Genomic DNA, 111,403 nt, shown 5'->3' with positions numbered 1-111,403 from the left:
TCCTCGACCACGAGTGGAAGGCGCACGGACGCGACGCAGGTGGACTGGGGTGACGGGTGAGCGTCGCCTTTATACCCCCTAGGGGTAAGGTGGAAGGTGAGTGGTCCGGCCCGGACCACGGGTACCCGCCGGTACCCGCCCACGCGCACCCCGACGAGGAGTAAACGACATGACCGCCCAGACCGACACCACCCAGGACTCCGTCACCACCGTCTACAAGGTGAGCGGAATGAGCTGCGGACACTGCGAGGGCGCCGTCTCCGGCGAGATCTCCGAGATCGCGGGCGTCGCCTCCGTGCAGGCCGTCGCCTCCACCGGCGAGGTCACCGTCGTCTCCGGGGCGCCCCTGGACGACGCGGCCGTGCGCGCCGCCGTGGACGAGGCGGGCTTCGAGCTCGTCGGCCGGGTCTGAGCCCGGCTCCCCCACCCCGTTCTGGAGTCCGGACCATGACCAGCACCACCGCGGACAGCCGCACTTCCACGACGGCCACCGGGCCCGGTCCCGGCTCCGATTCCGGCCTCGCCGAGGTCGAGCTGCTCATCGGCGGGATGACCTGCGCCTCCTGCGCGGCCCGCGTCGAGAAGAAGCTCAACCGCATGGACGGTGTCACCGCCACGGTGAACTACGCGACGGAGAAGGCCCGGGTCAGCTACCCGGCGACCACCGGGGTCGCCGACCTGATCGCCACCGTCGTGAAGACCGGGTACACCGCCGAGGAGCCCGCGCCACCGCCGGAGCCCTCGGACGAGGTCGGCACCGAGGAGCGCGGCACCGGGGACGGCGACGACGACCCGGAGTTGTCGGCCCTGCGCGGGCGCCTGGTCGTCTCGGTGCTCCTCGCCGCCCCCGTGGTCCTGCTCGCGATGGTCCCGGCGCTCCAGTTCGACAACTGGCAGTGGCTCTCGCTCACCCTCGCCGCGCCCGTCGTGGTCTGGGGCGGGCTGCCCTTCCACCGCGCCGCCTGGACGGGCGTGCGGCACGGCGCGGCCACCATGGACACGCTGGTCTCGCTCGGCACGCTGGCGGCGTTCGGCTGGTCCCTGTGGGCGCTGTTCTTCGGCGACGCGGGCATGCCGGGGATGCGGCACGGCTTCGACCTCACCGTCTCCCGCACCGACGGCGCCTCCGCCATCTACCTGGAGGCGGCCGCCGGGGTCACCGCCTTCCTGCTGCTGGGCCGCTGGCTGGAGGCCCGCTCCAAGCGCCGCGCCGGTGCCGCGCTGCGGGCGCTGCTGGAGCTGGGCGCGAAGGACGTGGCCGTACTGCGGGACGGGCATGAGGTGCGGATACCGGTGGCCCGCCTGGCGGTGGGCGACCGGTTCGTCGTACGCCCCGGCGAGAAGATCGCCACCGACGGCACGGTGACCGAGGGCGCCTCGGCCGTGGACGCCTCGCTGCTGACCGGCGAGTCCGTGCCGGTGGACGTCACCGTCGGCGACGCCGTCACCGGCGCCACGGTGAACGCCGGGGGGCGGCTGGTGGTCGAGGCGACCCGGGTGGGCGCGGACACGCAGCTGGCGCGGATGGCCAAGCTGGTGGAGGACGCGCAGAGCGGCAAGGCCGAGGTGCAGCGGCTCGCCGACCGGATCTCGGGGATCTTCGTCCCCGTCGTGCTGCTGATCGCGTTCGCCACCTTCGGCGGCTGGCTGGGTGCCACCGGTGACACGGTCGCCGCGTTCACCGCGGCCGTCGCCGTCCTGATCATCGCCTGCCCGTGCGCGCTGGGCCTCGCCACCCCGACGGCGCTGCTGGTCGGCACCGGTCGCGGCGCCCAGCTGGGCATCCTCATCAAGGGCCCGGAGGTGCTGGAGTCCACGCGGCGCGTCGACACGGTCGTCCTGGACAAGACCGGCACCGTCACCACCGGCCGCATGACCCTGCACGAGGTGTACGCCGCCGAGGGCACCGACGAGGAGGAGCTGCTGCGGCTCGCGGGGGCCGTGGAGCACGCCTCCGAGCATCCGGTGGCCCGTGCGGTCGCCGTCGGCGCCGAGGAACGGCTCGGCACGCTGCCGGGCGTGGAGGACTTCGAGAACGTCCCCGGACGCGGCGCACGCGCGCGTGTGGAGGGCCGTCAGGTCGCCGTGGGGCGCCTCTACGACGCTCTGCCGCCCGAGGTGTCCCGTGCCAGGGACGAGGCCGAGCAGCGGGGCCGTACGGCCGTCGTCGTCGGCTGGGACGGCGCGGCGCGCGGGGTCCTCGCCGTGGCGGACGCGGTGAAGGAGACCAGCGCCGAGGCGGTGGCCGGACTGCGCCGGCTGGGCCTGACCCCGGTCCTGCTGACCGGTGACAACCGCCGGGTGGCCGAGTCGGTCGCGCAGGCCGTCGGCATCGACGAGGTGATCGCCGAGGTGCTGCCCGAGGACAAGGTCGCGGTGGTGGAGCGGCTGCGGGCCGAGGGCCGTACGGTCGCCATGGTCGGCGACGGCGTCAACGACGCGGCCGCACTCGCCACCGCCGATCTGGGCCTGGCGATGGGCACGGGGACCGACGCGGCGATCGAGGCTGGCGACCTGACGCTGGTGCGCGGGGACCTCAGGGTGGCGGCGGACGCGATCCGGCTCTCCCGGCGCACCCTGGCCACGATCAAGGGCAATCTCGTGTGGGCCTTCGGCTACAACGTGGCCGCGCTGCCGCTGGCCGCCGCCGGGCTGCTGAACCCGATGATCGCGGGGGCGGCGATGGCCTTCTCCTCGGTCTTCGTGGTCACCAACAGCCTCCGGCTGCGCGCCTTCCGATAGCCGCGCACCGGTCCACGCACCGGTCCGAGCACCGGTCCACGCACCGGCCGCCGACCGGGCCGCCGCACCTCTGTTCACGTGCTGCTCGCGCCGGTCGTGAAGGGCCGCTCGTGACCGACGCTGAACGCGTACGCCGGCGACGTGCCGGAGGTGGACGCTGCCGCCCGGTCGGTGCGGAACCGGTCCGCGCCGTACAGGACCAGGGCCCAGGCCAGGCAGCCGAAGGCCGCCGTGTGCAGCAGCGCGCGCACGATGTTCCAGGTGACCCAGGCCGCCTCGAACCGTTCGCGGGCGGCGGCCAGGTCGCCGATGGAGTCCGGCGCGCCGGCCCGCTCCAACTGGTCGTTGAGCGGGACGTTGGCCACGACGGTCACCGCGAACGCGACCAGGTACAGCACGAGCGCGGCGACGAGCCAGGGCAGCGCCGGTCGCCCGTGGCCGCGCGTGGCGAGGAACACCGCCAGCGCGATCAGCGGGATCGTCCCCACGAACGGAAGCATGAACACGGGGTTGAGGATCGCCTTGTTGATGCCCTGCATCGTCTCCACGAACGTGTGGTCGGACGTACCGCGCAGCCCCGGCATCACGGCATAGGCGAAGGCTGCGAAGAGCCCCGCCATCAGGCCGGAGGCGAGGACGCAGGCGAGCAGGGTACCGGTCTGCGTGGTCTTCACGAGGCGGCCTCGGGGGTCCAGACCCCGGCGGCCGCGGCCTCGGCGACGTGGTCGGTGAAGTCGCGGGCCGGCCGGCCGAGGACCTGCCGGACGCCGTCTCCGAGATGGGCGTTACGGCCGTCGAGGACGCTGGTGAACAGATGGGTCAGCAGGTCGGTGACGGCGGCCGGGACGCCGTGCGCGGCGAGTTCGGCCGCGTAGGCCTCCGCGGGGACGGTGACGTAGCCGATCTCGCGGCCGGTCGCCGCTCCGATCGCGGCCGTGGCCTGCGCGAAGGTGAGCAGCCGGGGCCCGGTCAGGTCGTAGGTGCGGCCGGTGTGCCCGCCTTCGGCCAGGACGGTGGCAGCGACCTCGGCGATGTCGTCGGCATCGACGAACGGCTCCTCGACGTCCGCGACCGGCAGCGCGAGTTCCCCGTCGAGGACCGGACCGAGGAAGTCGCCCTCGCTGAAGTTCTGGGCGAAGAACGAGGCACGCAGGACCGTCCACTCCGCGCCCGAGGCCGCCAGCGCCTTCTCGCAGGCCTCGGCCTCCGGCTCGCCGCGCCCGGAGAGCAGCACCAGACGGCGCGCTCCGGTCCGTACCGCGAGTTCGGCGAAGGCGCCGATCGCCTCGGGGGCGCCGGGCACGGCGAGGTCCGGCTGGTAGGAGACGTAGACGGCGTCCACGCCGGTCAGGGCGGGCTGCCAGGTCGTGGAGTCGTTCCAGTCGAAGGGGATTCCGCCGGACCGCGAGCCGATCCGGACCATGTGGCCGCGATCGGTCAGCCGGCGCACGACACGGCGTCCGGTCTTTCCGGTTCCGCCCAGGACCAGGGTGAGCGCGGGGGACGTCGTGGACGTCATGGTGATCGCCTCGGCTTTCGTGGAAGGGGCTTCGTGACCGCGTTCCTGCGGTGTGCTCACAGCCTCGGCCACCCGGGGATCGCCATCAATTGGCAATCGTGCAAGGATCGTTGACCTGTGGGTTGACGGTAGGGGGCGTGGTGGAGCGACGTGAGATCGAGATCTTTCTGACGGTCGGCGAGGAACTCCACTTCGGGCGCAGTGCCGAGCGGCTGCACGTCTCGGTGGCCATGGTCAGCAAGACGGTCCGGAAGCTGGAACGGTCGGTCGGCGCGGCCCTCTTCGAGCGGACCAGCCGACGGGTGGCCTTCACCGCGATCGGGCGGCGCCTCTTCGAGGATCTGAAGCCCGCGCACCAGGCGGTCCTGGAGGCCTTCGCGCGCGCGGTGGCCTCGGGTCGGGGCGTGGACGGCGTGTTGCGGGTCGGGTTCCTGGGGACGGCCACCGCCGAGTTCGTGGTGCGCGCGGCGGAGCTGCTGCGGCACCGGCATCCGGGATGCGAGGTACGGCTGCACGAGAGCCGTTTCACGGACGGGACGGCACCACTGCGCGACGATGTGATCGACGTCCTGCTCATCGACAACTTCGCGGCTCCGGTGTCGACGCTCGCACCCGAGCACAGCGCGGGTCCGGTGCTGTTCCGGGAGGCGCCGATGCTCGCCGTATCGGCACGGCATCCGCTGGCGCGGCGGGAGGCGGTGGACGTGGCGGAGCTCGCGCGGCACGAAGTACTGCGGCCGCGGGCATCGTGGGGCGCTCCCGAGGGCGCGGAGCGGTTGTTCGGCGCGGGGCGGGCGGATTCGCCGTCGTCCGCCCTCGGCGGAGCGCCACAGGGGCGGGCCGCCGGGAGGAGCACGGAATTCGGCAGTGTCCAGGAGATGTGGGCGCTGGTCGGTGCGGGCCACGGGGTCTTCCCCGTCCCGTCCCACGCGAGTGTGTACGACGCCCGCCCCGACGTGGCGTTCGTCCCGGTCGAGGGCGCCCCGTCATACGAGTGGCGCCTGATCTGGCGTTCCGCGGCGGACAACAACCGCATCCGCGCCTTCTCCGAAGCGGCCTGCGACTACGCGGCGGCGCACCCGGATCCACTGACCGCGCCGGCGTAGCCGCCGCGGGTCGTCCCAGCATAATGATCAGCGCTGATACTGCCGCACAAAGCGGTGCTGCAACGGGGAGTTGACATGCAGAACACCGACAGCGGGCCTGCCCTCATGGCCGTGGCGGTCGTGGGCCTGGTGGTGCGGCAGCAGCTGCGTACCCGCCCTGTGCGGCGTACCGGCTCACTGATCGCCCCCGTGGTCCTCGGTGTCCTCGGGGCGGCCGGGCTCGCCTTGGGTATCGCCTCGGTCGACGAGCACCATCCCCTGACCGCGCTGTCCGTCGTCCTCCTGGTGGCGAGCCTGGCCGTCGCGGCGTCGTTCGGCGCGGCCAGGGCCCGGACCGTACGGATCTGGCGCGGGCCCCGGAGCGAGGTGCTGCGCAAGGGGACGGCGGCGACGACCGGACTGTGGTTCGCCTCGGTCGCCCTGCACATCCTGCTGGCGCTGTGGATGGACCACACGGCCGGAGCCGGACTGCTGGGGGCCGCGTCGTTGTACGCGTACCTGGCGATCGGTCTGGGGACGCAGAACCTCCTGGTGCGCAGGCGGGCCGCCGCGCTGTGACAAATGGGCGGAGGAGCCGCGACGACTGGTCCGCATTTCATGCAGGTCGAGGGGCTGCGCCTCTGGAGTCCGGCACCCACCTCACATAAGCTCTTCACAAGGCTCGCGCATCTTCCTTACGCTTGAGACCCGTGCGACGTACGGGGCTCTTGCGCACCTAACGGACATATGCAAGAGACGCAGATCACAGTGATGCGAACGTAACCATCGAAGGGGTTCGAAGGTCTAAGTTGGCGATGTCAGGCAGCGTCTTGGGGGGCGCCACCTGGCATCTGGGGATGTCTTGGGGGACTTTCCCAGAGCTGCGTTGCCGGGACACGTACACCGGGAAGCTTTGAGCGGCCCTCCCGGGCGTGCGCTGTCCCGGCAGACCGCGCGGCAAGCACCACCAGCACGACGAGCTCCACCAGCACCACCAGCACGACACAGCGAATTCAGGCGCTGTCCTCACAGACGCCCGGCCGGATCCCGTGGGGGGAATCCGCACCGGGACATGGGAAGGCGCCCTGGATCGTCGGCCCGTGGGGGGACCGGCGCCAGGGCGCCTTCTGCTGTCCGTCCGCCTTCTCCCGGGACCTCACGGGACCTCCAGGACCGCCCGGGGCACGGAAAAGTCCCGTACCACTCGGGGCGGTACGGGACTCACCGGATGCGCGGCGACCAGGTGCGCTGCGGGGGTGCCTTACGGCTCAGCGCGCCTCGACGGGAACGAAGTCGCGCTCGACGACGCCCGTGTAGATCTGGCGCGGGCGGCCGATGCGGGAACCCGGCTCCTTGATCATCTCGTGCCACTGGGCGATCCATCCCGGCAGCCGGCCGAGGGCGAACAGGACCGTGAACATCTCGGTCGGGAAGCCCATGGCCCGGTAGATCAGACCGGTGTAGAAGTCGACGTTCGGGTAGAGGCTGCGCGAGACGAAGTAGTCGTCGGAGAGCGCGTGCTCCTCCAGCTTCAGGGCGATGTCCAGCAGCTCGTCGGACTTGCCGAGCGCGGAGAGCACGTCGTGCGCGGCGGCCTTGATGATCTTGGCGCGCGGGTCGAAGTTCTTGTAGACCCGGTGGCCGAAGCCCATCAGGCGGACGCCGTCCTCCTTGTTCTTCACCTTGCGGATGAAGGAGTCGACGTCGCCGCCCGCGTCGCGGATGCCCTCGAGCATCTCCAGCACCGACTGGTTGGCGCCGCCGTGCAGCGGGCCCCACAGGGCGTTGATGCCGGCGGAGATCGAGGCGAACATGTTCGCCTGCGAGGAGCCGACCAGACGGACCGTGGAGGTCGAGCAGTTCTGCTCGTGGTCCGCGTGCAGGATCAGCAGCTTGTCGAGCGCCGCGACGACCGTCGGGTCCAGCTCGTACTCCTGCGCCGGGACCGAGAAGGTCATGCGCAGGAAGTTCTCGACGTAGCCGAGGTTGTTGGCCGGGTAGACGAACGGGTGGCCGATCGACTTCTTGTACGCGTACGCCGCGATCGTCGGAAGCTTCGCGAGCAGCCGGATCGTGGAGAGGTTGCGCTGACGCTCGTCGAACGGGTTGTGGCTGTCCTGGTAGAAGGTGGACAGCGCCGAGACCACCGACGACAGCATCGCCATCGGGTGGGCGTCGCGCGGGAAGCCCTTGTAGAAGTTCTTGACGTCCTCGTGCAGCAGGGTGTGCTGCGTGATCTCGCCCTTGAACGCGGACAGCTCGTCGACCGTCGGCAGCTCGCCGTTGATCAGCAGGTAGGCCACCTCCACGAAGGAGGAGCGCTCGGCCAGCTGCTCGATCGGGTAGCCGCGGTACCGGAGGATGCCCGCCTCGCCGTCCAGATACGTAATGGCGGATTTGTAGGCGGCGGTGTTGCCGTAACCGCTGTCCAGCGTCACCAGACCGGTCTGGGCGCGGAGCTTCCCGATGTCGAAGCCCTTGTCACCGACGGTGCTGTCGATCACCGGGTAGGTGTACTCGCCGTCGCCGTACCGCAGTACTACAGAGTTGTCGCTCACGTCTTTCCCTCACCGACGTAGTGCCTCATCTTCGAGGTGCCCTGACTGTCTCTACCATCCCCCACTTGGCTCAGGAGAGTGCACTCGGGGTCGACCATCGGGCCTATTGGCGGCACTCAGTGCCGCCAACTTGCTCATCCTGCCCCCTCCGGGGCCCATCCGGAAGCCTGTGTGACCTTTCCGACTCGTTTGATCGATCATTTTTTTCACACGGTCCGGGAGGTTTACCGGAAGGTTTCAGGTCCGGGGCCCCGCCAACCGGAAGTCGAGCGCCGTGCACCGCCTCCCGGCCGACACCGTCCGCACCGCCTGCCCGATCGCCTTGCGCGAGCCGACGAGGACGACCAGGCGTTTCGCCCGGGTGACCGCCGTGTAGAGCAGGTTCCGCTGGAGCATCATCCAGGCCCCTGTCGTCACGGGGATCACGACGGCCGGATACTCGCTTCCCTGGGACCGGTGAATGGTGACCGCGTACGCGTGGGCCAGCTCGTCCAGTTCGTCGAAGTCGTACGGCACCTCCTCGTCCTCGTCCGTCAGCACGGTGAGGCGCTGGTCGACCGGGTCGAGCGAGGTGACGACGCCCACGGTGCCGTTGAAGACGCCGTTCTCGCCCTTCTCGTAATTGTTGCGGATCTGGGTGACCTTGTCGCCGACCCGGAAGACGCGTCCGCCGAACCGCTTCTCGGGCACGTCCGGGCGCCCCGGGGTGACGGCCTGCTGGAGCAGCCCGTTCAGCGTCCCGGCTCCGGCGGGTCCGCGGTGCATGGGCGCCAGCACCTGCACGTCCCGGCGCGGATCGAGCCCGAACTTCGCGGGGATGCGCCGCGCGGCGACATCCACCGTGAGCCGCCCGGCCTCCTCCGTGTCGTCCTCGACGAAGAGGAAGAAGTCCTTCATCCCGTCGGTGAGCGGATGCTGCCCGGCGTTGATCCGGTGCGCGTTGGTGACGACGCCGGACTGCTGGGCCTGCCGGAAGACCCGGGTGAGCCGCACGGCGGGCACGGGACTGCCGGGCGCCAGCAGGTCCCTCAGCACCTCCCCCGCCCCCACGCTGGGCAACTGGTCGACATCGCCGACGAGCAGCAGGTGGGCGCCGGGCGGGACGGCCTTCGCGAGCTTGTTGGCGAGGAGCAGATCGAGCATCGACGCCTCGTCCACCACCACCAGGTCGGCGTCGAGCGGCCGCTCCCGGTCGTAGGCCGCGTCGCCGCCGGGCTTCAGCTCCAGCAGCCGGTGCACGGTGGACGCCTCGGCGCCGGTCAGCTCGGCGAGCCGCTTGGCGGCCCGCCCGGTGGGCGCGGCGAGCACGACCTTCGCCTTCCTGGCCCGCGCCAGCTCCACGATGGACCGCACGGTGAAGGACTTGCCGCAGCCGGGACCGCCGGTGAGGACTGCGACCTTCTCGCTCAGCGCGAGCTTGACGGCCTCCTCCTGCTCGGGCGCGAGGTCGACGCCGGTGCGCTGCTTCAGCCATGCGAGCGCCTTGTCCCAGGCCACGTCCTGGAAGCCGGGCATCCGGTCGTCGTCGGTGTGCAGCAGACGCCGCAACTGCCCCGCCAGGGCCAGCTCGGCGCGGTGGAAGGGCACGAGGTAGACGGCGGTGACGGGCTCGCCGCCCTCGGGGTGGGGCACCTTCTCCCTCACGACACCGGGATCGCCGTCCGGATCCTCGGGCTCGGCGGCCAGCTCGCCCAGGCACTCGATGACGAGCCCGGTGTCCACCTGGAGCAGCTTCACCGCGTCGGCGATGAGCTTCTCCTCCGGGAGGTAGCAGTGCCCCTGGTCGGTGGCCTGCGACAGCGCGTACTGCATCCCCGCCTTGACCCGCTCGGGGCTGTCGTGCGGGATCCCGACGGACTGGGCGATCTTGTCGGCGGTGAGGAAACCGATGCCCCAGACGTCGGCGGCGAGGCGGTAGGGCTGGTTCTTCACGACGGAGATGGAGGCGTCCCCGTACTTCTTGTAGATGCGGACGGCGATGGACGTGGACACCTCGACCGTCTGGAGGAAGAGCATGACCTCCTTGATCGCCTTCTGCTCCTCCCAGGCATCGGCGATCTTCCTGGTCCGCTTGGGCCCGAGGCCGGGCACCTCGATGAGCCGCTTGGGCTCCTCCTCGATGATGGTGAGCGTGTCCAGCCCGAAGTGCTGCGTGATCCGGTCGGCGAAGACCGGCCCGATTCCCTTGACCAGCCCGGACCCCAGATAACGCCGGATGCCCTGCACGGTGGCGGGCAGCAGCGTCGTGTAGTTCTCCACGTGGAACTGCTTGCCGTACTGGGGATGCGATCCCCAGCGTCCCTCCATCCGCAGCGACTCCCCCACCTGTGCACCGAGCAGCGCGCCGACGACGGTCAGCAGATCGCCGGCGCCTCTGCCGGTGTCGACGCGGGCGACCGTGTAGCCGTTCTCCTCGTTGGCGTAGGTGACGCGCTCCAGAACGCCTTCAAGGGTGGCGAGCCGCCTTTCGCCAGGGGCCGCGGGGGGCTGGTTGGGCATGATCCGACGGTACCGGTGGGGTGTGACAGCGTGCGCGGTCCGGCAGGATCACGCGTGCGGTGCGATACGTCCGACGCTTACGGAGGGGACACATGGGGCTGACCTACGGCTACGACGTCTATCTGCGCCCGCGGAACGTCGCCGGGGCGCTGGCCGCCGTGGCCGGGCTGGCACCCCCGTCCCGGGACGTGCCCCCGCTCGACATCACGCTGCCCGGCGGCGAGCGGGTCACCCTCCCCTTCACGTCCGGCTTCGGCAGCGAGCCGGTCGACTGCGCCGGCAGCGAGACGCTCGACCTGGACACGTCCCTCATGTTCCCGGTCGACGACGCGGTGCGGGCGTATGGGAAGGCGTACCCGCTGCCGCCGGAGGAGGACGGACGGGTCCGGATCGGGTACGTCTACCTGACCGTCCGGTTCCAGTCGTTCCTGGACCCCGGGTACGCGGCCCTGGAGTTCTGGGCGCCGACCTCCGGCATCAGCCGCCTGTTCGAGCGGTCGGCGAGCATCAGGAAGACGTTCACCGACCTCGCCGCCGCCGTCGGTGGCGTGTGCTGCCAGTTCGACCGGGGCGACGGCGGCCCCGGGGAGGTGTGCTGGGTCAGCGGGGAGGCGGGGTTCCCTCCGGCTCCGTCGTCACCGTGAGGAAACGGGTGAAGGCAGCGCGGGGCCCGGCTGGTGATGCCATTCGCCCTTTACCGGCCGGACTGAGGCTTCCGGTGCCTGCCCGTCCCGGGCCCGAGCTTCGGCACCGGTCCCGGAGCCGGTTCCGGGATCGAGACGGCGCCGCTGTCGGGGTGAAGGATGCGCCGCGCCTCCGCGAGGTTCGCGGCGAAGCCGTGGGGCTCCCACGCGTACCCGTTCCACCGCTGGATCACGCGAGGTGCGTCGGGGGCGAGGTGCGTTCCCCGGGGTCCGTCCCCCGCGACGAGCGGCACGGCACGCAGTCGTCCGATCTTCCGATCCCGGCGCCCGGCCCATGCCGACAGGGATTCGTCGTCGTCCATCGTGCTTCCTATGGGCTGTGGGGCGCGGTGCTTTCCGGGAGCTTAGGGGGCTTCAGACGAGTCGGTGTTCCCAACGCAGCGAGGGGCTGCCATCGATCCAGTAGATGTGCGATCTGTCGGTGACGCGGAGCCGCACCTCCTCGATCCCCGGGCTGCCCTCGTCCTGCCAGGCGACCAGTGCGCGCTCGACGTCGTCCCAGAGAGCCGCGGGACCGCCCTGTCGGACGGTCCAACCGTCGCCGTCGGCACAGAACTCGGCGAACGACTCCCGCGCCGGGTCGAAGAGATACCGCAGCGGCGCGCCGTCGCTCCGGGTGGCCCGTACGAACTGGGCTCCCGGTGCGGCGAGCTGGGCGAGGAAGGCTGGCATCCACTCCTCCAGAGCGAAGGGGGACACGAGCGCGGGCCGTTCCCCGTCCGCGTACGCGGCGCGTGCGGACAGGTCACCGCCCAAGGGGGTCAGCGCCTGAGCACGCGCCTGCATGAAAGAGGAGGGCCCGACGATCACGCCGTCGGCGGTCTCGTCGTCGCTGACGGTGACCTTCGCCAGTCCGGTTCCCCAGGGCCAGGAGCCGACAGTGCTGAGGATGATCCCACCGGGCTTCGTCTGCCGGACCCACGTGTGCGGGATACGGCGGACCGCACAGGTGGCGATCACCCTGTCGTAGGGTGCCCGGGGCGGATGTCCGAGGAGCCCGTCGCCCGTCACCGTCCACGTCGAGCAACCGACGGACTCCAGGGCGGCATCGGCGCGCGCCGCCACCTGAGGGTCGACCTCGACCGTCGTGACGTTGTCCTCGCCGACCCGCTGACACGTCAGGGCGGTGGAGTAGCCGGTGCCCGTGCCGATCTCCAGGACGCGGTGTTCCGCCGTGAGGTCCAAGAGCTCGATCATGCCGACGACGGTGGTGGGGTCGGTCGAGGACGAGGTGGGCACACCCTCGACGGGTCCGGCTGCCTGGTCGGCGCTGAGGTGGCCGTCGAGCTGGGTGGTGAGCGTGCGGACGCTGTAGGCCAGCTCCAGCCACTCGTGCGGGATGGTGTCGAGTGCCGTGACGGGCCGCCAGGTCCGCCCCTCGTCAAGGAAGACTCCGTGTTGGAGGAACAGCTCGCGCGGCACGGTCTCGACGGCTTCACGCAGCCAGGCGGACGTGAGGACCCCCATGGTGGTGAGCAGCGCACTCATGCGGCGCCGCTCCTGTGCCGAGTCGGTCATGGGCCGTCTCCCCGAATGAGCAGGTCGGCGAAGGCCGTGGACATGGGCAGGCCCGTCTCCTTCTCCAGCCACCCCCACTGCCCGTTGGGGTTCAGCTCCAGCCACCAGTAGTCCCCCGCCCGGTCCACCGCGAGGTCGAAGCTCCCTGACACCAGCTTCAGACGGTCGAGGTAGGCATGGAGGGCTTCGCCCACCCGGCTGGGAAGACGCACGACGCTGTAGGCCAAGGCACTGTAGTCCTTGCGCCAGTCGAGCAGTCCGGAATCGATGCGTACGGCGAACGTGCGCCGGCCCACGATCAGGACGCGGAGGTCGGTCACCTTGTCCACGCGTGCTTGGAACAGGTGGGGGACCACACGCACGCTGTCGTCGATCTCCTCGGCGGTGACCTGATCGGTCCATCCGGTCATCGGTACACCGTTACGCGTGTAGGAGGTCCAGCGCAGCGTCTTGGAGATCGTGTTCCCCTGACTGCGCACGAACTCGCGTGCCTCGACGGGATCATTGGTGACGAGGGTAGAGGGAACCTTGAAGCCGAGCTGCTGGGCGTGGACCAGCTGGGCGGGTTTGTAGTCGGCTGCAGCGACGCGTAACGGGTGGTTGACCCAGAGCGGGCTGTCCAAGGCGTACAGGATCCCTCCGAGGCCGTAACGGACCTGTGCTGCTGCGAAGCGGGCATCGTCCAAGGAAAGGCGGGGGAAGGAGGGCCACTCGGGTCGACGCCAGTACACCGCTCGGACGGTCGACAGGTCGGCCGTTCTCGTCGGGGTGCGCAGCTTTCCGGCCACCGGCATCGGGCAGGCGCCGAACCGGGCCGAGACGGTGAGGCTCTCGCCCATGTCGGCGGGATTGAACCGGACCACGGGCACGTCACGCCGGTTGAGCTCAGTGATCACCATGTCGGCGGTGACGTCATCCGCTTCGGTGGCCACGACGACCGGCCCCTTGTCGGTAGTGGTCATCAGTCCTGGTTGCTGTCCTGGTCGTGTCCCTGGTCGTTCTGGGAATCCGAGTTCGTCGTCGTGGCGGTCTCGGTACCGGAACTGGTGCCGTGCTTGCCCATCTCGATCACCCGGCCCGCACGGTCGCGGTACACGCCGAGTTGCGTCGTGGGATCGATGGTGACCGTGAGGTGAGACCTGTGGACGACGGTCGGGTAGGGAGCGAGTCGACCCGCGGCCCATGGCCGCGTGGAGGCGGGAGGGATGTGCGTACGACTGTCGGCGGCACCCTCTTTGCGAGCCGGTTCGGAGATCGACATGAGGTGATTCCTTTCGGACAGTGCGGCAGTCACAACCGAACCCAGGACCACCACTTCGAGAGCTACCGGAGGTCTGCAACTCCGGTGGGCGTGTGACCAGTGAACGACAATCCGTTACCGTCTCCCAGAGCGGATCCCTCGCACTGCCCGGGCGTTTTCCGCGCATTCGGGCCGCGCCCGAGGGAAGGTGCGCCCTTCTGAGGGGAGACCGATGACGTCGAGGCGTAAGCGCTTTGCCGAGCGGCGGACGGCGCAGGGCTACTCCCAGGAAGACTTCGCCGAAGCACTCATGGTGGCCGTGTCCACCGTGATCCGCTGGGAGAGCGGTCGTGCCACTCCGCGACCACACCAACGTCCCAAGATCGCAAGCCTGTTGGAGATCACTCTTCTCGAGCTGGAAGGACTTCTCGTCAATGAGCCGCCTGCCGATTTCGCCGCGCCTTCCGACATTCCCGCCCTCAGTCCCTGCGATGACGACGACATGAAACGCCGTGAAGTCCTGGGTCTGCTCGCCGTCACGGGCGCTCTGGTCGCCCTGCCCGGTTCGGACGACTCTCCCCGAGAACGAACGGACGCAGGATTACTGGAGAATGGAGAAGGCGTACACCGCGGCCTGTGGCAGGTATTCACCCTCTCCGACTCGAAACAGGCCGTCTTCCCAGCGGTCCGCAGGCAGCTCCACGCCCTGACGACATGTCTGGCCGGAGCACGCACCGACGCGGACCGGGCTCGGCTGTGCACCATGACGGCCGACCTCTACCAGCTCGCCGGTGAACTGTTTTTCGACGCCAACCGGTACACCGACGCGGCGCAGTGCTACACCCTGGCCGCCCACGCCGCCCAGGCCGGCGGTGAGCACGATCTCTGGGCCTGCGCCATGACCCGTCACGCCTACGTCGAGCTGTACGCCCCTCGCGCGTCCGCTGCCCAACCCCTGCTGGCGGCAGCCCGCAGTATCGCCCGAAAGGGTGACACCGCATTGTCTACCCGTCACTGGGTCGCCGCCGTCCAGGCCGAGGCCTACGCGGCCATGGGCGACATCGACGCCTGCACCCGCGCCCTCGACGAAGCCGAAAAGGTCCATGCTCTGGACGGCCGTTCCCGCAACGGGGGCTGGCTCCGCTTCGACGGTTCCCGCCTCTTCGAGGAACGCGGCGCCTGCTATCTCCGGCTCGGCCGTCCCGACCTTGCGGAGGACGCCCTCGCCTCGGCCCTCGCTCAACCGCTGTCGCTGCGCCGCCGCGCCGCCGTACTGACCGACCTGGCCGTGGTCGGGCTCCATCGGCGCGATGTCGACCAGGTCATGCACTACGCGGAGACGGCGATCGGCCTGGCCGACCAGTCGAACTCGGGCTTCATCGGCAAGAAGCTGGACGGGCTTCGGGAGCGTCTTGCCCCACACATGTCCGATGACCGAATCTCGAGTCTGGATCACCGAATCGCGGCGCTTTCCCGCACCGCATGACAAGAGGGACATGGGCATGAGTGACGGTCGGATCTTCCGCGAGGCTTGGATCGCAGGTGTGACCAAGCACTACCCCGGCGAGCCGAAGCCCGGCTATATAACGCCGTGGGACGAGACGCCCCAGTGGGAGCGGGAAGCCGCCGCCGCCGTGTGCGGGCAGGTGCGCGCCTTCATCGAGGTCAGTGAGGGCCACGCCTCGCGACTCAGCCGCGAACAGAAGGGCCGTTTCGTCGCGCTGTGCTGGACGGCCCAGATGTTCAGGCACTTCGAGGACCCGAAGCCGGGATACGTCGCCGACTGGGCCGACCTGCCGACCTGGCAGCGGGAAACGGACTCGGACATCTTCGAGCGCATTGAGCAAACCGGCTGAACCGACACGTCAGGGCTTGGCCAAGGGGCCCTTCAGGGCGTCGAGGAAGGAGGCGAAGGACTCCGCCGGGAAGGTGAGGGTGGCCCGGACAGGAGCCTTGCTGTCGCGGACGGCAACGTGGGTGGTCGAGGTAGACACCTCCACGCACTCGTTGCCGTCACCCGGGCCCGAGTGGGGCGACTTCCGCCAGCTGTCCACGCGTCTCACCGCTCTCGCTCCGCCCTCTTGATCGCCCGGATGAAGGCCCTGAAGGCCTCGGTCGGGAGAGAGAACGTTCCGTACGCGGGGGCCTTGGTGTCGCGGACGGCTACGTGGGTGGCCGAGGTGGCTATCTCCACGCAGTTGTTGCCGTCGCCACCTCCGGAGTAGGACGACTTGCGCCAGGTGTCAGGGGTGGACACGGAGCCTCACAGTTCCTTGGCCAGTCTGTAAATGAGGTCACGCGACCGGCTTGGGTCGAGCGACGCATCCTTCACTCTACGGAAAACTGTTCGGAAGACCCCGAGTTGAGCCTCGGAATCGATGAAGCCGGTGCCGTGCGGTGCGTCACGAACGGCCGTGTCCAGCCGGGGCACGCTCCCGCCGGCCAACATCATGGGGCTCCAGGCGCCGCCAAAGCCGTCCAGGTCGAAGGGGATCACGCGCACGCTGATGTGATCGGCTTCGGAGAGTTCCAGGACTCGGGCGAGCTGGGCTCGCGCGGTGACCCGATCGCCGACCCTGATACGCAGTGCCGCCTCATGAATGAGGGACTCGTACGGCACCCGGGCTTCGAGAACCACCTTGCGCTGCATCCGATGGCGAACTCGCAGATCCAGCTCCGCGTGCGGAAGTTCGGGCACGCGGGACGAGAAGGCGGCTCGCGCGTAGTCCTCCGTCTGAAGCAGGCCCGGAACGAACAAGAACTCCACGTCCTGACGGAAGGTGGAGTGGTGCTCCAACTCGGCGATGTCCAGAAAGGGTGTCGGCAGAAGACCTCGGTACTCCTCCCACCAGCCGCGAGTCCGATCCGTAGCCATGACGACAAGGGCGTCGACGAACGCCTCGTCCGTGCAGGAATAGTGCGCCGCGAGACGACGCAGGCGCTCCTCACTCACTCCCGCGAGGCCCGACTCGATGTGACTGATCTGCACGCGGTTCACTCCGAGCAGCGCCGCCGCCTCGATGGCGGAGAGCCCTGCTGCGTCTCGTAGCCTCCGCAGCTCGGCCGCGAGACGCAACTGACGTGCGGTGCATTCCCGCCGCAGGACCATGCAAGGCTCCCAAGGTTCAACGAGCCTGCCTGTGCGACCCGTTCGGGGCCAGATTAGTCGATCGGCTTGCTCCGTATGACATGTTAGCCCTACGGTCAGTAATGCGACGCACACCGTGCGAAACCGGAAGTGCACCGTTCCGTCCTGCCACGACGGCTCCGGCAATGACACCGGCCCGCTCTCACCTCCCCCACACGAACAAGGAAATTCCTCATGCCCGAAGGCGAAGCCTGGGAGTACTCCCTCTACATCCCCAACGACCTGCGCGCCGTCACCATCAGCCGCCGCACCCTCCGTCTGGTCCTCACCATGCACGGCCTGATCCGCCTCGTCGACGTCGCCGAACTGCTCGCCACGGAGCTGGTCTCCAACGCCGTACGGCACACCAAGGGCCCCGCCGCCCTCCGCATCCGCTGGTCGCCGCCGGGCACCCTGCGGATCGGGGCGTGGGACGCGGACCCCGAACCGCCCGAGCCGCCCGCACGGTTCGAGACGGTGACGGAGCTGGAGGAGGGCCGGGGGCTGGCGCTGGTACGGGCCTGCGCGGACGTGTGGGGGTGGCACCCGCTGGCCAGACACGGCAACCGGGGCAAGTACGTGTGGTGCGAGCTGGCTGCGGCCTGAAAGGGTCGGCCCCGTTATTCACTTGCCCTGACCAGGGATCTTCCGGACGCTCGGCGCATGACGGGAAGTGAACTCGATCGCCGGCTGGTCTCGGCGGTCCTGTCGGGTGACGCCGACGCGGTGCGGGACCTGCTGTACGAGGGGGCGGACCCGAACGCGCCGGACCCCGAAGGGGGACTGCCGGTGCTGTGCGCGGCCGTGGCGGCCTACGACGACCCGGTCACCGAAGCGCTGATGGACGGCGGGGCCGATCCGGACCGGGAGCTTCCGGACGGGAGTACGCCCTTGTGGCGAGCGCTGGACGGCGGATCCCCGGCCGTCTTCGAGTCGGTGCTCGGCAAGGACCCCCGGCTGCGGCTGCCGGAGCAGGAGCGTGAACGGCTGCTCGCCCGCGCCCGGAGCCGGTACGAGACGGGCCCGGTCGAAGGGCTGCGGCGCAGGACGGGGGCGCGAGGTCCCGCGGTGTCGGTGCGGGTCACGGACGGCGACTACGACTGGGTCGACCAGTACACGCTCGGCGGCCTCGCCGTGCGGGCCGGGCACGGTGCCATCCTGACCGTGCTGGAGTGGTCGTTCCGCATCCCGACTCCGGTCGACGAACTGATCGACCGCGCCGTCCGCATACCCGACGAGGAGCATGTGGACTGGTCGGCGGTGTGGCTCACGCTCGTGCGGCGCCACTGCGAGGAAGTCCTGTCGGCCACGCTCGCACAGCGCGACCACCCCGATCCGGCGCACCGCCGCTTCGTCGCGGACTACCTGCGGGCGCGCGGGGTCATCGCCTGCGACTCCCCCTCCGCGGAGCGGGAGAGCGGGATCCTGGCCGCATGGGCGACGCGGGAGACGGACGGGGCAGTGCTCGCGAAGGTGCTGGAGGCCTTCGCGGAGTACGAGCATCCCGGCATGGAGGCGACCGGGCTGCGCCACGCCGCGCATCCGGACCCCCGCGTGCGGCTCCGCGCGACCACCGTCCTCGACGCGTCGGAGGAGGCCCGCTCACCCGAGGCCGACGCGGCCCTGCGCACCCTCCTCGGCGACCCGGACGCCCGCGTACGACTGGAGGCGTGCCGGGCGGGCCTGCGGGACGACGCCCTCCTCGCCCCCGCCGCCGAGGAGCTGGTCCGCCTGGCCGAGGGGCCGTACGAGGAGCTGCGAGGCGGGGTGGCAGAGGCGCTGGCCTCCTCCCGGGGCCGTACGCCCGCCGTCGCCGACGCCCTGGCCGCTCTGCTGGCCGACGGCAACCAGCTCGTACGCCTGGAAGCCGCCTACGGCCTCGCCCTGCGCGACGATCCGCGCACCGGCGAGGCGATCGAGCGGGTCGGACCGCTCAGCGCCGGATTCGAGCACGACCACCGGGTCAACGCACTGTGGGACTGGGCGCGTGGGGGCGACCGGCCGTGGCGGCTCTCGACGGGTGCGGGGAACGCGTAGGCGGTGGACTTTGACATGCAGCCCATCGGCTGCATAACGTGGAAGGCAGCCAATAGGCTGCATGTCAGAGGGGCGGAGATGGACGAGGTCTTCAAGGCGCTGGCGGACGGCAGCCGTCGACGGCTGCTGGACAGTCTGAACGCGCGCAACGGGCAGAGCCTGCGTGAGCTGTGCGCCGAGCTGGACATGGCCCGGCAGTCGGTCAGCAAGCATCTGGCGGTACTGGAGGGGGCCCACCTGGTCACCACCGTGCGGCGGGGCCGGGAGAAGCTGCACTACCTCAACGCCGAGCCGATCAACGCCATCGCCGAACGCTGGATCAGCCGCTACGACCGGGAGCGGGTGCACGCACTCGCCGACCTCAAGCACGCGCTGGAGGACACCGCCATGGACAGCACCGCGTTCGTCTACACGACCTACATCAGGACCACGCCCGAGAAGCTGTGGCAGGGCCTGACCGACCCGGCGTTCACCCGCCGCTACTGGGGGCTGGAGTTCGGTACCGACTGGGCGGTGGGGTCGCCGGTGGTCTGGAAGGAGCGGGGGGCGGAGACCGCCGGCCCGGAGCAGGTCGTGCTCGAGTCCGACCCCTTCCGGCGGCTGTCGTACACCTGGCACACCTTCACGCCCGCGTGGGCGGAGGCCAACGGGATCGACGACGCGACCCTCGCCCGGCTCTCCGCCGAGCCGCGCTCGAAAGTCGCCTTCGACATCGAGGACCTCGGCGGCGGGTCCGTGAAACTGACCGTCGTCCACGACGGGTTCGCACCCGGCAGCACCGCCCGCGAGATGATCCAGCACGGCTGGCCGGCCCTGGTCTCCAGCCTCAAGACGCTGCTGGAGACCGGCGAGACGCTCCCGGAACCCGCCCGGGACGCCGAACTGCCCGGGGGCTGAGGAAGGTTCCGGTCAGCCGCGCACATGCAGCCCGAAACCGGTGCGGCCCGCAGGTTCCAGCCCTTGCTTCAGCTGTAGCGACGGGATCTCGTAGTCGCCGAAGTTCTGCGGGCGGAACGCGATCGGCTCCGTCGACTCCAGGGTGAGCAGTCGCTGCTCCCAGGCCTTGGCGGCGTCCGCGTACTCCTCGTCGGTCATCCGGTCGACGCCGTGCAGCACGAACGGCGGCAGTGGCTCGATGCCCGGGTAGTAGAGGATGCCGTGGTGGATCGGGAACAGCAGGTCGTCGATGGGTCCGTTGATCCCGCGTGCGGCGTAGTGCGACTCCGGGCCGCCGACGGTCACCGACAGCAGGGCCTTCCTGCCCGCCAGCGTGCCTTCCCCGAAGCGCTCCCCGTACTTGGTGTCGCTGTGCTCGCCGACACCGTAGGCGAAGCGGTAGGTGAAGACCCGGTCCACCCAGCCCTTGAGGATCGCGGGCATCGAGTACCACCACAGCGGGAACTGGAGAATGACCGTGTCCGCCCACAGGAGCTTCTCCTGTTCGGCACGGACGTCCTGAGTGAGCGTCCCCGCCTCGAAGGCCCGGCCCGAGTCCCGGGCGACCAGGAGCCGGCCCGAGACCTCGGGGCCGTAGTCCGCGGCGTCCACCACCGCCTTCCAGTTCATCGCGTACAGGTCGCTCACCCGCACCTCGTGACCGGCGCCCTCCAGAGTGGACACGGCGAGGTCCTTCAGCGAGCCGTTGAGCGACTCCGGCTCGGGGTGGGCATGGACGATCAGCGTCTTCATGGGAACTCCTCCGGATCGGACGCCCGCGGATCGGGACCCTTCGGATTCTGGGCGCCGCGGCGGCCGACTTTCAGGGGCGCCGCCACCGTCGGACGGGACTTCCTGGTACCGGCAGGACCACCGTCCCGGGCACGGTCCGCGCCCATACTGGGGCCATGGACGATCTCGCGGGCTTTCTGCGGACCCGGCGTTCCCGGGTGGACCCGGCGGCCGTGGGCGTTGCCACCGACAGCCGCCGCCGGGTCGACGGGCTGCGCCGCGAAGAGGTCGCGCACCTGTCCGGTGTCAGCGTCGACTACTACGTGCGCCTGGAGCAGGGGCGCGCGACCCAGCCCTCCGAGCAGGTCCTCGACGCGCTCGCCCGCGTCCTCGGCCTCGACGAGACCGAACGCGAGCACCTCGGCCGGCTCGCCCGCCGGCGCCGGCGCCGGGCGAAGGCACCGAGCGGGCGGGTGCGGCCGGAAGTGCTGCGCGTCCTCGATCTGGTCGTCGACGCCCCCGCGCTGATCATGGGCCACCGCCTGGACGTGCTCGCCGGCAACCGCCTCGCCGGGCTCCTCTTCGGACGGCCGTTGGGTGGTCTGAACACAGCGCGGCACATCTTTCTGGAGGAGGCGGAACGCGGCCTCTACGCGGACTGGGAGAAGTGCACCCTCGACGTGGTCGGCCACCTGCGCCTGGCCGTCGGCCAGTACCCCGAGGATCGCCGGCTGGCCTCGCTCATCGGCGAGCTGGCGATGGGCAGCGAGCGCTTCCGCCGCCTCTGGGCCCGCGCGGACGTGCGCGCCCGCACCCATGGGCGCAAGGCGTACCGGCACCCGCTGGTAGGACTGCTGGAGCTGCACCAGGAGAACTTCGCCCTGCCCGACGCTTCGGGCATGGAGCTGCTGGTGCTGTCGGCCGCTCCCGGCAGTCCCACCGAGGACGCGCTGCGCCTGCTCGCGGGTCTGGGCACGGACAGCGCCGCAGCGCATCCCGCGGCGAACGTCCGGGTTCGCGACTGATTCAGCGGCGCAGCGTGGTCTCGCCGCGCATGCGTGACAGCTTCTCCGGGTTGCGGACCGCGTAGAGCCCGGTGATGCGGCCTTCGTCGAAGCGGACCGCCACCACCGTGTCGAGTTCGCCGTCGAGCCGGATGACCAGGGCCGGGTGTCCGTTGACCTGGGCCGGGTCCATCGTCATCACGACGGGCAGCTTGCGCAGGCCGCCGAGCATGAGGCGGGCCACCTTGTCGGCGCCGATGACGGGCCGCAGGACCGCCTGCTTGATGCCGCCGCCGTCGCCGAGCAGGACGACGTCCGGGGAGAGGACGTCGAGCAGGCCCTGGAGGTCGCCCGTCTCGACGGCCCGCCGGAAGGCGGCGAGCGCTTCCTGGGACTCGGTCGCCGACACCGCCCCGCGCGGGCGGCGGGCCGCGACGTGTGCCCGGGCGCGGTGCGCGATCTGCCGGACGGCCGCCGGGCTCTTCTCGACGGCCTCGGCGATCTCGTCGTAGCCGAGGTCGAACACCTCGCGGAGCACGAACACCGCCCGCTCGGTCGGCGCGAGGGTCTCCATGACCAGCATCATCGCCATCGAGACGCTGTCGGCCAGCTCGACGTCCTCGGCCACGTCGGGGGTGGTGAGCAGCGGCTCGGGCAGCCAGGAGCCCACGTAGGACTCCTTGCGGCGGCCGAGCGTACGCAGCCGGTTCAGGGCCTGACGGGTGGTGATGCGGACCAGGTACGCGCGCCGGTCGCGCACCGTGTCGAGGTCGACTCCCGCCCACTTCAGCCAGGTCTCCTGGAGGACGTCCTCCGCGTCGGCGGCCGAGCCGAGCATCTCGTAGGCGACGGTGAAGAGCAGGTTGCGGTGGGCGACGAAGGCCTCCGTGGCGCCGTCCTGATCGCGGCCGCTGTTCTCGCTGGTCACCAGCTTCTCCCGTTCGTTCGGTTCCGGCGGTGTCTCGTGCACGGGACACCGGTCGCCGGGGTTCTGTGACACCCGTCGGTGGTGGCCCGGGTCACGTCGACGTCCTGTCACAGGGTGCGGGGCGGCGGCGTCTTGTGTTCGTCACCGAGGCACCGACAGCGAGGACGAGATCATGGACACCCGATTCAATCTGTTCGAGAACGAGTTCGCCGGTCGGTTCGCGAAGCGGTTCGCCGGCATGGGCATGCTGATGCACGAGTCGCCGCTGCCGAAGCCCACGCAGGAACTGGTGTCCCTGCGGGCCAGCCAGATCAACGGCTGCGGCCACTGCATCGACATGCACGTCAAGGAGGCCGCGGCCGCCGGGGAGAGCGCGGTCCGGCTGCACCTGGTCGCCGCCTGGCGCGAATCCACCGTGTTCACCGAGGCCGAGCAGGCGGCGCTGGCCCTCGCCGAGGAGGGCACCCGGCTCGCCGACGCGCACGAGGGCGTGTCCGACGAGACGTGGGCGCTGGTGCGCAAGCACTACGACGACGACCAGGTCGCCGCCCTGATCTGCCTGGTCGCCATGATCAACGCGGCCAACCGGCTCGCCGTGATCACGCACCAGAAGGGCGGCTCCTACGAGGCGGGGATGTTCGCGGCGGCGGCGGGCTGACTGCCGCAAGCGGCCGGGGCGGCACCCGGGGCGACATCGCCCCGGGTGCCGCCCCTTTCTCCGGTCACGATTCCGTCTCGGCCCCGGCAGACCCCTTGATTCCCCTCGTGTAATCGTTTCCAATCCTCTCGTGTAATCGATTCCACGAGGAGGTGGAACGACGATGGCGAGCATCAAGGACGTCGCCGCCGAGGCGGGCGTGTCCGTCGCGACGGTCTCGCGGGCGCTCAACGGCCACCCGTCGGTCAGCGCCGCCGCACGCGCCCGTGTGCTGGCCGCCGTCGAGACGCTGGGCTACCGCCCGAACGCCCTCGCCAGGTCGCTGCGCACCGACCAGACCCGCACCCTCGGCCTGGTCATCAGCGACGTCATGAACCCGTACTTCACCGAGCTGGCCCGTTCCGTCGAGGAGGAGGCCCGCGCGCTCGGCTACAGCGTCATCATCGGCAACGCCGACGAGCGGCCCGACCTCCAGGACCACCACGTCACCACGCTGCTGGACCGGCGGATCGACGGGCTCCTCGTCTCCCCCACCGACGGCGGCTCCCCGCGCATGCTGGACGCCGCGCGGGCCGGGACGCCGATGGTCTTCGTCGACCGGTGGATCCCCGGCGTGGACGTGCCCGTCGTCAGGTCGGACGGGCGGGCGGCCGTACGGGATCTCGTCGCGCATCTGCACGGGCTCGGGCACCGGCGGCTCGCGATCATCGCCGGGCCCGCCGCCACGACCACCGGACGCGAGCGCGTCGACGCCTTCCGCGAGGCGCTCGGCGCGTACGGGCTCCCCCTGCCCGAGGCCTACATCGGCCAGGGCGACTTCCAGGCCGGCAGCGGGCGCCGGGTCACCGAGGGCTTCCTCGACCTGCCCGAGCCGCCCGAGGTCGTCTTCGCCGCCGACAACCTGATGGCGCTCGGCGCGCTGGACGCCGTACGCGCGCGCGGGCTGCGGGTTCCCGAGGACATCGGGCTCGCCGCCTTCGACGACATCCCCTGGTTCGTGCACACCGATCCGCCGGTCACCGCGATCGCCCAGCCCACCCGGGAGCTCGGAAGGGCCGCCGTACGCGCCCTCGTCGAGCGGATCGCGGGGCGGGCCGGTGAGTCCGTCACCCTTCCGGCCCGGCTCGTCGTACGCCGCTCGTGCGGTGAGCCGCCCCCCGTCGACTCCGAACAACCCAGTGAACATCCCCCGTCCCCCTCCCCCGTACGAAGGAGTACGCCGTGAGCAGCCGCAGTCCGGACGAGTTGCTGCGCATCGAGGGCATCCGCAAGACCTTCCCCGGCGTGGTCGCGCTCGACAGCGTCGACTTCGACCTGCGCCGGGGCGAGGTGCACGTGCTCCTCGGTGAGAACGGCGCGGGCAAGAGCACGCTCATCAAGATGCTCTCCGGCGCCTACACGCCCGACGCCGGGCGGATCCTGGCCGGTGGTGAGGAGGTGCGCATCCACGGTGCGCAGGACTCCGAGCGCCTCGGGATCGCCACCATCTACCAGGAGTTCAACCTCGTCCCCGACCTGACGGTGGCCGAGAACATCTTCCTGGGGCGCCAGCCCCGCCGGCTCGGCATGATCGACCGGAAGCGGATGGACGCCGACGCCGAGGTGCTGCTGAAGCGGGTGGGGGTCAACGTGTCTCCCCGTACGCGGGTGCGTGAACTCGGCATCGCCCGGCTCCAGATGGTCGAGATCGCCAAGGCGCTCAGCCTGGACGCGCGGGTGCTCATCATGGACGAGCCGACCGCCGTGCTCACCTCCGACGAGGTCGAGAAGCTGTTCGCCATCGTGCGGCGGCTGCGCGAGGACGGTGTCGGCATCGTCTTCATCACCCACCACCTGGAGGAGATCGCCGCCCTCGGGGACCGGGTCACCGTCATCCGGGACGGCAGGAGCGTCGGGCAGGTGCCCGCCTCCACCCCGGAGGACGAGCTGGTCCGGCTCATGGTGGGGCGGTCGATCGAGCAGCAGTACCCGCGCGAGCGCACCGACGCCGGTGAGGCGCTGCTCAAGGTGGAGGGACTGACGAGGGACGGTGTCTTCCACGACGTCGGCTTCGAGGTGCGGGCCGGTGAGGTCGTCGGCATCGCGGGGCTGGTCGGGGCCGGGCGTACGGAGGTGGTGCGGGCGGTGTTCGGCGCCGATCCGTACGACGCCGGGGCCGTGCACGTCGGGGGTGCGCCGCTGCGGCGGCACGACGTGAACGCCGCCATGGCCGCCGGGATCGGGCTCGTGCCCGAGGACCGCAAGGGGCAGGGACTGGTGCTCGACGCCTCCGTCGAGGAGAACCTCGGGCTCGTCACGCTCCGGTCCACCGCCCGCGCCGGGCTCGTCGACCTCAAGGGGCAGCACGCGGCGGCCGAGCGGATCGCCGGACAGCTCGGCGTGCGGATGGCCGGGCTCGGTCAGCACGTGCGCACGCTGTCCGGCGGCAACCAGCAGAAGGTCGTCATCGGCAAGTGGCTGCTGGCCAACACCAAGGTGCTGATCCTCGACGAGCCGACGCGCGGCATCGACGTCGGCGCCAAGGTCGAGATCTACCAGCTCATCAACGAACTGACGGCCGCCGGTGCCGCCGTGCTCATGATCTCCAGCGATCTGCCGGAGGTGCTCGGCATGAGCGACCGCGTGGTCGTCATGGCGCAGGGGCGCGTCGCGGGTGAACTCACCGCCGAACAGGCCACCCAGGACGCCGTGATGGCACTCGCCGTCAGTACGCACACCAGCAACTCCCCCCACACCGACGGAACGGACGGAACGGAGGCCTCCCGTGGCCACTGACACGCTCAAGAGCAAGCCGGGCGCGCAGGGCGCCACGAGCGGGCTGCGCCGCCTGCTGCTCGAGAACGGCGCGCTGACCGCGCTGATCGTCCTCGTCATCGTCATGTCGGCACTGTCCGGGGACTTCCTGACCGCCGACAACCTCCTCAACGTCGGCGTCCAGGCCGCCGTCACCGCGATCCTCGCCTTCGGCGTCACCTTCGTCATCGTCTCGGCCGGCATCGACCTGTCGGTCGGTTCGGTCGCCGCGCTGTCGGCCACCGTGCTGGCCTGGAGCGCCACCGAGGCCGGGATTCCGGTCGCGCTCGCGGTGCTGCTGTCCGTCCTGACGGGCATCGCCTGCGGCCTGGTGAACGGTTTCCTCATCTCGTACGGGAAGCTGCCGCCGTTCATCGCGACGCTGGCCATGCTGTCGGTGGGGCGCGGTCTGTCGCTGGTCATCTCGCAGGGTTCGCCGATCGCCTTCCCGGACTCGGTCTCGCACCTCGGTGACACGCTCGGCGGGTGGCTGCCGGTGCCGGTGCTCGTGATGATCGTGATGGGGCTGATCACCGCCTTCGTGCTCGGCCGGACCTACATCGGCCGGTCCATGTACGCCATCGGCGGCAACGAGGAGGCCGCGCGGCTGTCCGGCCTGCGGGTGAAGCGGCAGAAGCTCGCCATCTACGCCTTCTCCGGCCTGTTCGCCGCCGCCGCGGGCATCGTGCTCGCCTCCCGGCTCTCCTCCGCGCAGCCGCAGGCCGCGCAGGGCTACGAGCTGGACGCCATCGCCGCCGTCGTCATCGGCGGTGCCTCGCTGGCGGGCGGCACCGGCAAGGCCTCGGGCACGCTGATCGGCGCGCTGATCCTCGCGGTGCTGCGCAACGGCCTCAACCTGCTGTCCGTCTCCGCGTTCTGGCAGCAGGTCGTCATCGGTGTCGTCATCGCGCTCGCGGTGCTCTTCGACACGCTGCGGCGCAAGGCGGGCGCGGTCACCCCGGCGGCCGGGGCGTCGGGCGGCGGCAACCGGGGCAAGCAGGCCCTGACCTACGTGATCGCGGCGGTCGTGGCCGTCGCCGTCGTCGGGGCGACCTCGCTGCTGCACAACGGCTCCTCCGGCGGCAAGGACCAGAAGATAGGGCTGTCGCTGTCCACGCTGAACAACCCGTTCTTCGTGCAGATCAGGAACGGCGCGGAGGAGGAGGCGAAGAAGCTGGGCGTGGACCTGACGGTCACGGACGCCCAGAACGACGCCTCGCAGCAGGCCAACCAGCTGCAGAACTTCGTCAGCGGCAGCCTGTCCGCGGTCATCGTCAACCCGGTGGACTCCGACGCGGCCGGTCCCTCGGTGCGCTCGGCGAACAAGGACGACATCCCGGTCATCGCCGTGGACCGCGGCGTCAACAAGGCGGACACGTCCGCGCTGGTCGCCTCCGACAACGTCGAGGGCGGTGAGCTGGGCGCCAAGGCGCTCGCCGAGAAGCTCGGCGGCAAGGGCACCATCGTCATCCTCCAGGGCCAGGCCGGCACCTCCGCCAGCCGGGAGCGCGGGGCGGGCTTCGCGGCCGGACTCAAGGCGTACCCGGGCATCAAGGTCGTCGCCAAACAGCCCGCGGACTTCGACCGCACCAAGGGCCTGGACGTGATGACGAACCTGCTCCAGGCGCACCCGGACGTCGACGGCGTCTTCGCGGAGAACGACGAGATGGCGCTGGGCGCGATCAAGGCGCTGGGTTCCAAGGCCGGCAAGTCGGTCCAGGTCGTCGGCTTCGACGGCACCCCGGACGGGCTGAAGGCGGTCCAGGACGGCACGTTGTACGCGTCGGTGGCGCAGCAGCCGAAGGAACTGGGCAGGATCGCCGTACAGAACGCGCTGCGGGCGGCCGAGGACAAGAAGGTGGAGCAGACGGTGAAGGTGCCCGTGAAGGTCGTCACCAAGGACAACGTGGCGGGCTTCGAGGGCTGAGGCCGGGTCGCGGAAACCGGCAGGACCAGCGGGAATCACTCGAATCGGAGAACGACTGATGTACGACTACGACCTGCTGGTCGTCGGGTCGGCCAACGCCGACCTGGTGATCGGTGTCGAGCGGCGGCCGGCGGCGGGCGAGACGGTGCTCGGCTCCGACCTGGCCGTCCACCCGGGCGGCAAGGGCGGCAACCAGGCCGTCGCCGCCGCCCGGCTCGGTGCCCGTACGGCCCTGCTGGCCCGGGTGGGCGACGACGACTACGGGCGGCTGCTGCTGGACTCGCAGCGGGCGGCCGGTGTCGACACGGTGGGCGTGCTGGTGGGCGGCGCCCCGACCGGCGTCGCGCTGATCACCGTCGACCCGTCCGGGGACAACAGCATCGTGGTCTCGCCGGGCGCCAACGGCCGGCTGGCGCCGGGTGACGTCCGGGCCGCGGCCAGCCTCTTCCATGCCTCCCGGGTGGTCTCCACGCAGTTGGAGATCCCGCTGGAGACGGTCGTGGAGGTGGTGCGCTCGCTCGCGCCGGACAGCCGTTTCGTGCTGAACCCGTCGCCGCCGCGGCCGCTTCCGCAGGAGGTGCTGGCCGCCTGCGACCCGCTGATCGTCAACGAGCACGAGGCGAAGGTGATCCTCGGCGACTCCCTGGTCGGCGAGCGCCCCGAGGACTGGGCCCGCGTCCTGCTGGCCAAGGGTCCGCGCTCGGTGGTCGTGACGCTGGGCGCCGAGGGCGCGCTGGTCGCGTCGGCGGCCCACGGCGTGGTCCGGGTGCCGTCCGTGAAGGTGGACGCCGTGGACACGACGGGCGCGGGCGACGCGTTCACCGCGGCGCTGGCCTGGCGGCTCGGCACCGGCGAGTCGCTCGCGGCGGCGGCGGCCTACGCGGCCCGGGTGGGCGCGGCGGCGGTCACGAAGGCGGGGGCGCAGGAGTCGTACCCGACGGCGGCGGAGGCCGAGGCACTGGGGGCCGGGGAGCTGTGAAGAAGGCAGGCATACTCAACCGTCACCTCGCGGGTGCCCTCGCCGAGCTGGGCCACGGGGACGGCGTCCTGGTGTGCGACGCGGGGATGCCCGTTCCGGACGGGCCGCGCGTCGTCGACCTGGCCTTCCGGGCCGGGGTGCCGTCCTTCGCGGAGGTGGTGGACGGCCTGCTCGCCGAGCTGGTCGTCGAGGGCGCGACGGCGGCGACGGAGGTCCGGGAGGCGAACGCCGAGTGCGCCGCACTGCTCGACGGGCTCTTCCCTGCGCTCGACCTCGTCCCGCACGAGCGGCTCAAGGAGTTGTCGGCGGGCGCGCGGCTGATCGTGCGCACCGGGGAGGCGCGGCCGTACGCCAATGTGCTGCTGCGGTGCGGCGTCTTCTTCTGAGAGAAGTTTGAGAGGGCCCGGTCGACGACCGGGCCCTCTCGGGTCCCCACCCCTTCAGAACTCCGTGGATTTCCCCCCCGGGTACCCCCACGGGTGTTCCGATGCCAAGTACGACCCGCCACAGGGCGGAAGGGTTGCACGGGTCGCCGGAATTATTTTCCGGGCGGCGGGTCCGCGGCGTCTCCCGCGTGGGCAGCGAACCGGGCCGCCGTCTCGGCGAGCACCTCCCGTCCGTCCCGCGCCCACAGCCCCTCGTTGAACAGCTCGACCTCGATGGCGCCGGTGTATCCGGCCGCCTCGACGTACCCCTTCCACTCCCGCATGTCGATCGCGCCGTCCCCGATCTGGCCGCGGCCGTTGAGGACGCCCTCGGGCAGCGGGGTCGTCCAGTCGGCGAGCTGGAAGGTGTGGATGCGGCCGCCCGCGCCGGCCCGGGCGATCTGCTCGGGCGCCCGGTCGTCCCACCAGATGTGGTACGTGTCGACGGTGACGCCGACCTGCCGGGCCGGGAAGCGTTCGGCGAGGTCCAGGGCCTGGGTGAGGGTGGAGACCACGCAGCGGTCGGCGGCGTACATGGGGTGCAGCGGTTCGATGGCGAGGCGCACCCCGTGCCGTTCGGCGTACGGGCCCAGCTCCGCCAGCGCGTCCGCGATGCGCTCGCGGGCGGCCCGCAGGTCCTTGTCGCCGGCCGGGAGACCGCCGGAGACCAGGACGAGGGTGTCGGTGCCGAGGGCGGCGGCCTCGTCGACGGCACGGCGGTTGTCGGCCAGGGCCCTGGCGCGTTCGCCGGGGTCGACGGCCGTGAGGAAGCCGCCGCGGCACAGGGTGGTGACGGTCAGACCCGCGTCGCGGACCAGCTTGGCGGCGGCCTCGACGCCGTAGGCCTGCACGGGTTCGCGCCACAGGCCGACGTTGCCGATGCCCAGTTCGCGGCAGGCGGCGGTCAGTTCGGGCAGGGAGAGCTGCTTCACCGTCATCTGGTTGATGCTGAAGCGCGTCAGGCCGGTGTCGCTCATGCGTTCACTCCGTACAGGGCGAGCAGGTTCCGCATGCGCTCCTCGGCCAGCTTCGGGTCGGGGAACAGGCCGAGTCCGTCGGCGAGTTCGTAGGCGCGGGCGAAGTGCGGCAGCGAGCGGGCCGACTGGAGGCCGCCGACCATCGTGAAGTGGCTCTGGTGGCCGGACAGCCAGGCCAGGAGGACCACGCCCGTCTTGTAGTAGCGGGTGGGCGCCTGGAAGAGGTGGCGGGAGAGTTCGACGGTGGGGTCGAGCAGGGCGCGGAAGCCGTCCGTGTCCCCGGTGTCGAGCACCCGGACCGCCTCGGCGGCCAGCGGGCCCAGCGGGTCGAAGATGCCGAGCAGGGCGTGGCTGAAGCCCTGCTCGTCGCCCGCGATCAGCTCCGGGTAGTTGAAGTCGTCGCCGGTGTAGCAGCGCACGCCCCGCGGCAGGCGGCGGCGCAGGTCGATCTCGCGCTGCGCGTCCAGGAGGGAGACCTTGATGCCGTCGACCTTGTCGGGGTGGGCGGCGATGACCTCCAGGAAGGTGTCGGTCGCCGTGTCCAGGTCGGACGAGCCCCAGTAGCCCTCCAGGGCCGGGTCGAACATCGGGCCCAGCCAGTGCAGGATCACGGGTTCGGCGGCCTGGCGCAGGAGGTGGCCGTAGAGCTCCAGGTAGTCGTCCGGGCCCTTCGCGGTCGCGGCGAGGGCGCGGGAGGCCATCAGGATGGCCTGGGCGCCCGACTCCTCGACGACGGCGAGCTGTTCCTCGTAGGCCGACCGTACGGCCGCGAGGGTCGCCGTGGTCGCGGCGGTGGCGGTCAGCTGGTCCGTGCCTACGCCGCAGGCGATGCGGCCGCCGGTCGCCTTCGCCTCGGCGGCGGAGCGGCGGATCAGCTCCGCCGCCGTGGGCCAGTCCAGGCCCATGCCCCGCTGGGCGGTGTCCATCGCCTCGGCGACGCCGAGTCCGTGGGACCACAGGTGGCGGCGGAAGGCGAGGGTGGCGTCCCAGTCGACGGCGGCGGGCCCGTCGGGGGTGGTGTCCGCGTACGGGTCGGCGACGACGTGCGCGGCCGAGAAGACCGTACGCGAGGTGAAAGCGCTTCCCGTGCTCGTCCGGGTGCGGTGCGACGGCTCCGGGCGGGGCTCGTAGGCGCGCAGGGTGCCGTCGGCGCTCGGCAGGTGGAGGGTCACAGAGCGATCTCCGGTACGTCGAGGCGGCGGCCCTCCGCGGAGGACCTCAGGCCCAGCTCGGCGAGCTGCACGCCGCGGGCGCCGGCCAGCAGGTCCCACTGGTAGGGGGCGTCGGCGTAGACGTGCTTGAGGAACAGCTCCCACTGGGCCTTGAAGCCGTTGTCGAACTCGCCGTTGCCGGGGACCTCCTGCCACTGGTCGCGGAAGACCTCGGTGGCGGGGATGTCCGGGTTCCACACCGGCTTGGGGGTGGCCGAGCGGTGCTGGACGCGGCAGCCCCGCAGTCCCGCGACGGCCGAGCCCTCGGTGCCGTCGACCTGGAACTCGACCAGTTCGTCGCGGTTGACGCGGACCGCCCAGGAGGAGTTGATCTGCGCGATCGCGCCGCCGTCCAGCTCGAAGACGCCGTAGGCGGCGTCGTCGGCGGTGGCGTCGTAGGGCTTGCCCTTCTCGTCCCAGCGCTCGGGGATGTGGGTGGCGGTGAGGGCCTGGACGGACTTCACCCGGCCGAACAGCTCGTGCAGGACGTACTCCCAGTGCGGGAACATGTCGACGACGATGCCGCCGCCGTCCTCGCTGCGGTAGTTCCAGGACGGGCGCTGCGCCTCCTGCCAGTCGCCCTCGAAGACCCAGTAGCCGAACTCGCCGCGCACCGACAGGATCCGCCCGAAGAAGCCGCCGTCGATGAGGCGCTTGAGCTTGAGCAGGCCGGGGAGGAAGAGCTTGTCCTGGACGACGCCGTGCTTGATGCCCTTGGCCTGGGCGAGGCGGGCCAGTTCCAGGGCGCCGTCCAGGCCGGTGGCGGTGGGCTTCTCGGTGTAGATGTGCTTGCCCGCGGCGATCGCCTTCCTGATCGCCTCCTCGCGGGCCGAGGTCACCTGGGCGTCGAAGTAGATGTCGATGCCGTCGTCGGCCAGGACCGCGTCGAGGTCCGTGGAGACGTGGTCGAGCCCGTGGCGTTCGGCCAGCGCCCGCAGCGCGTGCTCGCGGCGGCCGACCAGGACCGGCTCCGGCCACAGCACGGTGCCGTCGCCGAGGTCGAGGCCGCCCTGTTCGCGCAGGGCCAGGATGGAGCGGACGAGGTGCTGGCGGTAGCCCATGCGCCCGGTCACACCGTTCATGGCGATACGCACCGTCTTGCGTGTCACGTCATTCCCTTCGTACGAGCCATGCCGCAAGCCGCGGATCGAGCTCGAACCGTGCAGCAAGCGCTTTCTATGTAGAACGAAGCTAGCCTGTGAACGGTGGTCTGGACAAGACCGTGGTTCGGGTGAGTTGTTCGAGGGGGCGAACGACGGCGGGCGGTGGCCGTAAGGTCAGCCGGTACGGCGTTCGGCTCACACGCGCGATGCGGAGGACGAGGACATGACGGTGACACTGGCGGACGTGGCGGCCCGCGCCCAGGTCTCCCCCGCGACGGTGTCGCGCGTGCTGAACGGCAACTATCCGGTGGCCGCCTCCACCCGGGAGCGGGTACTCAAGGCCGTCGACGAGCTGGACTACGTGCTCAACGGCCCCGCGAGCGCGCTGGCGGCGGCCACGTCCGACCTGGTGGGCATCCTCGTCAACGACATCGCCGACCCGTTCTTCGGCATCATGGCCGGCGCCGTCCAGTCCGAGATCGGCGGGCCCGGCGGCAGAGCGGGCGGCGAGAGACTCGCCGTGGTCTGCAACACCGGCGGCACCCCGGAGCGCGAGCTGACCTACCTCACGCTGCTGCAACGCCAGCGCGCGGCGGCGGTGGTGCTGACCGGCGGCGCGATGGAGGACGAGACCCATCAGGCGGCCGTGGCGGCGAAGCTGCGCAGGCTCGTCGAGGCCGGGACGCGGGTGGTGCTGTGCGGACGGCCGCCGGCGCCGGACACCGGGGCGATCGCGCTCACCTTCGACAACCGCGGGGGCGGCCGGGAGCTGACCGAGCACCTGATCGGGCTCGGGCACCGTCGGCTCGGCTACATCGCCGGTCCGGAGGAACGGACCACGACGCGGCACCGGCTGGAGGGCCACCGCGCGGCGCTCGCCGCGCACGGCATCGAGGAGGACCCGCGCTGGACCGTCCACGGCCGCTACGACCGGCAGGCCGGTTACGAGGCGACGCTGGAACTGCTGCGCAGGGACCCGACGCTGACCGCGGTCGTCGCCGCGAACGACACGGTCGCGCTGGGCGCGTGCGCGGCGCTGCGCGACTCGGGGCTGCGGATCCCGGACGACGTGTCCGTGGCCGGTTTCGACGACCTGCCGTTCAGCATCGACGCGGTGCCCGCGCTGACGACGGTCCGGCTGCCGCTGGCGGAGGCGGGGGCCCGGGCGGGACGGGTCGCGATGGGGCGGGAGGAAGCGCCGGTGGGCGGGATCGCGACGGTGCGGGGGGAGTTGATGGTACGGGGGTCCTCCGGAGGGCCGCGGTCTTGAACGGACCGTTGGTGTCGCGGCGGCCCGCGTCGGTGTGGGCGTTGCTGGGGGCTGCCGCCCCCAGACCCCCGCTTCGGCCTGGACGGCCTCGTCCTCAAGCGCCGGACGGGCTGAGATGTCCGGCCCGCGTCCATAGGTGACCGGACGGGTTGGATTTACCGGCTCGCGTCGACAGGTGAAGCCGGTGATCGCGGGTACGCTCCGTGGGCATGAAGCTGGCGTTCTCCACTCTCGGTGTTCCCGGACTGCCCCTGACCGACGTGCTGGGGCTCGCGACCGCGCACGGCTACCACGGTGTCGAGTTGCGCGCCCACCCGGAGGAACCGGTCCATCCGGGCCTGGGTCCGGACGAACGGGCCGCGGTGGCGGCGGAGTTCAAGGCGGCCGGTGTCGAGCCGCTGGGGCTCGCGGGGTACGCGCGGGTCGCCGCGCCCGGCGACGACGAACCGGTCCTCGCCGAGATCCGCGGCCTGCTCGACCTCGCCCGCGACCTGGGCGCCCCGTACGTCCGGGTCTTCCCCGGCGGCGGCACCGAGCAGAGTGCCGAGGAGGCCGACGCGACGGCCGCCCGGCGGCTGGGCACCGCCGCCGAGTACGCCGCCGAGCGCGGCGTGAGCATCCTGCTGGAGACCCACGACTCGCACCGCACCGGCGCCGACGCGATGCGCGTCCTCGGCCCGGTCGGGCATCTGCGGGCCGGTGCCCTGTGGGACGTGATGCACACCTGGCTGGGCGGCGAGCAGCCCTTTGACACCTACGCGGCGCTCTCCCCGCACCTCGGCTACGTCCAGGTCAAGGACATCGCCTCCGCCGAGGACACCACGCCGCTGGCGCTGGGCGCCGGGGTGCTGCCGCTCACCGAGGTGGTGGACGTGCTGTCCCGGCACGGCTGGGACGGCTGGCTGTGCTGGGAGTACGAGAAGCGGTGGTACGAGTCGGCGGCCCCGCTGCCCGAGCTGCTGGGGCAGGGGCGCGAGCACCTCGCCCGGCTGCTCACGGACGCGGCGTGAGGGCGGGCGCCGCCGACCGGACCCGGTGCTCCAGCCGCTCCCGGCACTCCGGCCACTCCGCCGCCGTGATCGAGTAGATCGCGGAGTCCCGCAGCCGGCCCTCCTCGCCCGGCACCGAGGAGCGGGACCAGTTGCGCAGGACGCCCTCGAAGCGGGCGCCGGTCCTCTCGATCGCGGCGCGGGAGCGCCGGTTGCGGGCGTCGGTCTTGAGGTCGACGCGGGACACGGCCCAGACCTCGAAGGCGTGGCGGAACAGCAGCAGCTTGGCCTCGGCGTTGACGCCCGTGCCCTGGGCGGAACGGGCCAGCCAGGTGAAGCCGACCTCGACGGCGTCGAGCACGTCGTCGGTGAGCCAGGAGCGGGGTTCCCAGTAGGCGGTGGTGCCGACCGCGCGGCCGGTGGCGCGGGAGACCTGCGCGTAGGGTGCCAGCCGTCCGGTGGCCGCCCTGGCCAGCTGGAAGTCGATGTAGGCGCCGACCTGGTCGGGCCCCGGCACCCACGTGAAGTCGTAGGTGCCCCGGTCCTCGCCCACCGCCGCCGCCAGGTCGACCGCGTGCCGGTGGCTCAGCGGCTCCAGTCGTACCAGCGTGCCTTCGAGGACCGGGCCCTTCAGCGTGAATGTCACGCTACGGATTCTTCAGCCGGTGCGGGGGCCCGTCCAGCGAATTCCGGGGAGGTGCGGACGGGCGTCTCCGGCACGCGCCTGCGGGCGGGAGTCAGCGTCGTCAGCGCCACCCCGCCCACCAGCAGGGCCGCCGCGCACCAGCGCAGGGGGGTCACCGACTCGCCGAGGAAGAGGGCGGCCGAGGACATGCCGAAGACCGGCACCAGGAGGGAGAACGGCGCGACCGTCGAGGCGGGGTGACGGCGCAGCAGCCAGCCCCAGGCGCCGAAGCCGAAGACGGTCGAGACCCAGGCGACGAAGAGGATCGTGCCCGTCCCCTGCCAGTCCAGGGCGCGCAGGGCCGCGAGGTCCTCGCCGGGGCCCTCGGTGAGCAGGGAGAGGGCCAGCAGGGGCAGCACGGGGACGGTGGAGACCCACACCATGAAGTTCAGCGCGTCGGGCGGGGACGCCTTGCGGGTCAGGACGTTGGACACGCCCCATGCCGCCGCGGCGCCGATCACCATCAGGAACGCGCCCAGGGGGCCCGAGGCGCCCTCGTCGACCGCGGCCACGCCGATGCCGCCCAGCGCGACCAGCATGCCCAGGGCCTGGAGGCGGGAGGGGCGTTCGCCGAGGACCGCTGCGGCGATCACCGCGGTGAACACGGCCTGGATCTGCAGGACGAGGGACGACAGCCCGGCGGGCATGCCCGCGTCCATGCCCACGAAGACCAGGCCGAACTTGGCCACGCCCAGCACCAGTCCCACCGCCACGATCCACTTCAGGGCGACCTTCGGACGGCCCACCAGGAAGACGGCGGGCAGGGCGGCCGCCAGGAAGCGCAGGGCGGAGAAGAGGAGCGGCGGGAAGTGGTCGAGGCCGATCTCGATGACCGTGAAGTTCACGCCCCAGACGGCGGCGACGAGCACGGCGAGGAGGAGGTGGGAAGGTCGCATGCGTCGAGGATCGGCCGGAAGGACCGTTCAGCACCAGCGATGATTGGTGCATGGTTGGATGAAGTATTGCTAACGCTTCAACACTGCCCCGCCCCTGCCCCTGCCCTCGTCTCGCTCTCGGGAGCCGTCATGCTCGACCTCCAGCGCCTGCGCGCCCTGCACGCCGTGTCCGTGCACGGGACGGTCGGGGCGGCCGCCGCCGCGCTCGGCTTCACCCCGTCCGCCGTGTCGCAGCAGATCGCCAAGCTGGAGCGGGAGACCAGGACGGTGCTCCTCGAACGGGAGGGGCGCGGGGTCCGGCTCACCGACGAGGCCTGGCAACTGGTCGGAGCGGCGGCGGAGTTGCTGGCCATCGTGGAGCGGGCGGAGACCCGGCTGGAGGAGCGGCGCGGGGTGCCGTCGGGGCGGCTGACCATCGCCGCGTTCGCGTCGGCGGCGCGCGGGCTGCTGCCGTCCGTGCTCGCCGACCTGGCGGTGCGACACCCCGGGCTGGACGCGCGGCTCACCGAGGTCGACCCGCACCTGTCCGTGGACCTGGTGGCCAAGGGCGCCGTGGACCTGGTGGTGGCCCACGACTGGGACATCGCCCCGCTCCCGGCACCGGCCGGGGTGGAGCAGGCGCCGGTCGGCGAGGACCTGTGCGACCTGCTGGTGCCCGAGGGGCACCGGTTCGCGGGCCGGACGGCCGTGCGGCGGGACGAGCTGGGCGGGGAGCGGTGGATCTGCCAGCCGCCCGGGCGGGTCTGCCACGACTGGCTGATGCGCACGCTGCGGGGCGCCGGGCACGAGCCGGACATCGTCCACCAGGCGGACGAGAACCCGACCCTCGTCGCGCTGGTCGCGGCCGGCCTCGGGGTCGCCCTCATCCCCCGGCTGGGGCGCGGCCCGCTCCCGGCGGGGGTGGTGGAGGTGCCGCTCGACCCGATGCCGGTACGGCGGCTGTACGCCCTGTGGCGCACGGGCGCGGCCCGCCGCCCGGCCATCGCGGAAACGGTCCGCACGCTCCGGGCCCACTGGCCGGGCGCGTCGGCCCACGGCAGCCCGACGCCCGTGTCCGTGCCCGTGGGCTCCGCCTGACCGACGTCCCGCCCGCCCGAGCGGGCCGGACCCGGCCGGCCCCTTCTCGGCGCCCTCCGCCGCTCGGGCGACTCGTGTGCGGTCCCTTGACTGGCAGAAACTTCCCGGATATTGGTGACTCCTTGGCAGTTTCCTTCACCAGCTCTCCGGAAGGAGCGCACGTGCACCACAGCAGCACGGCCGGCACGGGAAGCACCGCACAGCCCTCCAGACGTACCGTCCTCACCGCCACCGCGGTCGTCACCGCGGCCCTCGCGGCCGGGGGCGGTACGGCCCACGCCGACGCCCGCAGGCCCGACGACGACAGGCTCCGCGGCCTGATCTCCCGCATGACGCTGGAGGAGAAGGTCGGGCAGCTCTTCGTCATGCGGGTCTACGGCCACTCCGCCACCGACCCCGACCAGGCCGACATCGACGCCAACCTCGAGGAGATCGGCGTCCGCACCGCGGCCGAGCTGGTCGCCAGGTACCGGGTCGGCGGCATCATCTACTTCGCCTGGGCGCACAACACCCGCGACCCGCACCAGATCGCCGACCTGTCCAACGGCATCCAGAAGGCCTCCCTGGAGCAGCCGCGCGGTCTGCCCGTGCTCATCTCGACCGACCAGGAGCACGGCATAGTGGCCCGCGTGGGCGAGCCCGCCACCCTCTTCCCGGGCGCGATGGCCGTCGGGGCGGGCGGGTCGCGGTCCGACGCCCGTACCCTCGGCCGGATCGCGGGCGCCGAGCTGCACGCCCTGGGCATCCGCCAGGACTACTCCCCCGTCGCCGACGTGAACGTCAATCCGGCCAACCCCGTGATCGGCGTACGCTCCTTCGGCGCCGACCCGGACGCCGTGGCGGGGCTCGTGGCGGCGGAGGTGACGGGGTATCAGCGGTCCGGGGTGGCCGCGTGCGCCAAGCACTTCCCCGGGCACGGCGACACCGCCACCGACAGCCACACCGGTTTCCCGGTCATCACGCACAGCCGCGAGCAGTGGGAGGAGCTGGACGCGCCGCCCTTCCGCGCGGCGGTCGAGGCCGGCATCGACGCCATCATGACCGCCCACCTGATGGTCCCCGCGCTCGACGACTCCGGCGACCCGGCCACCCTCTCCCGTCCCATCCTCACCGGCATCCTGCGCGAGGAGCTGGGCTACGACGGGGTCGTGGTCACCGACTCCCTCGGCATGGAGGGCGTACGGACGAAGTACGGGGACGCGCGGGTGCCGGTGCTGGCGCTGAAGGCCGGTGTCGACCAGCTGCTCAACCCGCCGGACCTGCCGCTCGCCTGGAACGCCGTCCTGACGGCCGTACAGGAGGGCGAACTCACCGAGGCACGGCTGGACGAATCGATCCTGCGCGTGCTGCGGCTGAAGGCCAAGCTGGGGCTGTTCCGGGACGCCTACACCAGCCGCCGGGACGTCGACCGGACCGTCGGCACCCGGGCGCACCTGGCCGCCGCCGACCGGATCGCGGAGCGGACCACGACGCTGCTGGTCAACGAGGAGCGGCTGCTGCCGCTTTCGCGCCGCGCACACCGCAGGCTGCTGGTGGTGGGCGCCGATCCGGCCTCGCCGTCGGGCACGACCGGGCCGCCCACCGGCGTACTCGCGGGCGCGCTGACGGAACTGGGCTTCACCGCCACCGCCCTGTCCACCGGCACCGCGCCCTCCGCCGCCGTGATCGACCGGGCCGTCGCGGCGGCCGGGGACGCCGACGCGGTGGTCGTCGCCACGTACAACGTGACCGCGGGCAGCAGCCAGCGCACCCTGGTCACGCGGCTGCTGGAGACCGGGAAGCCGGTCGTCGCGGTCGCCGTCCGCAACCCCTACGACGTCGCCCAGCTCCCCGGCGTCCCCGCCTTCCTCGCCGCGTACTCCTGGACCGACGTGGAAGTGCGGGCGGCGGCCCGGGTGATCGCCGGTCGGGCGCGGCCGCGCGGGAAGCTGCCGGTGCCGGTGGTGCGCGCGGACGACCCGGACACGGTGCTCCTTCCGCTCGGACACGGGCTGACCTACCGGTCGTAGCCCGGTCGTAGCGCGCGCTACGGCACGCGCCGGGGGCGCCCTCCTCGCCCGTGCGCAAAGCCTCCCGCGCGTCTGGCGTGCGCCCGCTCCGGCGGGCCACGCTGGACCGGGGACTCCGGGGGGACGGCGATGCGTGAGCGATGGGCCGCAGGGGTGCACGCCCTGCTGTGTGCCGTGGTGTGTGCCGTACTGCTGACGGGCTGCCGGAGCCCGGGAGACCGAGGCCCGGCGGCGGACACCGCGGCGGCCGGGGTGCGGCCGTCCGGGTACGGGGCGGTGTTCCTGGCGGTGGGCGAGTGCAGTTCGTTCGGCGCGCTCGCCCCCACCGAGGTGCCCTGCGACAGCGAACGGGCGGCGGCCCGGGTGGTGGCCCGGGAGGACGGCCGCGCGGGCAACGGCCCGCCGTGTCCCGCCACCACCGACTTCGTCCTGCACATCAGTGAGCGCCGGCCGTCCGCCGACGAGGACGGCGACGGGGCCGTACCCCGGGGCTACGCCTGCATGCGCGGGCTTGGGCCGCCGCACCCCGGCGATCCGGGCGGCGGGGGCGGTCCGCGCACCATCGTCGGCGACTGCGTCCACGACATCGGCGGCGGCAGGGTCCGCGAGGCGGCCTGCGACGGCGGGGGCGAGCGCGCACCGCAGTTCAAGGTGGTCGAGGCGGTCGCCACCCGGGCGGACTGCCCGGCCTCGACCGGTCTGTACGTCCGGCTCGGCGGCGAGCACCCGGTGGGCTGTGCCCGGCCGCTGTGAGCGGCCGGACACAGTCACCGTGCCAAAGGAGCGGGCCCTACGGGCGCAGCGCCGGCTCGCGTTCGACGTCCCGCTTGTCCAGCCTGGCGTCGAACGTCGCCAGCGGCCTGGCCGCCGACGGGTTCTCCTGGACCTTGGCCGGGGCGACGCCCGCCCAGTCCAGGATGCGGGCCGTGGCCCGCGCCTTCTGGTCGGGCACCAGACCGGCCACGTTCGCACCGTGGTTCATGCCGGGCGCGGTCAGGACGTAGGAGTCACGCGCGCCGTGGCCGAGGCGGAAGCGCTCGGCCCCCCACGGGTCGTTCTCGCCGTACACGAACAGCATGTGCCGGGCGTTGTGCCGCACCCAGGTGTCGACGTCCCGCATCGCCCGCGGCTCGAACTTCATCGGGATCGACCGGGGCACGAAGTTGCGCGGCGGCTGGTAGCCGTAGCGGATGTACTTCTTCTCGATGTGCGGGAAGTGGATCGTCGGCGCGCCCAGCTGGGTGCCCGCCTGGTAGTAGTACGGCGTGTAGGTCTCCAGGCCCTGGTCCGTGTAGGCGGAGAAGCCGGAGATCGTGTCGACGGAGTTCCAGATCGCGTCGTCGGTGGCGTTCTTCGCGTCGGCCGGGATGTCCGCGCAGTCGGCGAGGGTGCTGTACTGCCAGAAGCCCCACACGTAGTCCAGGACGACGGCCTCGTAGGCGCGGTCGAGGGTGCCGATGGTGTCGAAGGTGTAGCCGTTCTCGGCCGCGTACGCCGCGTACTTCTTCTCCAGCGGCGCCCGGCGCACCAGCGCCTCGCGCTGCACACCGTTCAGCTTGTCGCGGCACTCCTCGGTGCCGACGCGGGCGAAGAAGCGGTCGTAGGCCGAGTCCTCGCGGTTCACCACGTCGTTGGGGGCGACGTAGGCGACGACGCCGTCCATGTCACGCGGGTAGAAACGCTCGTAGTAGGTGGCGGTCATGCCGCCCTTGGAACCGCCGGTGGAGATCCAGTTCTTCTTGTAGAGCGGCTTCAGCGCCTTGAAGATGCGGTGCTGGTCGCTGGCGGCCTGCCAGATGTCCAGCTTGGACCAGTCGGCCGGAGCGGGCCGGGACGGCGTGAAGTAGCGGTACTCCATGGAGACCTGGTTGCCGTCCACGATCTGGGTCGGCTCGCGCCGGCTGGGGTTCGTGGAGACGTTGTAGCCGCCGGTGTAGAAGACCGTCGGCCGGTTCACGTCCTTGTGCAGCACGGTGATCCGCTGCTGGAACGTGCCCTTGGACGGGTGCCGGTGGTCCACCGGCTGGGTGTAGTTGAGGACGAAGAAGCGGTAGCCGGTGTACGGCTTCTCCTCGATCAGGCTCATGCCCGGTATGGACAGCAGCCGGTCCTTGATGTCGACGGCCTTCGGCTCGGCGGCGGTGGCCGCCCCCGCCGTGCTGACGGTGCCTATGAGCACCACGAGCGCCAGCAGCCATCTGAGCGCCTTGCGCATGCACCCTCCCTGTGAAACTGATGTCCGCCGGAAGCTATCGGAGCAACTCCCGCGAGCACCAGGGTCAGCAGAGGATCCAGCCGGAGCCGACCGAGGACTTGGCCACCTTCCCGGTCACCCGCACGCAGCGGTTTCCGGCGTGCACGGTCACCGGTCCGGCGCGGTGGGCGAACCGGCCCGAGTCCACGACCGCCCGGCCGCCCCGGGCCTGCACGCCGACGGACATCTGCCGCTTCGTGCCCGGCTTCCTGGGGACCGTGACGGCGCAGACGTAGCCGCCGCGCTTGTACACGAGGACGGACCCGGTGGAGAAGGACAGGGTGCGCACCTTGCGGCCGGCGCACCCCGTGGCGGCCTGTGCCTCCTGCGGCATCGCGACGGCGAGCAGCGCGGCGGCGCTCAGCACGGCCGTGCCGAGCGCCAGCCGACGGCGAGTTGCGGCACCGGCCCGGCCCACTGCGGTCCCCCTCCGTAGGGCGATCACTGACGACGTACGGATGTACGGACGCAGGACATGTGTCGCACGGTTGCGCGTACGCGTCAGTGGAGCGCGCCGACCGGCTCCTCGGGCTCGGCCGCGCCGACGAAGGTCCGCCACAGCCGCGCGTACCGTCCGTCGAGGGCGAGCAGTTCGTCGTGCGTGCCGTCCTCGGCGACCCGGCCGCCGTCCATGACGACGACCCGGTCCGCGCGGGCGGCCGTGGTCAGCCGGTGCGCGACGACGAGCGTGGTACGGCGTCCCGCTATGCGGTCGGTGGCCTGGTTGACCTGTGCCTCGGTGGCCAGGTCCAGGGCCGCCGTCGCCTCGTCGAGGAGCAGCACGTCCGGGTCGACCAGCTCGGCGCGGGCCAGCGCGATCAGCTGCCGCTGCCCGGCGGAGAGGTTGCGGCCCCGCTCGGCGACCTCGTGGAGGTAGCCGCCGGTGAGCGTGGCGATCATCTCGTGCGCGCCGACCGCCCGTGCCGCCGCCTCCACCTGGGCGTCGGTGGCGTCCGGGCGGCCGTAGGCGATGGCGTCCCGGACGGTGCCGGGGAAGAGGTACGCCTCCTGCGGGACGACGCCCAGGCGGTGCCGGTAGGAGGTGAGGTCGAGGGCGCGCAGGTCCTGCCCGTCGACGGTGACCCGGCCGCCGGTCGGGTCGTAGAACCGGGCCACCAGTTTCACCAGGGTCGACTTGCCCGCACCGGTCTCGCCGACGAAGGCGACGGTCTGCCCGGCGGGGATGCGCAGGTCGATGCCGGTGAGGGCGGCGTCCGCCTCGTCGGCACCCCCGTACTTGAAGTGCACGTCCTCGAACGCGATCTCCCCGCGCAGGGACGCCACGTCGCGCGGCTTCTCGGGGGCCTCGGTCGAGGTCGGCTCGCGCAGCAGCTCCTGGATGCGGCCCAGCGAGACGGACGCCTGCTGGTAGCCGTCGAAGACCTGCGAGAGCTGCTGGACCGGCGCGAAGAACAGGTCGATGTAGAGCAGGTACGCCACCAGCGCACCGGTCGTCAGCGTCGCGTCGTCGATCCGTGCGCCGCCCACGACCAGCACCGCCGCGGCGGCGGCCGACGACAGCAGCTGCACGAACGGGAAGTAGATCGAGATCAGCCACTGTCCGCGGATGCGGGCCTGCCGGTAGCTGTCGCTGCGCTCGGCGAACCGCCGCCCGCCGTCCCGCTCACGCCGGAAGGCCTGCACGATGCGCAGGCCCGCCACCGACTCCTGGAGGTCGGCGTTGACCGTGGACACGCGTTCGCGGGCGAGTTCGTAGGCCTTCACGCTGGCCTTGCGGAAGAAGTACGTGGCGATGATCAGCGGCGGCAGGGTCGCGAAGACGATCAGGGCGAGTTCGACGTCGATCACCAGCAGGGCGACCATGATGCCGAAGAAGGTGACCACCGAGACGAACGCCGTGACCAGTCCCGTCTGCAGGAACGTCGACAAGGCGTCCACGTCGGTCGTCATCCGGGTCATGATCCGGCCGGTCAGCTCGCGCTCGTAGTAGTCGAGGCCGAGCCGCTGGAGCTGGGCGAAGATCTTCAGGCGGAGCGAGTACAGGATCCGCTCGCCGGTCCGCCCGGTCATGCGGATCTCGCCGGTCTGCGCCCCCCACTGGACGAGTACGGCGAGCAGTCCGAGGAGCGAGGACGCCCACACCGCGCCGAGCGCGACCCGGGTGACGCCGTCGTCGATGCCGTTGCGGATCAGCACCGGCAGCAGCAGGCCCATGCCCGCGTCCACGGCCACCAGGGCGAGGCTGATCAGCAGGGGTGTGCGGAAGCCGCGCAGCAGACGCCGCAGGCCGTAGGAGGACTCGGGCCGTACCGCCGACGTCTCGTCGATGTCCGGGGTGCCGTCCGCCGGGGGCAGCGCGTCGACCTGGGCGAGCAGCTCCGGGGTGGCCGGGGTGCCGGCGAGCGCGGTGTCCTTGGGCGCGCGGTCGCCGGTCCACAGCCGGGGTGTGACCCCGCGCTCGGCGTCGAACTCGGCGTCCAGCTCGTCGCGTACGGAGGTGTCGGGGGTGTCCTCCGCCTTCTCGGCGGGGCGGGTGTGGCCGGGCGAGACGCCGCCCAGCTCGTCGGGGTCGGTGAGCAGGCGCCGGTAGAGGGCGGAGCGCTCCTGGAGCTCCTCGTGGGTGCCGAGGTCGGCGAGGCGGCCGCGGTCGAGCACGGCGATGCGGTCGGCGAGGCCCAGCGTGGAACGGCGGTGGGCGATGAGGAGCGTGGTGCGGCCCCGCATGACCTGCTTCAGCGCCTCGTGGATCTCGTGCTCCACGCGGGCGTCCACGGCGGAGGTGGCGTCGTCCAGGACCAGCAGCCGGGGGTCGGTGAGGATCGCCCGGGCGAGCGCGACGCGCTGGCGCTGGCCGCCGGAGAGGGTCAGCCCGTGCTCGCCGACGGTCGTGCCGTAGCCCTCGGGCAGCTCGGTGATGAACCCGTGGGCCTGGGCGGCCCGCGCGGCGGCCTCGATCTCCTCGTCGGTGGCGTCCGGGCGGCCGTAGGCGACGTTGGCGCGGACGGTGTCGGAGAAGAGGAAGGAGTCCTCGGGCACCAGCCCGACGGCGGCCCGCAGCGAGTCGAGCGTCAGCTCGCGCACGTCGTGGCCGCCGACGAGGACGGCACCGCGCGTCACGTCGTAGAAGCGCGGCAGGAGCAGCGAGACGGTGGACTTGCCGGAACCGGAGGAGCCGACGACGGCGAGGGTCTCACCGGCGCGGATCTCGAAGGAGAGCCCGTCGAGGACGGGCCGGGGCTCCCCGTCGCCCGTGTCGTAGCCGAAGGCGACGTCGTCGAACTCGACGGTGGCGGGAGCGTCGGCCGGCAGGGTCTTCGTACCGTCCTCGATGGCCGGCTCGGTGTCGATCAGCTCCAGGACGCGTTCGGTGCCGGCCCGGGCCTGCTGGCCGACGGTGAGCACCATGGCGAGCATGCGGACGGGCCCGACCAGCTGGGCGAGGTAGGTGGAGAAGGCGACGAAGGTGCCGAGGGTGATGTGCCCGCGGACGGCCAGCCAGCCGCCGAGGGCGAGCATGGCGACCTGGCCGAGCGCGGGGACGGCCTGGAGGGCCGGGGTGTAGGTGGCGTTCAGCTTGATCGTCCGCAGCCGCCCGGCGAAGAGCCTGCGTCCGACCTCCCTGAGCTTCCCGGTCTCCTGCTCCTCCTGCCCGAAGCCCTTCACCACGCGCACGCCGCTCACCGAACCGTCGACCACCCCGGCGACGGCGGCGGCCTGCGCCTGCGCGTACCAGGTGGCGGGGTGCAGCCGGGTGCGGCTGCGGCGGGCGATGAACCACAGGGCGGGGGCGACGGCGAGCGCGACCAGGGTGAGCGGCAGGGACAGCCACGCCATGATCACCAGGGAGATCAGGAAGAGCAGGACGTTCCCGAGGGTCATCGGGAGCATGAAGAGCAGGCCCTGGATCAGCTGGAGGTCGCTGGTCGCCCGCCCGACCACCTGCCCGGTGGACAGCTCGTCCTGGCGTCTGCCGTCGAGCCGGGTGATCGTCCCGTACATGTCGGTGCGCAGGTCGTGCTGGACGTCGAGGGCGAGTCGGCCGCCGTAGTACCGGCGGATGTAGGTGAGGCCGTAGACGACGGCCGCGGCGCCGATCAGGAGACCGGCCCAGACGGCCATGTCCCTGGTCTTGTCGCCGATCACGTCGTCGATGATCACCTTGGTGATCAGGGGCACGAAGGCCATGACGGCCATGCCGCCCAGCGAGGCCCCGAGGGCGAGGACGACGTCCTTGGGATACCGCCAGGCGTAGCCCGCCAGTCGTCGCACCCAGCCCCGTTGCGCGTCCACGCCGTGCCCTCCGGTCGGTCGTCCTGCTCACCTGATCTACCGGAAGGCACCAACACGGGCGAGCGGGGATTTCATCCCGCCGCAACAATCGGCCGGGTGATCAGGCGCGTACGCGGAGCCTGAGGAAGCGGGTGGTCTGTACGTCGTTCCGGTTGTCGTCGCTGACGACGAGGACGTCCGTACGCCCTCCGGAGCGGCCGGTCACGGCCATCCCCTCGAAGTTGTCGAGGAGGGGGTTGGGCTGGGGCTGCTTGGCCGTGGCGCCGAGGGTCGGGCAGTCGGCGAGGTCGGCGAGGAGCCGCTTGTGCAGCGCGCCACCGCCGTGCCCGGGCCGGTCGGCCAGCTGGAGGCGGACGGTGTTGCCGACGCCTGAGGTGAAACCGCGCTCCAGGACGAGGAGGCGCCCGTCGGGGGTCGCGGTGACCTCGGAGACGCCGAGACCGGGGTCCGTCCGGTAGGTGTACTGGGCACCGAGCCGGAAGTCGCCGTGCCGCGTCCGCTGCCAGGTCTGGAAACGGACCAGGTCGGCGGGATCGCCGTCGAGCGGGTACTCCATCGAGGCGAGCAGCGTCCGGCCGCCGGGCAGGAGGGTGAGTCCTTCGAAGCTGCCGTTCGCCTGTGCGCGACCGTCCGGTGCGGTGCGGAGGTCGTCCGGCACGGGGAGGCGGCCGAGCAGCTCGCCGGTGTCGGAGTAACGGCGGACCGACGGCTCGGTCTCGGAGGAGACGAGGTAGGTGCCGTCCCGGTCGGCGACCAGTCCTTCGGAGTCGAGGGCGGCGCCCTTCTCGTCGGCGAGCGTGATCACGCCGCGCGGTTCCAGGGTGCGCGCGTCCAGCCGGAACAGCTCCGAGCGGTCGGAGAGGGCGGCCAGGGAGCCGCGCCGGCCGGGAGCGAGGGCGGAGAGGTTGCCGACGTAGGTGCCGTCGTAGGTCGTCTTGTCGAGGGCGTCGGTGAAGCCGGTGAGGGACACGGCGGGCGAGCAGGCGTTCGCCGGGTGCCGCTCCTGCGCGGCGGCGGCCGGTCCCGCGGCGGTCAGGCAGCCCGCCGCGGCGAGGCTCGCGGTGAGGGTGGCGAGGGCGGTACGGAGGGTTCTCGGGCGCATGCCGGTCACCCTAGGGCGGCGGGATGGACGGAAGTTGACCGCTTTCCGAAAGCTGGGATGCGGGAGCGTCGGAAGGGGGACCTCCCAGTACCTGGATCGCCAGGATCTCCCAGACGTCCGGAACGCCTGTCAGCGTTGTCGAGTCGCAAGCGCCGAAAACACTCCATGGGCACGACTCCATGGACACGGCTTTACGGACACGGCTTTACGGACGCGGCTTTATGGACACGCGAGGTACGGAGACCCATGGCGGACAAGCAATGCACCACTCACACGGAACTCTTCGATCTGAGTGGGAAGTACGCCCTCGTCACTGGCGGCACCAGGGGCATCGGCATGATGATCGCGCGCGGCCTTCTCCAGGCGGGCGCCCGCGTCGTCATCAGTTCACGGAAGGCGGACGCGTGCGCGGAGGCACAGCAGCTGCTGTCCGTGTTCGGCGACGTTCGAGCGATCCCCGCCGACCTGTCCAGGCACGACGAGTGTCTGCGCCTCGCCGATCTTGTCATGGCCGACTCGGAGCGGCTGGACATCCTGGTCAACAACGCGGGAGCGATGTGGCGCGAGCCGCTGGCGACGTTCCCGGACGAGGCCTGGGACGCGGTGCTCGACCTCAACCTCAAGTCCCCGTTCTGGCTGGTGCAGGCGCTGCTCCCGGCACTTCGCGGGGCGGGCACCGTCGATGATCCCGCGCGGATCATCAACATCGGCAGTATCGCCGCCATCCACGTCGCCCAGTCGCCCAACTACTCGTACGCCAGCAGCAAGGCGGCACTCCATCAACTCACCAGAGTGCTCGCCAGGGAGCTGGGCCCACAGCACGTCACGGTGAACGCGGTAGCACCGGGAGTGTTCCCGTCGCAGATGATGGCGTCCACGCTCGATGCCGTCGGCGACACGATCGCGGCGGCCACTCCTTTGCGCCGGCTCGGCCGCGACGACGACATGGCGGGAATCGCCGTGTTTCTCGCCGGCCGGGCCGGGTCCTACCTCAATGGCACCATCATCCCGGTGGACGGCGGCATCGCGACGACCGCATCAGGTACCCCTTGATTCCGGGACGGGCTTACGGTGAGGGAATGACCACGAGGGATCCGCGCACCGAGATCCGGGAGTTCCTCAGCTCGCGTCGCGCCCGTATCACACCCGAGAAGGCGGGCCTGCCCGCTTACGGCGGCAACCGCCGGGTCAAGGGCCTGCGCCGCGAAGAGGTGGCGCTGCTGGCCGGGGTGTCGGTCGACTACTACGTGCGTATGGAGCGCGGCAGCCTCGCCGGTGCCTCCGACGGCGTGCTCGACGCGTTGGCCTTGGCGCTGCAACTCGACGAGGCCGAGCGCGACCACCTGTTTCACCTCGCTCGCCGGTCCGCGGCGCCCAGCGGCCCAGGCCGGCCGGGGCCCGCCGTGACGGTGCGCTCGACGCTGCGGCAGGTGCTCGACGCGATCTCGGACGCGCCGGCCTGGATCGGAAACAGCCGTTACGACGTGCTCGCCACGAATCAACTCGCCCGCGCGCTGTATTCACCGATGCCGGCCGACCCGCGACGGCCCGCGAACACAGCGCGGTTCGTCTTTCTGAACCCCGAGGCGGCCAGGGACTTCTTCGTCGACTACGACCAGATCACCGGTGACGTGGCCGCGAAGCTGCGCATGGAAGCCGGCCGCAATCCGCACGACGACGAGCTGATCGCCCTGATCGGCGAACTGTCGGCGGGCAGTGAGCTGTTCCGGCAGCGGTGGGCCTCGCAGGACGTGCGGCTGCACCGGTCCGGCCGCAAGCGGGTGCGCCATCCGATCGTGGGCCGGCTCGACCTGGACGTCGAGTCGCTGGGACTGCCCGCCGAACCCGGCCTGCACCTCAACGTCTACACCGCACCCGCGGGTACACCGGCCGCCGACGGTGTGGCCCTCCTGGCATCGTGGGCTGCCACCCAGCGTCTCGCCCCGTGGGCGGCCGGTCCCGAGTGACCCCGGCGGGACTCACCGCTCGTCCTTCCTCGCCGTCGACAAGCCACCCCTCGCCCTGACGGTCAGGTCTGCGGGCCGCCCGCGACGGGCGGTTGCCGCGCCTGCCGGGTTCGGCGGCATCGGCGGTTCGACCGACGCGGCACGGCGACCGTCACGCAATCGACACGCTCCGTACACTCAGCCTCCAACATGTCCATGTCACGCTCGTCCTACAACTCCGTTCCACACGCGTAGATCGGACACCCCACATGCTCGCGATACGCACCCGCCGCCGGAAGGCGGCGGCCCTCGCCACGGCCGCCGTACTGGCCGGGGTCGCCGCACCCTCGCTGACCGCGACCCCGGCGACGGCGACGGCGACGACCACGGCATCGGCATCGGCATCGGCATCGGCATCGGACTACGACTCGACGTACTACAAGGACGCGATCGGCAAGACCGGCACGAGCCTCAAGTCGTCCCTCCACACGATCATCAGCGACCAGACGAAGCTGTCGTACTCGGCGGTCTGGGACGCGCTCAAGGCCACCGACGAGGACCCGGACAACAGCGGGAACGTGGTCCTGCTCTACTCGGGCGTCTCCCGCAGCAAGTCGCTCAACGGCGGCGACACCGGCGACTGGAACCGCGAGCACGTGTGGGCCAAGTCCCACGGCGACTTCGGCACCGCGACCGGGCCCGGCACCGACATCCACCACCTGCGCCCCTCGGACGTCCGGGTCAACAGCGTCCGGGGCAACAAGGACTTCGACAACGGCGGCAGCGCGGTCAGCGAGGGCGGCGGCAGCCTCACCGACTCCGACTCCTTCGAGCCGCGCGACGCCGTCAAGGGCGACGTGGCCCGCATGATCTTCTACATGGCGGTCCGCTACGAGGGCGGCGACGGCTTCGCCGACCTGGAGGTCAACGGCCAGGTCGACAACGGCAGCAACCCGTACATCGGCAAGCTCTCGGTACTCAAGGCGTGGAACGACGAGGACCCGCCGAACGCCTTCGAGGAGCGCCGCAACCAGGTCATCTACGACGACTACCAGCACAACCGCAACCCGTTCGTCGACCACCCGGAGTGGGTGGAGTCGATCTGGTAGGCGGCCTCACGCCGGGTAGGGGGCGGCTTCACGGGCCGCGCGGAGCGCCCCCGCCCACCACGCGAGCTGCTCCAGCAGGGTCTTGGCGTATCCGGGGGCCGCGTCGTCGACCGGCTGTCCGTCCTGCCACGCGGTGAAGTAGTTCGGGAAGGCGAGTCCGTCGCGGATGGTCACCGCGTGCAGTTCGGTCAGCACGTTCTCCAGGTGGAGCACCGCGTGCCGGCCGCCCGCCGCACCTCCGTAGCTGACGAAGGCGACCGGCTTGGCCGTCCACTGGGTGAAGTGCCAGTCGATGGCCGCCTTCAGGGACGCCGGATAGCTGTGGTTGTACTCGGGCGTGACCACGACGAACGCGTCGGCGCCCGCCAGGGCCGAGGTGAGCGCGGCCATCCCGGCCGGTCGTGGGTAGGAGTCGCCGGCGTACTTGGGCGACTCCGCCGGCAGGGCGAGGGGGATGTCGATGCCGGCCAGGTCGACGACCTCCACCTCGAACCCGCCGTGCTGTCGCGCCTGTTCGGCGACCCAGGAGCCCACCACGGGCCCGAACCGGCCCTCACGGACGCTTCCGACGACGATCACGAGTTTGTGCCTGTTGATGTCCATGCCGCCACTCTCGACGGCCGCCGACAGCACAGCCAGACTCTGCTCGGGCTGGCCCCGACAGGGCCACCTTGAGCAGTCCCGCGGGCGACAGGAGACGCCGTAGTCTCACAGCATGGGGACACCGTTGGGGGACTTCGTCCGGACCAGGCGCGACAGTATTCAGCCGCAGGCGTTGGGGCTGCCCGATCACGGACGTCGCAGGTCACCGGGGCTGCGGCGGTCGGACGTCGCGGCGCGGGCCGGGATCAGCGTCGAGTATCTGACCCGCATCGAGCAGGGCCGGGACCGCAATCCCTCGGTCGCCGTGCTGAACGCGCTCGCCGACGCGCTCGCCCTGGACCCGGCGGAACGCGGGCACCTGCGCTACCTGTCGAAGATCACCGGCGGGGAGTGCACCGCCCACGCGCGCCCCGAGCCACCGAGCCGGGAGGTGCGCCCCTCCGTGCTGGAGACCCTGCGTCTCCTGGAGCCGGGCATCGCCGTGGTGACCAACCGGCTCGGCGACATCCTCGCGTGGACCGGCACCTTCGGGACCGTGACGGAGGGCTCGGGTCTGCTGGAGGCCGACGAACCGAACCTCACCCGGTACGTCTTCACCGACGCCCGTGCCAGAGCGTTCTTCGTCGCCTGGGACGACGTGGCCGACGAGCAGGCGTTCGATCTGTGGCTCGGCCCGAAGATCGAGAACGCGGAGTGGTTCACCGCGGAGCTGGCGCCCGTCGCCGGCCCCGACTTCACCCGGCGCATGAACCGGCACGTGGTACCACCGCGCGGGGTGCTGCGGATCGGCCATCCCGAGGGGGGCGAGCTGCGGCTGCGCCGCGAGACGCTGGACCTCACCTCGGACGCGCAGCAGCTCGTCGTCATGCTGCCCGCGGACGAGGAGACGGCGACCGCCGTCGAGCGGCTGCGGGAACGGGCGGGGAGCCGCCCCCGGCTGCGCGCGATCTCGTAGCGCCGCCGACCACTCAGTCCCGGTGCGTCGGCGCGAACATCCGGAGCGCGACCGGGAGGACGACCACCGAGGGACCCGGTGCGGCCAGGGCCTTCGCCAGGTCCGCCTCCAGGGTCTCCGGGGAGGTCCGCACGCCCGGCACCCCGAACGACTCGGCCAGGGCGACGAAGTCGGGGCCGGGCAGGTCCGTCGCCGTGGGCTGTCCGAAGGCGTCGGTCATGTACGCGCGCAGGATGCCGTAGCCGCCGTCGTCCACGATCAGCCAGGTGACGTTCAGGTCGTACTGGCGGGCGGTGGCCAGTTCGGCGATCGAGTACAGCGCGCCGCCGTCGCCGGAGACGGCCAGCACCGGGTGGGTGGGGTCGGCGACCGCGGCTCCCAGGGCGGCCGGGAAGGCGTAGCCGAGACCGCCGGCGCCCTGGGCGGAGTGCATGGTGTTCGGGGTCTTCGCGTCGAAGGCGGACCAGGCCCAGTAGGCCAGGACCGTCATGTCCCAGAAGGAGGGGGCGCGGGGCGGGAGGGCCTTGCGGACGGCGGCCAGGACGTCCTGTTCCAGGGTGAGTTCCTGGGCGGCGATGCGTGCGCGGACCCGGTCCAGCACCGCACGGACCCGCTCGGGGGCGGCCGGGTCGGTGCGCTCGCCCACCGTCTCCAGCAGGGCCTGGAGGGCGAGGCGGGCGTCGGCGTGGATGCCGAGGGCCGGGTGGTTGGACTCCAGTTTGCCGAGGTCGGCCTCGATCTGGATCACGCGCCCGCGGGGTGTGAACGTGTGGTAGTTGGAGGAGAGTTCGCCGAGCCCGGAGCCGACCACGAGGAGTACGTCGGCGTCCTGAAGGAAGTCCGTGGTGTGGCGGTCCTCCAGCCAGGACTGGAGGGACAGGGGGTGCGTCCAGGGGAAGGCGCCCTTGCCGCCGAAGGTGGTGACCACGGGGGCCTGGAGGCGTTCCGCGAGCTGCCGGAGCTTCTTCGACGCGTCCGCCCGGACGACTCCCCCGCCCGCGACGATCACCGGACGCTCGGCGTGCGCGAGCAGGTCTGCCGCCACCGCCGTCAGTTCGGGGCGCGGGGGCAGCTCCTCGGGGAAGGTGTCGCCGCCGGTCACGACCGGGATCGGTGTCCCGGCCAGCATGACGTCCTGCGGGATCTCCACCCACACCGGGCCGTGCGGGACGGTCAGCGCCGACGTCCACGCCTCCGCGATCGCGGACGGGATCTGGGACTGGGTGCGGACGGTGTGCACGGACTTGACCACGCCCCGGAAGGAGGCGGCCTGGTCGGGGAGTTCGTGCAGGTAGCCGTGGCGGCCGCCGCCGAGGCCCGCCGTGGGGACCTGGCTGCCGATCGCCAGGACGGGCGCGGAGGCCGCCCGCGCCTCCTGGAGCGCGGCGAGGGAGGTGAGGGCTCCTGGGCCGGTGGACAGCAGCAGCGGGGCGGCCTCGCCGGTGATCCGGCCGTAGGCGTCGGCGGCGAACCCGGCGTTGTTCTCCACCCGCAGACCGACGTAGCGCAGGTCGGAGCGGCGCAGGGCGTCGAACACGCCGAGGGCGTGCTGACCGGGCAGGCCGAAGACAGTGGTCGCGCCGAGCGCGGCCAGGGACTCCACGACCAGGTCCGCGCCGGTGCGGCCGCCGGGTGGGTTCAGCGCGGCCTGCGTCTGGGCGGCGGTCGGACGGAGCACCAGGTCGTGGTCGTGGGTCACTGCGAACGCGCCTCGGCGATCTGGCGGGACATGATCGTGGTCAGTTCGTAGGCGGTGTGGGACGCGGCCACCGACGTGATCTCCGCGTGGTCGTAGGCGGGGGCGACCTCGACGACGTCGGCGGAGACCAGGTTGCAGGAGGCCAGGCCGCGCAGGATCTCCAGCAGCTCGCGGGAGGTCATGCCGCCGGCCTCGGGGGTGCCGGTGCCGGGGGCGTGGGCGGGGTCGAGGCAGTCGATGTCGATGGAGATGTACAGCGGGCGGTCCCCGATGCGCTGCCTCAGCTGGTCGGCGACCTCGTCGGCGCCGCGGCGGTAGACGTCCGCCGACGTGACGATGCCGAAGCCCATCTTCTCGTCGTCGGTGAGGTCCTTCTTGCCGTACAGGGGGCCGCGGGTGCCGACGTGGGAGAGCGCGGAGGTGTCGAGCACGCCCTCCTCCACCGCGCGCCGGAAGGGGGTGCCGTGGGTGTACTCGGCGCCGAAGTAGGTGTCCCAGGTGTCGAGGTGCGCGTCGAAGTGCAGCAGGGCGACGGGGCCGTGCTTCTTGGCGACCGAGCGGAGCAGCGGCAGGGCGATGGTGTGGTCGCCGCCCAGGGTCATCAGGCGGGCGCCGGTGCCGAGGAGGTCGTCGGCGGCGGCCTCGATCGTCTCGACGGCCTCGTGGATGTTGAACGGGTTGACGGCGATGTCGCCGCCGTCCGCGACCTGGGCGAGGGCGAAGGGGGAGGCGTCCTGCGCCGGGTTGTAGGGGCGCAGCAGGCGGGAGGCCTCGCGGATGGCGTTGCCGCCGAAGCGGGCGCCGGGCCGGTAGGAGACACCCGAGTCGAACGGCACACCCACGACGGCGACGTCGGCGGCGCCGACCTCGTCCAGGCGCGGGAGCCGGGCGAAGGTCGCGGGCCCGGCGTAGCGCGGGATCCGGGAGGAGTCGACGGGACCGCGGGGCGTCTCGTTGCTGCTCATGTACTGCCTTCCTTCTTACGCTTCGTCGCGTATGTACTGCTGCTGTCCGACTGTACTGGTGAGCGAGGCAGCCGGTCGTCGCAGACTAGATGGCCCAATTGCGGCCGCGACATGTACATTCCGTCCATACGCGGGCCGGGGACTGGTGGAATCGGCTATCCCGCGGGGACCGGCTGCTGCCCGGACCCGGGCTGCCTCACAATGGAGCCATGCCGATACCCGGGACACCCAGCCGCGCCGAACTCGCCGAGCACCTCGTCAGAACGCGTATCGCGGGCGACGTCGCCACGCCCCGCGAGAACAACCTCTCCCACTACCGGAAGCTGGCCAACGGCGACCGGGGCTTCTGGCTCGGTCTGGAGCTGGGCGACCGCTGGAGCGACGAGCAGGACGTGCTCGCGGTGATGGCGGAGCGGGTCGGCGTCAACGACGACCCCGAGCACCGGTACGGCCAGGACACCATCGACCCGGAGCTGACCGTCTCCGCGCTGGAGCGGATGGCGGGGCGGCTGCGCAAGGCGGCCGACGGCGGGGAGCGGGTGCTGTTCGCCACCGGTCACCCGGGCGGGCTGCTCGACGTGCACCGCGCCACGGCCGCCGCGCTGCGGACCGCGGGCTGCGAGATCGTCGTGATCCCGGAGGGGCTGACCACGGAGGAGGGGTACGTCCAGCAGTTCGCGGACGTCTCGGTGCTCGAGCACGGGGCCTCGCTGTGGCACACCCACTCGGGCGAGCCGATGAAGGCGATCCTGACCGGTCTGGAGCGCGAGGGCCGCCCGCTGCCGGACCTGGTGGTCGCCGACCACGGCTGGGCCGGTTACGCCGCCCAGCACGGCGTGGACTCCGTCGGCTACGCGGACTGCAACGACCCGGCCCTCTTCCTCGCCGAGTCCGAGGGCACCCTCCAGGTGGCGGTGCCGCTGGACGACCACGTGGTCAGCCCCCGCTACTACGACCCGATGACGGCGTACCTGCTGACGGAGGCCGGGCTGAAGTAGCCCGCGTCTCTGCGGCTCGGCTGCCGCGGCTCCTACGGCCAGGGGTTGATCCCCTCCGAGCGGCGCTGCGCGAAACCGGGCGTCGGGTCCAGATAGACCCGGCGCACGATCGGGAACTCCTCTCGCACCCGCTGCTCGGCCCCTGCACGAGGGTGGTCAGCTCCAGCACCGCCTCGATGTGCTCGACGGCCACCAGCTCCGCCCGGGGCACTCGGCGCTGGAAGCGACGGCGATGGCCAGATTGGCGAAGGCGGCGACGAGCACCGTGAAGGTGCTGTCGCCGTTCTTCTTCGCGTCCGCCGTGTCCCTGTGTCCGCCATGCCCCTCAGTGTTCCCGAGGGACGCGTACCACGCCTTCCTGGACGACGGAGACGGCGAGCCGCCCGTCCTGGGTGTGGATGCGGGCCTGGCCGAGACCCCGGCCGCCGGACGCGGACGGCGACTGCTGGTCGTACAGCAGCCATTCGTCGGCGCGGAAGGGCCGGTGGAACCACATGGCGTGGTCCAGCGAGGCCCCGACGACGTCGCCGACGGCCCAGCCGCCGCGGCCGTGCGCGAGCAGGACCGAGTCGAGCAGGGTCATGTCGGAGACGTAGGTGGCGAGGACGACGTGCAGCAGGGGGTCGTCCGCGAGCTTGCCGTTGGTGCGGAACCACACCTGGGAGTGCGGTTCGCGCGGGGTGCCGAAGTCGCCGAAGGGCGGGTCGTCGACGTAGCGCAGGTCGACGGCGGCGCGGGCCTCCAGGAACCGCTCCACCGTCTCGGCGGGCAGGTGCGGGTAGCCGCGCAGCCGTTCCTCGCCGGTGGGGAGGGTCGCCGGGTCCGGTGCGGGCGGCATCGGGGCCTGGTGGTCCAGGCCCTCCTCGTACGTCTGGAAGGACGCCGACAGGGTGAAGATCGGCTTGCCGTGCTGGACGGCGACGACGCGGCGGGTGGTGAAGGAGCGGCCGTCGCGCAGCCGGTCGACGTTGTAGACGATGGGAGCGCCGGGGTCACCGGGGCGCAGGAAGTACGCGTGCAGGGAGTGCGCGTGCCGGTCCGCGGGGACCGTGCGGCCGGCGGCGACCATGGCCTGGGCCGCCACCTGCCCGCCGAAGACCCGGGGGACGACGGCGGACCGGGAGCGGCCGCGGTAGATGTCCTCCTCGATCCGCTCGAGGTCGAGCAGGTCGAGGAGGGACTGGAGTGCTTCGCTCATGACCCTCGGGTCACAGCCCCATGTTCTTCGCGATGATCATCTTCATGACCTCGCTGGTGCCGCCGTAGATGCGGTTGACGCGGTTGTCCGCGTACAGGCGGGCGATCGGGTACTCGTTCATGTAGCCGTAGCCGCCGTGCAGCTGGAGGCAGCGGTCGATGACGCGGTGGGCGACCTCGGTGCAGAACAGCTTGGCGCTGGCGGCCTCGGCGGGGGTCAGCTCACCGGCGTCCAGGGCCTCGGTGGCGCGGTCGGCGACGGCCTCGGCGGCGTCCACCTCGGCCTGGCAGGCGGCCAGCTCGAACTTGGTGTTCTGGAAGGCGGCGACCGGCTTGCCGAAGACGGTGCGGTCCTGGACGTACTGCTTGGCGAACCGGACGGCGGCGGCGGCCTGCGCGTAGGCGCCGAAGGCGATGCCCCAGCGCTCGGAGGCCAGGTTGTGGCCGAGGTAGGAGAAGCCCTTGTTCTCCTCGCCGAGCAGGTCCTCGACGGGGACCTTGACGTCGACGAAGGCCAGCTCGGCGGTGTCGGAGGTGCGCAGGCCCAGCTTGTCCAGCTTGCGGCCGACCGAGTAGCCCTCGGACTTGGTGTCCACGGCGAACAGGGAGATGCCGTGGCGGCGGTCCTCGGCCGTGGGGGCGTCGGTGCGGGCGCAGACGATGACCTTGTCGGCGTGCACGCCGCCGGTGATGAAGGTCTTGGCGCCGTTGAGGACGTAGTGGGTGCCGTCCTCGGAGAGCTTGGCGGTGGACTTCATGCCCGCGAGGTCGGAGCCGGTGCCGGGCTCCGTCATCGCGATGGCCCACATCTCCTCGCCGGTGACGAACTTCGGCAGGTAGCGCTTCTTCTGCTCGTCGGTGGCCAGCATGTTGATGTAGGGCAGGGCGAGCAGCACGTGGACGCCGGAGCCGCCGAACTGGACGCCCGCGCGGGCGGTCTCCTCGTAGAGGACGGCCTCGAACTTGTGGCTGTCCATGCCGGCGCCGCCGAACTCCTCGGGCACGTTGATGCCGAAGATGCCCAGCTCGCCGAGCTTGTAGTAGAACTCGCGCGGCGCCTGGCCCGCGGCGAACCAGTCGTCGTAGACGGGGACGACCTCGGCCTCGATGAAGGCGCGGAGGGTCTCCCGGAACGCCTCGTGGTCCTCGTTGAACACCGTACGGCGCACCGCGCCACCTCCAGGGTACGAATATCTAAGCGCTTGCTCAGACCTCACCGTACCGGCGGGTAGTCAGGGGCGTCCAGACCGGGACCCGGGTAACCCTCGTCACTCCGGAAGCGGGGAACCCTCCCTACGCCTCCCCCACCGCCGCGAACGCCCCCCGCGCCATCCGGTGCAGCAGCTCCGCCGTCACCGCGCGCCCCGGCAGCGAGCCGGGGCGGCCCAGGTGCGGGGTGGAGTTCAGGAGGCCGAAGACCGAGTGGACCGCGGAGCGGGCGGCGGGCTCGGCGACCGCCGGGTAGACCTCCCGGAGCACCCCGACCCACAGCTCCACGTACTGCCGCTGCAACTGCCGCACCATCTTGCGGTCGGCGTCCCGCAGGCGGTCCAGCTCGCGGTCGTGCAGGGTGATGAGCGGGCGGTCGTCGAGCGCGAAGTCGATGTGCCCCTCGATGAGCGAGTCGAGGACCGCCTCGGGTGCCGTCGCACCGGAGCCCGCCCGGGAGCCGGCCGACCCGTCCGCCTCCGCCAGCCGCCGCTTCGCCCCGGTCAGCAGCGAGTCGCTGATCCCGACCAGCAGCTCGGCGAGCATCGCGTCCTTGCCGGGGAAGTGCCGGTAGAGGCCGGGGCCGCTGATGCCGACCGCGGCGCCTATCTCGTCGACGCCCACCCCGTGGAAGCCGCGCTCGGCGAAGAGCCGGGCGGCCTCCTTGAGGATCTGCTCGCGGCGGGTGGGGGCGTCGGTTCTGGTGGCCATGAAGTCGATTCTAGACAGGGGGGTTAGCGGTCGTTAACCTGAAGGAAATGCGTTAACGCTCATTAACTGGTCGACCACTGGGTGAGGGGACCGCAGGATGCACGAGGCACCGGAGCTGACGACGGCGGCAGATCCCGCCTCCGAGGCCTTTCGGGCCAACGAGGAGGCGCACGCCGTCCTCGTTCAGGAACTGCGCGCCAAGCTCGCGGCGGCCCGGCTGGGCGGCGGCGAGCGGGCGCGGGCCCGGCACACCGCGCGCGGCAAGCTGCTGCCGCGCGACCGCGTGGACACGCTGCTCGACCCGGGCTCGCCGTTCCTGGAGCTGGCGCCGCTCGCGGCCGACGGGCTCTACGACTCAGCGGCCCCCGCCGCCGGCGTCATCGCCGGGATCGGCCGGGTCAGCGGCCGGGAGTGCGTGATCGTCGCCAACGACGCCACCGTCAAGGGCGGCACGTACTACCCGATGACCGTGAAGAAGCACCTCAGGGCGCAGGAGGTGGCGCTGGAGAACCGGCTGCCGTGCCTCTACCTCGTCGACTCGGGGGGCGCCTTCCTGCCGATGCAGGACGAGGTCTTCCCCGACCGCGAGCACTTCGGGCGGATCTTCTACAACCAGGCCCGGATGTCCGGCGCCGGGATCCCGCAGATCGCCGCCGTCCTCGGCTCCTGCACGGCGGGCGGTGCGTACGTCCCGGCGATGAGCGACGAGGCGGTGATCGTCCGCAATCAGGGCACGATCTTCCTGGGCGGCCCGCCGCTGGTGAAGGCGGCCACCGGCGAGGTGGTCACGGCGGAGGAGCTGGGCGGCGGCGAGGTCCACTCGCGCGTGTCCGGCGTGACCGACCACCTCGCCGAGGACGACCCGCACGCCCTGCGCATCGTGCGGCAGATCGTCTCCACCCTGCCGGAGCGCTCCGCCCTCCCCTGGGGCGTGGAGGCGGCCGTCGAGCCGAAGGTCGACCCGCAGCAGCTGTACGGCGCGGTGCCGGTCGACTCCCGCACCCCCTACGACGTCCGCGAGGTCATCGCGCGCGTGGTGGACGGCTCCCGCTTCGCCGAGTTCAAGTCCGAGTACGGGCAGACCCTGGTCACCGGCTTCGCCCGCATCCACGGCCACCCGGTGGGGATCGTCGCCAACAACGGCATCCTGTTCTCCGAGTCGGCCCAGAAGGGCGCCCACTTCATCGAGCTGTGCGACCAGCGCGGCATCCCGCTGGTGTTCCTGCAGAACATCTCCGGGTTCATGGTGGGCCGGGACTACGAGGCGGGCGGTATCGCCAAGCACGGCGCCAAGATGGTGACGGCGGTGGCGTGCACGCGGGTGCCGAAGCTGACGGTGGTCGTCGGCGGCTCGTACGGCGCGGGGAACTACTCGATGTGCGGTCGGGCGTATTCGCCGCGCTTCCTGTGGATGTGGCCCAACGCCAAGATCTCCGTGATGGGCGGCGAGCAGGCCGCGTCCGTGCTGGCCACGGTCAAGCGGGACCAGCTGGAGGGGCGCGGGGAGGAGTGGCCGGCCGAGGAGGAGGAGTCCTTCAAGGCACCGGTCCGCGCCCAGTACGAGCGCCAGGGCAACGCCTACTACGCGACCGCCCGCCTGTGGGACGACGGCGTGATCGAGCCCGCCGACACCCGGCAGGTGCTGGGCCTGGCCCTGACCGCGTGTGCCAACGCGCCGCTGGGCGAGCCCCAGTTCGGCGTCTTCCGGATGTGAGGAGGGGACCCATGCAGAACACGAACACGAACACGAGCACGGACGAGACGCCGCGCCGCGAGACGCCGCGCATGTTCGACACCGTGCTCGTCGCCAACCGGGGCGAGATCGCCGTCCGCGTCATCCGGACGCTGCGCGCGATGGGCGTGCGCTCGGTGGCGGTCTTCTCCGACGCCGACGCGGACGCGCGGCACGTGCGGGAGGCCGACGAGGCGGTACGGATCGGCCCGGCGCCCGCGGCGGAGAGCTATCTGTCCGTCGAGCGGCTGCTGGAGGCGGCGGCCCGGACGGGGGCGCAGGCCGTGCACCCCGGGTACGGCTTCCTCGCCGAGAACGCCGCCTTCGCGCGGGCCTGCGAGGAGGCCGGGCTGGTCTTCGTCGGACCGTCCGCCGACGCGATCGCCCTGATGGGCGACAAGATTCGCGCCAAGGAGACGGTGCGGGAGGCCGGGGTGCCGGTCGTCCCCGGCTCCAGCGGCAGCGGGCTCACCGACGAGCAGCTCGCCGACGCCGCCCGCGAGATCGGCACCCCGGTGCTGCTCAAGCCGTCGGCGGGCGGTGGCGGCAAGGGCATGCGGCTGGTGCGGGACGAGGCCGTGCTGGCCGACGAGATCGCCGCCGCGCGTCGCGAGGCCCGCGCCTCCTTCGGCGACGACACACTGCTGGTGGAGCGGTGGATCGACCGTCCCCGGCACATCGAGATCCAGGTGCTGGCCGACGGCCACGGGGGCGTGGTGCACCTGGGCGAGCGTGAGTGCTCGCTCCAGCGCCGCCACCAGAAGGTGATCGAGGAGGCGCCCAGCGTCCTGCTGGACGAGGCGACCCGGGCGGCGATGGGCGAGGCGGCCGTGCAGGCGGCCCGCTCCTGCGGCTACCGGGGCGCGGGCACGGTGGAGTTCATCGTCCCCGGGAGCGACCCCTCCCAGTACTACTTCATGGAGATGAACACCCGCCTCCAGGTCGAGCACCCGGTGACCGAGCTGGTGACCGGCCTGGACCTGGTGGAGTGGCAGTTGCGGGTGGCGGCCGGTGAGCGGCTCGGGTTCGCGCAGGAGGACGTACGGCTGACGGGGCACGCCATCGAGGCCCGCCTGTGCGCCGAGGACCCGGCCCGCGGCTTCCTCCCCTCCGGCGGCACGGTGCTGCGGCTGCGCGAGCCCGAGGGCGACGGCGTGCGCACCGACTCGGGGCTCAGCGAGGGCACCGAGGTCGGCAGCCTGTACGACCCGATGCTGTCCAAGGTGATCGCGTACGGCCCCGACCGGGAGACCGCGCTGCGCAGGCTCCGGGCGGCGCTCGCCGGGACGGTCACCCTGGGCGTACCGACCAACGCCGGGTTCCTGCGGCGGCTGCTCGCGCACCCGGCGGTGGTGGCGGGCGAGCTGGACACGGGGCTGGTGGAGCGCGAGGTCGACGGCCTGGTCGCCACCGGCGTACCGGAGGCGGTGTACGAGGCGGCGGCGGCCGTACGGCTGGAGGCGCTGCGTCCGCGCGGCGGCGGCTGGACGGACCCGTTCTCGGTGCCCAGCGGCTGGCGCACCGGCGGCGAGCCGAAGCCGGTCTCCTTCCCCCTGCGTGTGCCGGGACTCGAACCCGTCACGCACACCCCGCGCGGCTCCCACACCGTCACCGACGACCAGGTCGCCGTCACCCTGGACGGCGTCCGGCACACCTTCCACCGCGCCGCCGACTGGCTGGGCCGGGACGGCGACGCCTGGCAGGTGCGCGACCACGACCCGGTCGCCGCGTCCCTCAACCGGGCCGCCCACGCGGGCGCCGACTCGCTGACCGCGCCGATGCCGGGCACGGTGACGGTGGTGAAGGTCGCCGTCGGCGACGAGGTGAGCGCCGGGCAGAGCCTGCTGGTGGTGGAGGCGATGAAGATGGAGCACGTCATCTCCGCCCCGCACGCCGGCACCGTCGCCGAGCTGGACGTGGCGCCGGGCACCACGGTCGCCATGGACCAGGTGCTGGCGGTCGTCGCACCCACCGACGACGCGACGGACGCGAAGGAGGAGACGGCGTGAACACCCCGGAACTGGGCCTCCCGATGGCCGTACCGGCCGAGGGCCTGCCCGCCCGCGTCCGCATCCACGAGGTCGGCGCGCGCGACGGACTGCAGAACGAGAAGGCGACCGTGCCGACGGCCGTCAAGGCGGAGTTCATCCGCCGCCTGGCCGGCACCGGCCTGACCACGATCGAGGCGACGAGCTTCGTCCACCCCAAGTGGGTCCCCCAGCTGGCGGACGCCGAGGACCTGTACCCGCAGGTCTGCGACCTGCCGGTGTCGCTGCCGGTGCTGGTGCCGAACGAACGCGGCCTGGACCGGGCGCTGGCGCTCGGCGCGCGCCGCGTCGCGGTCTTCGCCAGCGCCACGGAGTCCTTCGCCAAGGCCAACCTGAACCGCACGGTGGACGAGGCGCTGGCCATGTTCGAGCCGGTGGTGACCCGGGCGAAGGCGCAGGGCGACGACGTCCACGTACGGGGCTACCTCTCGATGTGCTTCGGCGACCCGTGGGAGGGCCCCGTCCCCGTCCCCCAGGTGGTGCGGGTCTGCCGGGCCCTGCTGGACATGGGCTGCGACGAGCTGAGCCTCGGCGACACCATCGGGGTGGCGACGCCGGGCCATGTGACGGCCCTGCTCACCGCGCTGGCCGGGGCGGGCGTGCCGGTCTCCGCGCTGGGCGTGCACTTCCACGACACCTACGGCCAGGCCCTGGCCAACACGCTGGCCGCGCTCCAGCAGGGCGTCACCACGGTCGACGCCTCGGCCGGCGGGCTCGGCGGCTGCCCGTTCGCGAAGTCCGCCACCGGCAACCTCGCCACCGAAGACCTCGTGTGGATGCTGCGGGGCCTCGGCATCGACACCGGGGTCGACCTCGGCCGTCTGGTCGCCACAAGCGTCTGGATGGCCGCGCACCTGGGCCGGCCGAGCCCGTCCCGCACCGTTCGAGCCCTCTCCCACCAGGAGTCGTGAACACCATGGACCACAAGCTCTCCCCCGAACTGGAAGAACTGCGCCGCACGGTCGAACAGTTCGCGCACGACGTGGTGGCGCCGAAGATCGGCGACTTCTACGAGCGGCACGAGTTCCCGTACGAGATCGTCCGCGAGATGGGCCGCATGGGCCTGTTCGGGCTGCCGTTCCCGGAGGAGTACGGCGGCATGGGCGGCGACTACTTCGCCCTCGGCGTGGCCCTGGAGGAGCTGGCCCGGGTCGACTCGTCGGTGGCGATCACGCTGGAGGCGGGCGTCTCGCTGGGCGCGATGCCGCTGCACCTGTTCGGCACCGAGGAGCAGAAGCGCGAGTGGCTGCCCCGCCTCTGCTCGGGCGAGATCCTGGGCGCGTTCGGCCTCACCGAGCCGGACGGCGGCAGCGACGCGGGCGCGACCCGTACGACGGCCCGCCTGGACGAGGCCACGAACGAATGGGTCATCAACGGCACCAAGTGCTTCATCACCAACTCCGGTACGGACATCACGGGCCTGGTCACGGTCACCGCGGTGACCGGCCGCAAGCCCGACGGCAGGCCCCTGATCTCGTCGATCATCGTCCCGTCGGGCACCCCGGGCTTCACGGTGGCCGCCCCGTACTCGAAGGTCGGCTGGAACGCGTCGGACACCCGTGAGCTGTCCTTCGCCGACGTCCGGGTCCCGGCGGCGAACCTGCTGGGCGAGCTGGGGCGCGGTTACGCGCAGTTCCTGCGCATCCTGGACGAGGGCCGGGTCGCCATCGCCGCGCTGGGCACGGGGCTCGCGCAGGGCTGTGTGGACGAGTCGGTCGCCTACGCGAAGGAACGTCACGCCTTCGGCAAACCGATCGGCGCCAACCAGGCCATCCAGTTCAAGATCGCCGACATGGAGATGAAGGCCCACACGGCCCGTCTCGCCTGGCGGGACGCGGCCTCGCGGCTGGTGGCGGGCGAGCCGTTCAAGAAGGAGGCGGCGCTGGCGAAGCTGTACTCGTCGACGGTCGCGGTGGACAACGCCCGGGACGCCACCCAGGTCCACGGCGGTTACGGCTTCATGAACGAGTACCCGGTGGCCCGCATGTGGCGGGACGCGAAGATCCTGGAGATCGGCGAGGGCACCAGCGAGGTCCAGCGGATGCTGATCGCACGGGAGTTGGGGCTGGTGGGCTGAGGCTCGGACGCGACGGGGGCGGGTGCCGTACCGGCCCCGCCCCTGGACAAGATCTGAGGTTAGGCTAACCTACCTTCGAATTGTCCCGCAGGGCGCGACGCTCCGCACCGTTCGAAGGCAGCCACCACCATGTCCAACGCCAGCGCTACCCACCCGACCCGCCGCGGAATCCTCGCCGCCGGCGGCGCCCTCGGCCTCGGCGCCGTGCTCGCGGCCTGCGGCGACGACGACGGCAAGAGCGGTGGGGCGGGCGACGGGTCGGGCGGCGCCGCCAAGTCCGGCCCCTGGTCCTTCAAGGACGACCGCGGCACCACCGTGAAGCTGGACGAGGTGCCGACGGACATCGTGGCCTTCACCGGCGTCGCCGCCGCCCTCTTCGACTACGGCGTCCAGGTCAAGGGCGTCTTCGGCCCGACCACCACCAAGGACGGCAAGCCCGACGTGCAGGCCGGCGACCTCGACGTCGACAAGGTCACCGTGCTCGGCAACGAGTGGGGCAAGCTCAACGTCGAGAAGTACGCCTCCCTCGCCCCCCAGGTGCTCATCACGACCACCTTCGACACCGCGGGCACCCTGTGGTCCGTCCCGGAGGAGTCGAAGGACAAGATCGCCAAGCTCGCCCCGAGCGTGGCGATCTCGGTCTTCGACCGTCAGCTCACCCAGCCGCTCCAGCGCATGTGGGAGCTGGCCGAGTCGCTCGGCGCGGACATGAAGGCCAAGAAGGTCACCGACGCCAAGGCCGCCTTCGACAAGGCCGCCGCCCGGCTGCGCGCCGCCGCCAAGGCCAGGCCCGAGATCAGGGTGCTGGCCGGCTCCGCGAGCCCCGACCTGTTCTACGTCTCCGGCACCAACCTCTCGGTGGACCTGGAGTACTTCAAGGCGCTCGGCGTGAACTTCGTGGAGCCCTCCGAGGCGGCCAAGAAGGCGACCGGCGGCTGGTTCGAGTCCCTGAGCTGGGAGAACGTCGACAAGTACCCGGCCGACGTCATCATCATGGACGACCGGGCCTCGACCATCCAGCCCGCGGACATCAGCGAGGGCACCTGGAAGCAGCTCCCCGCGGTCAAGGCCGGCCAGGTCATCGCCCGCTCCCCCGAGCCGATCCTGTCCTACGACAAGTGCACGCCGCTCCTTGACAACCTGGCCGAGGCGATCGAGAACGCCAAGAAGGTCGGCTGACCCACCATCCTCCTCCGGAGCCCCTCATGACGACGGCCGTCGCCGCCCCGTTCCGTTTCTTCGCCCTCCAGGTCGTACGGACGAGGCGGCTCGGCCCGTCTCTGGCCCGGGTCTCCTTCGCGGGGCCCGACCTGCGCGCCTTCCGCTCCGACGGCCTCGACCAGTCGCTGTCGCTGTTCCTGCCGCACCCGGGACAGGCGGAGCCCGCGGTGCCGGTGGAGCTGGGCGAGGGCTGGTGGCAGGGCTGGCGGGAACTGCCGGAGGACGTACGGGCGGTGATGCGCTCGTACACGCTGCGGTCGCTGCGCCGGGACGACGACGGGCACACCGTCGAGATCGACATCGACTTCGTCCTGCACGGCGTCGAACCGGCGGGGTCCGGCGCGGGCCGCGAGGCGCCGGAGCCCGGTCCCGCCGCCCGCTGGGCCGCGGACGCCGCCCCCGGCGACCGCGTGCTGCTGCTCGGTCCGGCGGTCGCCGACAACCGGGCGATCCGCTTCCGGCCGCCCGGGGACACCGACCTGGTGGTGATCTGGGGCGACGAGACCGCCGTACCGGCCGCCTGTGCCATCGTGGAGTCGCTGCCGGCCGGCACCCGTGCCCGGGTGTGGCTCCAGGTGCCGCACGCCGAGGACGTGCAGGATCTCCGGACGGCCGCGGACGCCGAGATCACCTGGCTGGCCGGGGACGCCGCCGGCGGCCCGGAGACGACCCTCGCCACCCTCCGGGACGCCCAACTCCCGACCGCCGGGCACCCCTACGTCTGGATCGCGGGCGAGTCCGGCTGCGTCAAGCAGCTGCGGCGGCACTTCGTGGGCGAGCGCGGCGTCGACCGCCGGCGCGTCACCTTCGTCGGCTACTGGCGCCGGGGCCTGACGGAGGAACAACTCCGCGAGCAGGGCTGACGACCGCACACATGGGGCCGCAGTGACGGCAGTCACGCACAGGTATGCGTATGAGCGGAGCGACTTAGGTTAGGCTCACCTAAGTTGATCGCGAGCTCCGGCCCGCCTCAGCCCGCCTCTCTCGGCCCGTCCCCTCTCGGCCCGTCCCCAACCGGAGGACCCCCACATGCGTTCGCACCTGCTCAACGACGCCACCGCGGAGCAGTACCGCCGTTCCGTGACCGAAGGAGTCGAGCGGGTGGCCGCCAGAATCGCCACCACCGACCGTCCGTTCACCGGTGTCACGGCCGACGCCCTCTCCCCCCGCATCGACGCGATCGACCTCGACCGGCCCCTGCACGACACGGCCGCGGTCCTCGACGAGCTGGAGGACGTCTACCTCCGTGACGCCGTCTACTTCCACCACCCCCGCTACCTCGCCCACCTCAACTGCCCGGTCGTCATACCGGCGCTGCTCGGTGAGGCGGTGCTGTCCGCCGTCAACTCCTCCCTGGACACCTGGGACCAGTCGGCCGGCGGCACGCTCATCGAGCGGAAACTGATCGACTGGACCTGCGCCCGCATCGGCCTCGGCCCGGCGGCCGACGGCGTGTTCACCTCCGGCGGCACCCAGTCCAACCTCCAGGCGCTGCTCCTCGCCCGCGAGGAGGCGAAGGCCGAGAACTTCGCCGACCTGCGGATCTTCGCCTCCGAGGTCAGCCACTTCAGCGTGAAGAAGTCCGCGAAGCTGCTCGGCCTCGGCCCCGACGCCGTCGTGTCGATCCCGGTCGACCGCGACAAGCGGATGCAGACCGTCGCCCTCGCCCGCGAGCTGGAGCGCTGCAAGGAGAGCGGCCTGGTCCCCATGGCCGTCGTCGCCACCGCGGGAACCACCGACTTCGGCTCCATCGACCCGCTGCCCGAGATCGCCGGGCTGTGCGAGCAGTACGCCGTGTGGATGCACGTCGACGCGGCCTACGGCTGCGGGCTGCTCGCCTCCCTGAAGCACCGGGACCGCATCACCGGCATCGAGCGGGCCGACTCGGTCACCGTGGACTACCACAAGTCCTTCTTCCAGCCGGTGAGTTCGTCGGCCGTGCTGGTCCGGGACGCCGCCACGCTGCGCCACGCCACCTACTACGCGGAGTACCTCAACCCGCGCCGCATGGTGCAGGAACGTATCCCCAACCAGGTGGACAAGTCGCTCCAGACCACCCGCCGCTTCGACGCGCTCAAGCTGTGGACGACGCTGCGCGTGATGGGCGCCGACGGCATCGGGCAGCTCTTCGACGAGGTGTGCGGTCTGGCGGTGGAGGGCTGGAAACTGCTCGCCGCCGACCCCCGCTTCGACGTGGTCGTCGAGCCCAGCCTCTCCACCCTGGTCTTCCGCTGCGTCCCGGCGGCCGTCACCGATCCCGCCGAGATCGACCGCGCCAACCTCTACGCCCGCAAGGCCCTGTTCGCGTCCGGCGACGCCGTGGTCGCGGGCACCAAGGTGGCCGGGCGCCACTACCTGAAGTTCACCCTGCTCAACCCCGAGACGACCGCGGCCGACATCGCCGCCGTCCTCGATCTGATCGCCGGCCACGCCGAGCAGTACCTGGGAGACTCCCTTGACCGCGCTTCCTGAAGCCCCGGAGACCACCTACGACTTCGTGGGCATCGGTCTCGGCCCCTTCAACCTCGGCCTCGCCTGCCTCACCGAGCCCGTCGCCGAGCTGAACGGCGTCTTCCTGGAGTCCAAGCCGGACTTCGAGTGGCACGCCGGCATGTTCCTGGACGGCGCCCACCTCCAGACCCCGTTCATGTCGGACCTGGTGACGCTCGCCGACCCGACCTCCCCGTACTCCTTCCTCAACTACCTGAAGGAGCAGGGCCGGCTCTACTCCTTCTACATCCGGGAGAACTTCTACCCGCTGCGCGTCGAGTACGACGACTACTGCCGCTGGGCCGCGCACAAGCTGAGCAGCGTCCGCTTCTCCACCACGGTCACCGAGGTGACGTACGACGAGCGCGAGGAGCTGTACGCCGTCGCCACCACCTCCGGCGACACCTACCGCGCCCGCCGCCTCGTCCTCGGCACCGGCACCCCGCCGCACATCCCGGACGCCTGCCGGGGCCTGGCGGGCGACTTCCTGCACAACTCCCGCTACGTCCAGCAGCGGGCCGAGCTGGTGAAGAAGAAGTCGATCACGCTGGTCGGCAGCGGCCAGTCCGCCGCCGAGATCTACCAGGACCTGCTGAGCGAGATCGACGTCCACGGCTACCGGCTGAACTGGGTGACCCGCTCCCCGCGGTTCTTCCCCCTCGAATACACCAAGCTCACCCTGGAGATGACGTCCCCGGAGTACGTGGACTACTACCACGCGCTGCCCGAGGACACCCGCTACCGCCTCACGGCCGAGCAGAAGGGCCTCTTCAAGGGCATCGACGGCGACCTGATCAACGAGATCTTCGACCTGCTCTACCAGAAACGGCTCGGCGGTCCCGTCCCCACCCGCCTGCTCACCAACTCGGCGCTGACCAGCGCCCGGTACACGGACGGCACGTACACGCTCGGCTTCCGCCAGGAGGAGCAGGGCACGGACTTCGAGATCGAGACCGAGGGCCTGGTCCTCGCCACCGGCTACCGCTACACCGAGCCGGAGTTCCTCAAGCCCGTTCGCGACCGCCTGCGCCACGACTCCCGCGGCAACTTCGACATCGGCCGCAACTACGCCGTGGACGTCACGGGAAGCGGCGTGTTCCTGCAGAACGCGGGGGTCCACGCGCACAGCGTCACCAGCCCCGACCTGGGCATGGGCGCCTACCGCAACAGCTGCATCGTCCGGGAGCTGCTCGGCCGCGAGTACTACCCGGTCGAGAAGACGATCGCGTTCCAGGAGTTCGCCGTATGAGCCGTACGAGCACCGCCGCCGCCGTCGGGGCACTGACCCTGCGCCCCGTCGACCCGCTGACCGACGCCGTACTGCTGCACGGCTGGCTCACCCACCCCAAGTCCGCGTTCTGGATGATGCAGGACGCCAGGCTGGTGGACGTCGAGCGGGCCTACATGGAGCTGGCCGCCGACGAGCACCAGCAGGCCCACCTCGGCCTGCACGACGGGGCCCCGGCCTTCCTGATGGAACGCTACGACCCCGCCCACCGCGAACTGGTCGGGCTGTACGAGCCCGAGCCGGGCGACGTCGGCATGCACTTCCTGGTCGCGCCGACCGACCGGCCCGTGCACGGCTTCACCCGGGCCGTGATCACCACCGTCATGACCGAACTCTTCGCCGACCCGGCGACCCGGCGGGTGGTCGTCGAACCGGACGTCACCAACACCGCCGTCCACGCCCTGAACGCAGCCGTCGGATTCGTGCCCGAGCGCGAGATCCAGAAGCCGGAGAAGAAGGCCTTGCTGAGCTTCTGCACCCGCGAGCAGTTCGAGAAGGCGGTGTCCGCATGACCCTCGCCGACGCCGTCTCCCACCTGACCCCCGAACGCTGGGAGCGGGCCAACCGCCTCCTGATCCGCAAGGCGCTGGCCGAGTTCACCCACGAGCGCCTGCTGACCCCCGAGCGGGAGCCGGACGAACAGGCCGGTCGGACGTACGCCGTCCGAAGCGACGACGGCCAGACCGTCTACCGCTTCACCGCCACCGTCCGTGCCCTGGACCACTGGCAGGTGGACGCCGCCTCCCTCACCCGCCACCGCGACGGCGCCGAACTCCCGCTGGCCGCGCTGGACTTCTTCATCGAGCTGAAGCAGACCCTGGGCCTGAGCGACGAGATCCTGCCCGTGTACCTGGAGGAGATCTCCTCCACCCTCTCCGGCACCTGCTACAAGCTGGCCAAGCCGCAGGTCACCTCCGCCGAGCTGGCCCGGAGCGGAGACTTCCAGGCCGTCGAGACGGGCATGACCGAGGGCCACCCCTGCTTCGTCGCCAACAACGGCCGGCTGGGCTTCGGCGTCCACGAGTACCTGTCGTACGCCCCCGAGACCGCGAGCCCGGTGCGCCTGGTGTGGCTGGCGGCGCACCGCTCGCGGGCGGCGTTCACGGCGGGCGTGGGCATCGAGTACGAGTCCTTCGTCCGGGACGAGCTGGGCGCGGCCACCGTGGACCGCTTCCACGGCGTGCTGCGCGAGCGCGGCCTGGACCCGGCCGACTACCTGCTCATCCCGGTCCACCCCTGGCAGTGGTGGAACAAGCTCACCGTCACCTTCGCCGCCGAGGTCGCCCGCGGGCACCTGGTCTGCCTCGGCGAGGGCGACGACGAGTACCTGGCCCAGCAGTCCATCCGTACCTTCTTCAACGCCTCGCACCCCGAAAAGCACTACGTGAAGACGGCCCTGTCCGTCCTCAACATGGGCTTCATGCGCGGTCTGTCGGCGGCGTACATGGAGGCCACCCCGGCCATCAACGACTGGCTCGCCCGGCTGATCGAGGGCGACCCGGTGCTGAAGGCGACGGGGCTGGGCATCATCCGGGAGCGGGCGGCCGTCGGCTACCGGCACCTGGAGTACGAGCGGGCCACCGACCGCTACTCGCCGTACCGCAAGATGCTGGCGGCGCTGTGGCGGGAGAGCCCCGTGCCGGCCCTCGGGGACGGCGAATCCCTCGCCACCATGGCCTCCCTGGTCCACGTGGACCACGAGGGCGCCTCCTTCGCGGGCGCGCTGATCGAGCGGTCCGGGCTCACGCCCACCGAGTGGCTGCGGCACTACCTGCGGGCCTACTACGTCCCGCTGCTGCACAGCTTCTACGCCTACGACCTGGTGTACATGCCGCACGGCGAGAACGTGATCCTCGTGCTGGAGGACGGGGTGGTGCGGCGGGCGATCTACAAGGACATCGCCGAGGAGATCGCGGTGATGGACCCGGACGCGGTGCTGCCGCCGGAGGTCTCCCGCATCGCGGTGGACGTGCCGGACGACAAGAAGCTGCTGTCGATCTTCACGGACGTCTTCGACTGCTTCTTCCGCTTCCTCGCCGCGAACCTGGCGGACGAGGGGATCATGGAGGAGGACGCCTTCTGGCGCACCGTCGCCGAGGTCACCCGAGAGTACCAGGACTCGGTGCCGGAGCTGGCCGACAAGTTCGAGCGGTACGACATGTTCGCGCCCGAGTTCGCGCTGTCCTGCCTCAACCGGCTCCAGCTGCGCGACAACCGGCAGATGGTCGACCTCGCGGACCCGTCCGGCGCGCTCCAGCTCGTCGGGAACCTGAGGAACCCCCTGGCAGGCCGGTAGCCACCGGGCCCACGGACGGACGGGCACCCCGGAGACGGTCCTCCGGGGTGCCCGTCGTGCCGTCGGGGTCAGGTCCAGGGCACCTGCGGCGAGCGGTAGTAGTCGATCCCCATCGCCTCCCAGCGCGGTGCCTGTGCGGCGAGCCGCACCTTGTAGGTGTCCCAGTCGTGCGTCGACGCCGGGGACCAGCCCAGCTCGGCGACGCCCGGGAGCCTCGGGAAGGCCATGAAGTCCAGCTGGTCGGGGTCGGACAGGGTCTCCGTCCACAGCGGGGCCTCGACGCCGCGGACCGCTTCGGCCGGGGCGCCCGGCAGGTAGGCGGCCGGGTCCCAGTCGTAGGACCGCTGCACCTCGACGTAGCCCGCCCAGGACAGGCCCAGCGGGGTGTCCTTGGTGTACTTCATGTCCAGGTACGTCCGGTCGGCCGGGGAGAGGATCAGTCCGGTGCCGTTCCTGGCGGCCTCGGCGACCTCGGCCTTCTCCGCGTCGCCGGTGCGGTCCAGGCCCCAGTACTGGACGAGCGCGCCCTCGACCGGCTCGGCGCCGGCCAGTTGGTGCCAGCCGACGACCGTCTTGCCGTACTTGGCGACGACCGGCTGCACCCGCTTCATGAAGGTGACGAAGTCGGCGTGCGGGGTGGAGTGCGCTTCGTCGCCGCCGATGTGGAGGTAGCGGCCCGGGGTGAGGGCGGCGAGTTCACCGAGGACGTCGTCCACGAAGTCGTAGGTGACGTCCTTGCCCACGCACAGCGAGCTGAAGCCGACCTTGGTGCCGGTGTACAGCGGGGGCGCCACCCCGTCGCAGTTCAGCTCGGCGTAGGAGGCGAGGGCGGCGTTGGTGTGGCCCGGCATGTCGATCTCGGGCACGACCTCGAGGTGCCGGGAGGCGGCGTAGCGGACGATCTCCCGGTAGTCCGCCTTGGTGTAGTACCCGCCGGGTCCGCCGCCGACCTCGGTGGAGCCGCCGTACGTCGCCAGGCGGGGCCAGGAGTCGACGGCGATGCGCCAGCCCTGGTCGTCGCTGAGGTGCAGGTGGAGCTTGTTGTACTTGTAGAGGGCGACGCGGTCGATGTAGCGCTTGACCTCGTCGACGCCGAAGAAGTGCCGGGAGACGTCGAGCATGGCGCCGCGCCAGGCGTAGCGGGGCGTGTCCTCGACGGTGCCGCCCGCGACCGGCCAGGGGCCGCTCTGCACGGTGTCCTTCTCGACGGCGGCGGGCAGCAGCTGACGGAGGGTCTGGACGCCGTGGAAGAGCCCGGCGGCCTTGCGGGCGGTGATGGTGATGCCGGAGGGGCCGCTGTCGAGGCGGTAGCCCTCGTCGCCGTACGGGCCGCCCGCCAGGCGCAGTCGTATGCCGCCGTGGCCGTGGGAGGTGACGGGGAGTGGGTATCCGGTGGCGGGTCGCAGGAGGTCCGCGAGGTAGTCGCCGACGCGGCGGGCCTCGCGCGAGTCGTCGACGCGGATGTGGGTGCCGCGGGTGATGCGGTAGGGCGTCCCGCCGGGTTCGACAAAGGCGGGGGCCGGGATCACCTGGTCCAGGGGGGTCGGCCGGTCGGCCGTCTTCCGGTTCGGGGCGGTGCCGGTGGTCATGGCGCCGACCGCCGCCACCAGCAGCAGCGCTCCCAGCAGCCGGGGGATGCGGGGAGTCGTTCTGTGGTGCCGTCGATGAGGTCTCACGTGCGCTCCCTTCGCGAGGGGTTGGACCACTCTCCCGCACCATCACCGCCCGCGGCAGCGATGAAACAATCCCCGCATGGCGGAAATCATCCAGAAGGACGGAACGTGGGTCTTCGACGGCGACGCCCTGCGGTTGACACCGGGGCGGGACAAGAACGTCAGTCTGCTCCGCAGGGAACTGGGTGAACTGCTCGTGCCGCTCGCGGCGTTGGCGGGCATATCGTTCGAGCAGGGGAAGAAGTCGGGGCGGCTCAGGCTGCGGCTGCGCGACGGCGCCGACCCGTTGCTGCACGCGTCGGGCGGGCGGCTGACCGAGCCGCACGACCCGTACCAGCTCCTGGTGGAGTCCGACCGGTACGGCGTGGCCGAGTACTTCGTCGACGAGGTGCGCAACGCCCTGCTCCTCGACCAGGTTCCGTCCGGCCCGGTGGACGCCTACCTGCTGCCGGGGCCGTCGGTGCCGCTGTCGGTGTCGGCCGGGGACGGCGTCGCGAGCTTCGACGGCGAGCGGGTGCGGCTGGAGTGGAAGTGGCAGGCGGAGGACTCCAAGTCGGCCGCCGGGCCGCGCACCCTCCCCCTCGCCGACATCGTCGCCGTGGAGTGGCAGCCGACGGTGGGCCTGGAGAACGGCCACCTCCGCTTCACCGTGCGGGCGGCGCCGAGCAAGGTGCCGCCGAAGTACGACCCCAACGCCGTGGAGCTGTGGGGCTTCAAGAGGGACCCGCTGATGGCCCTGGTGGCGGCGGCCGTCCAGGCCCGTCTCCCGCACCCGGCCGCCCGCACGGCCCGCGCCGCCCCGGAGGAGGACCACCCGGCCGAGGAGGCGGCCCCCGCTCCCGCACCCGCACCGGCCGCCGAGGACGACCACGACGCGCTGCTGCGCCGGCTGCGGGAGCTGGGCGAGCTGCACCGCTCGGGGGTGCTGACGGACGAGGAGTTCACCCTGGCGAAGCAGGCGGTACTGAAGCGAATGTAGGCACAGCGACACACAGGTATCCGTACTCCTGCCCGATATCGGGCAGGATTCTTGCGCAAGCGTCTCCCTTACCCCAGGATCTACCGGGTGCACGACGAACTCGTTGATCATCTGACGCGGTCCACCCCGCTGAGCCGGGGCGAGGCGCTGCGCGTGGTCCAGGACGTGCTCGCCTACTTCGACGAGACGACCGAGGAATACGTCCGTCGCCGTCACCGCGAGCTCCAGGCCCAGGGCCTGGTGAACGCGACGATCTTCGAGCGGATCGAGGCGGAACTGAAATACCGGGCGGTCGCGCCGCCGGAGCTGTCGCTCCGTCAGCTGCGCCGCATCGTCTACGGCTGAGCGGCCGCCTGCGGCTGGAAGGCCCGCCTACGGCCGAGAGGCCGAAGAGAGACAGAGGTTTACGTATACATGTGCGGAATCGTCGGATACATCGGCAAGCGTGACGTCGCGCCCCTGCTCCTCGAGGGCCTCCAGCGCCTGGAGTACCGCGGGTACGACTCGGCGGGCGTGGTCATCACCTCCCCGAAGGCCACCGGCCTGAGGATGGTCAAGGCCAAGGGCCGGGTGCGCGACCTGGAGGCCAAGGTCCCCGCGCGCTTCAAGGGCACCACCGGCATCGCCCACACCCGCTGGGCCACCCACGGCGCCCCCTCCGACGTGAACGCCCACCCGCACATGTCGGCCGACAACAAGGTCGCCGTCGTCCACAACGGCATCATCGACAACGCCGCCGACCTGCGCCGCAAGCTGGAGGCGGACGGCGTCGAGTTCCTCTCCGAGACCGACACCGAGGTCCTCGTCCACCTCATCGCCCGCTCCGAGGCCGAGAAGCTGGAGGACAAGGTCCGCGAGACCCTGCGGGTGATCGAGGGCACGTACGGCATCGCCGTGATGCACGCCGACTTCCCCGAGCGCATCGTGGTCGCCCGCAACGGCTCACCGGTCGTCCTCGGCATCGGCGAGAAGGAGATGTTCGTCGCCTCGGACATCGCCGCGCTGGTCACCCACACCCGGCAGATAGTCACGCTCGACGACGGCGAGATGGCCACCCTCAAGGCCGACGACTTCCGCACCTACACCACCGAGGGCACCCGCACCACGTCCGAGCCCACCACGGTGGAGTGGGAGGCCGCCTCCTACGACATGGGCGGCCACGACACCTACATGCACAAGGAGATCCACGAGCAGGCCGAGGCCGTGGACCGGGTGCTGCGCGGCCGGATCGACGACCGCTTCTCCACCGTGCACCTCGGCGGCCTCAACCTGGACGCCCGCGACGCGCGCGCCGTGCGCCGCGTGAAGATCCTCGGCTGCGGAACGTCGTACCACGCGGGCCAGATCGGCGCCCAGATGATCGAGGAGCTGGCCCGGATCCCCGCGGACGCCGAGCCGGCCTCCGAGTTCCGCTACCGCAACGCGGTCGTCGACCCCGACACCCTGTACATCGCCGTCTCCCAGTCCGGCGAGACCTACGACGTGCTGGCCGCCGTCCAGGAGCTGAAGCGCAAGGGCGCCCGGGTCCTCGGCATCGTCAACGTCGTCGGTTCGGCGATCGCCCGCGAGGCCGACGGCGGCATGTACGTGCACGCCGGGCCCGAGGTGTGCGTCGTGTCCACCAAGTGCTTCACCAACACCTGCGTCGCCTTCGCGCTGCTCGCCCTGCACCTGGGCCGCACCCGCGACCTGTCGGTCCGCGACGGCAAGCGCATCATCGAGGGCCTGCGCAAGCTGCCCGCGCAGATCTCCGAGATGCTGGAGCAGGAGGAGGACGTCAAGAAGCTGGCCGCGCAGTACGCCGAGGCCCGCTCGATGCTCTTCATCGGCCGCGTGCGGGGCTACCCGGTCGCCCGCGAGGCCTCCCTGAAGCTCAAGGAGGTCTCCTACATCCACGCCGAGGCCTACCCGGCCTCCGAGCTGAAGCACGGCCCGCTCGCCCTGATCGAGCCGGCCCTGCCGACGGTCGCGATCGTGCCGGACGACGACCTGCTGGAGAAGAACCGCGCGGCCATGGAGGAGATCAAGGCCCGCAGCGGCCAGATCCTCGCCGTCGCCCACCGGGAGCAGGAGAAGGCCGACCACACGATCGTCGTCCCGAAGAACGAGGACGAGCTGGACCCGATCCTCATGGGCATCCCGCTCCAGCTCCTCGCCTACCACACGGCGCTGGCCCTGGGCCGGGACATCGACAAGCCCCGCAACCTCGCCAAGTCCGTGACGGTGGAGTAACCCCGTCCCGCCGGGTCAGGGGATGACGACCACGGGCCGCTTCGCCCGCTTGGCGAGGCGGCCCGCGACGGAGCCGAAGAGGCGGCCGACCAGTCCGTGACTGGAGCCGACGACGATGGCGTCCGCCTCGTACTCCCGCCCCACCTCTTCGAGTTCGTGGCAGATGTCGCCGCCGCGCTCGACCAGGATCCAGGACACCTCGGCGAGGTAGTCCGCGCACGCCAGCTCCAGCCCGAGCACCTCGGTGCGGTGGTCGGGCACGTCGACGAAGACCGGAGGTTCGCAGCCGGCCCACACGGTGGTCGGCAGCCGGTTGGCGACATGCACGATGACCAGGCCGGAGCCCAGCCGGGATGCCATGCCGATGGCGTAGGCGAGGGCGCGCTCGCTGGACGTGGAGCCGTCGAAGCCGACGACGACACCGTGCTTGAAGGCTGGGTCGCACGACTGGCGTGGCTCTTCGGCCGCCAGGGGCTCGGCCGCCGTAGGTTCGGCGACGGGCCGCTTGCGGTCCGCGGGTTCGAAGAATTCGTGACCGGCCATGGCTGTCTCGGCGTTTTTATCCTCTATGGGGGACAACAGTGTGCGGCGGAGCTGTGTCCGGGAATGGTCTTCCCAACCCCATACCCCCAAGGGTACGGCGGCACGCCTCCTTCGCCCGGATCTCGCGGGGGGTCCCCCGCGGGATTCACCGGAGCATGCCCGAGAGGGCGCCCGTAACGCAATGGTTGCTGCTCTGTACAGGCGGTTTGCACAGGATTCAACTGTCCGTCACCGGTCGTGGCGCGTCGTGACCGACGCGCCGCACGGGCGTTGATCCCCATGCCGCCACCCCAGGGAGCACCCGTGTCAGGACCGCACCGTCCCGCCGACCCGACGTCCGGCACACCCGACCGGGACGGCGTCACCGATCTCGTCCGCTGGGCGGCGTTCAGCTGCTTCCTCGTGCCGGTGGCGCTCCTCTGGTACGGCGCCTCCTTCGCGGGCGCCGCCGGCACGGCCTTCGGCCTGGCCGCCGTCACCGGCGCCTGCCGTCTGCTGCTGCGGCGTTCCGAGCGGGTCGCGGCCCGGTCGCGGGCGCGCAGGGGCGGGCGGCAGGCTCGCAGGGGCGGGCGGCACGCTGGGGAAAAGGCACCGGTCGACTGACCGGTTTCCGCGCACAGTTCCGCTTCTTTTCAGCCAACTTCCGCAGGTGGCGCATCCACACCCCTCACTACCCCCAAACCCCCGTTCCACCTGCACGGAAAGGGTCTCGGGCCCCCCTCGCACCCTACGGGGATTGGCCACTGACACAAGGCGCACTTCCCAGGGGCGCCCTGGAGTGCAACGCTTCGTGATCGACTGCTTCACGCCAAGTTGCCATGTCGACAATGTCCCAAGTGCCGAACCGGCCACCTCGGCGCGGCGGGACACAGTAGATTCGATCTTGACCGTCTACGGCGGGGGACTCGTGCAGGACCGAGGGGAAACGTGTTGGAGCGACAGACCCGAAGGGTGAAGGGCGCCGCGACCACCGAGGGGGGCTTAGCAGTATGAGCCACGACTCCGCCGCCGCGCCGGAAGCCGCGGCCCGGAAGCTGTCCGGGCGCCGCCGCAAGGAGATCGTCGCGGTGCTGCTGTTCAGCGGCGGCCCCATCTTCGAGAGTTCCATACCGCTGTCGGTGTTCGGGATCGACCGCCAGGACGCCGGCGTACCGCGTTACCGGCTGCTGGTGTGCGCCGGCGAGGAGGGCCCGCTGCGGACCACGGGGGGCCTGGAACTCACCGCACCACAGGGGCTGGAGGCGATCTCGCGCGCGGGCACGGTCGTCGTGCCGGCCTGGCGGTCAATCACCTCGCCGCCGCCGGAGGAGGCACTCGACGCACTGCGCCGGGCGCACGAGGAGGGGGCGCGCATAGTCGGACTGTGCACGGGCGCCTTCGTCCTCGCCGCGGCGGGCCTGCTGGACGGCCGCCCCGCCACCACGCACTGGATGTACGCGCCGACGCTGGCCAAGCGCTATCCGTCGGTGCACGTCGATCCGCGCGAGCTGTTCGTGGACGACGGCGACGTGCTCACGTCCGCGGGCACCGCGGCCGGGATCGACCTGTGCCTGCACATCGTGCGCACGGACCACGGCAACGAGGCGGCCGGCGCGCTGGCCCGCCGACTGGTGGTCCCCCCGCGCCGCAGCGGCGGCCAGGAGCGCTACCTCGACAGGTCTTTACCGGAGGAGATCGGCGCCGACCCGCTCGCCGAGGTCGTCGCCTGGGCGCTGGAGCACCTCCACGAGCAGTTCGACGTGGAGACGCTGGCCGCGCGCGCCTACATGAGCCGCCGCACCTTCGACCGCAGGTTCCGCTCGCTGACGGGCAGCGCCCCGCTGCAGTGGCTGATCACGCAGCGGGTGCTCCAGGCTCAGCGCCTGCTGGAGACGTCGGACTACTCCGTGGACGAGGTCGCCGGCCGTTGCGGCTTCCGCTCCCCGGTGGCCCTGCGCGGCCACTTCCGCCGCCAGCTGGGCTCGTCCCCGGCCGCCTACCGGGCGGCCTACCGGGCGCGCCGCCCCCAGGGCGACCGCCAGCCGGACCCGGACACCGCGGCCGCGGGCGCCTCCCGTCCGCTGCCCCCGTCCGACCCGCCGGCCGCCCTCGCCCCGGAGAACGCGGTCCCGTTCCAGACCCGCCGCACGGCAACCCCGATGCCGGCGGGCGCGGCAAGCGTGCCGGGTCAGCGCAGCGCACCGTGACGTGAGGTCTCGCGGCACTCAAAACGCCGGACGGGCTGTTCCAGCCCGTCCGGCGTTTGAGGACGAGGCCGTTCAGGCCGAAAGCGGGGGTCTGGGGGCGCAGCCCCCAGCGAGGCCAGCACGGACGCCGGGGGCCCGATAAACAGGCGCCCCCCGTACAGTGGCCCGCATGAACGATCGCATGGTGTGGATCGACTGCGAGATGACCGGCCTCTCGCTGTCCGACGACGCGCTCATCGAGGTTGCCGCCCTCGTCACCGACTCCGAGCTGAACATCCTCGGCGAAGGCGTCGACATCGTGATCCGCCCGCCGGAGCGGGCCCTGGAGACGATGCCGGAGGTGGTGCGGGAGATGCACACCGCGTCCGGGCTGCTCGCGGAGCTGGACGGCGGCACGACACTGGCGGACGCCGAGGCCCAGGTCCTGGCCTATGTGCGGGAGCACGTGAAGGAGCCCGGCAAGGCCCCCCTGTGCGGCAACTCCGTCGGCACCGACCGCGGCTTCCTGCTGCGGGACATGGCGACGCTTGAGGCCTACCTCCACTACCGGATCGTCGACGTCTCCTCGATCAAGGAGCTGGCCCGCCGCTGGTACCCGCGGGCGTACTTCAACAGCCCCGAGAAGAACGGCAACCACCGCGCGCTCGCCGACATCCGCGAGTCCATCGCCGAACTGCGCTACTACCGGGAGGCGGTCTTCGTCCCGCAGCCCGGCCCCGACTCCGACACGGCCAAGGCGATCGCCGCGAAGCACGTCGTAGCCGCCGGTTAGGGGCGCGGGCCCGCCGGACGGCGGCGACCGGAAAGCCGGGCGCGAGCACCCCTTCGGACCCTGTACACTTTTTCTCAGCCGGTCGGGAAACCCGCCACGCGGGATTCGAGCACCGGCCTCGGTGGGTGTAGCTCAGCTGGTAGAGCACCTGGTTGTGGTCCAGGATGCCGCGGGTTCAAGTCCCGTCACTCACCCTGATCCGTCGGCCGGTGATCCTCGCGAGAGGGTCACCGGCCGACGGCGTTCCGGGCTCCGGGCCCTACGCCGCTCGCCGGCCCTCCCGCACGAGCAGCGCCAGCAGGTACGCACCCCCGACGCACACCGTGACGGCCCCGGTCGGCAGGAGCACGCCCGGGATCGCGTGCTGCGCGGCGATGTCCGCGCCGAGCAGCAGCACCGCGCCCACGAGGGCCGATCCGGCGAGGTCGACGGAGGTGCCGTGGCCGGTGAGGCGGCGGGCGATCTGAGGAGCCGCCAGGGCGACGAAGGAGATGGGGCCGCACGCCGCGGTCACCGTGGCCGTCGCGACCACACCGAGGACGACCAGCAGCAGCTTCGTACGCTCCACCGGCACCCCGAGCATCGCCGCGGTGTCGTCGCCGAGTTCGAGCCGCCGCATCCTGCGCTGCGCCACCGGCGCGGCCAGCGCGACCCCCGCCAGGACGACGGCGGCCACGGCGATGATCCGCCAGTCGACGGTGCTGAGCGACCCGGCGCCCCACACCGCCGCCCGCAGCGCCGCGTCCACCTCGGCCTTCACCGAGAACCAGGTGTTGACCGACGACAGCAGGGCGCCCACGGCGATGCCCACGACGATCAGCCGGAAGCCCTGCACCCCCCGCCGGAACGCCAGCAGGTACACGGCCAGCGCGGTGCCCAGGCCCCCGGCCAGCGCCCCGGCCGCGAGCGCGGCGTAGCTGCTCGCGCCGGCCAGCATGGTCAGCACGACGCCGGTGTAGGAGCCGGTGGTGAAGCCGATGAAGTCGGGGCTGCCGAGCGGGTTGCGGGTGAGGGACTGGAAGATCGCGCCGCCCACCGCCAGGGCGGCCCCGAAGAGCACGGCGGCGACGATGCGCGGCGCCCGCCACTCCAGGACGACCGTGCGCACGCTCCTGCTCGCGCCGCCGGTGAGGACGGAGGTCACGTCGCCGGGGCTCAGGGGATAGCTGCCCAGGGTGAAGGCCCACAGGACCAGGCCGATCAGCACCAGCCACAGCAGCCCGCACACGAGGACGGCCCGCCGGGTCAGCCGCAGGCTCAGGGGTCCGGCCCTGAGCACGAGCACCCCGCTCACGACGTCCTCGCCCGTCCGGTGCGCACCAGCAGGATCAGTACGGGCGCGCCGACCAGCGGCATCATCACGCCGACCGGCAACTCGGACGGGATCACGACGAGGCGGCCCAGGATGTCGGCGACCAGCACGACCACCGGCGCGAGGACGGCGCAGTAGGCGAGGATCCAGCGCCAGTCCGGCCCGGTGATCCGGCGCACCGCGTGCGGCACCATGAGGCCGACGAAGACCAGCGGGCCCGCCGCCGCCGTGGCCGCGCCGCACAGCAGCGTCACCGCGAGCACCACGCCGGCCCGGGTCGCGCCGACCCGGAGCCCGAACGCCCGCGCCGCGTCGTCGCCGAGGGCGATCGCGTTCAGCGGGCGCGCGCAGCAGAGGGCGACCACGAGACCGGCCACGACGAAGGGGAGGATCGCGGTGACGGTGCCGCCCGGGCGGTCGGTGACGGTGCCCGCCTCCCAGAAGCGCATCCGGTCGAAGGTCTCGGTGTCGATCAGCGCCAGGGTCTGCGAGACGCCGGACAGGACCGCCGTGAAGGCGACCCCGACCAGGGTGAGCCGCAGCGGTGAGGCCCCGCCCCGCCCGCCGCTGCCGACCAGGTACACCACCGCCGCACCGGCGACGGTCCCGGCGAACGCGAACGGCAGGTACTGCTCGATGCGCGTGACGCCGAACACGGCCACGCCCAGGGTGACGGCGAACCCGGCACCGGCGTTGACCCCGAGGATGCCGGGGTCGGCGAGCGGATTGCGGGTGAGCGCCTGGATGAGCGCGCCCGCCACCCCCAGGGCCACGCCGACGAGAATGCCGAGCACGGTCCGGTCGACGCGGGCGGAACCGACCGTGGCGTGCGCCGCGGAGCCGTCGGGCGCGGTGAGCGCCTGCCACACCACGTCGGGCGGCAGCATCGCCGAGCCGACCGCGACGCTGAGCACCACGGCCGCGAGCAGTACGGCGACCGCGGCGCCCAGGCCGAGCAGTCGGCGTCCGCCGGAGTGCGACGGGCGAGCCGGCGGGGGCGCGGTCGCCGTCGCGAGCGCCTGTGCCATCCATCCTCCTTGCGCGGCCCGCCCCCTCGGGCGGGCCGGCCGCCCCGTGCCGACGCACGGCGACCGACATGAACACGTACATACAGGTGACCGGAACCGCCCGGGGCTCAGCGTCCGCCGAGGGCGCCCGCCGGGTCCGCCGTCAGCTCGCCCACCGGGATCCCGGACTCGCGGCTCAGGGCGCGCAGCAGTCCGGTCCGGGTCGCGTAGCCGGCCGCCCGGGCCGCCGCCGTCAGTTCCCCGCCGCCGAGGACGTGCTCGACGGCGGCGTTCATCCTGGCCCGGCTGCGCCACCGTGTGAAGGGGAGCCCGGTCTCGTCGAGGAAGACCCGCTGCACCTGGCGCGGGCTCATCCGGTGCTGTGCGGCCAGCCGCTCCAGCGTCGCGGCCGGGGTGCGCAGCGCCTCGCGGGCGAGGGCGCGCACCGCGGGGTGGGTGGGCAGGACGACCGGGAAGTACTGCCGCGAGATGCCCCGCAGCACCCGGCCGAGGGCCTGGCGGAACGGCCTGACCTGTTCCGCGGTGCCCGGTGCGGCGCCCAGCGCGGTGGTCATCACCTCGATGACGGCGGGCACCGCTCCGAGCGGCTGTACCCGGCATCGGGGCAGGTCACCGGGGTCGAGGGTGGGGCCGAGTGCCATGCCGCCGGCGGCGATCCGCAGCGCGTGCGGCACCCGGGGCGCGAGCCAGACGGCCTCCTGACGGCCGAGCCGCCACTCGCCGCCGTCGGCGATCAGGAGGGCGGAGCCCGTCACGACGTAGACGAGGTGCGGCTCGTCGTGCTGGTGCGTGTCGTGGCCGAGAAAACGGATGGCGTTCTCGGCGACCACGGTGCCGAGGGATGTGACCGGCAAGCCTGCCTCCCCGTGCCTGCGAAGTGTCGTGTCCGTCACCGGTGATGTCGCATGCGGACCGATCCCGCGAAACCAGCGAGGTTAGGCTCACCTTACCAATCCGTCGAACGCATGATCTGCCCAGCCACGTGAGGTCCCATGCTTGCCACTGCCCGCCTGCTCGCCGTCGCGCTCGTCGCCACGCTGGCCCTCACCGGCTGCGCCGCCTCCGACGACTCCGCCGGCTCCTCCGGGGACGGGGAGGGGGCGTCCGCCGCCACGACCCGCACCGTCCCGACCGACTACGGCAAGGTCGAGGTGCCGGCCGAGCCGAAGCGCGTGGTCGTGCTGAACCACGCCCTCGCCGGCTACCTCTACGACCTGGACGTGCCGGTGCGCGCGACGATCCCCGAGGACGCCGACGGCGAGGGCGAGTTCTCCCCGTACTGGGCGAAGGAGGCGAAGGAGGACGGCACGACGTTCCTGCCGTGGAGCGTCGACGGATTCGACCTGGAGGCGATCCTCGCCCTGGAGCCCGACCTCATCGTCGGCGGCGGCATCGGCTTCCCGCTCTTCCAGGCGGAGAAGGTCTACGACGACCTCTCGGACATCGCGCCGACGGTGCTGGTGGGCAAGGAGCTCGGCGACTGGCGCGCCCAGTTCTCCTTCCTCGCCGAGGACGTGTTCGGCAAGGGCGAGGTCTACGACGAGCACGTGGCCGCCTACGACCGGCGGATCGCCGAGGTGAAGAACGCGATCGAGCCGCCGCCCGGCCCGGTGTCCTTCCTGGCCTTCACCGGGGACGGCACCGCCTACGGACTGGTGGAGAGCGTCGGCCTGCCGGTCGAGTTCAAGAAGGTCGGCATCGAACCGGCACCGGTCTTCGCCGACGGCGGGTTCAAGGTGTACGGGCAGGGCGGCGACATGTTCGAGCTGTCGACCGAGAAGGCCGGGCAGACGATCACCCAGCCGTCGGTGTTCGTGATGGGCTTCAACGCCGACACGACCGACGTCGCCACGCTGAAGAAGAACCCGGTCTACGGCGCGCTGCCCGCCTTCAAGTCGGGCCACGCCCACGACCTGCCGTACTGGGTGCTGCGCGGCGACTACGACGAGTCGATGGCGCTGCTGGACATCATCGAGAAGGAGTTCTCCTGATGGCCGCGCGGCGTGCGTTCACGACGCACCCCCTCGTGCTGCGCCGGGTCACGGTGCGCCGCGTCCACGACGTGACGCCCCGGATGCGGCGGATCGTCCTCGGCGGCGACCAGCTCGGCGCCTTCACCCGGGACGGGATCGACCGTCCGGCCTTCGCCGCGCCCGGGTTCGACGACCACGTGAAGCTGATCCTGGCCTCGGACGGGGACGTCCGCGCCGCGCTCCCGGCGCAGTTGCCGCACGGCATCGAGTGGACGCCCGCCGAGAACCGGCTCACCCGCGACTACACCCCGCGGCGGGTGGATCCCGCGGCCGGTGAGTTCGACCTCGACTTCGTGTCCCACGGGGACGGGCCCGCGGCGGCCTGGGCCCGGGCGGCGCGGGTGGGCGACGAGCTGTGGTTCGTCGGCCCCAAGTCCTCGCTGCGGCTGCCCGGGCGGCCGGACTGGATCCTGCTCGCCGGGGACGAGACCGCGCTGCCCGCGATCGGTCGCTTCCTCGACGAACGGCCCGTCGACGCACCGGCGCACATCCTGGTCACCGTCGCGGACGACGCCGCGCGCCAGAAGCTCGCGCTGCGGGAGGGCGACACCATCCGGTGGGTCCTCGCGGAACCGGGGGACGCGACGGCACTGGAGGCCGCCGTCCGTGCCCTGCCACTGCCGGCGGGGGACGGCTACGCATGGGCCGCGGCGGAGAGCCGGGCGCTGCTGCCGGTACGCCGGTACCTCGGGCGCGAGTGCGGGCTGCCGAAGGAGCGGCTGAACATCACGGGCTACTGGCACCGCGAGGAGCCCGCTCCCCCGACCGGGGCTCAGGACGCGGCGACGGCCGGGGAGCACGCGCCCGTGCCCTCGCCGGTGCCGTGGCTGGTCGTGCGGGCCGCGCTGCGGCTCGGCCTGCTCGACGCGGTCGCCGACGCGCCCGGCCTGCCGCTCGCCGCGCTCGCCACGCGCCTGGACGTGCCCGCGCCGAGCATCGGCGTGCTGCTGCCGCTGCTCGCCGCGCACGGTGTGGTCGTCGGCGGCCACGACGGGCTGCGGCTGGGCCCGGCGGGCGAGGAACTGCTCGACGACCACGCGCGGGACGAGTACACGGGCCACGAGGCCGGGCTGCTGCTCTCCCTCGCCGAGCTGGCGCCCGCGCTGCGCGGGGGCGGCTCCCCCTGGCAGCGGGCGTCGGGGGCCACGTTGCACGACACGGTGGCGGGGGACGCGGAGCGCTACGGCGAACTGGTCGAGGAGTGCGAGCAGTTGGTGTTCCTGTTGAACGGCCTGGCGGCCGACCCCCTGTGGGCGGGCGTCGAGACCTGTCTGCTCACCGGTCCCGGCAGCGCCGCCGTCGTCGCCGCCCTCGACGACGCCGGCCGGCGGCCGCGACTGCGGATCGCGGAGGACGAGGTCCCGGCCGCGGTGCTGCGCGCTCGCGTCCCGGCGCCGGAGCGGATCGACTGGACCGGGGGACCCGCCGACCTCGCCGTGGCCGCGAAAGCCCTGGCCCACCGGACCGACGACGAGGCCGAGACCCTGCTCACCCGGCTCGCCGCCTGGGCCCCGACGGTGGTCCTCGTGGAGGCGTCCCGCCCCGACGGCCTGAGCCCGCACGCGGCCGAGGCGGCGCTGCACGCATACGCCGCCACCGGCAGCCCGCTGCGGGACTCCCCCGCGATCGCGGCCCTCGCCCACCGCACCGGCTGGCACGTCGCCCGCGTCATCCCCCTGGGCTGGGGCACGGAGGCAACGGTCCTACGCCGCACCTGACCCCCGACGACGGAACCCCTCCCGCCCCCGCGATCGCGGGGGGGGGAGATCCACTGGCTCCGTCAACGGGACCTCGAACCCCCCGTGCCCACCCCCCGGCGTCCGCCTGGCGGAGCCGGTCGTGGCGCCGGGGATTCAACGCTTTACGACGACCTGCGTTCCACCAGTTCCGTCGCCAGCACCACCTGGTGGCGTTCCAGGCCGCGCGAGGCGGCCGGGCGGCGGTCGGCGATCTCGGTGAGCAACAGGTCGATCATCGCGCGGCCCATCTCCTCGATGGGCTGGCGCACGCTGGTCAGCGGCGGCTCCATGTGGCGGGCGATGGCCGAGTCGTCGTAGCCGACCAGTGCCACGTCGTCGGGGATGCGCCGGCCCGCCTCGCGCAGGACCTGGCCGGCGCCCGCCGCGGTGACGTCCGAGGCGGCGAAGACCGCGTCCACGTCGGGCCGGCGGCGCAGCAGCTCCGCCATCGCGCGGCGCCCGCCCTCCTCGGTGAAGTCGCCCGGCTCGATCAGGCCCTCGTCCACCTCGTGGCCCGCCTCGCGCAGGGCGTCGCGGTAGCCGTCGACGCGTCGCTGGGCGCCGTAGACGGCGAGGTGGCCGGTGATGTGGGCGACGTGGCCGCGCCCCCGGGAGAGCAGGTGCTCGACGGCCGAGCGGGCGCCGCCGTAGTTGTCCGAGTCCACCGACGCCAGCGGCTCCGCGGCCGAGCGGGGGCCGCTGATCACCGCGGGGATCTCCAGCTGGGTCAGCAGGTCGGGCAGCGGGTCGTCGGCGTGCACCGAGACCAGCAGGACGCCGTCCACCCGGTGCGCCGCCAGGTACTGGGCGAGCCGCTCCCGCTCCCGGTCGCTGCCCGCGAATATCAGCAGCAGCTGCATCTCGGTGTCGGACAGCTCGGAGCCGACGCCCTTCAGCATGTCCGAGAAGTACGGCTCCGCGAAGAACCGGGTCTCCGGCTCCGGCACCACCAGGGCGATCGCGTCCGTGCGGTTGGCCGCCAGCGCACGGGCCGCCGTGTTCGGGACGTAGCCGAGTTCCGCGACCGCCGCCTCGACGGCCGCCCGGGTCGCGTCGCTGACCCGCGGCGAGCCGTTGATCACGCGGGAGACCGTGCCGCGGCCGACGCCCGCGCGTGCCGCCACTTCTTCGAGGGTGGGCCGGCCACCGCTCCGACCACGCACTCCGTGGCTTGCCATCGGCTCCGCCTCCCGTCGTCACCCCCGCGCTCTGCGGCTGGCCTGGAATTTAACAGGCCGGTCGGGTGTAATGACCGACTCCGGCCCCTGCCCCGCCGTACGGGGGGCGTCTCCGCGCCGCTCGCAACGTCCAGTTAACAGGCCGATAACTGAACGCAATTCGTCGCGTCCGTTCCCTTGACACCCCCGCCCGGACCGACGACTCTTCAACACATCACTTGTGGGAGCGCTCCCACACTACCTGGCACATACACATCCCGCACGTTCCACGCCCGAGCCGCAGCGACGAACGCACCACATGAAGCAGCGGGTCCAACCATGCAGTTGGCCGGGGGGTCGGCACGTCAGGGCAACAGGAGGACGCAATGCGAGCAGCACGCAGAGGATCGGCCCGCAGAGTGGTGGTCATGGCGGCCATCGCGTCGCTGGGCGCCGGGCTGCTGGCCGGCTGTGCCGACGACGGAGGCGACGAGGACAGCTCGTCGTCGGGCGACAGCAGCGGCAAGACGACGATCACCCTCGGTCTGTTCGGGACGATGGGCTTCAAGGAGGCCGGTCTCTACGACGAGTACGAGAAGCTCAACCCGGACATCAACATCGAGGAGAACGTCACCGAGCGGAACGAGAACTACTACCCCGCCCTGGTGAACCACCTCACCACCAACAGCGGCCTCCAGGACGTGCAGGCGATCGAGGTCGGCAACATCGCCGAGGTCGTCGCCACCCAGGCGGACAAGTTCGAGGACATGTCCAAGGCCGCGGGCGTCCAGAAGACCAACTGGCTCGACTGGAAGTGGCAGCAGGCCACCACCAAGGACGGCGCGACGATCGGCCTCGGCACCGACATCGGCCCGATGGCCATCTGCTACCGCAAGGACCTGTTCGAGAAGGCCGGCCTGCCGACCGACCGCGAAGAGGTCTCCAAGCTGTGGGCCGGTGACTGGAAGAAGTTCATCGCGGCCGGCGAGAAGTACAAGGAGGGCGCCGGCAAGGACACCTACTTCATGGACTCGCCCGGCGGTCTGATCAACGCCATGCTCAGCAGTGAGGACGAGAAGTTCTACGACGCCTCCGGCAAGGTCATCTACAAGACCAACCCGGACGTCAAGAAGGCCTTCGACCTGACCGCCGAGGCGGCCGAGAAGGGGCTGGTCCAGTCGCAGACCCAGTTCCAGCCGGCCTGGGACCAGACCATCTCCAACAGCCTGTTCGCCACCGTCGCCTGCCCGCCGTGGATGCTGGGCACCATCAAGGCCAAGTCGCAGCCGGACTCCGCCGGCAAGTGGGACGTGGCCCAGGCCCCGAAGGCCGGCAACTGGGGCGGCACCTTCCTGGGCGTGCCCAAGAGCGGCAAGCACGTGAAGGAGGCCCAGAAGCTGGTGACCTGGCTGACCGCGCCCGAGCAGCAGGCCAAGCTCTTCTCCAAGATGGGCAGCTTCCCGAGCGCGCCCGCCGCGTACAAGCTCCCGCAGGTGACCGGCGGCAAGAACGACATGACCGGTGACGCGCCGATCGGCGAGCTGTTCGCCAAGGCCGCGGAGCAGATCCCGACCCAGGTGATCGGCCCGAAGGACCAGATCGTCCAGCAGGGTCTGACCGACAACGGCGTCATCCTCGTCACCCAGGGCAAGTCGGCCGAGGACGCGTGGGACAACGCCGTGAAGACCATCGACAACAACCTGGAGAAGTGACCGGAATGACCACCCGGCACGACACCGCCGCGTCCCCCGTCAAGGGGGGCGCGGCCCCGGGCCGCCCGCCCGGCGGCAGGGCGTCCGCGGAGGCCGACCGCAGGAAGCGGGCCAAGCTCTCCCGCCGCTGGCAGCGGGACATGCGCTGGAGTCCGTACGCGTTCGTCTCGCCGTTCTTCCTGCTCTTCCTCGCCTTCGGCCTGTTCCCGCTGATCTACACCGGCTGGGCCTCGCTGCACACGGTGGAGCTGACCGCGCCCACCGACATGCAGTGGACGGGCCTGGACAACTACACCCGGATCTTCGACGACGAGTTCTTCTGGAACGCCGCGAAGAACACGCTGTGGATCGGCGTCATCTCGACGGTGCCGCAGCTGCTGATGGCGATGGGCCTGGCGCACATCCTCAACTACAAGCTGCGTGCCTCGACCTTCTACCGGGTCGTGATGCTGGCGCCGTACGCGACGTCGATCGCCGCGGCCTCGCTGGTCTTCGTGCTGCTCTTCGGCCGTGACTACGGCATGATCAACTGGGTCCTCGACATGGTGGGCCTGGACAAGATCGACTGGCAGAACGGCTCGTGGTCGTCCAAGTTCGCCGTGTCCACGATCGTCATCTGGCGCTGGACCGGCTACAACGCGCTGATCTACCTGGCCGCGATGCAGGCGATCCCGCAGGACCTGTACGAGTCGGCGGCACTGGACGGCGCCAACCGCTGGCGGCAGTTCATCCACGTCACGCTGCCCGCGCTGCGTCCCACGATCCTGTTCACGGTCGTCGTGTCGACCATCGGCGCCTCGCAGGTCTTCGGCGAGCCGCTGCTCTTCGACGCCAACAAGGGCGCCTCGGGCGGCTCCCAGCACCAGTTCCAGACGCTCGGCCTGTACCTGTACGAGCAGGGCTGGGTCAACCAGCACCTGGGCCGCGCCTCCGCGATCGCCTGGGCGATGTTCCTGATCCTGATCGTGATCGGGATCCTCAACGCCGTCATCTCGCGCCGGCTGCGCGCCAGTAGTTAAGGAGAACCGGCCGTGACGACGACCATGACGAAACCCCCGGCCGACGCGGCACCCGAGCCGCCCCGGCGGGGCCGACGACGTTCCAAGGCGTCCCGGGCGGGCGGCACGCTGCACGCCGGGCCGATCGCCTACATCATCCTCGCCCTGTTCACCATCGGCTCACTGTTCCCGCTGGTGTGGACGGCGATCGCCGCCTCGCGCGACAACCAGCGGCTCGCCCAGACGCCGCCGCCGTTCTGGTTCGGCGGCAACCTGTTCGACAAGCTCGAGATCGCCTGGAAAGACGCCAACCTCGGCGAGGCGTTCCTCAACACCACCATCGTGGCCGGGATCTCGGCGTGCACCATCGTCTTCCTGTCGACGGTCGCCGGGTTCGCCTTCGCCAAGCTGCGCTTCCGCGGGCGCAACGCGCTGATGCTGATCGTCATCGGCACGATGATGGTGCCGCCGCAGCTCAGCATCATCCCGCTGTACATGATGGTCGCGAAGCTGGACTGGTCCGACCAGTTGCAGGCGGTGATCCTGCCGTCCCTGGTGAACGCGTTCGGCGTGTTCTTCATGCGGCAGTACCTGCTCCAGGCCTTGCCGGACGAGATCATCGAGGCGGCGCGCGTGGACGGCGCCAGCAGCTGGCGTGTGATGTGGCACGTGGTGTTCCCGGCGGCGCGGCCCGCGATGGCCGTGCTCGGCATGCTGATGTTCGTGCAGTCCTGGAACGACTTCCTGTGGCCGTTCCTGGTGCTGACGCAGAACGGCAGTCCGACCGTGCAGGTCGCGCTCGCCGGACTGGGCCGCGGCTACACCCCGGACCAGTCCCTGATCATGGCCGGTGCGCTGCTCGGCACGCTGCCACTGCTCCTGGTGTTCGCGATCTTCGGCAAGCAGATCGTGGGCGGCATCATGCAGGGCGCCGTCAAGGGCTGACCCCTCACCCCTGGGGCCGGGCCACCGCCCCGGCCCCCTTCCCCCCTCGTCCTTCTTACTCGTCGGTCCAGCGCGTCGGTCCTCGGGCCGGTCCCCCCGGGACCCGCCCGGACCCGCCACGACCTGCTATGGGAGCGCTTCCATGCTTGAGTCCGCAACGCCGGTGACCCCGGTGACCTTCCCCCCCGCCTTCCTGTGGGGCGCCGCCACCTCGGCGTACCAGATCGAGGGCGCGGTACGGGAGGACGGCCGCACCCCGTCGATCTGGGACACCTTCAGCCACACCGCCGGAAAGACGGCCGGCGGGGACACCGGTGACGTCGCCGTCGACCACTACCACCGCTACCGCGACGACGTGGCGCTGATGAAGGACCTGGGTCTCGGTGCCTACCGCTTCTCCGTCTCCTGGCCCCGGGTGCAGCCGACCGGCCGCGGCCCCGCCGTCCAGCGCGGCCTGGACTTCTACCGGCGCCTGGTGGACGAGCTGCTGGCCGCCGGGATCAAGCCGGCCGTCACCCTCTACCACTGGGACCTGCCGCAGGAGCTGGAGGACGCGGGCGGCTGGCCCGAGCGGGACACGGCCTACCGGTTCGCCGAGTACGCGCAGATCGTCGGCGAGGCGCTCGGCGACCGGGTGGAGCACTGGATCACGCTCAACGAGCCGTGGTGCGCCGCCTTCCTTGGCTACGCCTCCGGTGTGCACGCCCCCGGCCGCACCGACCCGGCGGCCGCGCTGCGCGCCGCGCACCACCTGAACCTGGCACACGGCCTGGGCACGGTCGCGCTGCGTTCGGTGATGCCGGCCCGCAACTCGGTGGCGATCAGCCTCAACACCTCCGTGGTACGCCCGCTGTCGCAGAGTCCGGCCGACCTGGCGGCGGCGCAGCGGATCGACGACCTGTCCGGCGGGATCTTCCACGGTCCGATCCTGCACGGCGCCTACCCGCAGACCCTGCTGGAGGCGACGGCGCCGCTCACCGACTGGTCGTTCGTCCAGGACGGCGACCTGGGGCAGATCCGCCAGCCGATCGACGCGATCTGCCTCAACTACTACACGCCGACGGTGGTGTCGGCGGCCGACGCCGACTCGCGTGCCCCCCGCGCCGACGGCCACGGCGCGAGCGACCACTCGCCCTGGCCCGCCGCGGACGACGTGGCCTTCCACCAGCCGCCGGGCGAGCGCACCGAGATGGGCTGGAGCGTCGACCCGTCCGGCCTGCACGAGCTGATCATGCGGTACAACCGCGAGTGCCCCGGCATGCCGCTGTACGTCAGCGAGAACGGCGCCGCCTACGACGACAAGCCCGGCGCGGACGGCACGGTGCACGACCCCGAGCGGGTCGCCTACCTGAACGGCCACCTCACCGCGGTCCGGCAGGCCATCGCCGACGGCGCGGACGTCCGCGGCTACTACCTGTGGTCCCTGCTGGACAACTTCGAGTGGGCCTACGGCTACGAGAAGCGCTTCGGTGCGGTGTACGTCGACTACGCCTCCCAGCAGCGCACCCCGAAGTCGAGTGCCCTGTGGTACGGGCGGGCGGCCCGCACGGGGACGCTGCCGCCGGTGGACGGCGCCGAGTAACCCTCCGGGGAGACGGCACACAGGCGGTGGCGGGGCGCGGCATTCCACGGGGGGATGCCGCGCCCCGCTCGTAGGGCCGGTGTGGGGCCCGGCCCTACGGGAAGGAGCCCTGCCCTACTTGTGGGCGGCGAGGGCCTTGGCGAAGGCGTTCGGCTCCTGGTCCACGGAGCTGCAGGTGGCGTCGGCGGAGGGCTTCGGGCCGCCGGGGCAGGCCTTGTCGCGGGTCGCGGACCACATGGACAGCGCGCCCAGGCCCTTGGACTTGGCGAACTCCACGAGCTGGGTGGCGTCGTCCACCTTGAAGACCTCGGAGGCGACGTCGTTGACGCCGATCATCGGGGTGACGGCGACCGTCTTCCAGGCGTCCGCGTCGGACAGGCCGAGGACGCCCTTGATCTGCGCCTGGGTGGCGGTGGCGGCCTGCTCGGCGTAGGTGCCCATGTCGCCGCTGTACGCGGGACCGTAGTCCATCGCCATGATGTTGACGGCGCCGATGTCCACGCCGTTCTTCTTCGCGTCGGCGAGGAGGTCGACGCCCGCCTGGGTGAGGCCCTCCGGCATCACCGGGAGGGTGAAGGAGACGTCCAGGCCGGGGTGCTGCTTCTGGAGCGCGGCGATCGCCTGGGCGCGGCGGGTGTTGGCGGCCGTGTCGGGCAGCGCCCCGCCCTCGACGTCGAAGTCGACCTTGGTGAGCTTGTAGGCGTCGACGACCTTGCCGTACGCCGCCGCCAGCGCGTCGGCCGACGTGCAGGTCGTACCCAGTTCGGAGCCGGAGGCGCCGCCGAAGGAGACCCGGACGTCGCCGCCCTCGGCGCGCAGGGCGCCTATCTGGTTCGCCACCGCGTCGCTGCCGAGGTCGGTGACGCCGCCCCACTTGGGGGTGCAGCCGCCGCCGTCGGTGACGAAGGCGAGGTTGTACTCCCTGACGCCGGTCGCCGCGGAGTGCGCGAGCAGGTCGAAGGCCGGGTAGAGGGAGGTGTCGACGTACGGCGCGAAGCCGGCGCCCGCGTCGGTGCCGTTGCCGGGGGTGCCGGTCGGGGTCGGCGTCGGCTCCGTGCTGTCGGTTGCCGTGGGGGTCGGCGTGGGCGTCGGGGCCGGGGGCTCGGTGGGGCGGCCGCTGGGCTCGGGGGTGGCGCCGTCGTCGGTCGAGCACGCGGCGTCGTCGACCAGGCAACCGGTCGGGTCGGCGGTGCCGTTGACGACGAAACCGACCGTGACGGACTCGCCGGCCTTCAGCCCGTCCGTGTCCCACTTGGGCGGCGTCACGGTGACGTGCTGCCCGTCGGCCTTCGACTCGGCGTTCCACAGCGAGCCGAGCTTCGCACCGGAGGGCAGGTCGAACTCCAGGGTCCAGTCGGGCTTCGCCTGCCCGCTGGTGTTGGTGACGACGTACTGGGCGGTGTAGCCCGTCGACCACTCGCTGGTCTTCGTGTACGCGGCGCCGACCGAGGCCGCCTGGGCGGTGCTGGTGAACAGCAGCGCCCCGCCACCGGCCACGGCCGCCGCGACGAGGGCGCCGATCGCCTTGTTCCTGCCACTGACCTTGCGTCGGTGCGTGCGCATCACGTGCCTGCCTTCGCTGTTCACGGTGCCCCCGGCGCAGGGCCGTCGGGGCGGGGTGGGGGTGCGGCAGCACGCTAGCGACCCGGAATCGGGCAAAGAGCCTGATCCGGGCGGGGGTTGGCGATCTTAGGGTGGGCTTAAGGAAGGGATCGGGGCCGATTAATGGTCGCGGCCGGCCGGGGCCGCCGACGCCGGAGCCGGAGCCGGAGCCGGGGTCGGTCCGCGGCTCTGCCTGCGTCGGCGTACGGAGCCCCGGTGGCCGCGCCGGGCCGGCGCCGCCCGCCCGTCCAGCTGGATCCAGATCCGCACCTCGGTGCCGCCCAGCACGGAGGCGCCGATGCGGACGTCGCCGCCGGTCGACTCCGCCATCCGGCGCACGATGTCCAGGCCGAGCCCGGTCGACCCGTCGGTGCCCGAACCCCGGCCGCGGGCCATCGCCGCCTCGGGGTCCGTGATGCCGGTACCGGCGTCGGAGACGAGCACGATCACCGCGTCCTCGCCGTTGTGCAGGTCGACGGCGAAGGCGGTGCCCTCGGCGGTGTGCCGGAAGACGTTGCCGAGCAGCGCGTCGAGGGAGGCGGCCAGGTCGGTGCGGGCCACGGGTATGCGCACCGGCCGGTCGGCGCCGGCCACCCGCCACTTGCGGCCCTCGTCCTCGGCCAGTGCCGACCAGAACCCCATCCGCTCCCGGACCACCTCGGCCGCGTCGCACCCGGCGCCGGGCCCGGCGACGGCCGTCTGCGGCTTGGCGTCCCGGGCGGTGCGGATGATCGTGTCGACCTCGCGCTCCAACTGCTCGACGGCGGCCCGGGTCTGCTCGGCGGCGGGGCCGTCGCCGAGCGAGGCCGCGTTGAGGCGCAGCACGGTCAGCGGGGTGCGCAGGCGGTGCGACAGGTCCGCGGCCAGCTCCCGTTCGTTGGCGAGGAGCTGGACGACCTGGTCGGCCATGGAGTTGAACGCGACCGCCGCGCGCCGCAGTTCGTCCGGCCCCTCCACGGGCACCCGCGCACCGAGCCTGCCCTCCCCCAGCTCGTGCGCGCCGTCGACCAGGCGCCGGGCGGGCTGCACCATCCGGACGCCCAGCCGGTCGGCGACCGCGACCGAGCCGACGATCAGGGCGGCGCCGACCGCGGCGAGCACCGCCCAGGCCGTGCCGACGCCGTTGGTCACCTCGGACTCGGGCACGTACACCTCGACGACGGCGATCTCGCCGGAGCTGAGCGCGACCGGCTGGAGCAGGGTGGAACCGCCGCCCACCTCGGTGGTGGAGGCCCGCCCCATCCGCCGGACGGCGGCGATGTCCTCGTCGGTGGCCCGCTGCCGCCCGATGTCGGCGGCGCCTCCGCCGTCCGCACCGGCACCGGACGCGGGTATGTGCACGGCCATCCCGGCGTCCGAACCGGCGGAGGCGACGACGCGTTCCAGCTGCTCGCGGTCGGTGGTGATGGACAGCGCCGGGGCGACGGCGGCGGCCTCCCGCTCGGCGTTGGAGAAGGCACGGTCGCGGGCCATCTCCCGGATGACGAGTCCGAGCGGCACGGCGAAGGCGACCACGACCATCGCGGTGACCGCCAGCGAGACCTTGACCAGGGCCCATCTCATCGTGGTTGCTCCAGTCGTGGTGGCTCCAGCTTCACTCCGACACCGCGCAGGGTGTGCAGATAGCGCGGCCGGGCCGCGGTCTCGCCCAGTTTGCGCCGCAGCCAGGACAGGTGGACGTCGATGGTCTGGTCGTCGCCGTAGGACTGCTGCCAGACCTCGGCGAGCAGCTCCTTGCGGGGCACGACGACCCCGGGGCGGCCGGCCAGGAAGGCGAGCAGGTCGAACTCGCGGCGGGTCAGGTCGAGGGGGGTGCCGTCCAGTTCGGCCTGGCGGCGCAGCGGGTCGACGGTGAGGCCGCCGACCCGCAGGACGGTCGGCGGCGCCGCCTCCGCGGGGCCGCCGCGCGCGCGGCGCAGTACGGCCGCCATCCGGGCCGACAGGTGCTCGACGGAGAAGGGTTTGGTGAGGTAGTCGTCCGCGCCCGCGTTCAACAGCCGTACGACCTCCGCCTCGTCGTCCCGGGCGGTGGCGACGATCACCGGTACGTCGGTGATGCCGCGCAGCATCTTCAGCGCCTCGGAGCCGTCCAGGTCGGGCAGTCCGAGGTCCAGGATCACCACGTCGAACCGGAAATGGGCGACCTCGCGCAGCGCCTCCAGTGCCGTGCCGACGCTGCGCACGGTGTGCGAGGCGTCGGTCAGCTGCCGGATGAGCGCCGAGCGTACGAACTGGTCGTCCTCGACCACGAGCACACTTGCCATGGGCGGCACCGTACGCCATGCGGACCAACCCGGTCCGGGCCTGTGGACAACTCCGCCCGGGCCCGCGTCACACCCCCGTTCGCGCGACACGCGTGGGGCGGGTGAGGCAGTATGGCCGCGATGCGCAGAGGACTCGTCCACGTGATCGCCTGGCTGCTCGCCACCGGCGCCGCGGTCACCCTGTCGTGGTGGGGCGTCCACACGGTGATGGCGGGCACGGCCTACGACGCCCCCCGCGCGCTGCCCATCACGGCGGCCGACGCGGGCGTACGGGACGGGGAGGGCGACGACGGGGAGTCCCTGGCGTCGTCCACCAGCCGCCCGTCGCCCTCGGCCTCGCCGTCGCCGTCGGACGGCGCATCGCCGACGCCGGGCGGGACGCCCCGCGAGCCGGACCCCGCCCCGTCGCGCACCACGCCGTCGACCGCGCCGCCCGAGGACCCGGCGAGCCCCGCGCCCGACACGTCCGGCGAGGTCAAGAGCTACGACACCGACGGGGGCCGCGCGGTGTTCGACCTCGGGACGTCGTCCGCGTCGCTGGTGTCGGCGACACCGGGGACGGGCTGGTCGATGCAGGTGTGGAAGACGGAGTCGTGGATCCGGGTGGAGTTCACCTCGGGCGCGGACCGGGTGTCGGTGTTCTGCACCTGGCACGACGGACCGCCGCGGGTGGAGATCGGCAGCTACTGAGGGTGGAGACCGCCGGCTGCCGAACCGACACGACCGGTGGCTGGAGGGGGCTCACTTGAAGACGGACTCCGGCGGCGCGGGCGAGTCCACCGCCGCCGCGTCCGTCACCGGGTGGGCTCCGCCGGTGAAGTCGGTGAGCGCACGGCCGTGTTCCACGCGCGCGGGGTGCGGGTCGGAGGCGGCACGGCGGGTGAGTTCGGCGACCGGCAGCGGGTGGTCGGCGGCGACCAGGATCGCGTTGCCGAAGCGTTTGCCGCGCAGTACGGCCGGGTCGGCGACGAGGGCGAGTGCGGCGAACCGGGCGGCGGCGGTGGCGATCTGGCCGCGCAGGTGGGCCAGCGGCGGGCCGTCGGCGAGGTTGGCGGCGTAGACCCCGCCGGGCGCGAGCGCGCGCCGCACCTCGTCGAGGAACTCGGTGGAGGTCAGGTGGGCCGGGGTGCGGGCCCCGCCGAAGACGTCCGCGACCACGAGGTCCGCCCAGCCGTCGGGCACCTTGGCGAGCCCCGCGCGGGCGTCGGCGGAGCGCACCCGGATCCGCGCGCCGGGGTCCAGGGGCAGCTCCCGGCGGACCAGTTGGACGAGGGCGGCGTCCCGCTCGACGACCTGCTGGGTGGAGCGGGGACGGGTGGCGGCGACGTAGCGGGCGAGGGTGAGGGCGCCGCCGCCGAGGTGCACGGCCCGCAGGGGTCTGCCGGGCGGCGCGGTCAGGTCGATGACGTGCCCGATGCGGCGCTGGTACTCGAAGGAGAGATACGCCGGGTCGTCGAGGTCGACGTGCGACTGCGGGGCACCGTCGACCAGCAGCGTCCAGGCCCGGGGCCGGTCGCGGTCGGGCACCAGCTCGGCGCGTCCTGCGTCGACGTCCTCGACGACGGCTTCGGCGGCAGCGCGCCCGCGGCGGGCGTTCCTGGACTTTCCCATCCGTCCATTATCGGACCGGGCGCGACGGTGCTCAGCGGCAGCTGTCCGCGGCCCTGATCAGCCGGGCCGCCTCGCCCAGCGCGGCCCGCAGAACGGCGGGGTCGGTCGCCAGGTCCGCCTCGCCGGGCGGCAGCAGCCAGTCGGATCCCTCCACGGGCGGCTCGGGCGCCGGGACGATGCTCAGCCCGCGGCCGTCCGTCTCCGTGCAGGTGCTGCCCGGCACGTCCCAGGCGGCGGCGGTGCCCGGCGGCACCAGGAATCCCAGGGTGTCGCAGCCGTCGTCGTGGAGCACCGGGCCCACCCCGTCACCGGCTCCCCGTCTGAGGATGTCGACCGCCTCCAGACCCTGCCGGGCCGGCACGGTGACGACGTCACAGGCGTCGCAGGGGGGAACGCTGACGCTGGTGTCCATCCCGGCCTCCACCACGGAACTCCTCCTCGGACGAGCGGTTCGGGAGTCGGGGGCCTCCCGGTCCACCCGGTTCAACGCGGGGAGCCGTCAACGGCTACGGCCGGGGGCCGCCGCAAAGGATGGCACTTCATGGCAGATCGTGGATGAGATATCCGGTTTGTAGCCAAACAGCGCGTGGCCGCTCCGTCACAGCCGGTACGTTCTTGCTCGCCGGAAACAGGGCCGCCAGCCTGACTCGCCCTTTTCCCGGCATGGTTCGACGGTTCGCACGAGAGGACCCGGCCATGGCGTCGTCAACGGTGACCTCCGCCCAGCCCGAACGGCCCCCGCGGCCGAACCTCGCCTTCAGGCGGTTGCGCGGCAAGCGCTCCCCGGCGGAGTTCGCGGCGGCGGTCCGCCGGGCCGCGCGCGAGATCGGCGAGCGGGTCAGCTGCGACGCGCGCTACGTCGGCCGGGTCGAGGCGGGCGAGATCCGCTGCCCCAACTACGCCTACGAGCGGGTGTTCCTGCACATGTTCCCCGGCCGCACGCTCACCGACCTGGGGTTCGCGCCCCGCTCGTCGGTACGCGGACGGCAGGCCCGCACCCCGGGTGAGTCGCGAGGGGCGGGTGAGCCGTATGAGACGCATGACACGCACGACGTCCGGGACACGCACGACGTCCGGGACGCGCAAGACCTGTACGAAACGCACGACAACAACGAGGAGAGCGACGTGCTGCGTCGCGCATTCATGACGAGCGGTGCCACGGTGGCCGCCGCCTCGCTCGGCCCCCTGGGGCTCGCCCTCGACGCTGCGGCGGCCGGGCGCCCCGCGCGCCGGGCCGGGACGGGCGAGGCCGGCGCCCTCGAAGAAGCCGTCCGCCGGATCCGGCTGCTGGACGACCGGCACGGCGCGGACGGTCTCTACCGGCGCGCGGCGGCCCCGCTGCGCACCGCGTACGCGCTGCTGGACGCCGGCGCGTCCCGGCAGGCGACCGCGGACCGGCTCTACACGGGCGCCGGTGAACTGGCGATCTCCGTGGGCTGGCTGGCGCACGACTCGGGGCGCTTCGACGACGCGCGCTCCCACTACGCCGAGGCCCTCGCCACCGCCCGGATGAACGGCGACGCGGGCCTGGAGGCGCACGCCTTCTGCAACATGGCGTTCCTGGCCCGCGACGCCGGCCGCCCGCGCGAGGCGGTACGGGCGGCCCAGGCCGCGCAGCGCGCCGCCCGCCCGCTGGGCTCGGCCCGGCTGATGTCCCTGCTGTCGCTGCGCGAGGCGGGCGGCTGGGCGGGGCTCGCGGACCGCGTCGGCTGCGAGCAGGCGCTGGTCCGCGCGCAGACCTTCTTCGAACGGGGCCCCTCGGACACCGACCCCGAGTGGATGAGCTTCTACGGCGAGGCCGAGCTGGAGGGGCTCGAGGCGCAGTGCTGGTCCACGCTGGGCGACTGGCCGCGGGCGGCCCGGCACGCGCGGCGGGCGGCGGATCTCCAGGACCCGCACTTCACCCGGAACCTCGCGCTGTACTCGGCGGAGCTGGCGGACGACCTGGCCCGGGGCGGCCGCCCCGACGAGGCGGCGGGGGCGGGCATGCGGGTCCTCGACCTGCTGGGCGAGGTCCAGTCCTCCCGCATCCACACCATGCTGGCGGGCACGGCCCGGGTCCTCCTCCCCCACCGCCGCGCCTCGGGAGTCTCCACCTTCCTGGACCGCCACGCGGCACTGCCCCGCCCTGCGTAACTACGCGCAATCGCACCGCCCACCCACCGCAGCCGCGGGCAGTCGTGCGCCCCCACCCACCGCAGCTGCGAGCAATCGCCATGCCGCCGCCGCTGCGGGCAGTCGTGCCGCTGGGGCGGCACGGGTGGGCGGTGGGGGTACCTCCCGCTCGAGCGAAGCCGAGAGTGGGGGAGGCACCCCGCAACGCCGGGCCGCGCTCCCCACCCCCGCCCCGACGCCGGGCACCGCAAAGCCAGCACGGGCACCCACACCGGCACCGGCCGTCAGCCGACCAGGTGCCCCAGATCGTTCCAGCTCTCCACCGCCGCCTCCCCGTACGCCCACCCCAGCACCGACAGCGACGTCGGATTCAGCCGTATCCGCGCACCGAAGGACACCGGCAGCCCCAGCCACCGCGCCCCGATCGCCCGCAGAATGTGCCCGTGGGCGAAGACGAGCATGTCCCGCTCCGTCTCCCGCGCCCACGCCACCACCTCGTCCGCGCGCGCGGTGACTTCCGCCACTCCCTCCCCCTCCGGGACCCCGTCCCGCCAGATCAGCCAGCCCGGCCGCACGGCCTGGATCTGCTCCGGCGTCATGCCCTCGTACGCCCCGTAGTCCCACTCCATCAGCGCGTCCCACGCGCGTGCGCGCTCCCCGAAACCCGCCAGCTCGCAGGTCTCGCTCGCGCGCACCAGCGGACTGGTCCGCACCTCCACGCCGTCCAGCCCGTCCCACGGCGCCCGGTGCAGCCGCTCCCCGAGCAGCTTCGCACCGCGCCGCCCCTCCTCCAGGAGCGGCACGTCGGTCCTGCCGGTGTGTCTGCCGGACAGCGACCACTCCGTCTGTCCGTGCCGGGCCAGCAGAATGCGCGGTGCCATGAAGAGGCCTTTCCGGGAGAAATGTCTGAGGGGACCCCTCCATCATCCCGTACCGTCCGTGCGGGCAACCCGAGGGGCGATGCCCGCGTCTATCCGGTCCGAGGGCGCTTGGCCGGGCGGCCGCGGTGAGGCCGTAGAGTGGCTCGCCCGTGTCCGTCCAGGCGCACGAGTGAGCGAGAAGCAGGAAGAGACGAGAAGGGGGAGGGCGATCGGATTGCCGCACACCGAGACACCGGGCAGCGAGGCGGCCCCGAACCCTCGGCTGCGCTGGTGGACCGAGCTGCCGCTCATCGTCCTCGTGTACGCCTGCTACAGCGCGGGACGCCTGCTCGTGCGGGGCGACGTCTCCGACGCCGTCGACCACGGCCTGGCCCTCCTGGACATCGAGAAGGCGCTCCACCTCAACGCGGAGCACCCCCTCAACCGCCTCTTCACGCGCGAGCCCTGGATCGGCGTACCGGCGGACTTCTGGTACGCGTCGCTGCACTACGTGGTCACCCCGGCGATCCTGATCTGGCTCTTCCGCTCCCGCGCGGTGCGCTACCGGGCCGCCCGTACCTGGCTGATGACGTCCACGTTCATCGGTCTCATCGGCTTCACGCTGCTGCCGACCTGCCCGCCCCGGCTGCTGGACGCCGGTCACGGGTTCGTCGACACGATGGCCCAGTACAGCTCGTACGGCTGGTGGGGCGGGGCGGCGAGCGCGCCGCGCGGCATGGGCGGGATGACCAACCAGTACGCGGCGATGCCGAGCCTGCACGTGGGCTGGGCGCTGTGGTGCGGGGTGATGCTGTGGCGCCACGGCCGCACGCGCACGGCGAAGGTGGCCGCCGTCGTCTACCCCCTGGGGACCACGATCGTGGTGATGGGCACCGCGAACCACTACTTCCTCGACGCGGTCGCCGGTGCGGCCGTGATGGGCGCGGGACTGTTGCTGACGCCGTTCGTGCTGCGCACCGCGGCACGGATGCGGACCCGGCTCCCGGCCCGTTTCGCACCGGCCGAGTCCGGCTCCGCGCACGCCGCCGTGCCCGCCCCCGCCTCCGCCCGGGACGGCGCGGGTTCCGTGATTGTCAGTGGTGGATGCCAGACTTCCGCGGGTGAGCGATTTCCACGGCAGCGCGAGCAGCGGTTCGAAGCTGGAGCCGAGCCGGACCCCGCCCCCTCGGACGCGGGGGACGAGACTCCGGCACCGGCTCGCTGAGCTGCGCGGTCCCGACGTACCCGCCAAGGCGCTGGACGCCCGGGCCCTGGCCGCCCTCGCCGCCAACCCGGGGTGCCGTCGGCGCGCGATCCTCGACGGCGCGGGCGTGGACAAGGCGTCCCTGGCCAGTGCGCTGGGCTCGCCGTCGGTCTTCGGGCAGTCCCAGTTCGCCTTCACGCGCGGCAACGCGTTCGAGGCGAGGGTGAAGGCGGACGGCGGCGCCGAGTTGCTGCGGCTCGTGCACGAGAGGCTGGACCGGGGTGCCGAGACCCCCGCCGAGGCTCCGGTGCGGGTGCCCGACCTGTCCGCGACCGGCCCGGAGGGGCGCGCGGCGCGCACATCGCTGGCGCTGCGCGAGGCCACCGGCACGCCCGGCGCGTGGACCCTGCTCGACCATCCGATGCTCGCCCTCGAGGTCGCCGGGTCACCCGCCTTCCTGGAGCCGGACGCCGTGGTGGTGCATCCGGACGGCAGTTGGACGGTCGTCGAGATCAAGTCCTTCCCCATGCTGGACGGCTCCGCCGACCCGGCGAAGGTCGGCGCCGCCGCGCGGCAGGCCGCGGTGTACGTGCTGGCCCTGGAGCGGGTCGCCGCCCGTCTCGACCCGGCCCCGCGCGTGCGCCACCGCGTCCTGCTCGTCTGCCCCAGGGACTTCTCCAACCTGCCCACCGCCTCCGCCGTCGACGTGCGCAAGCAGCGCGCCGTCACCGACCGCCAGCTGGCCCGGCTGACCCGCATCGAGGAGATCGCCGACGCGCTCCCGGAGGGCGTCTGCTTCTCCCCCGAGCTGCCGGCCGCGGAGCTGACGGCGGCGGTCGAGGCGGTCCCGGCGACATACGCGCCCGAGTGCCTGTCCGCCTGCGAGCTGGCCTTCCACTGTCGCGCCCGGTCCCGCGAGGCCGGTGCGGTCACCTGCCTGGGCCGTCCGGTGCGGGCCGAGCTGGGCGGTCTCTCCACGGTCGAGGACGTGCTGGCCGCGGCCCGCGGGGAGGCCGGTGACCCGGACGACCCGGCGGTGGCCGCGCTGCGCAGGGCGGCCCGGCTGCGTGCGGAGGCGCTCGCGACGGCCGGTGCGGAGCCCGGAGGAGCAACGGGCGACGGGAGCGGCACGGGCACCGGCATGGGCACCGGCATCGGCATCGGCGTCGGCGAGGTGTCCGCGTGTCCCTGATCACCACCCTCGCCCGGCTGGAGGCCGTGCACACCGGCCGGGCCCAGCCCGCCGCCACCGTCCGGCACCGGCACCTGTCCGACCGTCCGCTCGTCTTCGTACCGCTGATCACCGCCGGTGAGGCCGGGGCCCCGCTCGGGGCGCTGGTCGGCACCGACCGGGACGCGCCGCACCTGCTGGTCGTGCCGCAGCCCCGCGACCGCGACCTGCGCTTCGCGTTCCTGGCCGAGCTGGCCGGCATCGTGCTGCCCCACGTCGAGGCGTACGCGGAGAGCGTCGAGGCCGCCGAGCGCACCGAGACCGACCCGGAGACGGGCAAGCGGGTCAAGGTCGAGGTCGACCTGTGCGCGGACGCCGCGCAGCTGGTCGTACCGAGCCGCGCGGGCGTCGACTTCGTACGGCTGCTGGGCCGGTCCATGCGTTTTCGGCGTACGGCGGAACAGGACCCGGAGACCCCGCACCCCGCGCCGCCGCGGGTGCCGCTGCTGGGCCGGTGGCTGACCCACTACGGTGAGCGGGCCCGCGTGCCCGGCTCCTCCCTCCTGCTCGCCATGACCGACCTGCTGGGCCGGCACTGGGCGACCGGCCAGTCCACGCTGGAGGACCAGCACCTGGGCGCCCTGCTGGCGTGGATCGCGCCGCAGGACCCGCTGCATCCGCAGGACCCGCCCCCGACCGGCGCGGAGGCCGCCCGCCGCGCCGAGCTGGCCCGTGACGCCGACGGCCAGCTGCTGTGCCCGCCCGCGGGCCCGGCGACCGACCCGGCCTTCGACAACAAGCTCCTCGCCCCGGCCATCGAGCGCTACGACCGCGCCCGCACGGCGCTGGCCGCCGCCGAGGACGGTCTGGAGGCCGACGACCGGCTCGGTGCCCTCACGGCCGCGGAACGGGAGATCCGCGCCCTGGTCGAAAGCCGTACCCGGCCCACCTGGGACGCGGTGTGGCGGGGCCTGGACCTGCTGCGCGAGCTGCCCGAAGGGGCGCACGCCGAGGAGCGCTGGACCCGCGACCGCTGGTCGTTCACCTCCCACCGCGACCGGATCCTGGCCGGAGAGCCCCCGCAGCCGCGCCGCGACGACGCCGTGACGGCGGCGAACAAGCTGGCCACGCGCGAGCGCGAGCAGGCCCGTCTGGAGGCCCAGGAGGCGCTGGACGATCCGCTGGTGATGGCCGGACGGCGGCTGTCCGGCGAGGCGTTCGCGGGCGAGGTCGTGGACGTGGTGATGGCGTACAGCGAGAGCAAGCGGCCCAGTCCGCGCCCGCTGGTCACGGTCCGTACGGACGACCGCCCGTACCTGGGCGAGCGGGTGAAGGTCTACCGCTCGCTGGGCGGCAAGCCGCAGACGGCCGAGTACGTCGGCCCGGCGTTCCCGGACGGATCCGACGGCGATCCCGAGGACGGCACGCTGGTCCTGCGGATCATGGACAAGATGGGCCGCGGCAAGGAGCCCGAGGCCGGGTCGGTGCCGGAGAAGGGCGACCTGGTCTGCTTCACGCTCTTCGAGCACGAGCAGCGGGGCGGCGCGAAGCTCCCGGACCCGGAGCAGACCCCCTGGACGCACGGCGGCCCGCCGGGCGAGTCGGCCGCGGTGCCGGAGGCCGCCGACGCCCAGACCGAGGAGGACGTACTGTGACGGCCGAGGCCCTCTCCCCGTCGGCCCCCGCGTCCTTCGACCCGGGCGCGGAGGCCGCCCGCGCCACGTCGGCGATCCTCCACGACACGCTGCACGGCACGGAGCGCGGTGTCGTCGTCGACTCCCCGCCCGGCGCCGGGAAGTCCACGCTCGTGGTGCGGGCGGCACTGGAGCTGGCCGAGGCGGGCCGCCCCCTGATGGTGGTGGCGCAGACCAACGCCCAGGTGGACGACCTGGTGCTGCGTCTGGCCGAGAAGAACCCGGACCTCCCGGTGGGCCGCCTGCACAGCAGCGACGCCGACCCGTACGACAAGGCGCTCGACGCGCTGGGGAACGTACGCAAGTCGGCGAAGGCCGCCGATCTCGCCGGGCAGGCCGTCGTGCTGTCCACGGCGGCGAAGTGGGCGCACGTGAAGGTGGACGAGCCGTGGCGGCACGCGATCGTCGACGAGGCGTACCAGATGCGCTCGGACTCCCTGCTCGCGGTCGCCGGACTCTTCGAGCGGGCGCTGTTCGTGGGCGACCCCGGTCAGCTGGACCCGTTCGCGACGGTGGGCAGCGAGCAGTGGGCGGGCCTGGCCTACGACCCGTCGTCCTCGGCCGTGACCACCCTCCTCGCCCACAACCCCGGACTCCCCCAGCACCGCCTCCCGGTCTCCTGGCGGCTACCGGCGTCGGCAGCCCGCCTGGTCTCCGACGCGTTCTACCCGTACACGCCCTTCCGCAGCGGCACGGACCACGGCGACCGGAGTCTCGCCTTCGCCGTGCCGTCGGACGGCTCGGGCCCCGACCGGGTGATCGACGAGGCCGCCGCCTCGGGCTGGGGCCTGCTGGAGCTTCCGGCCCGGCACACCCCGCGCACCGACCCGGAGGCGGTGCGGGCGGTGGCGGCGGTGGTCCGGCGCCTCCTCGACCGTGAGGGCCGGGCGACCTCCGAGCGCTCGCCGGACCCCGCGCCCCTGACCGCCGCCCGCATCGCCGTCGGCACCGCCCACCGGGACCAGGCGGCGGCGGTCCGTGCGGCACTGGCCGACCTGGGGGTGCACGACGTGACCGTGGACACGGCCAACCGCCTCCAGGGCCGCGAGTACGACGTCACGGTCGTCCTGCACCCGCTCTCCGGCCGCCCCGACGCCACCGCCTTCCACCTGGAGACCGGCCGCCTGTGCGTCCTGACCTCCCGGCACCGGCACGCGTGCATCGTGGTCTGCCGCGAGGGCGTGGGCGACCTGCTGGACGACTACCCGTCCACGGAACCGGTCCAGCTGGGCACGCTGGTGAAGTTTCCTGACGGGTGGGAGGCAATGCTTGCCACATGGGATCACTTCCAGGAGCACAAGGTGTCCTGGCTGCCGTGAGCCCGTGCAGCCGCCAGTGCCCTGAACAGCGGGGAAACGTCAGTCAGTTCAGTAAGTCCGGCTTCCTCAGACTGGGATGCCGGACAACTTGGACAGCCTCAGAAGCTCTGGGTTGCTGCGTCGATGCAGGGACGACAGGACCCGGAAGACCTCTCGCGCCATGGGATGGATGCGGGCCATCTGGGGAGCGGCCTCCCACGCATCCGACAGGGACTCCAGAGCCCCGTCACGGTCCCCCACGTCCAGCCGAGCCCTGGCCAGGTTCATGCGGGACGGAGCCACACGAGTAGCGGGCAGGCCCTCCGGGGCCGCGTCAAGGTCTTCTGCCACCTTCAGAGCATCACGGGGCCGTCCCAGGTCCAGCCGAGTAGCCAGAACGTGTGTGGTCGTGTTCTGAGGACCGAAGATCATGCTGTGACGGTTCCAGTCCCTCTGGAACCACTCGGAGGCTTCCCAGGCCGACTTGATGTGCCGTTCCGCCTCCCTCTTTCCTTCCTTCTTGTCCTTGAAGCGTCCGGCCAAGGTCATTCCCCGCAGGTTCAGCAGTCCGACCGCAAAGGCCCTCTCCTGCCCTGACAGGCTGGCCTGTGCCTGGCTGATGGCCCGGTCCACGACCATGAGGCCGCCTTCGAAGTCCCCGCCATTCAGGTAGGCCCCTGCCCTGTCCCTGGCAGCAATGGCCAAGCCCAGCGGGTTGGTCTTCTGCTCGACGGCCCACCTCTGGCGAGTCACGGCCAGTTCCGCCATGTCCATCCACCTGTGCCGGGCGGCCAGCCAATAGACGCTGCTGTAGACCTCGGACAGGGCCATCCAACTATCTACCGTGTTGGCGGCGTGGGCGTACGCCGTGGCGTCCCTCAGAAGGACGGGGAGCATCGCTAGGAGGCGGTCTACCTCCGCCTTGTCCCTGTGCTGGCCAGCGGCCTCCACAGAGGTCCTGAGAGCGTCTTCCTGTACCTCCTGGCGTCCTGGTAGGTCGTAGTCCCGGACAGCCGACCGGACAGCCGACAGGCTCTTTTCATCGTTCCTGGCTACAGAGGCTTTCCCCAGCACCTCAGCCATGCTCAGCCCCATGGGCTTGCCCAGGTCGGCAGCAACGCCCGGGGTCAGGGTTCGGTCCCCGACCTCGATCTTGGAGAGCAGAGACACGCTGATGTTGGCCAGCGCACGCTGTGCGCCGCTGGAGCCATCGTCGCAAGCCTTACGGGTAACCCACGGCAGGTTCCTTCACTCACCGCCTCTGAGGGCGTGTGAGCACTGTGCAACTCATGTGCAAGTTCCCCTGCATTCCCGGCCGTTGACTAGATGCAGTCACCAGTGAAAGGCGGAGGGCATGAGACAGGGAACCGTGTGTGAGCCCGGTACAGCCGTGTTCGACAACGCCAGTCAGATGGTCGGCGTCGTCCAGGCACAGCAGGGCCCCATGCTGATCCTGATTCGCCCCTCCGGCCTGCGCCGGCAGACCCGTGCCATCTCCATCCGTCCCGTCAACGACAGGGAACGCATTCAGCTTGCTGCCCTGGCCCGACACCACCAGCAGGCATGGACGTTGGCGCAGTTGAGACGGCGCGTGACCCACTGAACCCCCGCCCTGATCACCCAGGCACGTACGGGTGGCGGGGTGGGCTCCATCACCCGAGCACGACCACGTGAAGGGAACCACTGATGGCTACAGCGGTACAGGTCCGAGACCCCCGTACCTGCGTCCCCTCCCAGGTGTGGGACAGGGAAATCCGACTCATCATGCGGGACAACGCCATGGGGCGTGACCTGGCAGAGCGCATCTTCGGTCAGGCCGTCGCCTACCTGGTGACCTCCGCCGAGTGCCCCGAGGTCCGCATGGGGCCCTCCCAGGCCGTGGACCTGGGTGTCCACTCGTTCGTGCTCGACTCGATCAACTACACGGCGTTCTGCGACCAGCACGCGGGCCGATACATCCACCACGTCCCGCACCTGCCCGGAGAGGGACCCGGGGAACCCCCCGCCCTGCGGGACACGGTCAAGGCCATCCACGCTTCCGGCTTCGAGATCGACCCGGAGCTGTGGGTCATGAAGGACGCGGCCGACTGCTCCCAGTGCCACGCTGGGTGCACCGACAGCCCCAACAGCGGGAAGAAATAGCACAACGCTGACAGTGGTGACTCCCCTCGGCGACGGGGGGAGTCGTCCCCATGAGGAGAGGTTCCGTATGGAGGTCGTTGATGCCTGGGAGCGATACGCCCAGGGACGGACACCACGGCGAGAGGTGAACTCCGCTGGTGCTCGTACGTGGTTGAACTGGACCCAGTACCCCGACCACGGCCCCGATGAATCGATCCTCGGAGACCTCCAGGGCCGCACCGTACTGGAACTGGGCTGCGGTACAGGCTGCAATCTGGCCCACCTGTCCACCCTTGGAGCCACATGTACCGGGGTCGATATCGCTCCGAGCCAGCACGGGAAGGCCGTGGCCAGATGGGGGCACCTGCCCGGCCTCACCTTCCGCACGGCAGAGGTGACCGACTACCTGACCCACACAGAAGGCCCCTTCGATGTGGTCCTGTCTGTCTTCGGGCCTGTCTGGTTCACGGACCCTGAACAGCTCCTCCCACTGGTTCGTAAGAGGCTTTCCCCTGGTGGCGTGCTGGCCTTCTCCCACAAGCCCCCAACGGCCGGCACTCAGCCCGTGGGCCGGCTAAGAGAGGCCAAGGCAGTGACCAGGTGGGACTACACCCCACAGGAGTGGTCGGCCCTTCTGACCTCTTCGGGGTACTCGGACATCAAAGCCGAGGTCATCTCTCCCCCGGAAGGGAGGGACGTAGGAACCCTCTTGGTAAGGGCCTCCCTGTCAGCGGCGGCCTGGGCGGAGGAGACCAGCGGCCGGACCCTGGAGGACGTGGCGCCGTAACGGTGCGGCACCGGCTCCGGACCCGGGCCCGCCACGGAGCCGGAGCTAGGGGGTGTGCGTGCGGGCGAGCCCGGCCGCGAGCCGCCCCACCAGTCGCCGTGCGACCTCGGGCGCGACGACCTCGATGTGCTCGCCGAACTGCAGTAGCTGCCGTACGCCGTCGACCCGGTCGTACGCCACGGTGATCTCGACCCGCCCGTCGTCCCCCGGGTCGCTCACCGCCCTGAGCCTGGCACCCAGGATCCGGCGGGCGATGTCGAGGCTGGCCGCGTCGACACGCGCCGTGACCACCACGTGCTCCCTGCGCTCCAACGCCTCGCCCAACTCCCGTGCCGTGCCGGCGAGGTCGGCTCCGTCGCGCAGCCGACGCGCCCCGTCGAGCACGGCCCACCGCTGGAGCCGGGTGAGCGCGAACATCCGGGGCCGCCCGTCCCGGTCCGCCACGAGGTACCAGCGCCCGCCCCGCTGCACGAGACCATAGGGGTCGACGGCGAACTCCCGCGCGGCAGCGTCCCCGCTCCGCCGATAGACGATCCGCAGCCGCCTCCCCGTACGCACGTCCCGCACCAGCCCCGCGACGTCGGGCAGGGGTACGGCGTCCTCGAACCAGGGCCGGTTGTCGATCGCGATCACGTCCGTCAGCGCGAGCGGCAGCTCGTCCCGGGCGGGCGGCGGCTGTCTGCGCGACGTGAGCTTGCGCAGCGCCGACCGGGCGGCGGCCTCACCGCCGAGCTGACGGGCCCGTTCGAGGTCGAGCCCGACCGCCCGCAGCAGGTCCGCCTCGCCGGTCGTCAGCTTCGACAGGTCGGCCTGGTCACCGGGCAGCAGGCTGATGCCGCCGTACTTCCCCCGCTCGGTGAAGACCGGAATCCCCGCGTCGACGAGCGCCCGCACATCGCGCAGGACGGTCCGCGTCGACACCCCCAGCTCCTCGGCCAGCACCTCGGCGGTGGTCCGCGGACGCGCCTGCAACGCCGCCAGAAGCTCGATCAAGCGCTGCGGCCGACTCATGCGACAGCTCCTTCGCCGAACAAGACAACTTCTGTCATGTTCTCAGGCGAGGCTGACACGCAGGGCCGGACCCCACCGACCCGCCCGGAAGGAGCCGACACCCATGCCCGCACCCAACCTCTTCCTCGTCTATGTCACCGACGTGGAGCGCGCGACCGCCTTCTACTCCGGCCTGTTCGACATCGAGCCGGTCATGACGACACCGCGCTACGTCCCCTTCGAAGTCGCCCCCGGAGTCCTCTTCGCCCTGTGGAGCGGCCGCGCGGACCGGTTCGGCCCGCACACCCCGCGCACCTCGGAGGTCGGCCTCATGGTCCCGGGCTCCTCGGCGGCCATCGACGCGCTCCACGCCGAGTGGGCCGCCAAGGGCGTCACCGTCGTGGAGAATCCCCACGACGAGGTCTTCGGCCGCACCTTCGTGGTCACGGACCCGGACGGCAACCTGATCCGCGTCTCGCCCGTCGATTAGGGCCTGTCCGGCGGGCAGGGAAATCGCTGCCCGCCGGCGCGGCGGCCGTGCCAGAATCCGCCGCATGTCCGTTCGATACCCGCGCCCCTTGCGCCCAGGAGACCGTGTCGCCGTCACCTCGCCGTCCAGCGGAGTCCCCGACAAGCTCCGCGAACGCCTGAACGTGGCGATCCGCGACGTGCAGGCGCGCGGATACGAGGTGGTCGTCGGCGCGTGCATGGACGGCTCGGGACACGTCAGCGCCCCCGCCCCCGAGCGCGCCGCCGAACTGACGCGGATGCTGACCGACCCCGGCATCAGAGCGGTGGTGCCGCCGTGGGGCGGTGACCTGGCCATCGACCTCCTGCCGCTGCTCGACTGGGACCGGCTGCGCGAGGCCGAACCGACCTGGCTCGTGGGCTACTCGGACCTGTCGACCCTCATCACCCCGCTGACGCTCCTCGCCGGCACGGCGACCGTCCACGGCAACAACCTGATGGACACCCCGTACCGGACCCCCGACGGGCTGGTCTCCTGGCTCGACATC

The 111,403-nt window shown here is 71.9% G+C and carries 103 protein-coding genes, 1 tRNA gene and 1 pseudogene (2 of these 105 running past the window's edge); 62 read left to right on the top strand and 43 right to left on the bottom strand.

Translation table 11 applies throughout. From position 1 onward, the window contains the following. The 3 genes from ACZ7MF_RS23770 to ACZ7MF_RS23760 form a co-directional block, all read left to right on the top strand. Positions 1 to 53, top strand: partial view of a GNAT family N-acetyltransferase gene (locus tag ACZ7MF_RS23770; RefSeq protein ID WP_471479540.1) — the end only. 520 nt of this gene lie to the left of the window's left edge; only the last 53 of its 573 coding nucleotides appear in the window; its start codon lies beyond the left edge, outside the window; the stop codon is at positions 51 to 53. A gap of 116 nt (positions 54 to 169) precedes the next feature. After that, on the top strand, positions 170 to 412 hold the full coding sequence (locus ACZ7MF_RS23765; protein ID WP_016326279.1) for a heavy-metal-associated domain-containing protein: 243 nt from the start codon (positions 170 to 172) through the stop codon (positions 410 to 412). 35 nt (positions 413 to 447) lie between these two features. Further along, entirely contained in the window at positions 448 to 2,742 is a 2,295-nt protein-coding gene (locus tag ACZ7MF_RS23760; protein WP_471479538.1) for a heavy metal translocating P-type ATPase, read from the top strand. Positions 2,743 to 2,816: 74 nt separating this feature from the next. Here ACZ7MF_RS23760 and ACZ7MF_RS23755 read toward each other — a convergent pair whose 3' ends face one another. Then, positions 2,817 to 3,416, bottom strand: a complete 600-nt coding sequence (locus tag ACZ7MF_RS23755; RefSeq protein ID WP_471479536.1) for an anthrone oxygenase family protein — start codon at positions 3,414 to 3,416, stop codon at positions 2,817 to 2,819. Then, a complete protein-coding gene (locus ACZ7MF_RS23750; protein ID WP_471479534.1) occupies positions 3,413 to 4,261 on the bottom strand; it encodes an SDR family oxidoreductase in 849 nt (282 codons plus the stop codon). The genes ACZ7MF_RS23755 and ACZ7MF_RS23750 overlap by 4 nt, the downstream gene beginning before the upstream one ends. Positions 4,262 to 4,398: 137 nt before the next feature. On the opposite strand from ACZ7MF_RS23750, the gene ACZ7MF_RS23745 reads away from it, so the two are divergent. Then, positions 4,399 to 5,367, top strand: coding sequence for a LysR family transcriptional regulator (locus tag ACZ7MF_RS23745; protein ID WP_471479532.1), 969 nt, complete (start codon positions 4,399 to 4,401; stop codon positions 5,365 to 5,367). 75 nt (positions 5,368 to 5,442) lie between these two features. After that, positions 5,443 to 5,925 carry a hypothetical protein gene (locus ACZ7MF_RS23740; RefSeq protein ID WP_471479530.1) on the top strand — a complete coding sequence of 161 codons (483 nt, stop codon included), beginning with the start codon at positions 5,443 to 5,445 and terminating at the stop codon, positions 5,923 to 5,925. 689 nt (positions 5,926 to 6,614) lie between these two features. On the opposite strand, the gene ACZ7MF_RS23735 is transcribed toward ACZ7MF_RS23740, so the two are convergent. Both ACZ7MF_RS23735 and recD2 read right to left on the bottom strand, forming a co-directional pair. Next, a complete protein-coding gene (locus tag ACZ7MF_RS23735) occupies positions 6,615 to 7,904 on the bottom strand; it encodes a citrate synthase (protein ID WP_115742207.1) in 1,290 nt (429 codons plus the stop codon). 237 nt (positions 7,905 to 8,141) lie between these two features. After that, positions 8,142 to 10,403, bottom strand: coding sequence for an SF1B family DNA helicase RecD2 (recD2, locus tag ACZ7MF_RS23730; protein ID WP_471479528.1), 2,262 nt, complete (start codon positions 10,401 to 10,403; stop codon positions 8,142 to 8,144). A 92-nt stretch (positions 10,404 to 10,495) separates the two neighbouring features. Here recD2 and ACZ7MF_RS23725 point away from each other — a divergent pair, with 92 nt between their 5' ends. Next, on the top strand, positions 10,496 to 11,047 hold the full coding sequence (locus ACZ7MF_RS23725) for a hypothetical protein (protein WP_471479526.1): 552 nt from the start codon (positions 10,496 to 10,498) through the stop codon (positions 11,045 to 11,047). Between the two features lie 50 nt (positions 11,048 to 11,097). On the opposite strand, the gene ACZ7MF_RS23720 is transcribed toward ACZ7MF_RS23725, so the two are convergent. From ACZ7MF_RS23720 to tgmA, 4 genes are read right to left on the bottom strand one after another with little or no spacing between them, the layout of a single operon-like run. Further along, positions 11,098 to 11,409, bottom strand: coding sequence for a DUF6087 family protein (locus ACZ7MF_RS23720; protein ID WP_471479524.1), 312 nt, complete (start codon positions 11,407 to 11,409; stop codon positions 11,098 to 11,100). A gap of 52 nt (positions 11,410 to 11,461) precedes the next feature. Further along, positions 11,462 to 12,625, bottom strand: coding sequence for an ATP-grasp peptide maturase system methyltransferase (gene tgmC / locus ACZ7MF_RS23715; protein ID WP_471479522.1), 1,164 nt, complete (start codon positions 12,623 to 12,625; stop codon positions 11,462 to 11,464). Next, entirely contained in the window at positions 12,622 to 13,587 is a 966-nt protein-coding gene (gene tgmB / locus ACZ7MF_RS23710) for an ATP-grasp ribosomal peptide maturase (protein WP_471479520.1), read from the bottom strand. The genes tgmC and tgmB overlap by 4 nt, the downstream gene beginning before the upstream one ends. After that, on the bottom strand, positions 13,587 to 13,886 hold the full coding sequence (tgmA, locus tag ACZ7MF_RS23705; RefSeq protein ID WP_356861312.1) for a putative ATP-grasp-modified RiPP: 300 nt from the start codon (positions 13,884 to 13,886) through the stop codon (positions 13,587 to 13,589). Before tgmA ends, tgmB begins: the two co-directional genes overlap by 1 nt. A gap of 211 nt (positions 13,887 to 14,097) precedes the next feature. Here tgmA and ACZ7MF_RS23700 point away from each other — a divergent pair, with 211 nt between their 5' ends. Then, entirely contained in the window at positions 14,098 to 15,351 is a 1,254-nt protein-coding gene (locus ACZ7MF_RS23700) for a helix-turn-helix transcriptional regulator (RefSeq protein WP_471479518.1), read from the top strand. A 16-nt stretch (positions 15,352 to 15,367) separates the two neighbouring features. After that, on the top strand, positions 15,368 to 15,721 hold the full coding sequence (locus tag ACZ7MF_RS23695) for a hypothetical protein (RefSeq protein ID WP_471479517.1): 354 nt from the start codon (positions 15,368 to 15,370) through the stop codon (positions 15,719 to 15,721). 9 nt (positions 15,722 to 15,730) lie between these two features. Here the strand turns inward: ACZ7MF_RS23695 and ACZ7MF_RS23690 are convergent, their stop codons facing one another. From ACZ7MF_RS23690 to ACZ7MF_RS23680, 3 genes are read right to left on the bottom strand one after another with little or no spacing between them, the layout of a single operon-like run. Beyond that, positions 15,731 to 15,919: a DUF397 domain-containing protein gene (locus ACZ7MF_RS23690; protein WP_471479515.1), complete on the bottom strand. Its 189-nt coding sequence runs from the start codon at positions 15,917 to 15,919 to the stop codon at positions 15,731 to 15,733. Between the two features lie 5 nt (positions 15,920 to 15,924). Further along, on the bottom strand, positions 15,925 to 16,122 hold the full coding sequence (locus ACZ7MF_RS23685; RefSeq protein WP_471479513.1) for a DUF397 domain-containing protein: 198 nt from the start codon (positions 16,120 to 16,122) through the stop codon (positions 15,925 to 15,927). Positions 16,123 to 16,128: 6 nt separating this feature from the next. Then, positions 16,129 to 16,974, bottom strand: coding sequence for a helix-turn-helix domain-containing protein (locus ACZ7MF_RS23680; RefSeq protein ID WP_471479511.1), 846 nt, complete (start codon positions 16,972 to 16,974; stop codon positions 16,129 to 16,131). A 213-nt stretch (positions 16,975 to 17,187) separates the two neighbouring features. Between ACZ7MF_RS23680 and ACZ7MF_RS23675 the strand changes: the two genes are divergently transcribed. The 3 genes from ACZ7MF_RS23675 (at position 17,188) to ACZ7MF_RS23665 (ending at position 19,926) form a co-directional block, all read left to right on the top strand. After that, the gene (locus tag ACZ7MF_RS23675) at positions 17,188 to 17,598 is read left to right on the top strand and encodes an ATP-binding protein (protein ID WP_471479510.1); all 411 of its coding nucleotides are present in this window, start codon (positions 17,188 to 17,190) and stop codon (positions 17,596 to 17,598) included. A 57-nt stretch (positions 17,599 to 17,655) separates the two neighbouring features. Further along, on the top strand, positions 17,656 to 19,029 hold the full coding sequence (locus ACZ7MF_RS23670) for an ankyrin repeat domain-containing protein (protein ID WP_471479507.1): 1,374 nt from the start codon (positions 17,656 to 17,658) through the stop codon (positions 19,027 to 19,029). A 78-nt stretch (positions 19,030 to 19,107) separates the two neighbouring features. Further along, positions 19,108 to 19,926 carry an ArsR/SmtB family transcription factor gene (locus tag ACZ7MF_RS23665; protein ID WP_471479504.1) on the top strand — a complete coding sequence of 273 codons (819 nt, stop codon included), beginning with the start codon at positions 19,108 to 19,110 and terminating at the stop codon, positions 19,924 to 19,926. A gap of 12 nt (positions 19,927 to 19,938) precedes the next feature. On the opposite strand, the gene ACZ7MF_RS23660 is transcribed toward ACZ7MF_RS23665, so the two are convergent. Further along, positions 19,939 to 20,718, bottom strand: a complete 780-nt coding sequence (locus ACZ7MF_RS23660) for an NAD(P)H-dependent oxidoreductase (RefSeq protein ID WP_471479503.1) — start codon at positions 20,716 to 20,718, stop codon at positions 19,939 to 19,941. A 155-nt stretch (positions 20,719 to 20,873) separates the two neighbouring features. Between ACZ7MF_RS23660 and ACZ7MF_RS23655 the strand changes: the two genes are divergently transcribed. After that, entirely contained in the window at positions 20,874 to 21,722 is an 849-nt protein-coding gene (locus tag ACZ7MF_RS23655; protein ID WP_471479501.1) for a helix-turn-helix transcriptional regulator, read from the top strand. A gap of 1 nt (position 21,723) precedes the next feature. On the opposite strand, the gene ACZ7MF_RS23650 is transcribed toward ACZ7MF_RS23655, so the two are convergent. After that, complete coding sequence (locus ACZ7MF_RS23650) at positions 21,724 to 22,671, bottom strand: RNA polymerase sigma-70 factor (protein ID WP_471480100.1); 948 nt, start codon at positions 22,669 to 22,671, stop codon at positions 21,724 to 21,726. Between the two features lie 130 nt (positions 22,672 to 22,801). Here ACZ7MF_RS23650 and ACZ7MF_RS23645 point away from each other — a divergent pair, with 130 nt between their 5' ends. The 6 genes from ACZ7MF_RS23645 to rbsD all read left to right on the top strand — a co-directional run bounded on the left by ACZ7MF_RS23645 (position 22,802) and on the right by rbsD (position 29,372). Further along, positions 22,802 to 23,287 (top strand): carboxymuconolactone decarboxylase family protein, encoded by a 486-nt coding sequence (locus ACZ7MF_RS23645; RefSeq protein ID WP_471479499.1) that lies wholly within the window; start codon positions 22,802 to 22,804, stop codon positions 23,285 to 23,287. Between the two features lie 163 nt (positions 23,288 to 23,450). Beyond that, positions 23,451 to 24,512 carry a LacI family DNA-binding transcriptional regulator gene (locus ACZ7MF_RS23640; protein ID WP_471479497.1) on the top strand — a complete coding sequence of 354 codons (1,062 nt, stop codon included), beginning with the start codon at positions 23,451 to 23,453 and terminating at the stop codon, positions 24,510 to 24,512. Next, positions 24,509 to 26,062, top strand: a complete 1,554-nt coding sequence (locus ACZ7MF_RS23635) for a sugar ABC transporter ATP-binding protein (RefSeq protein ID WP_471479495.1) — start codon at positions 24,509 to 24,511, stop codon at positions 26,060 to 26,062. The genes ACZ7MF_RS23640 and ACZ7MF_RS23635 overlap by 4 nt, the downstream gene beginning before the upstream one ends. Then, positions 26,052 to 28,007, top strand: coding sequence for an ABC transporter permease/substrate-binding protein (locus ACZ7MF_RS23630; RefSeq protein WP_471479493.1), 1,956 nt, complete (start codon positions 26,052 to 26,054; stop codon positions 28,005 to 28,007). Before ACZ7MF_RS23635 ends, ACZ7MF_RS23630 begins: the two co-directional genes overlap by 11 nt. Positions 28,008 to 28,065: 58 nt before the next feature. Next, positions 28,066 to 28,986, top strand: coding sequence for a ribokinase (locus tag ACZ7MF_RS23625; protein ID WP_471479491.1), 921 nt, complete (start codon positions 28,066 to 28,068; stop codon positions 28,984 to 28,986). After that, positions 28,983 to 29,372: a D-ribose pyranase gene (gene rbsD / locus ACZ7MF_RS23620; protein ID WP_356861346.1), complete on the top strand. Its 390-nt coding sequence runs from the start codon at positions 28,983 to 28,985 to the stop codon at positions 29,370 to 29,372. Before ACZ7MF_RS23625 ends, rbsD begins: the two co-directional genes overlap by 4 nt. A 152-nt stretch (positions 29,373 to 29,524) precedes the next feature. Here rbsD and ACZ7MF_RS23615 read toward each other — a convergent pair whose 3' ends face one another. From ACZ7MF_RS23615 to ACZ7MF_RS23605, 3 genes are read right to left on the bottom strand one after another with little or no spacing between them, the layout of a single operon-like run. Continuing rightward, on the bottom strand, positions 29,525 to 30,388 hold the full coding sequence (locus ACZ7MF_RS23615; RefSeq protein ID WP_471479489.1) for a sugar phosphate isomerase/epimerase family protein: 864 nt from the start codon (positions 30,386 to 30,388) through the stop codon (positions 29,525 to 29,527). Beyond that, positions 30,385 to 31,560: a dihydrodipicolinate synthase family protein gene (locus tag ACZ7MF_RS23610; RefSeq protein ID WP_471479488.1), complete on the bottom strand. Its 1,176-nt coding sequence runs from the start codon at positions 31,558 to 31,560 to the stop codon at positions 30,385 to 30,387. Before ACZ7MF_RS23610 ends, ACZ7MF_RS23615 begins: the two co-directional genes overlap by 4 nt. Beyond that, a complete protein-coding gene (locus ACZ7MF_RS23605; protein WP_471479486.1) occupies positions 31,557 to 32,708 on the bottom strand; it encodes a Gfo/Idh/MocA family protein in 1,152 nt (383 codons plus the stop codon). The genes ACZ7MF_RS23610 and ACZ7MF_RS23605 overlap by 4 nt, the downstream gene beginning before the upstream one ends. A gap of 217 nt (positions 32,709 to 32,925) precedes the next feature. Here ACZ7MF_RS23605 and ACZ7MF_RS23600 point away from each other — a divergent pair, with 217 nt between their 5' ends. Beyond that, complete coding sequence (locus ACZ7MF_RS23600; protein ID WP_471479484.1) at positions 32,926 to 33,972, top strand: LacI family DNA-binding transcriptional regulator; 1,047 nt, start codon at positions 32,926 to 32,928, stop codon at positions 33,970 to 33,972. A 209-nt stretch (positions 33,973 to 34,181) separates the two neighbouring features. Continuing rightward, positions 34,182 to 34,982 (top strand): sugar phosphate isomerase/epimerase family protein, encoded by an 801-nt coding sequence (locus ACZ7MF_RS23595; RefSeq protein WP_471479482.1) that lies wholly within the window; start codon positions 34,182 to 34,184, stop codon positions 34,980 to 34,982. On the opposite strand, the gene ACZ7MF_RS23590 is transcribed toward ACZ7MF_RS23595, so the two are convergent. After that, on the bottom strand, positions 34,966 to 35,607 hold the full coding sequence (locus ACZ7MF_RS23590) for a GNAT family N-acetyltransferase (RefSeq protein WP_471479480.1): 642 nt from the start codon (positions 35,605 to 35,607) through the stop codon (positions 34,966 to 34,968). The genes ACZ7MF_RS23595 and ACZ7MF_RS23590 overlap by 17 nt on opposite strands. Then, on the bottom strand, positions 35,604 to 36,542 hold the full coding sequence (locus ACZ7MF_RS23585; protein ID WP_471479479.1) for an EamA family transporter: 939 nt from the start codon (positions 36,540 to 36,542) through the stop codon (positions 35,604 to 35,606). The genes ACZ7MF_RS23590 and ACZ7MF_RS23585 overlap by 4 nt, the downstream gene beginning before the upstream one ends. A gap of 129 nt (positions 36,543 to 36,671) precedes the next feature. On the opposite strand from ACZ7MF_RS23585, the gene ACZ7MF_RS23580 reads away from it, so the two are divergent. The 3 genes from ACZ7MF_RS23580 (at position 36,672) to ACZ7MF_RS23570 (ending at position 40,381) form a co-directional block, all read left to right on the top strand. Then, entirely contained in the window at positions 36,672 to 37,619 is a 948-nt protein-coding gene (locus ACZ7MF_RS23580; protein WP_471479477.1) for a LysR family transcriptional regulator, read from the top strand. A gap of 161 nt (positions 37,620 to 37,780) precedes the next feature. Continuing rightward, positions 37,781 to 39,628, top strand: a complete 1,848-nt coding sequence (locus tag ACZ7MF_RS23575; RefSeq protein WP_471479475.1) for a glycoside hydrolase family 3 protein — start codon at positions 37,781 to 37,783, stop codon at positions 39,626 to 39,628. A gap of 129 nt (positions 39,629 to 39,757) precedes the next feature. After that, complete coding sequence (locus ACZ7MF_RS23570; protein WP_471479473.1) at positions 39,758 to 40,381, top strand: hypothetical protein; 624 nt, start codon at positions 39,758 to 39,760, stop codon at positions 40,379 to 40,381. Positions 40,382 to 40,418: 37 nt separating this feature from the next. Here the strand turns inward: ACZ7MF_RS23570 and ACZ7MF_RS23565 are convergent, their stop codons facing one another. The 4 genes from ACZ7MF_RS23565 to ACZ7MF_RS23550 form a co-directional block, all read right to left on the bottom strand. Next, entirely contained in the window at positions 40,419 to 41,843 is a 1,425-nt protein-coding gene (locus tag ACZ7MF_RS23565; protein WP_471479471.1) for a S28 family serine protease, read from the bottom strand. Positions 41,844 to 41,907: 64 nt separating this feature from the next. Next, positions 41,908 to 42,300, bottom strand: coding sequence for a hypothetical protein (locus tag ACZ7MF_RS23560; protein WP_471479470.1), 393 nt, complete (start codon positions 42,298 to 42,300; stop codon positions 41,908 to 41,910). A gap of 83 nt (positions 42,301 to 42,383) precedes the next feature. After that, a complete protein-coding gene (locus ACZ7MF_RS23555) occupies positions 42,384 to 46,133 on the bottom strand; it encodes an ABC transporter ATP-binding protein (protein ID WP_471479468.1) in 3,750 nt (1,249 codons plus the stop codon). Positions 46,134 to 46,233: 100 nt separating this feature from the next. Next, a complete protein-coding gene (locus ACZ7MF_RS23550; RefSeq protein WP_471479466.1) occupies positions 46,234 to 47,235 on the bottom strand; it encodes an esterase-like activity of phytase family protein in 1,002 nt (333 codons plus the stop codon). A 246-nt stretch (positions 47,236 to 47,481) separates the two neighbouring features. On the opposite strand from ACZ7MF_RS23550, the gene ACZ7MF_RS23545 reads away from it, so the two are divergent. The 3 genes from ACZ7MF_RS23545 (at position 47,482) to ACZ7MF_RS23535 (ending at position 50,290) form a co-directional block, all read left to right on the top strand. Further along, positions 47,482 to 48,288: an SDR family oxidoreductase gene (locus ACZ7MF_RS23545; protein WP_471479464.1), complete on the top strand. Its 807-nt coding sequence runs from the start codon at positions 47,482 to 47,484 to the stop codon at positions 48,286 to 48,288. A 26-nt stretch (positions 48,289 to 48,314) separates the two neighbouring features. Then, positions 48,315 to 49,202: an MmyB family transcriptional regulator gene (locus tag ACZ7MF_RS23540; protein WP_471479462.1), complete on the top strand. Its 888-nt coding sequence runs from the start codon at positions 48,315 to 48,317 to the stop codon at positions 49,200 to 49,202. A gap of 248 nt (positions 49,203 to 49,450) precedes the next feature. Then, positions 49,451 to 50,290: an endonuclease I family protein gene (locus ACZ7MF_RS23535; protein ID WP_471479461.1), complete on the top strand. Its 840-nt coding sequence runs from the start codon at positions 49,451 to 49,453 to the stop codon at positions 50,288 to 50,290. A gap of 6 nt (positions 50,291 to 50,296) precedes the next feature. Here the strand turns inward: ACZ7MF_RS23535 and ACZ7MF_RS23530 are convergent, their stop codons facing one another. Further along, on the bottom strand, positions 50,297 to 50,893 hold the full coding sequence (locus tag ACZ7MF_RS23530) for an NADPH-dependent FMN reductase (RefSeq protein WP_471479459.1): 597 nt from the start codon (positions 50,891 to 50,893) through the stop codon (positions 50,297 to 50,299). 112 nt (positions 50,894 to 51,005) lie between these two features. On the opposite strand from ACZ7MF_RS23530, the gene ACZ7MF_RS23525 reads away from it, so the two are divergent. Then, a complete protein-coding gene (locus ACZ7MF_RS23525; RefSeq protein ID WP_471479457.1) occupies positions 51,006 to 51,848 on the top strand; it encodes a helix-turn-helix domain-containing protein in 843 nt (280 codons plus the stop codon). Positions 51,849 to 51,861: 13 nt separating this feature from the next. On the opposite strand, the gene ACZ7MF_RS23520 is transcribed toward ACZ7MF_RS23525, so the two are convergent. Together ACZ7MF_RS23520 and speB are read right to left on the bottom strand one after the other, a co-directional pair. Then, complete coding sequence (locus ACZ7MF_RS23520) at positions 51,862 to 53,547, bottom strand: thiamine pyrophosphate-binding protein (protein WP_471479456.1); 1,686 nt, start codon at positions 53,545 to 53,547, stop codon at positions 51,862 to 51,864. Then, positions 53,544 to 54,512, bottom strand: coding sequence for an agmatinase (gene speB / locus ACZ7MF_RS23515; protein WP_121702806.1), 969 nt, complete (start codon positions 54,510 to 54,512; stop codon positions 53,544 to 53,546). The genes ACZ7MF_RS23520 and speB overlap by 4 nt, the downstream gene beginning before the upstream one ends. 209 nt (positions 54,513 to 54,721) lie before the next feature. On the opposite strand from speB, the gene ACZ7MF_RS23510 reads away from it, so the two are divergent. Further along, positions 54,722 to 55,510 carry a phosphatase gene (locus tag ACZ7MF_RS23510; RefSeq protein WP_471479453.1) on the top strand — a complete coding sequence of 263 codons (789 nt, stop codon included), beginning with the start codon at positions 54,722 to 54,724 and terminating at the stop codon, positions 55,508 to 55,510. Positions 55,511 to 55,542: 32 nt separating this feature from the next. On the opposite strand, the pseudogene ACZ7MF_RS23505 reads toward ACZ7MF_RS23510, so the two are convergent. From ACZ7MF_RS23505 to ACZ7MF_RS23490, 4 genes and pseudogenes are all read right to left on the bottom strand, one after another. Then, positions 55,543 to 55,644 (bottom strand): annotated as a pseudogene (locus ACZ7MF_RS23505) (cation transporter); the annotation flags it as partial. 191 nt (positions 55,645 to 55,835) lie between these two features. Then, positions 55,836 to 56,708, bottom strand: coding sequence for an acyl-CoA thioesterase (locus ACZ7MF_RS23500; RefSeq protein ID WP_398317264.1), 873 nt, complete (start codon positions 56,706 to 56,708; stop codon positions 55,836 to 55,838). Between the two features lie 10 nt (positions 56,709 to 56,718). Further along, positions 56,719 to 57,876: an acyl-CoA dehydrogenase family protein gene (locus tag ACZ7MF_RS23495; protein ID WP_471479451.1), complete on the bottom strand. Its 1,158-nt coding sequence runs from the start codon at positions 57,874 to 57,876 to the stop codon at positions 56,719 to 56,721. Positions 57,877 to 58,000: 124 nt separating this feature from the next. After that, complete coding sequence (locus ACZ7MF_RS23490; RefSeq protein WP_471479449.1) at positions 58,001 to 58,627, bottom strand: SACE_7040 family transcriptional regulator; 627 nt, start codon at positions 58,625 to 58,627, stop codon at positions 58,001 to 58,003. A 97-nt stretch (positions 58,628 to 58,724) separates the two neighbouring features. Between ACZ7MF_RS23490 and ACZ7MF_RS23485 the strand changes: the two genes are divergently transcribed. The 10 genes from ACZ7MF_RS23485 (at position 58,725) to desD (ending at position 71,779) form a co-directional block, all read left to right on the top strand. After that, on the top strand, positions 58,725 to 60,341 hold the full coding sequence (locus ACZ7MF_RS23485) for a carboxyl transferase domain-containing protein (protein WP_471479447.1): 1,617 nt from the start codon (positions 58,725 to 58,727) through the stop codon (positions 60,339 to 60,341). A 71-nt stretch (positions 60,342 to 60,412) separates the two neighbouring features. Then, on the top strand, positions 60,413 to 62,368 hold the full coding sequence (locus tag ACZ7MF_RS23480; protein ID WP_471480098.1) for an acetyl/propionyl/methylcrotonyl-CoA carboxylase subunit alpha: 1,956 nt from the start codon (positions 60,413 to 60,415) through the stop codon (positions 62,366 to 62,368). After that, positions 62,365 to 63,318, top strand: coding sequence for a hydroxymethylglutaryl-CoA lyase (locus ACZ7MF_RS23475; protein ID WP_471479445.1), 954 nt, complete (start codon positions 62,365 to 62,367; stop codon positions 63,316 to 63,318). Before ACZ7MF_RS23480 ends, ACZ7MF_RS23475 begins: the two co-directional genes overlap by 4 nt. Positions 63,319 to 63,323: 5 nt before the next feature. After that, positions 63,324 to 64,484 (top strand): acyl-CoA dehydrogenase family protein, encoded by a 1,161-nt coding sequence (locus ACZ7MF_RS23470; RefSeq protein ID WP_471480096.1) that lies wholly within the window; start codon positions 63,324 to 63,326, stop codon positions 64,482 to 64,484. Positions 64,485 to 64,613: 129 nt separating this feature from the next. Next, positions 64,614 to 65,663: a siderophore-binding protein DesE gene (desE, locus tag ACZ7MF_RS23465; protein ID WP_471479443.1), complete on the top strand. Its 1,050-nt coding sequence runs from the start codon at positions 64,614 to 64,616 to the stop codon at positions 65,661 to 65,663. A 26-nt stretch (positions 65,664 to 65,689) separates the two neighbouring features. Beyond that, a complete protein-coding gene (locus tag ACZ7MF_RS23460) occupies positions 65,690 to 66,568 on the top strand; it encodes a siderophore-interacting protein (RefSeq protein WP_471479442.1) in 879 nt (292 codons plus the stop codon). 166 nt (positions 66,569 to 66,734) lie between these two features. Then, a complete protein-coding gene (gene desA, locus ACZ7MF_RS23455; RefSeq protein WP_471479441.1) occupies positions 66,735 to 68,177 on the top strand; it encodes a lysine decarboxylase DesA in 1,443 nt (480 codons plus the stop codon). Beyond that, on the top strand, positions 68,161 to 69,444 hold the full coding sequence (locus tag ACZ7MF_RS23450) for a lysine N(6)-hydroxylase/L-ornithine N(5)-oxygenase family protein (protein ID WP_471479440.1): 1,284 nt from the start codon (positions 68,161 to 68,163) through the stop codon (positions 69,442 to 69,444). Before desA ends, ACZ7MF_RS23450 begins: the two co-directional genes overlap by 17 nt. Beyond that, positions 69,441 to 69,995: a GNAT family N-acetyltransferase gene (locus ACZ7MF_RS23445; RefSeq protein ID WP_471479438.1), complete on the top strand. Its 555-nt coding sequence runs from the start codon at positions 69,441 to 69,443 to the stop codon at positions 69,993 to 69,995. The genes ACZ7MF_RS23450 and ACZ7MF_RS23445 overlap by 4 nt, the downstream gene beginning before the upstream one ends. Then, positions 69,992 to 71,779: a desferrioxamine E synthetase DesD gene (gene desD, locus ACZ7MF_RS23440; protein ID WP_471479437.1), complete on the top strand. Its 1,788-nt coding sequence runs from the start codon at positions 69,992 to 69,994 to the stop codon at positions 71,777 to 71,779. Before ACZ7MF_RS23445 ends, desD begins: the two co-directional genes overlap by 4 nt. A gap of 68 nt (positions 71,780 to 71,847) precedes the next feature. Here desD and ACZ7MF_RS23435 read toward each other — a convergent pair whose 3' ends face one another. Then, positions 71,848 to 73,455, bottom strand: coding sequence for a beta-N-acetylhexosaminidase (locus ACZ7MF_RS23435; RefSeq protein WP_471479435.1), 1,608 nt, complete (start codon positions 73,453 to 73,455; stop codon positions 71,848 to 71,850). A gap of 76 nt (positions 73,456 to 73,531) precedes the next feature. Here ACZ7MF_RS23435 and ACZ7MF_RS23430 point away from each other — a divergent pair, with 76 nt between their 5' ends. From ACZ7MF_RS23430 to glmS, 3 genes are all read left to right on the top strand, one after another. Beyond that, a complete protein-coding gene (locus ACZ7MF_RS23430; RefSeq protein WP_471479433.1) occupies positions 73,532 to 74,431 on the top strand; it encodes a DUF4429 domain-containing protein in 900 nt (299 codons plus the stop codon). Positions 74,432 to 74,518: 87 nt separating this feature from the next. Further along, positions 74,519 to 74,776 carry a hypothetical protein gene (locus tag ACZ7MF_RS23425; RefSeq protein WP_003976012.1) on the top strand — a complete coding sequence of 86 codons (258 nt, stop codon included), beginning with the start codon at positions 74,519 to 74,521 and terminating at the stop codon, positions 74,774 to 74,776. Positions 74,777 to 74,845: 69 nt separating this feature from the next. Next, positions 74,846 to 76,663, top strand: coding sequence for a glutamine--fructose-6-phosphate transaminase (isomerizing) (glmS, locus tag ACZ7MF_RS23420; RefSeq protein WP_387065949.1), 1,818 nt, complete (start codon positions 74,846 to 74,848; stop codon positions 76,661 to 76,663). Between the two features lie 15 nt (positions 76,664 to 76,678). Here glmS and ACZ7MF_RS23415 read toward each other — a convergent pair whose 3' ends face one another. Next, on the bottom strand, positions 76,679 to 77,206 hold the full coding sequence (locus ACZ7MF_RS23415; RefSeq protein ID WP_003976010.1) for a universal stress protein: 528 nt from the start codon (positions 77,204 to 77,206) through the stop codon (positions 76,679 to 76,681). 303 nt (positions 77,207 to 77,509) lie between these two features. Here ACZ7MF_RS23415 and ACZ7MF_RS23410 point away from each other — a divergent pair, with 303 nt between their 5' ends. The 4 genes from ACZ7MF_RS23410 (at position 77,510) to ACZ7MF_RS23395 (ending at position 80,358) form a co-directional block, all read left to right on the top strand. Then, a complete protein-coding gene (locus ACZ7MF_RS23410) occupies positions 77,510 to 77,809 on the top strand; it encodes a hypothetical protein (protein ID WP_471479431.1) in 300 nt (99 codons plus the stop codon). A gap of 386 nt (positions 77,810 to 78,195) precedes the next feature. Next, entirely contained in the window at positions 78,196 to 79,392 is a 1,197-nt protein-coding gene (locus tag ACZ7MF_RS23405) for a helix-turn-helix domain-containing protein (protein ID WP_356861426.1), read from the top strand. Between the two features lie 169 nt (positions 79,393 to 79,561). Beyond that, positions 79,562 to 80,164, top strand: coding sequence for an oligoribonuclease (orn, locus tag ACZ7MF_RS23400; protein ID WP_471479429.1), 603 nt, complete (start codon positions 79,562 to 79,564; stop codon positions 80,162 to 80,164). A 121-nt stretch (positions 80,165 to 80,285) separates the two neighbouring features. Beyond that, positions 80,286 to 80,358 (top strand) — tRNA-His (locus ACZ7MF_RS23395). A gap of 65 nt (positions 80,359 to 80,423) precedes the next feature. Here ACZ7MF_RS23395 and ACZ7MF_RS23390 read toward each other — a convergent pair. From ACZ7MF_RS23390 to ACZ7MF_RS23380, 3 genes are all read right to left on the bottom strand, one after another. Next, positions 80,424 to 81,458, bottom strand: a complete 1,035-nt coding sequence (locus ACZ7MF_RS23390; protein ID WP_471479426.1) for a FecCD family ABC transporter permease — start codon at positions 81,456 to 81,458, stop codon at positions 80,424 to 80,426. Then, positions 81,455 to 82,504, bottom strand: a complete 1,050-nt coding sequence (locus tag ACZ7MF_RS23385) for a FecCD family ABC transporter permease (RefSeq protein ID WP_471479424.1) — start codon at positions 82,502 to 82,504, stop codon at positions 81,455 to 81,457. The genes ACZ7MF_RS23390 and ACZ7MF_RS23385 overlap by 4 nt, the downstream gene beginning before the upstream one ends. A gap of 107 nt (positions 82,505 to 82,611) precedes the next feature. Then, the gene (locus ACZ7MF_RS23380) at positions 82,612 to 83,358 is read right to left on the bottom strand and encodes a helix-turn-helix domain-containing protein (protein ID WP_471479421.1); all 747 of its coding nucleotides are present in this window, start codon (positions 83,356 to 83,358) and stop codon (positions 82,612 to 82,614) included. Positions 83,359 to 83,496: 138 nt separating this feature from the next. On the opposite strand from ACZ7MF_RS23380, the gene ACZ7MF_RS23375 reads away from it, so the two are divergent. Continuing rightward, entirely contained in the window at positions 83,497 to 84,495 is a 999-nt protein-coding gene (locus ACZ7MF_RS23375) for an ABC transporter substrate-binding protein (RefSeq protein ID WP_471479419.1), read from the top strand. Next, positions 84,495 to 86,255: a siderophore-interacting protein gene (locus tag ACZ7MF_RS23370; protein ID WP_471479417.1), complete on the top strand. Its 1,761-nt coding sequence runs from the start codon at positions 84,495 to 84,497 to the stop codon at positions 86,253 to 86,255. The genes ACZ7MF_RS23375 and ACZ7MF_RS23370 overlap by 1 nt, the downstream gene beginning before the upstream one ends. A 143-nt stretch (positions 86,256 to 86,398) precedes the next feature. Here ACZ7MF_RS23370 and ACZ7MF_RS23365 read toward each other — a convergent pair whose 3' ends face one another. After that, entirely contained in the window at positions 86,399 to 87,454 is a 1,056-nt protein-coding gene (locus ACZ7MF_RS23365) for a LacI family DNA-binding transcriptional regulator (RefSeq protein WP_471479415.1), read from the bottom strand. 365 nt (positions 87,455 to 87,819) lie between these two features. Between ACZ7MF_RS23365 and ACZ7MF_RS23360 the strand changes: the two genes are divergently transcribed. The 4 genes from ACZ7MF_RS23360 (at position 87,820) to ACZ7MF_RS23345 (ending at position 92,670) form a co-directional block, all read left to right on the top strand. Beyond that, positions 87,820 to 89,145: an ABC transporter substrate-binding protein gene (locus ACZ7MF_RS23360; RefSeq protein ID WP_471479414.1), complete on the top strand. Its 1,326-nt coding sequence runs from the start codon at positions 87,820 to 87,822 to the stop codon at positions 89,143 to 89,145. Positions 89,146 to 89,150: 5 nt separating this feature from the next. Further along, entirely contained in the window at positions 89,151 to 90,164 is a 1,014-nt protein-coding gene (locus tag ACZ7MF_RS23355; protein WP_471480094.1) for a carbohydrate ABC transporter permease, read from the top strand. A gap of 12 nt (positions 90,165 to 90,176) precedes the next feature. Beyond that, positions 90,177 to 91,088: a carbohydrate ABC transporter permease gene (locus ACZ7MF_RS23350; RefSeq protein ID WP_356858310.1), complete on the top strand. Its 912-nt coding sequence runs from the start codon at positions 90,177 to 90,179 to the stop codon at positions 91,086 to 91,088. Positions 91,089 to 91,230: 142 nt separating this feature from the next. Continuing rightward, positions 91,231 to 92,670, top strand: coding sequence for a GH1 family beta-glucosidase (locus tag ACZ7MF_RS23345; protein WP_471479412.1), 1,440 nt, complete (start codon positions 91,231 to 91,233; stop codon positions 92,668 to 92,670). Positions 92,671 to 92,784: 114 nt separating this feature from the next. Here ACZ7MF_RS23345 and ACZ7MF_RS23340 read toward each other — a convergent pair whose 3' ends face one another. The 3 genes from ACZ7MF_RS23340 to ACZ7MF_RS23330 all read right to left on the bottom strand — a co-directional run bounded on the left by ACZ7MF_RS23340 (position 92,785) and on the right by ACZ7MF_RS23330 (position 96,536). Next, positions 92,785 to 94,233 (bottom strand): glycoside hydrolase family 18 protein, encoded by a 1,449-nt coding sequence (locus ACZ7MF_RS23340; RefSeq protein WP_471479410.1) that lies wholly within the window; start codon positions 94,231 to 94,233, stop codon positions 92,785 to 92,787. Positions 94,234 to 94,392: 159 nt separating this feature from the next. Then, positions 94,393 to 95,835: a sensor histidine kinase gene (locus tag ACZ7MF_RS23335; protein WP_471479408.1), complete on the bottom strand. Its 1,443-nt coding sequence runs from the start codon at positions 95,833 to 95,835 to the stop codon at positions 94,393 to 94,395. Further along, positions 95,832 to 96,536: a response regulator transcription factor gene (locus ACZ7MF_RS23330; RefSeq protein ID WP_361000039.1), complete on the bottom strand. Its 705-nt coding sequence runs from the start codon at positions 96,534 to 96,536 to the stop codon at positions 95,832 to 95,834. Before ACZ7MF_RS23330 ends, ACZ7MF_RS23335 begins: the two co-directional genes overlap by 4 nt. A gap of 120 nt (positions 96,537 to 96,656) precedes the next feature. Here ACZ7MF_RS23330 and ACZ7MF_RS23325 point away from each other — a divergent pair, with 120 nt between their 5' ends. Further along, positions 96,657 to 97,226, top strand: coding sequence for a hypothetical protein (locus ACZ7MF_RS23325; protein WP_471479406.1), 570 nt, complete (start codon positions 96,657 to 96,659; stop codon positions 97,224 to 97,226). A 51-nt stretch (positions 97,227 to 97,277) separates the two neighbouring features. On the opposite strand, the gene ACZ7MF_RS23320 is transcribed toward ACZ7MF_RS23325, so the two are convergent. Continuing rightward, positions 97,278 to 98,147 (bottom strand): spermidine synthase, encoded by an 870-nt coding sequence (locus ACZ7MF_RS23320; protein ID WP_471479404.1) that lies wholly within the window; start codon positions 98,145 to 98,147, stop codon positions 97,278 to 97,280. Between the two features lie 31 nt (positions 98,148 to 98,178). Beyond that, entirely contained in the window at positions 98,179 to 98,559 is a 381-nt protein-coding gene (locus tag ACZ7MF_RS23315; protein WP_471479402.1) for a hypothetical protein, read from the bottom strand. A 284-nt stretch (positions 98,560 to 98,843) separates the two neighbouring features. Between ACZ7MF_RS23315 and ACZ7MF_RS23310 the strand changes: the two genes are divergently transcribed. Continuing rightward, entirely contained in the window at positions 98,844 to 100,283 is a 1,440-nt protein-coding gene (locus ACZ7MF_RS23310; protein ID WP_471479400.1) for a hypothetical protein, read from the top strand. Between the two features lie 263 nt (positions 100,284 to 100,546). Here the strand turns inward: ACZ7MF_RS23310 and ACZ7MF_RS23305 are convergent, their stop codons facing one another. After that, on the bottom strand, positions 100,547 to 101,143 hold the full coding sequence (locus ACZ7MF_RS23305; RefSeq protein WP_471479398.1) for a histidine phosphatase family protein: 597 nt from the start codon (positions 101,141 to 101,143) through the stop codon (positions 100,547 to 100,549). A gap of 214 nt (positions 101,144 to 101,357) precedes the next feature. On the opposite strand from ACZ7MF_RS23305, the gene ACZ7MF_RS23300 reads away from it, so the two are divergent. The 4 genes from ACZ7MF_RS23300 to ACZ7MF_RS23285 are packed head-to-tail and all read left to right on the top strand — an operon-like array spanning position 101,358 to position 106,510. After that, complete coding sequence (locus tag ACZ7MF_RS23300; protein ID WP_471479396.1) at positions 101,358 to 102,347, top strand: phosphatase PAP2 family protein; 990 nt, start codon at positions 101,358 to 101,360, stop codon at positions 102,345 to 102,347. Next, positions 102,244 to 103,518, top strand: coding sequence for a hypothetical protein (locus ACZ7MF_RS23295; RefSeq protein WP_471479394.1), 1,275 nt, complete (start codon positions 102,244 to 102,246; stop codon positions 103,516 to 103,518). Before ACZ7MF_RS23300 ends, ACZ7MF_RS23295 begins: the two co-directional genes overlap by 104 nt. After that, the gene (locus ACZ7MF_RS23290; RefSeq protein ID WP_471479392.1) at positions 103,509 to 105,152 is read left to right on the top strand and encodes a hypothetical protein; all 1,644 of its coding nucleotides are present in this window, start codon (positions 103,509 to 103,511) and stop codon (positions 105,150 to 105,152) included. The genes ACZ7MF_RS23295 and ACZ7MF_RS23290 overlap by 10 nt, the downstream gene beginning before the upstream one ends. Continuing rightward, positions 105,149 to 106,510 carry an AAA domain-containing protein gene (locus tag ACZ7MF_RS23285; RefSeq protein WP_471479390.1) on the top strand — a complete coding sequence of 454 codons (1,362 nt, stop codon included), beginning with the start codon at positions 105,149 to 105,151 and terminating at the stop codon, positions 106,508 to 106,510. Before ACZ7MF_RS23290 ends, ACZ7MF_RS23285 begins: the two co-directional genes overlap by 4 nt. 66 nt (positions 106,511 to 106,576) lie before the next feature. Here the strand turns inward: ACZ7MF_RS23285 and ACZ7MF_RS23280 are convergent, their stop codons facing one another. Then, positions 106,577 to 107,659, bottom strand: coding sequence for an XRE family transcriptional regulator (locus ACZ7MF_RS23280; RefSeq protein WP_471479388.1), 1,083 nt, complete (start codon positions 107,657 to 107,659; stop codon positions 106,577 to 106,579). A 220-nt stretch (positions 107,660 to 107,879) separates the two neighbouring features. On the opposite strand from ACZ7MF_RS23280, the gene ACZ7MF_RS23275 reads away from it, so the two are divergent. The 3 genes from ACZ7MF_RS23275 (at position 107,880) to ACZ7MF_RS23265 (ending at position 109,397) form a co-directional block, all read left to right on the top strand. Next, positions 107,880 to 108,092: a hypothetical protein gene (locus ACZ7MF_RS23275; RefSeq protein ID WP_471479386.1), complete on the top strand. Its 213-nt coding sequence runs from the start codon at positions 107,880 to 107,882 to the stop codon at positions 108,090 to 108,092. 161 nt (positions 108,093 to 108,253) lie between these two features. Further along, complete coding sequence (locus ACZ7MF_RS23270; RefSeq protein WP_471479384.1) at positions 108,254 to 108,631, top strand: glycine-rich domain-containing protein; 378 nt, start codon at positions 108,254 to 108,256, stop codon at positions 108,629 to 108,631. Between the two features lie 67 nt (positions 108,632 to 108,698). Further along, positions 108,699 to 109,397 (top strand): class I SAM-dependent methyltransferase, encoded by a 699-nt coding sequence (locus tag ACZ7MF_RS23265; RefSeq protein ID WP_471479382.1) that lies wholly within the window; start codon positions 108,699 to 108,701, stop codon positions 109,395 to 109,397. A 45-nt stretch (positions 109,398 to 109,442) separates the two neighbouring features. Here ACZ7MF_RS23265 and ACZ7MF_RS23260 read toward each other — a convergent pair whose 3' ends face one another. Next, on the bottom strand, positions 109,443 to 110,408 hold the full coding sequence (locus ACZ7MF_RS23260; protein ID WP_471479380.1) for a helix-turn-helix transcriptional regulator: 966 nt from the start codon (positions 110,406 to 110,408) through the stop codon (positions 109,443 to 109,445). 103 nt (positions 110,409 to 110,511) lie between these two features. Here ACZ7MF_RS23260 and ACZ7MF_RS23255 point away from each other — a divergent pair, with 103 nt between their 5' ends. Further along, a complete protein-coding gene (locus tag ACZ7MF_RS23255; RefSeq protein WP_471479378.1) occupies positions 110,512 to 110,877 on the top strand; it encodes a VOC family protein in 366 nt (121 codons plus the stop codon). A 64-nt stretch (positions 110,878 to 110,941) separates the two neighbouring features. After that, on the top strand, positions 110,942 to 111,403 hold the start of the coding sequence (locus tag ACZ7MF_RS23250; RefSeq protein WP_471479376.1) for a S66 family peptidase. Its footprint extends 567 nt past the window's final position; only the first 462 of its 1,029 coding nucleotides appear in the window; it begins with the start codon at positions 110,942 to 110,944; its stop codon lies off the right edge, out of view.

It is taken from the genome of Streptomyces sp. NPDC111628 (assembly GCF_055635195.1).
The sequence above is the reverse complement of the archived record's forward strand: the minus strand, read 5'-3'. Positions and strand labels throughout refer to the sequence as shown.

What these genes read in the sequence shown, in the direction of transcription:
- ACZ7MF_RS23765 (WP_016326279.1), top strand. Translation starts at nt 170, where the DNA reads ATGACCGCCCAGACCGACACCACCCAGGACTCCGTCACCACCGTCTAC.
- ACZ7MF_RS23760 (WP_471479538.1), top strand. Translation starts at nt 448, where the DNA reads ATGACCAGCACCACCGCGGACAGCCGCACTTCCACGACGGCCACCGGG.
- ACZ7MF_RS23750 (WP_471479534.1), bottom strand. Translation starts at nt 4,261, where the DNA reads ATGACGTCCACGACGTCCCCCGCGCTCACCCTGGTCCTGGGCGGAACC.
- ACZ7MF_RS23740 (WP_471479530.1), top strand. Translation starts at nt 5,443, where the DNA reads ATGCAGAACACCGACAGCGGGCCTGCCCTCATGGCCGTGGCGGTCGTG.
- recD2 (WP_471479528.1), bottom strand. Translation starts at nt 10,403, where the DNA reads ATGCCCAACCAGCCCCCCGCGGCCCCTGGCGAAAGGCGGCTCGCCACC.
- ACZ7MF_RS23725 (WP_471479526.1), top strand. Translation starts at nt 10,496, where the DNA reads ATGGGGCTGACCTACGGCTACGACGTCTATCTGCGCCCGCGGAACGTC.
- ACZ7MF_RS23720 (WP_471479524.1), bottom strand. Translation starts at nt 11,409, where the DNA reads ATGGACGACGACGAATCCCTGTCGGCATGGGCCGGGCGCCGGGATCGG.
- tgmC (WP_471479522.1), bottom strand. Translation starts at nt 12,625, where the DNA reads ATGACCGACTCGGCACAGGAGCGGCGCCGCATGAGTGCGCTGCTCACC.
- tgmB (WP_471479520.1), bottom strand. Translation starts at nt 13,587, where the DNA reads ATGACCACTACCGACAAGGGGCCGGTCGTCGTGGCCACCGAAGCGGAT.
- tgmA (WP_356861312.1), bottom strand. Translation starts at nt 13,886, where the DNA reads ATGTCGATCTCCGAACCGGCTCGCAAAGAGGGTGCCGCCGACAGTCGT.
- ACZ7MF_RS23700 (WP_471479518.1), top strand. Translation starts at nt 14,098, where the DNA reads ATGACGTCGAGGCGTAAGCGCTTTGCCGAGCGGCGGACGGCGCAGGGC.
- ACZ7MF_RS23695 (WP_471479517.1), top strand. Translation starts at nt 15,368, where the DNA reads ATGAGTGACGGTCGGATCTTCCGCGAGGCTTGGATCGCAGGTGTGACC.
- ACZ7MF_RS23680 (WP_471479511.1), bottom strand. Translation starts at nt 16,974, where the DNA reads ATGGTCCTGCGGCGGGAATGCACCGCACGTCAGTTGCGTCTCGCGGCC.
- ACZ7MF_RS23675 (WP_471479510.1), top strand. Translation starts at nt 17,188, where the DNA reads ATGCCCGAAGGCGAAGCCTGGGAGTACTCCCTCTACATCCCCAACGAC.
- ACZ7MF_RS23670 (WP_471479507.1), top strand. Translation starts at nt 17,656, where the DNA reads ATGACGGGAAGTGAACTCGATCGCCGGCTGGTCTCGGCGGTCCTGTCG.
- ACZ7MF_RS23665 (WP_471479504.1), top strand. Translation starts at nt 19,108, where the DNA reads ATGGACGAGGTCTTCAAGGCGCTGGCGGACGGCAGCCGTCGACGGCTG.
- ACZ7MF_RS23660 (WP_471479503.1), bottom strand. Translation starts at nt 20,718, where the DNA reads ATGAAGACGCTGATCGTCCATGCCCACCCCGAGCCGGAGTCGCTCAAC.
- ACZ7MF_RS23655 (WP_471479501.1), top strand. Translation starts at nt 20,874, where the DNA reads ATGGACGATCTCGCGGGCTTTCTGCGGACCCGGCGTTCCCGGGTGGAC.
- ACZ7MF_RS23645 (WP_471479499.1), top strand. Translation starts at nt 22,802, where the DNA reads ATGGACACCCGATTCAATCTGTTCGAGAACGAGTTCGCCGGTCGGTTC.
- ACZ7MF_RS23640 (WP_471479497.1), top strand. Translation starts at nt 23,451, where the DNA reads ATGGCGAGCATCAAGGACGTCGCCGCCGAGGCGGGCGTGTCCGTCGCG.
- ACZ7MF_RS23625 (WP_471479491.1), top strand. Translation starts at nt 28,066, where the DNA reads ATGTACGACTACGACCTGCTGGTCGTCGGGTCGGCCAACGCCGACCTG.
- ACZ7MF_RS23615 (WP_471479489.1), bottom strand. Translation starts at nt 30,388, where the DNA reads ATGAGCGACACCGGCCTGACGCGCTTCAGCATCAACCAGATGACGGTG.
- ACZ7MF_RS23600 (WP_471479484.1), top strand. Translation starts at nt 32,926, where the DNA reads ATGACGGTGACACTGGCGGACGTGGCGGCCCGCGCCCAGGTCTCCCCC.
- ACZ7MF_RS23595 (WP_471479482.1), top strand. Translation starts at nt 34,182, where the DNA reads ATGAAGCTGGCGTTCTCCACTCTCGGTGTTCCCGGACTGCCCCTGACC.
- ACZ7MF_RS23585 (WP_471479479.1), bottom strand. Translation starts at nt 36,542, where the DNA reads ATGCGACCTTCCCACCTCCTCCTCGCCGTGCTCGTCGCCGCCGTCTGG.
- ACZ7MF_RS23580 (WP_471479477.1), top strand. Translation starts at nt 36,672, where the DNA reads ATGCTCGACCTCCAGCGCCTGCGCGCCCTGCACGCCGTGTCCGTGCAC.
- ACZ7MF_RS23570 (WP_471479473.1), top strand. Translation starts at nt 39,758, where the DNA reads ATGCGTGAGCGATGGGCCGCAGGGGTGCACGCCCTGCTGTGTGCCGTG.
- ACZ7MF_RS23565 (WP_471479471.1), bottom strand. Translation starts at nt 41,843, where the DNA reads ATGCGCAAGGCGCTCAGATGGCTGCTGGCGCTCGTGGTGCTCATAGGC.
- ACZ7MF_RS23550 (WP_471479466.1), bottom strand. Translation starts at nt 47,235, where the DNA reads ATGCGCCCGAGAACCCTCCGTACCGCCCTCGCCACCCTCACCGCGAGC.
- ACZ7MF_RS23545 (WP_471479464.1), top strand. Translation starts at nt 47,482, where the DNA reads ATGGCGGACAAGCAATGCACCACTCACACGGAACTCTTCGATCTGAGT.
- ACZ7MF_RS23540 (WP_471479462.1), top strand. Translation starts at nt 48,315, where the DNA reads ATGACCACGAGGGATCCGCGCACCGAGATCCGGGAGTTCCTCAGCTCG.
- ACZ7MF_RS23535 (WP_471479461.1), top strand. Translation starts at nt 49,451, where the DNA reads ATGCTCGCGATACGCACCCGCCGCCGGAAGGCGGCGGCCCTCGCCACG.
- ACZ7MF_RS23530 (WP_471479459.1), bottom strand. Translation starts at nt 50,893, where the DNA reads ATGGACATCAACAGGCACAAACTCGTGATCGTCGTCGGAAGCGTCCGT.
- ACZ7MF_RS23525 (WP_471479457.1), top strand. Translation starts at nt 51,006, where the DNA reads ATGGGGACACCGTTGGGGGACTTCGTCCGGACCAGGCGCGACAGTATT.
- speB (WP_121702806.1), bottom strand. Translation starts at nt 54,512, where the DNA reads ATGAGCAGCAACGAGACGCCCCGCGGTCCCGTCGACTCCTCCCGGATC.
- ACZ7MF_RS23510 (WP_471479453.1), top strand. Translation starts at nt 54,722, where the DNA reads ATGCCGATACCCGGGACACCCAGCCGCGCCGAACTCGCCGAGCACCTC.
- ACZ7MF_RS23500 (WP_398317264.1), bottom strand. Translation starts at nt 56,708, where the DNA reads ATGAGCGAAGCACTCCAGTCCCTCCTCGACCTGCTCGACCTCGAGCGG.
- ACZ7MF_RS23490 (WP_471479449.1), bottom strand. Translation starts at nt 58,627, where the DNA reads ATGGCCACCAGAACCGACGCCCCCACCCGCCGCGAGCAGATCCTCAAG.
- ACZ7MF_RS23485 (WP_471479447.1), top strand. Translation starts at nt 58,725, where the DNA reads ATGCACGAGGCACCGGAGCTGACGACGGCGGCAGATCCCGCCTCCGAG.
- ACZ7MF_RS23480 (WP_471480098.1), top strand. Translation starts at nt 60,413, where the DNA reads ATGTTCGACACCGTGCTCGTCGCCAACCGGGGCGAGATCGCCGTCCGC.
- ACZ7MF_RS23470 (WP_471480096.1), top strand. Translation starts at nt 63,324, where the DNA reads ATGGACCACAAGCTCTCCCCCGAACTGGAAGAACTGCGCCGCACGGTC.
- desE (WP_471479443.1), top strand. Translation starts at nt 64,614, where the DNA reads ATGTCCAACGCCAGCGCTACCCACCCGACCCGCCGCGGAATCCTCGCC.
- ACZ7MF_RS23460 (WP_471479442.1), top strand. Translation starts at nt 65,690, where the DNA reads ATGACGACGGCCGTCGCCGCCCCGTTCCGTTTCTTCGCCCTCCAGGTC.
- desA (WP_471479441.1), top strand. Translation starts at nt 66,735, where the DNA reads ATGCGTTCGCACCTGCTCAACGACGCCACCGCGGAGCAGTACCGCCGT.
- ACZ7MF_RS23445 (WP_471479438.1), top strand. Translation starts at nt 69,441, where the DNA reads ATGAGCCGTACGAGCACCGCCGCCGCCGTCGGGGCACTGACCCTGCGC.
- desD (WP_471479437.1), top strand. Translation starts at nt 69,992, where the DNA reads ATGACCCTCGCCGACGCCGTCTCCCACCTGACCCCCGAACGCTGGGAG.
- ACZ7MF_RS23430 (WP_471479433.1), top strand. Translation starts at nt 73,532, where the DNA reads ATGGCGGAAATCATCCAGAAGGACGGAACGTGGGTCTTCGACGGCGAC.
- glmS (WP_387065949.1), top strand. Translation starts at nt 74,846, where the DNA reads ATGTGCGGAATCGTCGGATACATCGGCAAGCGTGACGTCGCGCCCCTG.
- ACZ7MF_RS23415 (WP_003976010.1), bottom strand. Translation starts at nt 77,206, where the DNA reads ATGGCCGGTCACGAATTCTTCGAACCCGCGGACCGCAAGCGGCCCGTC.
- ACZ7MF_RS23405 (WP_356861426.1), top strand. Translation starts at nt 78,196, where the DNA reads ATGAGCCACGACTCCGCCGCCGCGCCGGAAGCCGCGGCCCGGAAGCTG.
- orn (WP_471479429.1), top strand. Translation starts at nt 79,562, where the DNA reads ATGAACGATCGCATGGTGTGGATCGACTGCGAGATGACCGGCCTCTCG.
- ACZ7MF_RS23385 (WP_471479424.1), bottom strand. Translation starts at nt 82,504, where the DNA reads ATGGCACAGGCGCTCGCGACGGCGACCGCGCCCCCGCCGGCTCGCCCG.
- ACZ7MF_RS23375 (WP_471479419.1), top strand. Translation starts at nt 83,497, where the DNA reads ATGCTTGCCACTGCCCGCCTGCTCGCCGTCGCGCTCGTCGCCACGCTG.
- ACZ7MF_RS23370 (WP_471479417.1), top strand. Translation starts at nt 84,495, where the DNA reads ATGGCCGCGCGGCGTGCGTTCACGACGCACCCCCTCGTGCTGCGCCGG.
- ACZ7MF_RS23365 (WP_471479415.1), bottom strand. Translation starts at nt 87,454, where the DNA reads ATGGCAAGCCACGGAGTGCGTGGTCGGAGCGGTGGCCGGCCCACCCTC.
- ACZ7MF_RS23360 (WP_471479414.1), top strand. Translation starts at nt 87,820, where the DNA reads ATGCGAGCAGCACGCAGAGGATCGGCCCGCAGAGTGGTGGTCATGGCG.
- ACZ7MF_RS23355 (WP_471480094.1), top strand. Translation starts at nt 89,151, where the DNA reads ATGACCACCCGGCACGACACCGCCGCGTCCCCCGTCAAGGGGGGCGCG.
- ACZ7MF_RS23345 (WP_471479412.1), top strand. Translation starts at nt 91,231, where the DNA reads ATGCTTGAGTCCGCAACGCCGGTGACCCCGGTGACCTTCCCCCCCGCC.
- ACZ7MF_RS23340 (WP_471479410.1), bottom strand. Translation starts at nt 94,233, where the DNA reads ATGCGCACGCACCGACGCAAGGTCAGTGGCAGGAACAAGGCGATCGGC.
- ACZ7MF_RS23335 (WP_471479408.1), bottom strand. Translation starts at nt 95,835, where the DNA reads ATGAGATGGGCCCTGGTCAAGGTCTCGCTGGCGGTCACCGCGATGGTC.
- ACZ7MF_RS23330 (WP_361000039.1), bottom strand. Translation starts at nt 96,536, where the DNA reads ATGGCAAGTGTGCTCGTGGTCGAGGACGACCAGTTCGTACGCTCGGCG.
- ACZ7MF_RS23325 (WP_471479406.1), top strand. Translation starts at nt 96,657, where the DNA reads ATGCGCAGAGGACTCGTCCACGTGATCGCCTGGCTGCTCGCCACCGGC.
- ACZ7MF_RS23320 (WP_471479404.1), bottom strand. Translation starts at nt 98,147, where the DNA reads ATGGGAAAGTCCAGGAACGCCCGCCGCGGGCGCGCTGCCGCCGAAGCC.
- ACZ7MF_RS23315 (WP_471479402.1), bottom strand. Translation starts at nt 98,559, where the DNA reads ATGGACACCAGCGTCAGCGTTCCCCCCTGCGACGCCTGTGACGTCGTC.
- ACZ7MF_RS23310 (WP_471479400.1), top strand. Translation starts at nt 98,844, where the DNA reads ATGGCGTCGTCAACGGTGACCTCCGCCCAGCCCGAACGGCCCCCGCGG.
- ACZ7MF_RS23305 (WP_471479398.1), bottom strand. Translation starts at nt 101,143, where the DNA reads ATGGCACCGCGCATTCTGCTGGCCCGGCACGGACAGACGGAGTGGTCG.
- ACZ7MF_RS23270 (WP_471479384.1), top strand. Translation starts at nt 108,254, where the DNA reads ATGCGGGACAACGCCATGGGGCGTGACCTGGCAGAGCGCATCTTCGGT.
- ACZ7MF_RS23265 (WP_471479382.1), top strand. Translation starts at nt 108,699, where the DNA reads ATGGAGGTCGTTGATGCCTGGGAGCGATACGCCCAGGGACGGACACCA.
- ACZ7MF_RS23260 (WP_471479380.1), bottom strand. Translation starts at nt 110,408, where the DNA reads ATGAGTCGGCCGCAGCGCTTGATCGAGCTTCTGGCGGCGTTGCAGGCG.
- ACZ7MF_RS23255 (WP_471479378.1), top strand. Translation starts at nt 110,512, where the DNA reads ATGCCCGCACCCAACCTCTTCCTCGTCTATGTCACCGACGTGGAGCGC.